General features: G+C 64.0%; 96 protein-coding genes, 2 pseudogenes and 1 riboswitch. Of the genes and pseudogenes, 45 read left to right on the top strand and 53 right to left on the bottom strand.

Annotation, left to right across the window (positions count from 1 at the left end; genetic code table 11):
- From NCR38_RS12575 to NCR38_RS12590, 4 genes and pseudogenes are all read left to right on the top strand, one after another.
- Positions 1-132 (top strand): annotated as a pseudogene (locus tag NCR38_RS12575) (phenylacetic acid degradation protein); the annotation flags it as partial.
- A gap of 83 nt (positions 133-215) precedes the next feature.
- Entirely contained in the window at positions 216-1,016 is an 801-nt protein-coding gene (locus NCR38_RS12580) for a DUF1835 domain-containing protein (protein ID WP_250477173.1), read from the top strand.
- Between the two features lie 33 nt (positions 1,017-1,049).
- On the top strand, positions 1,050-1,652 hold the full coding sequence (locus tag NCR38_RS12585) for a TetR/AcrR family transcriptional regulator (protein ID WP_061120323.1): 603 nt from the start codon (positions 1,050-1,052) through the stop codon (positions 1,650-1,652).
- Positions 1,653-1,941: 289 nt separating this feature from the next.
- A complete protein-coding gene (locus NCR38_RS12590; RefSeq protein WP_250477206.1) occupies positions 1,942-2,538 on the top strand; it encodes a GNAT family N-acetyltransferase in 597 nt (198 codons plus the stop codon).
- Positions 2,539-2,611: 73 nt separating this feature from the next.
- On the opposite strand, the gene NCR38_RS12595 is transcribed toward NCR38_RS12590, so the two are convergent.
- On the bottom strand, positions 2,612-3,115 hold the full coding sequence (locus NCR38_RS12595; protein WP_061120321.1) for an Lrp/AsnC family transcriptional regulator: 504 nt from the start codon (positions 3,113-3,115) through the stop codon (positions 2,612-2,614).
- Between the two features lie 147 nt (positions 3,116-3,262).
- Here NCR38_RS12595 and hppD point away from each other — a divergent pair, with 147 nt between their 5' ends.
- Positions 3,263-4,366 (top strand): 4-hydroxyphenylpyruvate dioxygenase, encoded by a 1,104-nt coding sequence (gene hppD, locus NCR38_RS12600; RefSeq protein ID WP_250477174.1) that lies wholly within the window; start codon positions 3,263-3,265, stop codon positions 4,364-4,366.
- Between the two features lie 106 nt (positions 4,367-4,472).
- On the opposite strand, the gene NCR38_RS12605 is transcribed toward hppD, so the two are convergent.
- On the bottom strand, positions 4,473-4,682 hold the full coding sequence (locus NCR38_RS12605; protein ID WP_061120319.1) for a hypothetical protein: 210 nt from the start codon (positions 4,680-4,682) through the stop codon (positions 4,473-4,475).
- A gap of 345 nt (positions 4,683-5,027) precedes the next feature.
- Here NCR38_RS12605 and NCR38_RS12610 point away from each other — a divergent pair, with 345 nt between their 5' ends.
- Positions 5,028-8,612: an indolepyruvate ferredoxin oxidoreductase family protein gene (locus NCR38_RS12610; protein ID WP_250477175.1), complete on the top strand. Its 3,585-nt coding sequence runs from the start codon at positions 5,028-5,030 to the stop codon at positions 8,610-8,612.
- A gap of 120 nt (positions 8,613-8,732) precedes the next feature.
- Here the strand turns inward: NCR38_RS12610 and NCR38_RS12615 are convergent, their stop codons facing one another.
- A complete protein-coding gene (locus NCR38_RS12615) occupies positions 8,733-11,006 on the bottom strand; it encodes an NADP-dependent malic enzyme (protein WP_250477176.1) in 2,274 nt (757 codons plus the stop codon).
- Positions 11,007-11,262: 256 nt separating this feature from the next.
- Positions 11,263-12,504, bottom strand: coding sequence for an MFS transporter (locus NCR38_RS12620; protein ID WP_250477177.1), 1,242 nt, complete (start codon positions 12,502-12,504; stop codon positions 11,263-11,265).
- A 288-nt stretch (positions 12,505-12,792) separates the two neighbouring features.
- On the opposite strand from NCR38_RS12620, the gene NCR38_RS12625 reads away from it, so the two are divergent.
- Positions 12,793-13,479, top strand: coding sequence for an orotate phosphoribosyltransferase (locus NCR38_RS12625; protein ID WP_061120316.1), 687 nt, complete (start codon positions 12,793-12,795; stop codon positions 13,477-13,479).
- An 83-nt stretch (positions 13,480-13,562) separates the two neighbouring features.
- On the opposite strand, the pseudogene NCR38_RS12630 reads toward NCR38_RS12625, so the two are convergent.
- A pseudogene (locus NCR38_RS12630) lies at positions 13,563-14,278 on the bottom strand (response regulator).
- A gap of 290 nt (positions 14,279-14,568) precedes the next feature.
- Between NCR38_RS12630 and NCR38_RS12635 the strand changes: the two are divergent.
- The 3 genes from NCR38_RS12635 (at position 14,569) to argC (ending at position 16,898) form a co-directional block, all read left to right on the top strand.
- Complete coding sequence (locus NCR38_RS12635; RefSeq protein WP_061120314.1) at positions 14,569-15,159, top strand: YbhB/YbcL family Raf kinase inhibitor-like protein; 591 nt, start codon at positions 14,569-14,571, stop codon at positions 15,157-15,159.
- A gap of 124 nt (positions 15,160-15,283) precedes the next feature.
- On the top strand, positions 15,284-15,898 hold the full coding sequence (locus NCR38_RS12640) for a flavodoxin family protein (RefSeq protein ID WP_061120313.1): 615 nt from the start codon (positions 15,284-15,286) through the stop codon (positions 15,896-15,898).
- A 46-nt stretch (positions 15,899-15,944) separates the two neighbouring features.
- Entirely contained in the window at positions 15,945-16,898 is a 954-nt protein-coding gene (argC, locus tag NCR38_RS12645; RefSeq protein ID WP_061120333.1) for an N-acetyl-gamma-glutamyl-phosphate reductase, read from the top strand.
- A 235-nt stretch (positions 16,899-17,133) separates the two neighbouring features.
- Here argC and NCR38_RS12650 read toward each other — a convergent pair whose 3' ends face one another.
- From NCR38_RS12650 to NCR38_RS12665, 4 genes are all read right to left on the bottom strand, one after another.
- On the bottom strand, positions 17,134-17,499 hold the full coding sequence (locus tag NCR38_RS12650; protein ID WP_061120312.1) for a response regulator: 366 nt from the start codon (positions 17,497-17,499) through the stop codon (positions 17,134-17,136).
- Positions 17,500-17,506: 7 nt separating this feature from the next.
- A complete protein-coding gene (locus NCR38_RS12655; RefSeq protein WP_409241428.1) occupies positions 17,507-17,944 on the bottom strand; it encodes a hypothetical protein in 438 nt (145 codons plus the stop codon).
- A gap of 136 nt (positions 17,945-18,080) precedes the next feature.
- Positions 18,081-18,710 (bottom strand): LysE family translocator, encoded by a 630-nt coding sequence (locus NCR38_RS12660; RefSeq protein WP_250477178.1) that lies wholly within the window; start codon positions 18,708-18,710, stop codon positions 18,081-18,083.
- Positions 18,711-18,803: 93 nt separating this feature from the next.
- Entirely contained in the window at positions 18,804-19,748 is a 945-nt protein-coding gene (locus tag NCR38_RS12665; protein ID WP_284503697.1) for an NAD(P)-dependent oxidoreductase, read from the bottom strand.
- A 44-nt stretch (positions 19,749-19,792) separates the two neighbouring features.
- Between NCR38_RS12665 and NCR38_RS12670 the strand changes: the two genes are divergently transcribed.
- Together NCR38_RS12670 and NCR38_RS12675 are read left to right on the top strand one after the other, a co-directional pair.
- The gene (locus tag NCR38_RS12670) at positions 19,793-20,548 is read left to right on the top strand and encodes a Mut7-C ubiquitin/RNAse domain-containing protein (protein ID WP_250477180.1); all 756 of its coding nucleotides are present in this window, start codon (positions 19,793-19,795) and stop codon (positions 20,546-20,548) included.
- A gap of 61 nt (positions 20,549-20,609) precedes the next feature.
- Positions 20,610-20,879 (top strand): hypothetical protein, encoded by a 270-nt coding sequence (locus NCR38_RS12675; protein ID WP_061120308.1) that lies wholly within the window; start codon positions 20,610-20,612, stop codon positions 20,877-20,879.
- 61 nt (positions 20,880-20,940) lie between these two features.
- Here the strand turns inward: NCR38_RS12675 and NCR38_RS12680 are convergent, their stop codons facing one another.
- The 5 genes from NCR38_RS12680 to NCR38_RS12700 form a co-directional block, all read right to left on the bottom strand.
- The gene (locus tag NCR38_RS12680) at positions 20,941-21,252 is read right to left on the bottom strand and encodes a cupin domain-containing protein (protein ID WP_061120307.1); all 312 of its coding nucleotides are present in this window, start codon (positions 21,250-21,252) and stop codon (positions 20,941-20,943) included.
- Between the two features lie 11 nt (positions 21,253-21,263).
- Complete coding sequence (locus NCR38_RS12685; protein ID WP_061120306.1) at positions 21,264-22,553, bottom strand: MFS transporter; 1,290 nt, start codon at positions 22,551-22,553, stop codon at positions 21,264-21,266.
- Positions 22,554-22,775: 222 nt separating this feature from the next.
- Complete coding sequence (locus NCR38_RS12690; protein WP_061120331.1) at positions 22,776-23,093, bottom strand: high-potential iron-sulfur protein; 318 nt, start codon at positions 23,091-23,093, stop codon at positions 22,776-22,778.
- A gap of 133 nt (positions 23,094-23,226) precedes the next feature.
- Positions 23,227-24,327, bottom strand: a complete 1,101-nt coding sequence (locus NCR38_RS12695; RefSeq protein WP_250477181.1) for an NAD(P)/FAD-dependent oxidoreductase — start codon at positions 24,325-24,327, stop codon at positions 23,227-23,229.
- A 186-nt stretch (positions 24,328-24,513) separates the two neighbouring features.
- A complete protein-coding gene (locus NCR38_RS12700; RefSeq protein WP_061120304.1) occupies positions 24,514-25,491 on the bottom strand; it encodes an AAA family ATPase in 978 nt (325 codons plus the stop codon).
- Between the two features lie 336 nt (positions 25,492-25,827).
- Between NCR38_RS12700 and NCR38_RS12705 the strand changes: the two genes are divergently transcribed.
- Both NCR38_RS12705 and NCR38_RS12710 read left to right on the top strand, forming a co-directional pair.
- A complete protein-coding gene (locus NCR38_RS12705) occupies positions 25,828-26,349 on the top strand; it encodes a hypothetical protein (RefSeq protein WP_061120303.1) in 522 nt (173 codons plus the stop codon).
- A 52-nt stretch (positions 26,350-26,401) separates the two neighbouring features.
- Complete coding sequence (locus tag NCR38_RS12710) at positions 26,402-27,208, top strand: endonuclease/exonuclease/phosphatase family protein (RefSeq protein ID WP_061120302.1); 807 nt, start codon at positions 26,402-26,404, stop codon at positions 27,206-27,208.
- A gap of 5 nt (positions 27,209-27,213) precedes the next feature.
- On the opposite strand, the gene NCR38_RS12715 is transcribed toward NCR38_RS12710, so the two are convergent.
- On the bottom strand, positions 27,214-27,615 hold the full coding sequence (locus tag NCR38_RS12715) for a response regulator (RefSeq protein WP_061120301.1): 402 nt from the start codon (positions 27,613-27,615) through the stop codon (positions 27,214-27,216).
- Between the two features lie 182 nt (positions 27,616-27,797).
- On the opposite strand from NCR38_RS12715, the gene NCR38_RS12720 reads away from it, so the two are divergent.
- Positions 27,798-28,394 carry an alpha-ketoglutarate-dependent dioxygenase AlkB gene (locus NCR38_RS12720; RefSeq protein ID WP_061120330.1) on the top strand — a complete coding sequence of 199 codons (597 nt, stop codon included), beginning with the start codon at positions 27,798-27,800 and terminating at the stop codon, positions 28,392-28,394.
- A gap of 6 nt (positions 28,395-28,400) precedes the next feature.
- Here the strand turns inward: NCR38_RS12720 and NCR38_RS12725 are convergent, their stop codons facing one another.
- Positions 28,401-28,799 carry a RidA family protein gene (locus tag NCR38_RS12725; RefSeq protein WP_061120300.1) on the bottom strand — a complete coding sequence of 133 codons (399 nt, stop codon included), beginning with the start codon at positions 28,797-28,799 and terminating at the stop codon, positions 28,401-28,403.
- Between the two features lie 118 nt (positions 28,800-28,917).
- Between NCR38_RS12725 and NCR38_RS12730 the strand changes: the two genes are divergently transcribed.
- Positions 28,918-29,412 (top strand): MgtC/SapB family protein, encoded by a 495-nt coding sequence (locus NCR38_RS12730; protein ID WP_061120299.1) that lies wholly within the window; start codon positions 28,918-28,920, stop codon positions 29,410-29,412.
- On the opposite strand, the gene NCR38_RS12735 is transcribed toward NCR38_RS12730, so the two are convergent.
- From NCR38_RS12735 to arsC, 3 genes are all read right to left on the bottom strand, one after another.
- Complete coding sequence (locus tag NCR38_RS12735; RefSeq protein ID WP_250477182.1) at positions 29,409-30,590, bottom strand: GGDEF domain-containing protein; 1,182 nt, start codon at positions 30,588-30,590, stop codon at positions 29,409-29,411. The two genes, NCR38_RS12730 and NCR38_RS12735, sit on opposite strands and share 4 nt — an antisense overlap.
- Before the next feature lie 226 nt (positions 30,591-30,816).
- Complete coding sequence (locus tag NCR38_RS12740) at positions 30,817-31,098, bottom strand: hypothetical protein (RefSeq protein ID WP_061120329.1); 282 nt, start codon at positions 31,096-31,098, stop codon at positions 30,817-30,819.
- Positions 31,099-31,223: 125 nt separating this feature from the next.
- The gene (arsC, locus tag NCR38_RS12745; protein WP_061120297.1) at positions 31,224-31,646 is read right to left on the bottom strand and encodes an arsenate reductase (glutaredoxin); all 423 of its coding nucleotides are present in this window, start codon (positions 31,644-31,646) and stop codon (positions 31,224-31,226) included.
- A 465-nt stretch (positions 31,647-32,111) separates the two neighbouring features.
- On the opposite strand from arsC, the gene NCR38_RS12750 reads away from it, so the two are divergent.
- The 3 genes from NCR38_RS12750 (at position 32,112) to NCR38_RS12760 (ending at position 33,606) form a co-directional block, all read left to right on the top strand.
- Positions 32,112-32,414 carry a hypothetical protein gene (locus tag NCR38_RS12750; protein WP_143756388.1) on the top strand — a complete coding sequence of 101 codons (303 nt, stop codon included), beginning with the start codon at positions 32,112-32,114 and terminating at the stop codon, positions 32,412-32,414.
- A 104-nt stretch (positions 32,415-32,518) separates the two neighbouring features.
- Positions 32,519-32,785 carry a cupin domain-containing protein gene (locus tag NCR38_RS12755; RefSeq protein WP_061120295.1) on the top strand — a complete coding sequence of 89 codons (267 nt, stop codon included), beginning with the start codon at positions 32,519-32,521 and terminating at the stop codon, positions 32,783-32,785.
- A 2-nt stretch (positions 32,786-32,787) separates the two neighbouring features.
- The gene (locus NCR38_RS12760) at positions 32,788-33,606 is read left to right on the top strand and encodes a DUF72 domain-containing protein (protein ID WP_250477183.1); all 819 of its coding nucleotides are present in this window, start codon (positions 32,788-32,790) and stop codon (positions 33,604-33,606) included.
- 7 nt (positions 33,607-33,613) lie between these two features.
- Here the strand turns inward: NCR38_RS12760 and gudD are convergent, their stop codons facing one another.
- The 4 genes from gudD to garL all read right to left on the bottom strand — a co-directional run bounded on the left by gudD (position 33,614) and on the right by garL (position 38,704).
- Entirely contained in the window at positions 33,614-34,954 is a 1,341-nt protein-coding gene (gudD, locus tag NCR38_RS12765) for a glucarate dehydratase (RefSeq protein ID WP_250477184.1), read from the bottom strand.
- A 30-nt stretch (positions 34,955-34,984) separates the two neighbouring features.
- Entirely contained in the window at positions 34,985-36,232 is a 1,248-nt protein-coding gene (locus NCR38_RS12770; RefSeq protein ID WP_250477208.1) for an MFS transporter, read from the bottom strand.
- Between the two features lie 733 nt (positions 36,233-36,965).
- Entirely contained in the window at positions 36,966-37,874 is a 909-nt protein-coding gene (locus tag NCR38_RS12775; protein ID WP_409241429.1) for a 2-hydroxy-3-oxopropionate reductase, read from the bottom strand.
- A 44-nt stretch (positions 37,875-37,918) separates the two neighbouring features.
- On the bottom strand, positions 37,919-38,704 hold the full coding sequence (gene garL / locus NCR38_RS12780) for a 2-dehydro-3-deoxyglucarate aldolase (protein WP_250477185.1): 786 nt from the start codon (positions 38,702-38,704) through the stop codon (positions 37,919-37,921).
- Between the two features lie 378 nt (positions 38,705-39,082).
- Between garL and NCR38_RS12785 the strand changes: the two genes are divergently transcribed.
- Complete coding sequence (locus tag NCR38_RS12785) at positions 39,083-39,781, top strand: FadR/GntR family transcriptional regulator (protein ID WP_061120288.1); 699 nt, start codon at positions 39,083-39,085, stop codon at positions 39,779-39,781.
- A gap of 536 nt (positions 39,782-40,317) precedes the next feature.
- Here the strand turns inward: NCR38_RS12785 and glmS are convergent.
- The 5 genes from glmS to NCR38_RS12810 all read right to left on the bottom strand — a co-directional run bounded on the left by glmS (position 40,318) and on the right by NCR38_RS12810 (position 45,904).
- Complete coding sequence (gene glmS, locus NCR38_RS12790) at positions 40,318-42,135, bottom strand: glutamine--fructose-6-phosphate transaminase (isomerizing) (protein WP_061120287.1); 1,818 nt, start codon at positions 42,133-42,135, stop codon at positions 40,318-40,320.
- Positions 42,136-42,215: 80 nt separating this feature from the next.
- Positions 42,216-43,577 carry a bifunctional UDP-N-acetylglucosamine diphosphorylase/glucosamine-1-phosphate N-acetyltransferase GlmU gene (gene glmU / locus NCR38_RS12795; protein WP_061120286.1) on the bottom strand — a complete coding sequence of 454 codons (1,362 nt, stop codon included), beginning with the start codon at positions 43,575-43,577 and terminating at the stop codon, positions 42,216-42,218.
- 98 nt (positions 43,578-43,675) lie between these two features.
- Complete coding sequence (gene ttcA / locus NCR38_RS12800) at positions 43,676-44,635, bottom strand: tRNA 2-thiocytidine(32) synthetase TtcA (RefSeq protein WP_250477186.1); 960 nt, start codon at positions 44,633-44,635, stop codon at positions 43,676-43,678.
- On the bottom strand, positions 44,632-45,033 hold the full coding sequence (locus tag NCR38_RS12805; protein ID WP_061120284.1) for a dihydroneopterin aldolase: 402 nt from the start codon (positions 45,031-45,033) through the stop codon (positions 44,632-44,634). Before NCR38_RS12805 ends, ttcA begins: the two co-directional genes overlap by 4 nt.
- A 28-nt stretch (positions 45,034-45,061) precedes the next feature.
- On the bottom strand, positions 45,062-45,904 hold the full coding sequence (locus tag NCR38_RS12810) for an SDR family oxidoreductase (protein WP_061120283.1): 843 nt from the start codon (positions 45,902-45,904) through the stop codon (positions 45,062-45,064).
- 13 nt (positions 45,905-45,917) lie between these two features.
- Here NCR38_RS12810 and NCR38_RS12815 point away from each other — a divergent pair, with 13 nt between their 5' ends.
- Together NCR38_RS12815 and NCR38_RS12820 are read left to right on the top strand one after the other, a co-directional pair.
- Positions 45,918-47,123: a class I SAM-dependent methyltransferase gene (locus NCR38_RS12815; protein ID WP_250477187.1), complete on the top strand. Its 1,206-nt coding sequence runs from the start codon at positions 45,918-45,920 to the stop codon at positions 47,121-47,123.
- A gap of 10 nt (positions 47,124-47,133) precedes the next feature.
- Positions 47,134-47,328, top strand: coding sequence for a DUF2905 domain-containing protein (locus NCR38_RS12820; protein ID WP_061120281.1), 195 nt, complete (start codon positions 47,134-47,136; stop codon positions 47,326-47,328).
- 35 nt (positions 47,329-47,363) lie between these two features.
- On the opposite strand, the gene NCR38_RS12825 is transcribed toward NCR38_RS12820, so the two are convergent.
- From NCR38_RS12825 to NCR38_RS12840, 4 genes are all read right to left on the bottom strand, one after another.
- A complete protein-coding gene (locus NCR38_RS12825; protein ID WP_061120280.1) occupies positions 47,364-48,599 on the bottom strand; it encodes a multifunctional CCA addition/repair protein in 1,236 nt (411 codons plus the stop codon).
- The gene (locus NCR38_RS12830) at positions 48,596-49,216 is read right to left on the bottom strand and encodes a glutathione S-transferase family protein (RefSeq protein ID WP_061120279.1); all 621 of its coding nucleotides are present in this window, start codon (positions 49,214-49,216) and stop codon (positions 48,596-48,598) included. The genes NCR38_RS12825 and NCR38_RS12830 overlap by 4 nt, the downstream gene beginning before the upstream one ends.
- A gap of 19 nt (positions 49,217-49,235) precedes the next feature.
- The gene (locus NCR38_RS12835; protein ID WP_061120278.1) at positions 49,236-50,192 is read right to left on the bottom strand and encodes a complex I NDUFA9 subunit family protein; all 957 of its coding nucleotides are present in this window, start codon (positions 50,190-50,192) and stop codon (positions 49,236-49,238) included.
- Positions 50,193-50,313: 121 nt separating this feature from the next.
- A complete protein-coding gene (locus tag NCR38_RS12840; protein WP_061120277.1) occupies positions 50,314-52,281 on the bottom strand; it encodes a lytic transglycosylase domain-containing protein in 1,968 nt (655 codons plus the stop codon).
- Positions 52,282-52,300: 19 nt separating this feature from the next.
- On the opposite strand from NCR38_RS12840, the gene NCR38_RS12845 reads away from it, so the two are divergent.
- Positions 52,301-52,930, top strand: a complete 630-nt coding sequence (locus NCR38_RS12845; RefSeq protein WP_061120276.1) for a 5-formyltetrahydrofolate cyclo-ligase — start codon at positions 52,301-52,303, stop codon at positions 52,928-52,930.
- Here the strand turns inward: NCR38_RS12845 and NCR38_RS12850 are convergent.
- A complete protein-coding gene (locus NCR38_RS12850) occupies positions 52,927-53,439 on the bottom strand; it encodes a winged helix DNA-binding protein (RefSeq protein WP_061120328.1) in 513 nt (170 codons plus the stop codon). The two genes, NCR38_RS12845 and NCR38_RS12850, sit on opposite strands and share 4 nt — an antisense overlap.
- A gap of 184 nt (positions 53,440-53,623) precedes the next feature.
- On the opposite strand from NCR38_RS12850, the gene pxpB reads away from it, so the two are divergent.
- The 6 genes from pxpB to NCR38_RS34145 all read left to right on the top strand — a co-directional run bounded on the left by pxpB (position 53,624) and on the right by NCR38_RS34145 (position 58,948).
- Positions 53,624-54,277 carry a 5-oxoprolinase subunit PxpB gene (pxpB, locus tag NCR38_RS12855; RefSeq protein ID WP_061120275.1) on the top strand — a complete coding sequence of 218 codons (654 nt, stop codon included), beginning with the start codon at positions 53,624-53,626 and terminating at the stop codon, positions 54,275-54,277.
- Entirely contained in the window at positions 54,274-55,314 is a 1,041-nt protein-coding gene (locus NCR38_RS12860; protein ID WP_061120274.1) for a biotin-dependent carboxyltransferase family protein, read from the top strand. The genes pxpB and NCR38_RS12860 overlap by 4 nt, the downstream gene beginning before the upstream one ends.
- A gap of 67 nt (positions 55,315-55,381) precedes the next feature.
- A complete protein-coding gene (pxpA, locus tag NCR38_RS12865) occupies positions 55,382-56,131 on the top strand; it encodes a 5-oxoprolinase subunit PxpA (RefSeq protein WP_061120273.1) in 750 nt (249 codons plus the stop codon).
- Between the two features lie 137 nt (positions 56,132-56,268).
- Positions 56,269-56,988, top strand: a complete 720-nt coding sequence (locus NCR38_RS12870) for a DUF969 domain-containing protein (RefSeq protein WP_061120272.1) — start codon at positions 56,269-56,271, stop codon at positions 56,986-56,988.
- On the top strand, positions 56,985-57,941 hold the full coding sequence (locus NCR38_RS12875; RefSeq protein WP_250477188.1) for a DUF979 domain-containing protein: 957 nt from the start codon (positions 56,985-56,987) through the stop codon (positions 57,939-57,941). The genes NCR38_RS12870 and NCR38_RS12875 overlap by 4 nt, the downstream gene beginning before the upstream one ends.
- Positions 57,942-58,339: 398 nt before the next feature.
- Positions 58,340-58,948 carry a hypothetical protein gene (locus NCR38_RS34145; RefSeq protein ID WP_284503698.1) on the top strand — a complete coding sequence of 203 codons (609 nt, stop codon included), beginning with the start codon at positions 58,340-58,342 and terminating at the stop codon, positions 58,946-58,948.
- Between the two features lie 21 nt (positions 58,949-58,969).
- Here NCR38_RS34145 and NCR38_RS12885 read toward each other — a convergent pair whose 3' ends face one another.
- The 11 genes from NCR38_RS12885 to NCR38_RS12935 form a co-directional block, all read right to left on the bottom strand.
- The gene (locus NCR38_RS12885; RefSeq protein WP_250477189.1) at positions 58,970-60,070 is read right to left on the bottom strand and encodes a TraB/GumN family protein; all 1,101 of its coding nucleotides are present in this window, start codon (positions 60,068-60,070) and stop codon (positions 58,970-58,972) included.
- 49 nt (positions 60,071-60,119) lie between these two features.
- Positions 60,120-61,124, bottom strand: a complete 1,005-nt coding sequence (locus tag NCR38_RS12890) for a peptide ABC transporter ATP-binding protein (RefSeq protein WP_061120268.1) — start codon at positions 61,122-61,124, stop codon at positions 60,120-60,122.
- Positions 61,121-62,113 (bottom strand): ABC transporter ATP-binding protein, encoded by a 993-nt coding sequence (locus NCR38_RS12895; RefSeq protein ID WP_250477190.1) that lies wholly within the window; start codon positions 62,111-62,113, stop codon positions 61,121-61,123. The genes NCR38_RS12890 and NCR38_RS12895 overlap by 4 nt, the downstream gene beginning before the upstream one ends.
- 1 nt (position 62,114) lies before the next feature.
- Complete coding sequence (locus tag NCR38_RS12900) at positions 62,115-63,032, bottom strand: ABC transporter permease subunit (protein WP_061120266.1); 918 nt, start codon at positions 63,030-63,032, stop codon at positions 62,115-62,117.
- A 13-nt stretch (positions 63,033-63,045) separates the two neighbouring features.
- Positions 63,046-64,056 (bottom strand): ABC transporter permease subunit, encoded by a 1,011-nt coding sequence (locus tag NCR38_RS12905; protein ID WP_061120265.1) that lies wholly within the window; start codon positions 64,054-64,056, stop codon positions 63,046-63,048.
- A 126-nt stretch (positions 64,057-64,182) separates the two neighbouring features.
- A complete protein-coding gene (locus tag NCR38_RS12910; RefSeq protein ID WP_250477191.1) occupies positions 64,183-65,814 on the bottom strand; it encodes an ABC transporter substrate-binding protein in 1,632 nt (543 codons plus the stop codon).
- A gap of 322 nt (positions 65,815-66,136) precedes the next feature.
- Complete coding sequence (gene metF / locus NCR38_RS12915; RefSeq protein ID WP_250477192.1) at positions 66,137-66,976, bottom strand: methylenetetrahydrofolate reductase [NAD(P)H]; 840 nt, start codon at positions 66,974-66,976, stop codon at positions 66,137-66,139.
- A 37-nt stretch (positions 66,977-67,013) separates the two neighbouring features.
- The gene (locus tag NCR38_RS12920) at positions 67,014-67,367 is read right to left on the bottom strand and encodes a phage holin family protein (protein ID WP_061120262.1); all 354 of its coding nucleotides are present in this window, start codon (positions 67,365-67,367) and stop codon (positions 67,014-67,016) included.
- 83 nt (positions 67,368-67,450) lie between these two features.
- Entirely contained in the window at positions 67,451-68,869 is a 1,419-nt protein-coding gene (gene ahcY, locus NCR38_RS12925) for an adenosylhomocysteinase (RefSeq protein ID WP_061120261.1), read from the bottom strand.
- Positions 68,870-68,901: 32 nt separating this feature from the next.
- A riboswitch (S-adenosyl-L-homocysteine riboswitch) is annotated at positions 68,902-69,040 on the bottom strand.
- Positions 69,041-69,120: 80 nt separating this feature from the next.
- The gene (locus tag NCR38_RS12930) at positions 69,121-69,843 is read right to left on the bottom strand and encodes an LrgB family protein (RefSeq protein WP_250477193.1); all 723 of its coding nucleotides are present in this window, start codon (positions 69,841-69,843) and stop codon (positions 69,121-69,123) included.
- Positions 69,844-69,853: 10 nt separating this feature from the next.
- On the bottom strand, positions 69,854-70,297 hold the full coding sequence (locus NCR38_RS12935) for a CidA/LrgA family protein (RefSeq protein ID WP_061120260.1): 444 nt from the start codon (positions 70,295-70,297) through the stop codon (positions 69,854-69,856).
- 130 nt (positions 70,298-70,427) lie between these two features.
- Here NCR38_RS12935 and NCR38_RS12940 point away from each other — a divergent pair, with 130 nt between their 5' ends.
- Positions 70,428-71,411: a LysR family transcriptional regulator gene (locus NCR38_RS12940; protein ID WP_061120259.1), complete on the top strand. Its 984-nt coding sequence runs from the start codon at positions 70,428-70,430 to the stop codon at positions 71,409-71,411.
- Between the two features lie 45 nt (positions 71,412-71,456).
- On the opposite strand, the gene NCR38_RS12945 is transcribed toward NCR38_RS12940, so the two are convergent.
- A complete protein-coding gene (locus NCR38_RS12945; RefSeq protein ID WP_250477194.1) occupies positions 71,457-73,136 on the bottom strand; it encodes an OmpA family protein in 1,680 nt (559 codons plus the stop codon).
- A 310-nt stretch (positions 73,137-73,446) separates the two neighbouring features.
- Between NCR38_RS12945 and NCR38_RS12950 the strand changes: the two genes are divergently transcribed.
- Entirely contained in the window at positions 73,447-75,144 is a 1,698-nt protein-coding gene (locus NCR38_RS12950; protein WP_250477195.1) for an isovaleryl-CoA dehydrogenase, read from the top strand.
- A 10-nt stretch (positions 75,145-75,154) separates the two neighbouring features.
- On the opposite strand, the gene NCR38_RS12955 is transcribed toward NCR38_RS12950, so the two are convergent.
- The 5 genes from NCR38_RS12955 to fliE all read right to left on the bottom strand — a co-directional run bounded on the left by NCR38_RS12955 (position 75,155) and on the right by fliE (position 78,189).
- The gene (locus NCR38_RS12955; protein WP_061120256.1) at positions 75,155-75,469 is read right to left on the bottom strand and encodes an EscU/YscU/HrcU family type III secretion system export apparatus switch protein; all 315 of its coding nucleotides are present in this window, start codon (positions 75,467-75,469) and stop codon (positions 75,155-75,157) included.
- On the bottom strand, positions 75,466-76,782 hold the full coding sequence (locus tag NCR38_RS12960) for a flagellar hook-length control protein FliK (protein ID WP_250477196.1): 1,317 nt from the start codon (positions 76,780-76,782) through the stop codon (positions 75,466-75,468). The genes NCR38_RS12955 and NCR38_RS12960 overlap by 4 nt, the downstream gene beginning before the upstream one ends.
- Positions 76,783-76,824: 42 nt before the next feature.
- Complete coding sequence (locus tag NCR38_RS12965; protein ID WP_061120326.1) at positions 76,825-77,154, bottom strand: flagellar protein FliT; 330 nt, start codon at positions 77,152-77,154, stop codon at positions 76,825-76,827.
- 28 nt (positions 77,155-77,182) lie between these two features.
- A complete protein-coding gene (gene fliS / locus NCR38_RS12970; RefSeq protein WP_250477197.1) occupies positions 77,183-77,602 on the bottom strand; it encodes a flagellar export chaperone FliS in 420 nt (139 codons plus the stop codon).
- Between the two features lie 221 nt (positions 77,603-77,823).
- Positions 77,824-78,189, bottom strand: coding sequence for a flagellar hook-basal body complex protein FliE (gene fliE / locus NCR38_RS12975; RefSeq protein WP_250477198.1), 366 nt, complete (start codon positions 78,187-78,189; stop codon positions 77,824-77,826).
- Between the two features lie 304 nt (positions 78,190-78,493).
- Here fliE and fliF point away from each other — a divergent pair, with 304 nt between their 5' ends.
- The 13 genes from fliF to fliR all read left to right on the top strand — a co-directional run bounded on the left by fliF (position 78,494) and on the right by fliR (position 90,692).
- On the top strand, positions 78,494-80,275 hold the full coding sequence (gene fliF / locus NCR38_RS12980) for a flagellar basal-body MS-ring/collar protein FliF (protein WP_061120252.1): 1,782 nt from the start codon (positions 78,494-78,496) through the stop codon (positions 80,273-80,275).
- Positions 80,265-81,260, top strand: a complete 996-nt coding sequence (gene fliG, locus NCR38_RS12985; protein ID WP_061120251.1) for a flagellar motor switch protein FliG — start codon at positions 80,265-80,267, stop codon at positions 81,258-81,260. The genes fliF and fliG overlap by 11 nt, the downstream gene beginning before the upstream one ends.
- Positions 81,253-81,927 (top strand): flagellar assembly protein FliH, encoded by a 675-nt coding sequence (gene fliH, locus NCR38_RS12990; RefSeq protein WP_061120250.1) that lies wholly within the window; start codon positions 81,253-81,255, stop codon positions 81,925-81,927. The genes fliG and fliH overlap by 8 nt, the downstream gene beginning before the upstream one ends.
- The gene (fliI, locus tag NCR38_RS12995; protein WP_284503699.1) at positions 81,882-83,447 is read left to right on the top strand and encodes a flagellar protein export ATPase FliI; all 1,566 of its coding nucleotides are present in this window, start codon (positions 81,882-81,884) and stop codon (positions 83,445-83,447) included. Before fliH ends, fliI begins: the two co-directional genes overlap by 46 nt.
- A 64-nt stretch (positions 83,448-83,511) precedes the next feature.
- On the top strand, positions 83,512-83,961 hold the full coding sequence (gene fliJ, locus NCR38_RS13000) for a flagellar export protein FliJ (protein WP_061120249.1): 450 nt from the start codon (positions 83,512-83,514) through the stop codon (positions 83,959-83,961).
- Between the two features lie 34 nt (positions 83,962-83,995).
- Positions 83,996-85,351 carry a flagellar hook-length control protein FliK gene (locus NCR38_RS13005; RefSeq protein ID WP_250477200.1) on the top strand — a complete coding sequence of 452 codons (1,356 nt, stop codon included), beginning with the start codon at positions 83,996-83,998 and terminating at the stop codon, positions 85,349-85,351.
- A 782-nt stretch (positions 85,352-86,133) separates the two neighbouring features.
- Positions 86,134-86,622 (top strand): flagellar basal body-associated protein FliL, encoded by a 489-nt coding sequence (fliL, locus tag NCR38_RS13010; RefSeq protein WP_061120247.1) that lies wholly within the window; start codon positions 86,134-86,136, stop codon positions 86,620-86,622.
- 24 nt (positions 86,623-86,646) lie between these two features.
- Positions 86,647-87,645 (top strand): flagellar motor switch protein FliM, encoded by a 999-nt coding sequence (gene fliM / locus NCR38_RS13015; protein WP_061120246.1) that lies wholly within the window; start codon positions 86,647-86,649, stop codon positions 87,643-87,645.
- A gap of 4 nt (positions 87,646-87,649) precedes the next feature.
- The gene (gene fliN / locus NCR38_RS13020; protein ID WP_371881045.1) at positions 87,650-88,069 is read left to right on the top strand and encodes a flagellar motor switch protein FliN; all 420 of its coding nucleotides are present in this window, start codon (positions 87,650-87,652) and stop codon (positions 88,067-88,069) included.
- The gene (fliO, locus tag NCR38_RS13025) at positions 88,066-88,560 is read left to right on the top strand and encodes a flagellar biosynthetic protein FliO (protein WP_061120244.1); all 495 of its coding nucleotides are present in this window, start codon (positions 88,066-88,068) and stop codon (positions 88,558-88,560) included. The genes fliN and fliO overlap by 4 nt, the downstream gene beginning before the upstream one ends.
- A 276-nt stretch (positions 88,561-88,836) precedes the next feature.
- Positions 88,837-89,607, top strand: a complete 771-nt coding sequence (gene fliP, locus NCR38_RS13030; protein WP_250477201.1) for a flagellar type III secretion system pore protein FliP — start codon at positions 88,837-88,839, stop codon at positions 89,605-89,607.
- A 10-nt stretch (positions 89,608-89,617) separates the two neighbouring features.
- Entirely contained in the window at positions 89,618-89,887 is a 270-nt protein-coding gene (gene fliQ, locus NCR38_RS13035; RefSeq protein WP_008352562.1) for a flagellar biosynthesis protein FliQ, read from the top strand.
- A 10-nt stretch (positions 89,888-89,897) separates the two neighbouring features.
- Positions 89,898-90,692 carry a flagellar biosynthetic protein FliR gene (gene fliR / locus NCR38_RS13040; RefSeq protein ID WP_250477202.1) on the top strand — a complete coding sequence of 265 codons (795 nt, stop codon included), beginning with the start codon at positions 89,898-89,900 and terminating at the stop codon, positions 90,690-90,692.
- Between the two features lie 168 nt (positions 90,693-90,860).
- On the opposite strand, the gene NCR38_RS13045 is transcribed toward fliR, so the two are convergent.
- The 3 genes from NCR38_RS13045 to flgK all read right to left on the bottom strand — a co-directional run bounded on the left by NCR38_RS13045 (position 90,861) and on the right by flgK (position 96,065).
- The gene (locus tag NCR38_RS13045; RefSeq protein ID WP_250477203.1) at positions 90,861-92,561 is read right to left on the bottom strand and encodes a methyltransferase domain-containing protein; all 1,701 of its coding nucleotides are present in this window, start codon (positions 92,559-92,561) and stop codon (positions 90,861-90,863) included.
- Positions 92,562-92,874: 313 nt separating this feature from the next.
- Positions 92,875-94,110, bottom strand: coding sequence for a flagellar hook-associated protein FlgL (gene flgL, locus NCR38_RS13050; RefSeq protein WP_061120239.1), 1,236 nt, complete (start codon positions 94,108-94,110; stop codon positions 92,875-92,877).
- 11 nt (positions 94,111-94,121) lie between these two features.
- Entirely contained in the window at positions 94,122-96,065 is a 1,944-nt protein-coding gene (gene flgK, locus NCR38_RS13055) for a flagellar hook-associated protein FlgK (protein WP_250477204.1), read from the bottom strand.
- Positions 96,066-96,245: 180 nt separating this feature from the next.
- Here flgK and NCR38_RS13060 point away from each other — a divergent pair.
- Positions 96,246-96,427, top strand: a 182-nt coding sequence (locus NCR38_RS13060; RefSeq protein ID WP_250477205.1) for a hypothetical protein, incomplete at its 3' end; no start/stop codon positions are given.

Raw genomic sequence — 96,427 nt, forward strand, 5'->3', positions numbered from 1 at the left:
GTGCTCGAAGGCGAAGTGAAGATGGAAAAGAACTACACGCTCGAACAACATGAAATCGATGACGGCTTCGTGCTGACGTGCCAATGTCATCCGGTGAGCGAGCGGGTGGTCGTGAGTTTCGACGAGCGCTAGATCCAGCCGGACGCCATTCGATTCGCGTAAACTAGGACCGTTCACCCAAGCGGTCCCTTCGTCCTTCCGGCATCCCGACACCGATGAACATGATTCACGTCACGAATGGCGATTGCGCGGCCCAAGCCCTCACGGAAGCCTTGCGGCGCGCCGAACGCGCGGAGCGCGTCATCGCGCTGCGCGACGATCTCGCCGTCGGTCCGATCAGGGACATCGACGAATCGCCGCTCACGCGCGCGACGTTCTGGCGTCAGGTTCTGAACAGCGGCATCGACTTCGAGGGCGAACTCGAAGCACAGCAGGCACTATTCGGCCGCCTTGCGCGCGGCGATGAACAGGTCGTCGTGTGGCATGGCCAGAGCGCGGCCGATCAGCTCACCTTGCGACGGGTCGCCTATCACCTGCGCAACGCGCCGCAACGTCTGAACGAAGCAAAGCTCACTCACGATGATCTGACGATTGCGACCGACGCGAGCGATCCCGAACGCGTAGGCCGCGCCGACCGCGCGACGGCCGTCGGGATGTTTTCGCCGAAGCAACTGCTCGCGAAGCTGCCGAGCGCCGCGCCGATTTCCGTGCTGCGCATCAGCCGGCTCGCGCTCGAATGGCAGGAAGCGAAACATGCCAACGCCGACACGCGCCGCCTGCGCGACAACATGCTGATTTCGGGAACGTGGATCGACATCGACGAAGCCTTGCTCGACCTCGCCGGTCCCGAATGGAAACCGGCGCGCGAGATCGCCGGCGCGGCGATGGGACAGCGCTTCGATTTCATGCTCTCCGATTCCGTCGCATTCTGGCGCTGCCGCGAACTCGTCACGGCGGGACGGCTCAAAATCCGCGGCACGCCGTCCGAGATGAGTCAGGCCGAACTGCGCCGCTGAACCTATACCTAAAAGAACGCACCTTTCGAACACATGGCCCGTACCAAAGCGCCCGATCACGAGACGCAACGCGAACAGATCCTCGAACTCGCCGCCGCGAAATTTGCCCAGACGAGCTATCCCAGCACCTCGATGGCCGATCTCGCCGCCGCGAGCGGCACGTCGAAGGCCCGCCTCTATCACTATTACGTGAGCAAGGAAGCGATCCTCTTCGATCTGCTCGACCGCTACACCAAGCGCCTGATGCTGATCATCGCGGAAGTGGAAGGCGCCAGTCAGCGGCGCGGACTGAGTGAGCGCGAGGCTTTCGCCGATCTCGTACGCGCGTTTCTCGCCGAATACGAGACGTCGCACAGCCGGCACGTCGCGCTTCTGAACGATGTGAAGTACCTGGAACAGGCGCAGCGCGAAATCGTCCTCGACCGGCAGCGCGACATCGTGGCGGCCTTCGCGCGACAGCTTGCGCGGGCTTATCCGAAACGCGCGACGAAGGACGACCAGACCGCGCTGACCATGATGGTGTTCGGCATGATCAACTGGACGTTCACGTGGCTCAAACCCGGCGGCAAGCTCGGCTACCGCGAGTTCGCGGAACAGGTGGTCGATATGATCGAAAACGGGCTCAACGGCGACTAATCTTATGTTGCAACACAGCAAGCCCTCCGGTCGGCGAATTGTCGCTTCTGCGCAATATACTCAAGTGATTGATTTTTCACGATTTAGTTCCTTTTCAGTATGTGTTTAGAAGGTGTGGTCTAGGAAGTTTTAAGGGTTTTCCCGTATGCGCTTCTCCGGAATCGGCTAAAATTCGTTTTGCTTTGCAGCATGCTGCATCACGAATGACGGAGAAACGACCATGGAACTGACCATCAACCGCACTGCCGAGCAAATCGTCGCGCACGATCAGCCGCTCAAAGACGCGCGCATGCCGGTTCTCGTCCGGGAGTTGTCCTCGGCAGATCGCGAGCGTCTCCTCACTCACTTTCTCGCTCTCGATGAAGACGACCGTCTCCTGCGCTTCGGCCAGCTCGTGCCGGATCACGTCATCGAGAACTATGTCCGCAATATCAACTTCACGAACGACACGGTGTTCGGCGTGTTCGGTGGCGCGCTCGAATTGATCGGCGTTGGCCATCTGGCGTACCTGCCCGCCGAGGGCGACAAGCGTACAGCCGAGTTCGGCGTGTCGGTGCTCGAAAGCGCACGCGGCCGTGGCATCGGTTCGAAGCTTTTCGAGCGTGCCGCCATGCGCAGCCGCAACACGCACGTGTCGGTGCTCTATATGCACTGCCTGTCGCGTAATTCGACCATGATGCACATCGCGAAAAAGTCGGGCATGAAGATCGAATACGCTTACGGCGAAGCGGATGCTTATCTCTCGCTCGCGCCGGCGGACCAAACCAGCATCGTGGCCGAAATGCTTCAGGAGCAGGCCGCCGTGTTCGACTACGCGATCAAGCGCCAGGCGCATCGCGCGTCGCAGGTTTTCCAGGCGTTCATTCCGGCAAAAGACGCCGCGTAATCAGCTTCGAGAACAGCGCGGGGATGCGCTGCGCGCGGGACCAACAAGGGCGGCACTGACCGCCCTTCGTCTTTTAACGCAGCGGCAGAACCGTCGTTTCCTTGATGCGCTCCAGCGAGAAGCTCGAGCGCACATCGATGACGGACGGATGGTGCAGCAACTCATCCTGCACGAAGCGCGAAAAGTCATCCATGTCGCGCACTTGCACGCGCAATAGAAAGTCCATCTCGCCGGTCATCGCGTCGCAGGCGACGACCTCCGGCCATGAACGCACCGCTTCGCGAAAGAGATCGCCGTGTGTCGGCGCTTTCGGCGTGCCCGCGGCGGCCTGCGTGCCGCCGCGCTTTTCCAGGCGCACGTTGATGTACGCGAGCAGGCCAAGCCCGAGTTTCTTCGCGTCGAGCAAGGCGACATAACCGCGAATCACGCCGATTTCCTCCAGCCGCCGAATGCGCCGCAAACATGGGCTCGGCGACAAATTCACGCGATCCGCGATTTCCTGATTCGACAGCCGTCCATTTTCCTGAAGAATGGCCAGAATTCGGCGGTCAATCGTATCCAATTCAAGCTCAGCCATTTCGTAGCTCCTCGCCGCTGTGAATTGGCAGCATCGTGCGCAATCTTATGAATCGCCGGTTTGTTTCGCAAGTTTTTGCCAGTGCCGCCTGACTAAACTGTCTCCACGTCGCGCACATCGCGCCGCATCTAAGATCAGGAGACATGCATGACCGCAACGACCTGGGAGAATCCCGTCGGCACCGACGGCTTCGAGTTCATCGAATACACCGCACCGGACCCGGTCGCGCTCGGCAAGCTGTTCGAGCAGATGGGCTTCACTGCGATCGCGAAGCATCGTCACAAGGACGTGACGCTCTATCGCCAGGGTGAAATCAACTTCATCGTCAACGCCGAGCCCGATTCGTTCGCGCAGCGCTTCGCGCGCCTGCACGGTCCGTCGATCTGCGCGATCGCGTTCCGCGTCGCCGATGCCGCCAAGGCGTACAAGCGCGCGCTCGACCTCGGCGCATGGGGCTTCGACAATAAAACCGGCCCGATGGAGCTGAACATTCCGGCGATCAAAGGCATCGGCGATTCGCTGATCTACTTCGTCGACCGCTGGCGCGGCAAGAACGGCGCGCAGCCGGGCAGCATCGGCGATATCAGCATTTACGACGTCGATTTCGAGCCGATTCCGGGCGCGGAGCAGAATCCGGTGGGCCACGGACTGACCTATATCGATCACCTGACGCACAACGTGCACCGCGGCCGCATGGTCGAGTGGGCGGAGTTCTACGAGCGGCTCTTCAACTTCCGCGAAGTCCGCTATTTCGATATCGAAGGCAAGGTGACGGCGGTGAAATCGAAGGCGATGACGTCACCGTGCGGCAAGATCCGCATTCCAATCAATGAGGAAGGCTCGGAGAACGCGGGACAAATTCAGGAATATCTCGACGCGTATCGCGGTGAAGGCATTCAGCACATCGCGCTCGGCACCGCTGACATCTACAGCACCGTCGACGGCCTGCGCGGCGCGAGCATCGCGCTGCTCGACACCATCGACACATATTACGAGCTCGTCGATCGCCGGGTGCCGGGTCACGTCGAATCGGTCGCGGAGCTGAAGAAGCGCAAGATTCTGATCGACGGCACCAAGGACGAAATCCTGCTGCAGATTTTCACGGAAAACCAGATCGGGCCGATCTTTTTCGAGATCATCCAGCGCAAGGGCAATCAGGGCTTCGGCGAAGGCAACTTCAAGGCGCTCTTTGAATCGATCGAACTGGATCAGATGCGCCGCGGCGTGCTGAAGGACACGACCGCAGGTTGAACGCACCGCAACGCGGGCATTAAAAAGGGACATGGACCGCGAAGGTCCATGTCCCTTTGTTCATTCAGGCGGCCCGCCCCAGTCAACACGGACCGCGAAGAGCGGGTCAGCCCGCCGTCTCGTCGTCGCTGCTTTCCGATTCACGGCGCTTTTGAGCACCGGCCTGAACCGACTGAACGCGCATTTGCGCGACCTGTGCAACCGACGACGCCCCGAACGGCGAGGCACTATTCGCGCGTGCGCCGCCAATCGGCGCGCTGATGGCGAAAAAGGCCGCCGAAACCATCAAGACATTCTGGATGTGGCGTTGTTTCATCGTTATCTCCTTCTAACTGCATGTGTACGGCTCGCTTTCGGATGCCAAAATGTGCACAGAAAATTGCACGGGAACTCCGGAAGCGACCTTTTAGACAGCGATGAGCGGCAGGGTTCCGCCGATCGGTCGAATTTACAAGCTGTAACAAAACGCTCCCGATGGCGGTCAAATCGTCAAGGATCTGACGCAAAGCCTCGGTAAGTGAGGAATTTTTAACGGGTTTGTACCAGTGCCTGAAAGATCACCGCACCGGCAAACTTGAAGTCCCGGCCTACGCATTCACAAGATGTCACGGCCCGAAACATGCTTTGGTGATCCCAAACCTCGGGTGGAGGAAGACACATAATGAACGCCCCGCTAGATGCAGAACAAAGAGCTTCGCTAGAAGCCGCATTGAAGTCCGTCACGCTAGACGACAAATACACGCTCGAACGCGGCCGCGCCTACATGAGCGGCATCCAGGCCCTGGTGCGCCTGCCGATGCTGCAACAAGAGCGCGACAAGGCCGCCGGTCTCAACACCGCCGGATTCATCTCCGGTTACCGCGGTTCTCCCCTCGGCGGTCTGGACCAGTCGCTCTGGAAGGCGAAGAAGCATCTCGCCGGCCATCAAATCGTGTTTCAGCCGGGCGTGAACGAAGATCTCGCCGCCACCGCCGTGTGGGGCTCGCAGCAAGTGAACCTGTACCCGAGCGCCAAATACGACGGCGTCTTCTCGATGTGGTACGGCAAAGGCCCGGGCGTCGACCGTTCCGGCGATGTCTTCAAGCACGGAAATTCCGCCGGATCGGCGAAGCACGGCGGCGTTCTCGTGCTCGCCGGCGACGATCACGCCGCGAAATCATCGACGCTCGCGCATCAGTCGGAGCACATTTTCAAGGCGTGCGGCCTGCCGGTGCTGTTTCCGTCGAACGTGCAGGAATATCTCGACTTCGGTCTGCACGGCTGGGCGATGTCCCGCTACTCCGGCCTCTGGGTCGCGATGAAATGCGTGACGGATGTCGTGGAGTCGTCGGCATCGGTGGATATCGATCCGCATCGCACGAAGATCGTGCTCCCGACCGATTTCGCGATGCCCGATGGCGGCCTGAACATCCGCTGGCCGGATCCGCCGCTCGTGCAGGAAGCGCGTCTGCTCGACTACAAGTGGTACGCCGCGCTCGCCTACGTGCGCGCGAACAAGCTGGACCGCGTGGAAATCGATTCGCCGCATGCGCGCTTTGGCATCATGACCGGCGGCAAAGCCTATCTCGATGTCCGTCAGGCGCTGACCGATCTCGGCCTCGATGACGCGACGTGCGCGCAAATCGGCATCCGTCTCTACAAGGTCGGCTGCGTATGGCCGCTCGAAGCGCAAGGCGCGCAGGAATTCGCGCGCGGGCTGGAAGAGATTCTGGTCGTCGAGGAAAAGCGCCAGATTCTCGAATACGCGATCAAGGAAGAACTCTATAACTGGCCGGATGCGCAACGTCCGCGCGTGTACGGCAAGTTCGATGAAAAAGACGGCGCAGGCGGCGAATGGTCCGTGCCGATGGGCAACTGGCTCTTGCCCGCGCACTACGAGTTGTCGCCCGCGATCATTGCGAAGGCCATCGCGACGCGCCTCGAAAAATTCGATTTGCCCGCCGACGTGCGCGCGCGCATCGCGACGCGCATCGCCGTGATCGAAGCGAAGGAAAGGTCGCTCGCGCGGCCGCGCGTCGAGGCGGAGCGCAAACCGTGGTTCTGCTCGGGCTGCCCGCACAATACCTCGACGAACGTGCCGGAAGGCTCGCGCGCGATGGCGGGCATCGGCTGCCACTACATGACGGTCTGGATGGACCGCAACACGAGCACCTTCAGCCAGATGGGCGGCGAAGGCGTCGCGTGGGTCGGCCAGTCGCCGTTCTCGAACGACAAGCACGTTTTCGCCAATCTCGGCGACGGCACGTATTTCCATTCGGGCCTGCTCGCGATCCGCGCGGCGATCGCCGCGAAGGTGAACATCACCTACAAGATTCTCTATAACGATGCCGTCGCGATGACCGGCGGCCAGCCCGTAGACGGGGTGCTGACCGTTCCGCAGATCACGCATCAGCTCGCGGCGGAGGGCGCGGCGAAGATCGTCATCGTCACGGATGAGCCGGAAAAGTACACGGCGAGCGTCGGGCTGGCGCCGGGCATCGACGTGCATCATCGCGACAAGCTGGACGATATTCAGCGGCAACTGCGCGAGGTGGCGGGCACGTCGATCCTGATCTACGACCAGACCTGCGCGACCGAGAAGCGCCGCCGCCGCAAGCGCGGCGCGTTCCCCGATCCGGCGAAGCGCGTCGTCATCAACGAAGCGGTGTGCGAAGGCTGCGGCGATTGCTCGGTGAAGTCGAACTGCCTGTCGGTCGAGCCGCTCGATACCGAGTACGGCACGAAGCGCCAGATCAATCAGTCGACGTGCAACAAGGACTACTCGTGTCTGAACGGCTTCTGCCCGAGTTTCGTGACGGTGGAAGGCGGTCAGTTGAAAAAGCCGAAGGCGACGAGCGTCGCGAGCGATGCGATGTCGCCCGTGCCGACGCCCGAGCTTCCGGAGATCGCGCGGCCGTATGGCGTGCTGGTCACGGGCGTCGGCGGGACGGGCGTCGTGACGATCGGCGCGCTGCTCGGCATGGCGGCGCATCTGGAGCAGAAGGGCGTCACCGTGCTCGACGTCACCGGCCTCGCGCAGAAAGGCGGCGCCGTGATGAGCCATGTGCAGATCGCCAACCGTCCGACCGATATCCACGCGACGCGTATCGCGATGGGCGAGGCGGATCTCGTCATCGGTTGCGATGCGATCGTCACCGCCAGCAACGAATGCGGCTCGCGGATGCAGCCCGATCACACGCGTGTCGTCGTGAACAGCGCGCAGACGCCAACCGCCGAGTTCATCAAGAACCCGAACTGGAGTTTTCCGGGCGCGAGCGCGGAGGCGGATATTCGCGCGGCGGCGGGCCAGCATGTCGCGCTCGTCGATGCGAACCGCTTCGCCGTCGCGCTGATGGGCGATGCGATCTATACGAATCCGTTCGTGCTCGGGTTCGCCTGGCAGAAGGGTTGGGTGCCGTTGCGGCATGAGTCGCTGGCGCGCGCCATCGAGCTGAATGCGGTGCAGATCGAGAAGAATCTCGCGGCATTCGAATGGGGCCGTCGCGCGGCGCACGATCTCGAAGCCGTGCGCCGTCTGGCCGATGCGCAGCACGGCGTACAGGAAGCGCCGGGCAAGGTCATCGCGCTGCATACGCCGAAGGCGCTCGACGCGCTCATCGACAAGCGTCTCGACTATCTCGCGAAGTATCAGAACACGGCTTACGCAGCGCGGTACGGACGGCTGGTTGCCGAAGTGCGCGCGAAGGAAGCGGCGCTGGGTTCGGGCGACGGGCAGTATCCGCTGACCGAGGCCGTCGCGAAGAACCTGCACAAGCTGATGGCGTACAAGGACGAATACGAAGTCGCGCGTCTTTATGCCGATCCGGTGTTCCTCGACAAGGTGAAGAACAGCTTCGAAGGCGACTGGAAGATCAAGATGCATCTCGCGCCGCCGAGTTTTTCGAAGAAGGACGCGCACGGGCATCTGGTGAAGAAGCAGTACGGTCCGTGGATGATGTCGGCGATGCGCGTGCTCGCCAAGCTGAAGTTCCTGCGCGGTACGGCGCTCGATCCGTTCGGACGCACGGAAGAACGGAAGATGGAACGGGCGTTGATCGGCGAGTACGAGGCTCTGGTGCGCGAGTTGATCGGCGGACTGACGGCGCAGAACCTGCAACTCGCCGTCGAACTCGCGAATCTTCCCGATTCCATGCGCGGTTATGGGCACATCAAGGACAACAACGTGAAGGCCGCGAAGATCAAATGGAATGCGTTGCTTGCGCGCTGGCGGAATAACGAAGGCGGGGAAAAGCGGCAGGTGGCCTGATTCTGGTTGGGTCACGCTCGAAGGCGGTTCGCGAGGTCGACCATCGAGCGAACCGCGTCAATAAAAAAACGGCGATCCGGTCACCCGGATCGCCGTTCCTCTTCCCAACGCGATGTCGCGTTACTTCGCTACGCGCGCATTCGCGCTCGCCACCGCCGTCATATTGATGATCCGGCGCACGGTCGCCGCCGGCGTCAGGATATGCACCGGCTTCGAAGCGCCGAGCAGGAACGGCCCGACGGTCACGCCCTCGCCGCTCACCATCTTGAGCAGGTTGTAGGTGATGTTCGCCGCTTCGACGTTCGGCATGATCAGCAGATTCGCCTCACCATGCAGCGTGGTCCCCGGGAACGAAGCCTTGCGCACAGCTTCGGAAAGCGCCGCATCGCCGTGCATTTCGCCGTCGATTTCGAGTTCCGGCGCACGCTCGGCGATCAGCTTGCGCGCGTCCGCCATCCGCTTGCTCGACGCGCTCTGCACGCTGCCGAAGTTCGAATTCGACACCAGCGCGACCTTCGGCTGAATCCCGAACCGTTCGATTTCGCGCGCCGCCAGAATCGTCATGTCGGCGAGCTGCTCGGGCGTCGGCATTTCGTTGACGTACGTGTCGCTGATGAACAGATTGCGCCCTTGCAGCATCAGCAGATTCATCGCCGCGAAGTTGTTCGCACCTTCCGCCTTGCCGAGCACCTGATCGATGAACTTCAGGTGATCCTGATACGTGTCGATGAGACCGCAGATCATCCCGTCCGCGTCGCCGGTGTGAACCAGGATCGCGCCGATCAGCGTGTTGAACTTGCGCAGCGCGGCCTTCGCGCTTTCGGGCGTCACGCCCTGACGCGCGGCGATCTCGTGATACGCCTGCCAGCTCTTCTGATAACGCGGATCGTCTTCCGGATTCACGATCTCGAAATCGACGCCCGGCTTCAGCTTCGAGCCCATCTTCTGCAAACGCATTTCGACGACCGCCGGCCGCCCGATGATGATCGGCTTCGCAATCTTCTCCAGCAGCACGAACTGCGCGGCGCGCAGCACCCGCTCGTCCTCGCCTTCCGCGAACGCGATGCGCGCCGGCGCAGCCTTCGCCGCCGCGAATACCGGACGCATCACCATGCCCGTGCGATACACCGTCGCGCCGAGCGTCTCGCGATACGCGTCCATGTCGTTGATCGGGCGAGTCGCGACGCCGGAATCCATCGCGGCTTGCGCCACGGCCGGCGCGATCTTGATGATCAGGCGCGGATCGAAGGGCTTCGGAATCAGATATTCCGGGCCGAATTCCAGCGAATGGCCTTCGTAGGCCTTCGCGACTTCATCGCCCTGATCGGTTTCTTCCGCGAGTTCGGCGATCGCGCGCACGCACGCGAGCTTCATCTCTTCGGTGATCGTCGTCGCGCCGACGTCCAGCGCGCCGCGGAAGATGAACGGGAAGCACAGCACGTTGTTGACCTGATTCGGATAGTCCGAACGGCCTGTCGCGACGATACAGTCCGGACGCACCCGCTTCGCTTCTTCCGGACGAATTTCCGGCTCGGGATTCGCCAGCGCGAGAATCAGCGGCTTGCCGGCCATCGTCTCGACCATTTCCGCCTTCAGCACGCCCGCGCTCGAGCAGCCGAGGAAGACGTCGCAACCGTGCATCGCATCGGCGAGCGTGCGCGCGTCGGTCGTCGCCTGATAGCGCTCCTTCGATGCATCCAGATTGCCGCGGCCTTCGTAAATTACGCCCTTCGAATCGACCACGAGCGTGTTCGACTTCTTCAGGCCGAGGTGGACGAGCAGGTCAAGACACGCGATCGCCGCCGCGCCCGCGCCGGAGCACACGAGCTTCACTTCGTCCAGCTTCTTGCCGACCACCTTCAGGCCATTGAGAATCGCCGCCGATGCGATGATCGCGGTACCGTGCTGATCGTCATGGAAAACGGGAATCTTCATGCGCTCGCGCAGCTTCTTCTCGATGTAGAAGCATTCGGGCGCCTTGATGTCCTCGAGATTGATGCCGCCCAGCGTGGGCTCGAGCATCGCGATCGCATCGACGAGCTTGTCCGGATCGGTTTCCGCCAACTCGATATCGAATACGTCGATGCCCGCGAACTTCTTGAAGAGACACCCCTTGCCTTCCATCACCGGCTTGGCCGCGAGCGGGCCGATGTTGCCGAGACCCAAAACGGCCGTGCCGTTCGTCACGACGCCGACGAGGTTCGCACGCGACGTGTACTTCTGCGCGTCGAGCGGCTCATCGTAGATCGCCATGCACGCGGCCGCGACGCCCGGCGAATACGCGAGCGACAGGTCGAGCTGGTTGGAAAGCGGCTTGGTCGGTGTAACCGAAATCTTGCCGGGGCGAGGATTCTGGTGATATGCGAGGGCACTTTGCTTCAGTTGTTCGTCCATGATTTGACCTGAGACGTTTGAGAATTATTTGAACAGGGTTCACACCGCCGTCGACCGTGTTGCAATGAATGCGGGAATGTGAATCGATGGACCAAGATTCATGTGCTCGGGGCGTCGGATAGACGCAACGTGCCGCTCGTCGGGATCGAACGAGCAGACGGAGCCTTTGGTTTTTTTTGGGACATTCAGTGTACACCGCGCACTTGAAATGACGCGATGCAACGTTTCAGCGCAGTTTCATCCGGCGACGATGCGCTCAGTCGAGGGCCGCGCCGCGTTTTTCGGGAATGAGAAAGAGCGTCGCAACGACGTCGAGCAGATAGATCGACGCGAGGAATGCGAGCGCCACCGCGAACGAATAACGCGCGGCCAGCGCGCCGACCGCGACCGGACCGAGTCCACCCACCGCGCGCCCGATATTGAACAGCACGTTCTGCGCGGTCGCGCGCGCATCGGTCGGATAGATCTCGGAGATCAGCGCGCCGTAGCCGCCGAGCATGCCGTTGACGAACACGCCCATCACCGCGCCGCCGATCAGGAGCGCCGCCGGGCTCGTCAAACTGGAATAGACGAACACCATCGCGACCGCGCCAAACTGGTAGACGAGAAACGCCGGTTTGCGCCCGAAGCGGTCCGCCGCCAGACCGAACAGCCAGATGCCGAACGCCATGCCGAGCACGGTGGACGCGGTCCAGAGGCCGGATTTCGTCAGCGAGTAGCCGAACGTCTTCGACAGATAGCTCGGCAGCCAGATCATCAGCCCGTAATAACCGAAGTTCTGCACCGAGCACAGGATGATCACGCCGAGGCTCGCGCGCGCCGTGCGGGCGTCGTCGAAAAGACGCCTGAGCGGCAACTTGCGGGCGGCGGCGGTTTTCGCAGCCGCGCGGCGCTCGGTGAACAACGCGGGTTCGTCCACGCGTCGCCGCACGAAAAACGAGACGACCGCCGGCAGCAGCCCGACCGCGAACATGCCGCGCCAGCCGATCACGGGCAGCAGCATCGGCGTGATGAGCGCGGCGGCGAGCACGCCCAGTTGCCAGCCGATCCCCACATACGACGACACGCGGGCGCGCAGCCGCGCGGGCCACGCCTCGGCAACGAGCGCCATGCCGATCCCGAACTCGCCGCCCAGGCCGATCCCGGCGATGGTGCGATAGATCAGCAAGTCGCCGTAGCCCTGCGCGAGCGCGCACATGCCGGTGAAGACGGCGAACACGAGAATCGTCCAGGTCAGCATGCGCACGCGGCCGAAGTAGTCGGACAGCATGCCGAACACGACGCCGCCCGCGACGGCCCCGGCGAGCGTCCAGGTGACGAGCGCGCCGGATTGTGCGGGCGTGAGATGCAGGTCGGCGGCGATCGCGGGCAGCATGAAGCCTAGGATCAGCAGATCGAAGCCGTCCATCGCATAGCCGAGCATGGACGCGACGAGCGCCTGCAGCGCGTGGCGGGTTGGCGCGGCGGCGGAATCGTTCGTGGAGGAAACAGATGTCATCGAGGTAAAGAAGGGTATGCGCACGCAGCGCCGCGAGTTTACGCGTGAGCACCGCGCTTTCACAACCCGCAAACAATTCGCCCAGGCACGCCGGCTCAGGTAAAATGCCGGGCTAGCTGTGCCTGGGGCGGCACCAGGCGCTGAAGCGCCGAGTCCCGCCGACACGCGCGCAGGGCATGCGAAAAAGCCCTCCGGAAGGAACGCTCGCTTCGCACCGAACCCATGCGCCAAGGCCCTCGCGGCCGCCTCCCGCTTCTTCAAGCGCCACACAAGTCCAAGGATTCGCCCATGACAGGCTTCGATCGCCAGACGATCTCCGACACCACCGCCAAGATGCTGCTCGAAGTGCAGGCGGTGCACTTCAACGCGGAAAAACCGTACATCTTCACGTCCGGCTGGGCGAGCCCGGTGTATATCGACTGCCGCAAGCTGATCTCCTATCCGCGCGTGCGCCGCGGCCTGATGGAGATGGCCGAAGCGACCATTCTTCGCGATGTCGGCTACGAGCAGATCGACGCCGTCGCCGGCGGCGAGACTGCGGGTATCCCGTTCGCCGCGTGGATCGCCGACCGCCTGATGGTGCCGATGCAATACGTCCGCAAGAAGCCGAAGGGTTTCGGGCGCAACGCGCAGATCGAAGGTTTGCTGACTGAGGGCCAGCGCGTGCTGCTGGTCGAAGACCTGACCACCGACAGCCGCAGCAAGATCAACTTCATCAACGCGCTGCGCACGGCGGGCGCGACGGTGAACCACTGCTTCGTGCTCTTCCACTACAACATCTTCAAGGAGAGCGTGTCGGTGCTGAAAGACATCGACGTCGATCTGCACGCGCTCGCCACCTGGTGGGACGTGTTGCGCGTCGCGAAGGAGCAAGGCTACTTCGAGTCGAAGACGCTCGATGAAGTCGAAAAATTCCTGCACGCACCGGCGGAATGGTCGGCTGCGCACGGCGGCGCGACCGCTGCCCCGCAATAAGCATTGACCCGCACGAAGCAATTAAAATAAAAAAGCCGCTGACGGAAGTCAGCGGCTTTTTTTATTCGGCATTCAAAAATCGCTTACAGCGAATTGGGATTGGGAAGCGATGAATCGTCGAGCGAACCGTCGCCGGAATAGGCGGAGAGATTCATTAAGCCGTTGCTCTGCGCATACTGAAACAATTCGGAATCGCGCTCGATGCCGAGTTTCGCATTGCGGTGTTCTTTGGCGTGCTGATTGTTTTGATACTGCGCCGCAATTGTCCGGCAATTTCCGTAATCGTCATGCCCGAAACGAACAGGCGCACCACTTCCAGCTCGCGCTTGGACAGGATCACGCTACGCCGCTGCTGTCCGTTCGCGCCGAGCCCCATGCTGTCGAGCGCCGCCTTGACGGACGGGCCGAGGTACTCCTGCCCGCGCATGACGTGCTGGATCGCCCAGCCGATGTGGTTCATGTCGTCGGCCTTGTTGATGATCGACATCACGCCCACTTCGCGCAAACGTTTGAGCAAGGCCGGATTTTCGAGCATGGTCAGCACAACGAGTTTCACGCGCGGAAACTGCCGGCCGATATAGCCGAGCAAGGGCATGCCGTCGCCATAAGAGCCGCCGGGCATGGCGAGATCGGTGACGAGGACATCGCATGGCTCCTTTTGGAGCAACTGGACGAGTTCGGTCGACTGACGCGCCTGACCGATGACGTCCACCTCCGGAAACTTGTTGAGGGCCTGTGTCGCGCCAAACAGAATGACCGGATGATCGTCTGCGATGATGACTGTTATTCGCTGGCTCATTTAACTTCTCCTGTATTTCAGTCGATTAGTTGCCGCGCGAATCTGCGTCGAATTACTCATGTCTGCGTTCATTAGAGTTTGAAATCATCGCCGTCAAGGCGCTGCGCACTACGTCGAAACCGGTGGCGCTCCGTGCGCCATCGGTTAAGTCCCAAGGATTTAAGACTTTTATGCTTTGTTGCAATGTTAAACTGCAAGCTAGTACGAAGCGCATCACTGAGACAAAAAACATCGTTGCAGCCAGCGAAACGCTGCTATAACGCGCGACGATACTGACAGGAGTTCAGCCCATGCGCCTCACCGGCCGACGCGTGAGTTCGACTGGCCATGTCGCATCAGTACTCTTCATCGCCTTCGCGGCGGCGGTTTTCGCCCATTCGCACGAGGCCGCGGCCGACCCCGCGTTCACCGTCTCCAGCACAGACCTCGCGCCCGGCAAGACCATCGGGCCGACACTCCTTTTCGATCAGTCCGAATGCAAGGGCGGCAACCGCTCGCCGCAGATTTCCTGGCACGGCGCACCCGCCAACACGCGCAGCTTCGCCGTGACGGTCTTCGATCCCGACGCGCCGGGGCGCGGCTGGTGGCACTGGGCGGTCGCGGGCATTCCGGTTGGCACGGATCACCTGGCGGGCAACGCGAGCGCGTCGGGCGCGCTACGCAAAATGGGGGCCGTCGAGGCGCGCAACGACTGGGACACGGAAGGCTACGGCGGCCCGTGCCCGCCGCCCGGCAAGCCGCATCGTTATATCGTGACCGTCTACGCGCTAGGCAGCGCCGACCTGCGCCTGCGCCAAGGCACGCCCGCCCTCATGTTCGAGCACGAAATCCGCACGATGACGATCGCCAGCGCACAGCTCACCTTTACATACGGCCGTTAGCCTGAAGTAGAGAACCGCGCGCTTACGCCGCTCGGTGAAAATTTGTCTTTGCTAGACTGGCCTGGACCGTCCGCAAGGCACGCGTCCGTATAGGCCGCGGCGCAGGAAGTGACTCGGGGAAACCATGCCGAACATCATCATCGTTTATCACAGCGGCTACGGCCACACGAAGAAAGTTGCGGAAGCGGTGCTCAGCGGCGCAGCCGACGCCGGCGCGAACGTGAAACTGATCGCCGTCGGTGACCTCGACGACGCTGCATGGGCCGAACTCGACGCCGCCGACGCCATCGTCTTCGGCGCGCCGACATACATGGGCGGGCCGTCCGCCGATTTCAAAAAGTTCGCCGACGCGAGTTCGAAGCCCTGGTTCTCGCAGAAATGGAAGGACAAGATCGCGGCCGGATTCACCAACTCGGCGCACATGAACGGCGACAAATTCCTGACCATCTCCTATTTCGTCACGCTAGCGATGCAGCACGGGATGATCTGGATCGGCACGGGCATGATGCCGTCGAACACCAAGGCGGCCACGCGTAACGATCTGAATTTCGTCGGCGGGTTCACGGGGCTCCTCACGCAATCGCCCGCGGATGCCTCGCCGGACGAAGCCCCGCCGCCCGGCGATCTCGAAACCGCGAAAGTCTACGGGGCACGCATCGCCGCGGTGACGGCGCGCTGGGTCGGCAACCGGGCCGGCGACGAAAACCGCGGACATCAACCCGCCGCGGAATCGCACTAAAATGTCGGTTTTGCGGCGAGCGTCCGCACGAACCAGCGAGATCGAGATGACCACGAAAGTATTTGTCGACGGACAGGAAGGCACCACCGGCCTGAAGATTTTCGAATATCTGTCGCAGCGCCGTGACATCGAGGTGTTGCGTATCGAGGAAGCGAAGCGCAAGGACATCGAGGAGCGCCGCCGGCTCATCAACGCGTCGGACGTAACGTTCCTGTGCCTGCCGGATGTTGCATCGCGCGAATCGGTTTCGCTCGTCGACAAGGACAACACGCGCACCGTGATGATCGACGCCAGCACGGCCTTCCGCACGCAGGACGACTGGGCGTACGGCCTGCCCGAGCTCGCGCGTGCGCAGCGCGAGCGTCTGCGCACGTCGAAGCGCATCGCGGTGCCGGGCTGCCACGCGTCGGCGTTCGTGCTGTCGGTGCAGCCGCTCGTGGCGGGCGGTCTCGTCCCCGCCGATTTCGACGCGCATGCCTATTCGATCACCGGCTACAGCGGCGGCGGCAAGAAAATGATCGCGGAGTACGAAGCGGGCGGCAACGAGCGACTCATGAGCCCGCGCCCTTACGCACTGAGCCTGACGCACAAGCATCTGCCGGAAATGTCCGTGCGCACGGGTCTCTCGCGCGCGCCCGTCTTCACGCCGATCGTCGGCGCATTCCTGAAGGGTCTCGCGGTGACGACGTATTTCTCGCCGGACCAGCTCTCGCGCCCCGCCAAGCCGCAGGACGTGCGCGACATGCTGGCCGAGTACTACAACAACGAGCCGTTCGTGCGCGTCATGCCGTTCGACGCCGAAAGCAATCTCGACGCCGGCTTCTTCGACGTGCAAGCCTGCAACGACACCAACCGCGTCGACATTTTCGTGTTCGGCAACGACAAGCGCTTCGTGACGGTCGCGCGGCTGGATAATCTCGGCAAGGGTGCGTCGGGTGCGGCCATCCAGTGCATGAATCTGGCGATCGGCGCGGACGAGGAGACCGGTCTCGCCCGCTGATCCCGCTGTCGCAGCAAAACCCGAAGGCCGATTCGCTCCAATGCGCATCGGCCTTTTTTTCGCCCGCCGACGCGACGCAGCATCCAAACGTACAGACGAAAAAAAGCCCGCCAAAGCTGGCGGGCTGAATCCATATCAGTGGAGACATGGAGGAGACAGGAGTAAATATACCAAGAATATTGGTGCGTCGCAACATTGCGTGTTGCGGCACACCGACGCGCGAACGCACAGCGAATCAGGGCTGCATCATCGACAGGATGAACTGGAGTTGATCGCCGGAAATCGGTTTGACGAGATGCACATCGAACCCGGCGTCGTTCGTCATTTCCCTGTGCTGCGGCTGTCCCCAGCCTGTCAGCGCGACCAACATGATTGCGTGGCCGTTCGGCAATCGGCGCAAGGCGCGCGCCGCCGCGAGTCCGTCGACGAGCGGCATGCCGAGATCGAGAATCACGACTTCGGGATCGAACTGCACCGCGACCTCGACGGCTTGTGCGCCGTTTGCCGCGAGCGCCACTTCGTGGCCCATGCCGGTCAGCAGGTTCGCGAGGCCGGAAAGCGCATCGTCGTCGTCGTCGGCTATGAGAATGCGCTTGCTCACGATGGCCTCACCGGAAACCGTTGATTTCGAGTTTCAATCTGTTCGAACCCGCCTGCGCCGCCGTGATCTCGGTGCGCGCGGTGCGTGCGCCCAGATAGAAATGCTGGCGCGCGGGCGCGTTCTGGTCGTGCGTCGCGTCGGGCAGACACGATGCGATGTCCGCCGCCACACTTTGCAACGCGTCGGCGCTTGAACCGCCGTGCAAGGTCCACGTGCATCGATAGTTCGTCGGCGATGCGGCGCATGTCGCGTCGTCGCCATAGGGCAGCGCTACCGCGCGGCCATCGTTCGCCGAAAGAGATGAAAAATTCGGCGCAGCAGCCACGATGCGTTTGAGCGCATCGCAAGGGCTCGAGGTGTCGTCGGCGCGCGCGGATGTCGTTGCTAATACACCGAAACACAACAAGGCGGCGGCCCAGGCGGAGCGTCGGCCAATCAGATGCACGGGGCGCCTCCTTTCGATCTGTTTTTCCCGACGAGCGCGACTATGCACCCGCCGGCCACGTATGTATGTTCGAAAGCGAATCAAGTACTACAAGCTCAAGCAAGCCGTGCACCCGTTCATGCAGACGTTTGGCGCGTCAGTGCCGCACGAGCGCCATCATCGCGCCGAAGCCGACGAACACACCGCCCGTCAGGCGGCTGAACGCCCGCGCGACGCTCGCGCTCTTCAGCTTTTCGCCGATGCGCGCGCCCAGGCCCGCATACACCGCGTACCAACTCACCTCGATCACGGCGAACGTCGATACGAGAACCGCGAATTGGGGCAAGACCGGCAGGTTTGCGTCGATGAACTGCGGCAGCAACGCCGCCGCGAAGAGAATCGCCTTCGGATTGCTGCTCGCGACGAGAAAGCCGTTGCGAAAGAGCGTGAAGCGTCGGGAGGAATGCGCCGCGCCGCTGTCATCGCGCACGTCGACCGCGCTCGTTTTCGCGCGCCAGCTCTTCACGCCGAGCCAGACGAGATACGCCGCGCCGACGAGGCGCAGCGTATCGAACAGACGCGGCCACGCTTCGAGAAACACGCCCAGCCCTGCCGCCGATACCGACAGCATGATGACGAGCGCCGTGAGACAGCCGGCCATGGTGGCCGTCGAGCGTTTGAGGCCATGACGCGCGCCGTGCGTCATGACGAGCAGCATGTTGGGTCCGGGAATCGCGGAAACGACGAAGACAGTGGCGACGAACAGCCACCAGAGATGCAGGCTCATTGCGGCGTGGCGGAGAAAGGAACGGGACTCGCATTATGCCGTCCGCCCCGCTGATTCCGGCACGAGGCCGCCTGCCACACCGCGAAAATGGAATCAGCGGCCGGCGCGCCGGGCCGCCACCTGACCGAGCACGGCGAAGTCCTTATCGCCGTCGCCGTGCGCGAGTGCGTCGACGAGGTTGTCGCGCACGACGCTCGCCACGGGCAGCGGCACGTTCACGGCATCGCCGGCGGCGATCGCGAGACGCACGTCCTTCAGCCCGAGCCGCGCCTTGAAGAGCGCAGGCTCGTAGCGGCGCTCTGCGATCATCTTGCCGTAGCCCTGATACACCGGCCCCGGGAACAGCGAGTTCGTGATGACGTCGAGCAGCGTCTGCGCTTCGATGCCGTGGCCGCTCACGAGCGCCGCCGCCTCGCCGAAGCTTTCGATCGCCGATGCCAGCATGAAATTCGCCGCGAGCTTGAGCACGTTCGCGTGCTGCGGCTCGCTGCCGACGCGCCAGGTTTTCTGGCCGAGCGCATCGAGCACGGGCTGCACGCGGTCGATGGAATCGCTTGCGCCCGCCGCGAGAATGTTGAGCTTGCCCGCCGCCGCGACGTCCGGCCGCCCGAGCACTGGTGCGGCGACATACGCGACGCCGTGCTGCGCATGCAGCTCGGCCAGTTCGACGGCCAGCGCCGCCGAGATCGTCGCCATATTGACGTGCACGAGGCCCTTCGGCGCGTGCTTGAGCAGACCGCCGTCGACGAGCACCGAGCGCAGCGCGTTGTCGTCGGCGAGCATGGAGAACGCGGCATCGCCGGCGAACGCCTGCTCGGGCGTATCGACCACCGACGCGCCCTGGTCCGCGAGCGCGCGCGTCTTGTCGCGCGAGCGGTTCCAGACGCGCACCGTATGTCCCGCCTTGAGCGCGTTGCTCGCCATCGCGCCGCCCATTTCGCCCAGTCCAATGAATCCGATGTCCATACTCGCGTGCTCCTCGACCTTGTTTGCTCGCCGCGCGCTGGAAGCCGCGCGGCCCGAGCGCCAGTAAAGCATATCGACGCAAAGCGCGCAGAAGCGCGCAATGCGATACTCACTGCATGGTCAAGGCGCGCTTTCACTTCCATCGCGAACTGAACGATTTCCTCGCTCGACCCTTGCGCGGGCACGTGTTCGTGTGCGCGTGCGCGAAGTCTTCATCGACCAAGCACATGATCGAGGCGCTCGGCGTGCCGCACACGGAAGTCGATCTGATCGTGAGGAACGGCCGCCCGGTCGGGTTCGACGCGCAGATCGAAGCCGACGACGTCATCGAGGTCTATCCCGCGCATCATGCGCCCGAAGGCATGGCGAACGGCGCTGCGCTGCTGCGGCCATCGTTGCGCGCGGCGGACCTGCGCTTCATCGCCGATGCGCATCTCGGCGGGCTCGCGCAACTGCTGCGGCTCGCGGGCTTCGATACCCGCTACGACAACAACTTCCCCGACGATGAAATCGAGCAGCTCGCACAGGACGAATCGCGCATCGTGCTCACGCGCGATCGCGAACTGCTCAAGCGCCGCACCGTCTTGCGCGGCTGCTATGTCCGCGCGCTTCAACCCGACGAACAGTTCCGCGAAGTCTCGGAGCGCCTCGACCTAGCGCAGCATGTGCGGGCGTTTCGACTCTGCCTGATGTGCAACGCGCCATTGCGTCCGGCCGTGGCCGGCGAAATCGACGGCCGCGTGCCCGAAGGCGTGCGCGAGCGGCATACGCGCTTCGTCACCTGCGACGTGTGTCGTCGCGTGTTCTGGGAAGGCTCGCACTGGCGGCGCATGCGCGCGCGGATCGACGCGCTGGCGGAAGCGGGCCGCTGAGACGGTCGTCGCGTTCCGTACAATACGGCCCCTGACCTCAATCTTCGCCCTGGAGCATCGCGTGAACAAATTTCAACTGGAACAGACCAAAGCATTCAAACTGGCCAACGACCTGAAGCAAGGCGGCCGCGCACGCGTGGGCAGCGCGGATGCGCAAAAGACCGATCGCCGCGAGCAGCGCAAGCTCGATCAGGCGAAGGGTCTCGTGCCATTCGCGTGCAAGCTCGATGAAAAGCTCGTGACGCAACTGAAGTCGCGCGCCGAAGCGCATGATGGCGGGATGACGGAAGTGCTGGCCGAATTGCTGGTGAAGGCCGGTCTGGAGCGTTAAGTTCCTTGTCCGCTCCGTGCGCTTCGCGGCTCCTGAAGCGCACGATCGCCACGCGTGTCCCTCACACGCTCCCTTCCTTCTCGATCACCAGAATGCGCGCCTCGCCGACGGGTTCGGCGAAATGCTCATCGCCGGCCTGGGCATGAAAGATGTCGCCGGCGCGCAGCGTCAGAACGCGCTCGCCTTCGCCGCCACGCACATGCATCCGCACTTCGCCCTGCATGACGGCGAACACTTCCTCACCGTCGTTCACGTGCCATTTGTATGGCGTGTCCGTCCAGTGCAGGCGGCACGACGTGCCGTTCATCACGCAGATATCGAGCGCGCCCCATGCGCGGTCGGCCGTGAACTTGCCACTTTCGATTACTTTCATTTGATTGCCGCCTAGCGGATGAAATCGCGCGCTTCATCGACATCCGCGTGACGCGTCGCCGGAATGCACGCCACCGCGATCAACGAGAGCACGAGCCCGCCCATCACATAGAAGGTGGGCGCGAGTTGCGAACCGGTGACGCGGATGAGCCACGTCACGATGAACTGGCCGAAGCCGCCGAAGATCATGACCGCGATGTTGTACGCGAGAGAAAGCCCCGTGGAGCGCACGTGCGCAGGAAACAGCTCGGCGATGAGCGCGCCGAACGGCCCATAGTAGCCCGAGAGCGAGATCGACAGCAGCGCCTGCACGATGACGAGCCGCATCAGGCTCGGCTCTGCCGCGAGCCACGCGAAAAGCGGATAGATCACGACGAGCGTGATCGCGAGCGACCACAGCGAAAGACCCTTGCGGCCGATGCGGTCGGACCACGCGCCCGCGACCGGCGACAGCACCGTCAACAGCAGATTGCCGACGATCAACGCCGTGAACGACTGCCCGAACGGCAGCTTCAGTTGCTTGACGGCGAAAGTCGGCAAATAGGCGATCAGCACATACACGCTGACCGTCAGCGCGATCACCGAGCCGAGCCCGCACAGCACTTCGCGGCTATGCGTGCTGAACACTTCCCCGAGCGTGGCGCGGCGCGCGGTCTTCTTCGCGTGCAGGAACGCTTCGGTGTCGGCCATGTTGCGGCGGATATACAAGCCGACCGGCCCGATCACGAGGCCGAGGATGAACGGCACGCGCCATCCCCATGAATCCAGCGCCTCGGGTGAAAGGCCGCGCGAAATCGCCGAGCCGACGATCGCGCCGAGCAGCAGCGAAGCGGCCTGGCTCGCCATCTGGAAGCTGCCGTAGAAGCCGCGCTTCGAGAACGGCGCCGCTTCGATCAGAAGTGCCGTCGAACTGCCGAACTCGCCGCCTGCGGAAAATCCCTGCAACAGCCGCGCGAACACGATGACGAGCGGCGCGCCGATGCCGATCGCCGAGTACGGCGGCGCGATCGCGAGCAGGAAGATGCCGAGCGTCATGAGCCCGATGACGAGCGTCAGCGCCGCCTTGCGCCCCGCGCGATCTGCATAGAGACCGAGGACGATGCCGCCGACCGGCCGCATCACGAACGCGACGCCGAAGGTCGCGGTGGTCAGAAGAATCGACGAGTAATCGCTGTCGCTCGGAAAGAACAGGCGGGCGATGACGACCGTCATGAAACCGAACACGGTGAAGTCGTACCACTCAAGCGCGTTGCCGATGACCGCGGCCGCCACGGCGCGCGCGTTCAATGGTCTTCCTGGCATGCGATCCCCTAAGGTCATTGGGTGTCGTGCTGGGCGGGCGCCGTCACGCGCGCTGCCCGCCGGACTCGTTGACCGCGCTTTGTTCGAAAGATGCACACGCGCGGCTCTTTTTGCCTTGGCGAGTGTAAAGAGGGTTTTTCTCCCGATCAAGCTAATTGCGAACGAAAGAAAGCGCGCCGGGCCTTCCGGCCGGGCGCGCTTTTCGTGTGACGTCGATCGCGCTTATGCCTTCTTCACATACGCGCTGCACCAGCCCTTGGATGCGACCTGCTTGTTGCTGAACATCGGGCACGGCGCATAGGCGTCCGTCGGCTTGCCCTGATAGAACTGACAGTTGCCGCAGTCCTGGCCGGCGGCGTATTTCGGGTACTTGGCCTTGTCGACCTTGCTCGCGTCTTCCTTGTAGCCGAGTGCCTGCGCGGTGGGATCGCTTTCGGCGACTTTCGGCGCATCGGCGGCGAAGGTGGCCCGGGAGCCGAGCGCGAACGTCGAGGCGACGCCCGCGCTGGTGATGAGAAACGCGCGACGTGATGTCTTCATGGTGACTCGCTCCATGTTGTATTGGGGGATAGCGCCGTTCTTGGCGACGGCGATATCCGAGCATAACAATCTGGAAGCGAGTCGACGACGCCAAATGTTAGAGATAAGGGACGGCGGAAAGTCGCATGTCGCTCTAGCGCGCCATATCCGCCACGCGCTCGGCGATCGCAAGCGAGGCCGTCAATCCCGGCGATTCGATGCCGAACAGGTTCACGAGTCCCGGCACGCCGTGCGCCGACTTGCCCTGAATCACGAAATCCGCCGCGGCCTGACCCGGGCCGGACAGTTTCGGCCGGATGCCCGCGTAGGCGGGCTGCAAGGCGTCGTCGGGCAAACCCGGCCAGTACGCGCGAATCGCGGCGTAGAAGGAATCGGCGCGGCGCGGATCGACATCATAGTTGAGCGCCTGCACCCACTCGACGTCCGGGCCGAACTTTGCCTGCCCGCCGAGATCGATCGTCAGATGCACGCCCAGCCCCGCTTCGTTGGGCATCGGATAGATCAGCCGCGCGAACGGCGCGCGTCCGCTCACGCTGAAGTAATTGCCCTTGGCGAAGTAGAGCGGCGGCACGTGCCGGTCGTCGAGGCCGCGAATGCTCTGCGCGATCGCGTTCGCATGCAGTCCCGCGCTGTTGATCAGATACGACGCCCGGAACCGCGCAGGCGACTCGCCGCCCGTCTGGACGATGAAACAGCCCTCGCGTGCATCGATGGAAGCGACCGGCGTATGAAACACGATGTTCGCGCCGTGGTTCTCCGCCTGCCCCTGCAGCGCGAGCATGTACTGATGACTGTCGACGATACCCGTCAGCGGCGACCACACCGCCTCGACGCATTGCAGTTGCGGCTCCATCTCCGCCGCCTGCGCGCCGCTGATGCGCTCGAGTCCCTTGACGCGGTTCTCGATGCCCTTCTGCTGCAGCGCCGCCAGTTGCGGCACCTGATTGCGCGCGGTGGCGACGAGCAGCTTGCCGCATTGCCGATGCGGCACGCCATGCGCACGGCAGAACTCGTAGAGCATGTCGCGCCCGCGCACGCACAGCTCGGCCTTCAGCGACCCGCGCGGATAGTAGATGCCGGCGTGAATCACCTCGCTGTTGCGCGAACTCGTGCCGATGCCGATGCCCTCGCCCGATTCCAGCACGATGACCTCGCGTCCGCGCATCGCCAGGGCGCGAGCGATCGCGAGTCCGACGACGCCCGCTCCGATTACCACGCATTCGATCCGATCCATGTCTTCTTTCCGCCGCAGATTTATCCCAACTATTTTACGTTCGGGACTATTGCGCGATACACAACAAACGCACATGGACTGCATCGTTTTCCGGTGCAATTCAGAAAAAGGCAAGAATCTGGCCGCCAAATGTCAAAAATGACAGGTTTTGGCGGCCTTTTTGGCAATTCCATAAATGAAGGCCTTTCAGAAACCGATCGCTTTCTTGCGCGAATTGCGGTCGAGCTGGATGTCACGCGCCTCGACGTGATGCCTTTGATCGATGCGCGCGTTGCCGAACGCGTTGAGCATCGCGCGCCGCATGCCGCGCGGCGACGCCTGCGTGAGCGCTTCGAGCGGCGCGTCGCCGAGCGTTTCCGGGAAGCGCGCGCCCCACGCGTGGGCATTGCGGATTTCGGCGTAAATCGACTGCGCGATGCGTCGCGCGCCGTCGCGATCCGGCGGCGCAATCTCGTAGACGTTCATGCGGTTCAAAAGCGGCTCGGGAATCGAGCGCGCGTCGTTGGCCGTGGCGATCCACACGACATTGCCCGCGTTGATCGGCACTTCCGCGAATTCGTCGATGAACGTCTGCGCCGTGTCGTGCTCGAGCAGCGCGTAGAGCGAGCCGAGCGGATCGTATTGCGCGTCGCCGGTGGCCTTGTCGATTTCATCGACGGTGATCACGGGGTTCGCGTAGCTGCCGTTGACGAGCGCGTCGAAAACCTTGCCGGGCTTCGCGTTGCGCCACTGCGACGACGCGCCCGACAGAATCCAGCCCGCCGTGAGCGAGCTCATCGCCACGTAATGAGAGGACGTGCCGAGCAGCCGCGCGAGTTGCTTCGCGAAATGCGTCTTGCCGATGCCCGGCTCGCCGAGCAGCAGCATGGGCATGAGTTCGAGGCGATCGTCGGTTTCGAGGCACAGCGCGATCTGCTTGCGGATATCGGCGAGCGGCTCCTCGAAGTTCGGCAGATCGGCGGCGAGATCGTCGACCGACGGCATGCGGTTCGGCTTCACGCAGAAGCGCAGATTGCCCACCTTCAGCATTTTTTCGTAGATGGCGCGCAACGCGTCGCTCGCGCCTTCGGACAGGTCGTTGAGCGCGGATTCCACGTCGTCGAGACTGTAGACCTTGCTGAACGATGCCACTGCCAGTTCCTGTTTGACCACGGCCGTCGTCATGTCACACCCCGTCATTTTTTATGGTCGACGAGTCCAGTGTATCGGCGCCAAAACCCCGCGCAAGCGAGCAGTCGCACACGTGTGCTGCTAATCAGGACGCCCGTTTTGCTCGATAAAGCCGCGATCGGCGCGCGCTAGTATCATCGTCGGGATCGAACTGCCGGGCGGGTTCGAAATCTGCTCTGCCCTCCATCGTGCATTCGTGTATTTCAGCGGGCAGGCTGAACCCGGCCCGCGCCGCCATGTCACAAGGAAGTCGCCGAGGATCGCCGATCCAGCGGCCGCTCGCCAAAGCGCGCCGCCATCCGAACCGTCCACGCGCAGGAGTCGCTTTCAATGCATAAAACGCTACGCACCGCCTTTCTGAAGACCGCGCTCGTGACGGGCGCCTGTCTCGCCGCGCTCGGCGCGCACGCGCAAACCACGGCGACGCAGCCGGTGACGTGGGAATTGCAGGTCGTGCGCGACGGTCAACAGATCGATTCGTTTTCTGGCACGACGAACGTCGGCCAGGCGCGCACGGATACGCATCACAACAAGGTGCGAAACAACGTAGGCTGCGCGGATCAGCCTGCGGGCGATATCGACCTGCAACGCACGATCACCGTCTCACCGACCCATGCGAGCGCCGACGACGTCACGCTCGCTATCGATGCGCAGGAAACCTTGCAGGACGACAGCACGCGCGTGTCGCCGTCCGGCTGCAAGCTGCCGCCGGTGCCGCGCCAGGTGAGCGGGTCGCATCCGGGCCTCGTGCTCAAGCCGGGCGAATGGGGGCAATGGCAGCTCATCGACAGCAACCCGTCGCTCGCTTATCGGGTGCGCGCGAGCCTGGGTTCATCGACGGCGGCGCAATGACAACCTCGGTGACATAGACTCCAGAAAGCCGCCGCTCAAGATCAAAGAACGCATGCGAAACCCAGAACATCTTCCGCCAGGTCCGTCCGCTCATTCGGCCACGCCGGATTTCACGGCGGTGAGCTGGAATCTGCACAAGGGCCGTTCGCCCCTCGGCTTGCGCGCCTGGACAGCGATGCAGCGGTGGGTTCAGACCACCAACGCCGACGTCTATTTTCTCCAGGAAGCGATGGCGCGGCGCATGCCGCAGCCCGTGCTCGCCAGCGGCTTCGGCAATCCGCTCAATGCGCCGCTCGACGATGTCTGGCATTGCCAGGCGACCGAGATCGCGACTGCGCTCGAGTTGCAGATCGCGCTCGGGCCGAACGTGTTCAAGCCATCGTGGCGGCACGGCAACGCGATTCTTTCGCCGCATCCGCTCGATCTCTCCGGGCGCTGGGACATCTCCGCGCATCGTTTCGAAAAGCGTGGGCTACTGGTCGCGCGCGCGACGTTCGCCGGTCAGGCGATCACGCTGCTGTGCGCGCATCTCGCGCTGACGCGTCAGGCGCGGCTGCGTCAGATGAACTGGATCGCCCACTGGATCGCGAAGGAAGCGCCCGAAGGTCCGCTCATGCTCGCGGGCGATTTCAACGACTGGCGCAACGACTCCGTGCCGCTTTTCGGTGAACTCGGCATGCACGAAGTGGCGACGATGCTCGGCGAATCCGGCCGCACGTTCCCGGCGTTTTCGCCTGCGCTCGCGCTCGACAAAATGTTCGTGCGCGGACTGAAACCGGTCGAATGGCTTGTGCCGACGCAGGACACGGCGTGGCTCTCGGATCACCTGCCGTACATGGCGCGGCTGCGCGTGGAATAAGGGACTTACGCTCGCGGTCCGGCGAGCAGCGCTTCCAGCGCGTCGATGGCGACGGGCTTCGTCAGATGATGATCGAAGCCCGCGTCGAGCGCGCTCTGACGGTCGGCCTCGCTGCCCCAGCCCGTCAGCGCGAGCAGCAACACACTTTTGGTCGCGTCGCGCTTTCTCATTTCGCGCGCGACGTCGAATCCGCTCATGCCCGGCAAGCCGATATCGAGCACGACCACATCGGGTTTGAAATCATCGATCGATGCGAGCGCGCGCGGGCCGTCATGCTCCGTACGCACTTCGTGGCCGAGCGCTTCGAGCAGCATCGACATGGCAAGCGCCGCATCGTCGCTGTCGTCGACGAGCAGAACGCGGCGGCCTTGCGCCGCGCCGCCGCTTGCTTCGGCGGTGGTGTTCATGCATTTCCCCGTGAGTCGTCGCCGCGCGAAACCGGTATTTCCGACCCGCGCCCGACTTTATTGAGATGATTCGGGAAATGTAGCACAGCGTGTCCGCGTTCAAGATAATGAACCCGCAATACGGCGCGCGAAGGCTCTGCTATCGTGAATACTTCATCCGCCGCCGTTCCCGCACCGCCGCCATGTTCGATCTTTTCGACGACATTCCCAAGCCCGACATCGTGTGGCATCCGGATTGGATCGACGCCGACGAAGCCTCCGATCTGATGGGCGCGCTCATCGCGGAAGTCGGCTGGCAGCAGGACACGATGACGACGCCCGGCGGCCGAGTGCCGCTGCCGCGTCTGACCGCGTGGCAAGGCGAGCCGGACGCGGTGTATGTCTATTCGGGCATCCGCAACCTGCCGCAGCCGTGGACGCCCGCGGTCGCGAACCTGCGCGAGCGCGCCGAAACCGCGTGCGGTGCGCGCTTCAACAGCGTGCTGCTGAATCGCTATCGCGGCGGGCTCGACAGCATGGGCTGGCATGCCGACAAGGAACGCGAACTCGGCCCCGAGCCGGTGATCGCATCGGTGAGTCTGGGCGCGACGCGCACGTTCGAGTTCCGTCACGCGCGCACGCACACCACGCACACGCTCGCGCTCACGCACGGCAGCCTGCTCGTGATGCGCGGACGCACGCAGCAGGAATGGGTGCATCGCGTGCCGAAGGAGCCGGGCGCGCGCGGCGAGCGCATCAATCTCACCTTCCGCTGGGTCGATGCGTCGAAGCGCAAATGAAATCGCCTACGGACGTTTGGCGACGAAATCGATCTCGACGAGCGCATCGCGCGCAAGGCCCGTCACGCCGATGCACGTGCGCGCCGGCAGCGGCTTCGGCAGGAAGTACGACCGATACACGGCGTTCATCGCGTCGTAGTCGCGCTTGAACTCGGTCAGGAAGATCCGCACGCTGACCACGTTGTCGAGCGTCAGCCCCACGCCGTTCAGCACGAGAATCAGGTTATCCATCACGCGGCGCGTCTGCGCGGCGACGCCTTCGGGCAGCGGCGCGCCGTCGTCGCTCGGATCGGTCGGCATCTGACCGGTGAGGAACACCCAGCCGTCAGCTTCCGCCGCGTGCGAGAAAGGGCCGACGGGCGTCGGCGCGGCATCGACCATCGTGAATTTGGGCAACTGGCTCACATCCTCTCCTCGTTTTGATTTCGTATCGTCCGAAACCGGCACGTTAGCGCGCCAAAATTGCGCGCGTGTTTCGGCCCGTGCGAAGATGATGCGGCTTACGGTTACCTTCTCACACCCGATGCTTCCCTACCCCGTTCTCGCCGACGCTGTCTTGCGCATGCTGGCCGCGATGCTGATCGGCTGCATCATCGGCATCGACCGCGATCTGCACGGCAAACCGACCGGCATGAAGACGCTCGGGCTCGTGTCGCTCGGCGCGTGCATCGCGACAATGTGCGCGCAAGGTTTCTCGATGACGCCCTCCGACGATGCCGGCGTCTCCCGCGCCGTGCAGGGCATCGTGACCGGCGTCGGCTTTCTCGGCGCGGGCGTGATCCTGCAGAATCCGCGCGAGAACCGCGTGCGCGGGCTGACCACGGCGGCGTCGATCTGGGTGACGGCGGCCGTCGGCATCGTCTGCGGGCTGGGCGTGTGGAGCGTCGCGTTCATCGCGATGATTCTGATGATCGCGCTCATGACGATCGGGCGCGTCGTCGAGAAGCGGCTTCTGCGGCGCTGGATGAACAAGCCGGAAGACGAGCGCGAAAAGTACGGCGAAGTCGAAGAAATTTAAACGAGCGCCCCGGCGACGGGCGCCTTCACGCGATTGCGGCCCGCCATCTTCGCGGCATAGAGCAGGCCGTCGGCGCGCGCCATCATCGACGCGAGCGGCTCGCGGCCGTCCCACATCGCGATGCCCGCGCTGAAGGTGTAATGCAGCACGCCGCCTGGCACCTCGCACGGCGTCGCTTCGACCGTTCTGCGCAGACGCTCGACGAGCGCGGTGACATCCTCGATATGCTCGGCCGTGCAAAAAAGACAAAACTCCTCGCCGCCGATGCGCCCGAATGAATCGCCATTGCGCATGCGCGCCCGCACGATCGACGAAAAATGACGCAGCACTTCGTCACCCGCCGCGTGACCGTAGCGGTCGTTGACGCTCTTGAAGTGATCGATGTCGACGACCGCGACGTACTCGCAACAGCCGTCATGTCCGCCCTGCCCGGCACGCGCGAGACTCTCTGCCGCCGAGGCCAGGAAGGCTTTTCTCGACAGCGCGCCGGTGAGGTCGTCGATGCGCGCGAGGCGTTCGAGCCGTTGCGCGAGCCGGTCGTGCGCCATCATCACGAGGCCGATGCACAGCGACGGCAGCACGAGAATGCCGAGCGCGAGGAACGTGATCTGCATCGGCCCGGGCTGCAGCAGCGCGGTCTGCGCGGGCGGCTTCACGGCGTAGATCGCGCCGCGCACCGTATGGCCGAGCGCGCCGAGCGCGGCGGCGCCCGCGACGAACAGATAGTTGTAGCGCGGCCGCTCTTTCGGACGCTCCAGCAGCACGCGGCCGGCAATCGCGAGATCGCAGGCGGCATGAAACGCCGACACGATCACCACGCGCACGTGCACATCGGGCACGACATAGGTGAAGTACGCGATGCCCGCCATCACGCCGAGCCACATGATCCAGCCCGTCCAGCGCTGCGCGGGACGCATGCGCACATCGAAGAAATCGTTGCAGCCTTCGTAGATGAGCAGGATCGTCGCGGCGAGCAACTGGTTCGCCGCGACGATGCCGAGCCACGCAGGCGCGACGTTCTGCATGGCGAAGAGCACGAGCGAGACGATTGCGATGACGTTCGCCAGAAGCCAGCGCCGCACGCCCGCGATCGCATGCGAGAGCAGCGAAATCAGCACCAGTATCGAGAGAATGCTCGATAGCGCGGTGACGACGAGAATGCTGACGGGACTGAACATCGCTGAAAAAGTGGGCGGGGATATCGCTCGTGCTGAAGGAAGGCGGTGTTTTCGGTGAGAGGATGCGCGGCGAAAAGAAGCACGAGTATCCGACATTGCCCACGCGTTTACGGCACGAACGGGCGCACCTTGAAGGCCGGACGTGCGGCGCGCCGTCGCACCTAGAAAGCAAAAACGCGGCGCAGCCTTGCGGCCCGCCGCGTTCGATCACGCGATTCCCCGCGCCTTACCAACCATGACGCTCGCGCCAGCGCTCCTCGCGACGCATCTCGTGATGCCAGCGGCGCTCGCGCCATTCGTGACGGCGCCATTCGCGCTCGCGCCAGTCATCGCGACGGTAGCCGTCTCCATAGCCGTATCCGTAGTAGCCGACCGGCACCGCGGGCTGCGCGTACACCGGCACGCCCACGCCCACCGCCACATCGACGTGCGCATTCGCCGATGCCGACATTGCAAGGGCCACGATCCCCGCCAGCCCGATAGCCGTTCCGAGAAGTTTCTTCTTCATGTCGCTTTCTCCTTGCACCGAGTGCTCTGTGAGTGAGTGCAGTCTAGGAAGCGATGCCGGATACAGGTGCAACGGGTTTGCCAGAAAGGTAACGTCAGGTAACGGTCAGCAATTGCGAATGTGGTCTAGCGCACGCGCTTGCCGGAAGCGTCGATGACGACTTCGCCGTCCTCCTTCGTGAACGGCCCCTTCTGCGCCTCGGGCAGGATGTCGAGCACCAGTTCCGACGGACGGCACAAGCGCGCACCCTTCGGCGTTTCGACGAATGGCCGGTTGATGAGGATCGGATGCGCGAGCATCGCGTCGAGGAGTTGATCGTCGGTGAGGCTAGGATCGTCGAGGCCGAGCTCGGCATACGGCGTGCCTTTTTCGCGCAGGGCGTCGCGCACCGAAAGACCCGCGCGCGCGATCAGCGCGACGAGCGCGTCGCGGCTCGGCGGATGCGTCAGGTACTCGATCACAGTCGGCTCGATGCCCGCGTTGCGGATCAGTGCAAGCGTGTTGCGGGAGGTTCCGCACTTCGGGTTGTGATAGATGGTGACGGTCATTGTCGCGATGTCCCTGCGTTCGTGAGTGAGCGTGATGGCACGCCTCGCATTCTAAAACCGAAGCCGCGATGACGCGACGGACAGCCTCGCGTCACGCGTGCGCCTGTATCCGGGATGCACACTCGATTGTGCTGTTCATTCAGACATCTGCGGCCTATAACGAAAGGTGCAGCGCGGCATGCGTCTTCTGCGGACCCGCGGGTCCCATTCGCCGGCAAGCGCACCGGCGCTCCGTCTGCATCGCATCGGCGAGATGCCATGCGTGGATCGCACACCAACAAGTTCGGGAAACCGGCCACGGCACAACGCAGCCACGCCGGGAACCGGCGCCGATGTCCGTCTGGCCGGCGCGCCACGCTTTGCACCAGCAGCTCACGTGGCACGCTCCGTGCGGGGCAACGATCCCAATCAGCGAACAGCGTTGCGCGGCTTGCCGCGAGCGCGCCTTCCGATCAAGGAGTCAACATGAAATCACGTGTCGCCATGGCGGTGCTCGCCGCCTCGTTACTCGCCACTGCGGGCCTCGCCTCGGCCCAGCAGACCTACTATCGCACCGCGCAAGTGCCTGGACAGGCCACCGCCGATACCTGGACCGATCCGGGCGCGCCTCAGCAAAGCGCGATGCAGGATCAGCCGGCCGACACGTCCTACGGCGGCTCGCCGATGACGCGCGGCGCGGCGGGCGCCACCACGATGGGCACGATGGACAGCGCCGCATCGAAGCCCTGCACGCGCGGGCCGCAATGCAACATCTTCTTCGGCAACTGAGCGGGCAACGAAGCCGTTTCAACTGCGTTAGCATCCGTGCATGACCCACGCGCGTCCGTTCGAAACGAGCGGGCGCGCCATCCCTTTTTTCACGGAACGGCATCATGCACCGCGACGAATTTCTCGCACTTCTTTCCAGCGAAGGTTTCGACGAAGTCGTCACGGTGACGCGCGAGCCGAACGGCTCACTCGATGTCCACGCACATCCGTTCGAAGCCAAGGCGCTGATTCTCGAAGGCGACGTCACGATCCGCACCGGCGACGTCGCGAACACCTATCGCCCGGGCGATATCTTCCATCTCGCGACGAACATCGAGCACGCGGAGCAGTACGGGCCCGAGGGCGTAACGTATCTCGTCGGGCGCAAGTAACGATGGCCGTCTCCAAAGGCAAGAGCGCACGTATCCGCATCGGCGTCGGCGGATGGACATACGAGCCGTGGCGCGGCACGTTTTATCCCGAAGACCTGGCGCAGAAGCGCGAGCTCGAATACGCGAGCCGCGCGCTCACGAGCATCGAAGTGAACGGCACGTTCTACGGTTCGCAGAAGCCCGCGACGTTCATCAAATGGCGCGACGAAACACCCGATGATTTCGTGTTTTCGCTCAAGGCGCCGCGCTACGCGACGAATCGCCGTGTGCTCGCCGAAGCCGGCGACACGATCGAGCGCTTTTTCGGCAGCGGCGTGCTCGAACTGAAGGACAAGCTCGGTCCGATCAACTGGCAATTCGCGCCGACCAAGAAGTTCGACCCCGAGGATTTCGAGCGCTTTCTCGAACTGCTGCCCGCGAAAGTCGAAGGACGCGCGATTCGGCACGCGATTGAAGTCCGTCACGAGAGCTTCTGCGATCCGGCATTCGTCGCGCTCGCGCGCAAGTATCGCGTCGCGGTGGTGATCGCGGGGGACTCGAAGTATCCGCAGATCGCGGATGTGACCGCACCGTTCGTCTATGCGCGCATCATGGGCACGACGGACAAGCAGGCACAGGGCTATGCGAAAGCGGCGCTCGATCAATGGACCGAGCGCGCGAAAACGTGGGCCGCGGGCGGCTCGCCGGACGACTTGCAGACGTTCGGCAAGGCGGCGGCGCCGAAAGCGGCGTCGCGCGACGTGTTTCTCTACGTCATCAGCGGGTTCAAGGAGCGCAATCCCGCCGCGGCGATCGCGCTCATCGACCGTTTGAAGGAATAGAAGCGCCTCAGCGCACGAGGCAAGGCTTCTTGTTGTCGAACTTCCAGTTCGGGATCAGATACTGCATCGCGACGCCGTCATCGCGCGCGCCGAGGCCGTGCTGCTGATACAGCGCGTGCGCCTTCTCCACTTCGTCCATGTCCAGCTCGACGCCGAGGCCCGGCACTTCGGGCACCTTCACCTTGCCGCCGACGATCTGCAGCGGATCGCGCGTGAGACGCTGGCCGTCCTGCCAGATCCAGTGCGTGTCGATGGCCGTGATCTTGCCCGGCGCGGCAGCGGCGACGTGCGTGAACATCGCCAGCGACACGTCGAAGTGATTGTTCGAGTGCGAGCCCCACGTGAGGCCCCAGTCGTTGCACATCTGCGCGACGCGCACCGAGCCCTGCATCGTCCAGAAGTGCGGGTCGGCGAGCGGAATGTCGACGGATTGCAACTGGATCGCGTGACCCATCTGGCGCCAGTCTGTCGCGATCATGTTGGTCGCGGTAGGCAGGCCGGTCGCGCGGCGGAATTCGGCCATCACTTCGCGGCCCGAATAACCGTTCTCCGCGCCGCACGGATCTTCCGCGTAAGCCAGCACGTCGTGCTTGTCGCGGCACAGGCGGATCGCTTCGGCGAGCGACCATGCGCCGTTCGGATCGAGCGTCACGCGCGCTTCGGGGAAACGCTCCGCGAGCGCGGTGGCCGCTTCCATTTCCGCGTCGCCGGCGAGCACGCCGCCTTTCAGCTTGAAGTCGTTGAATCCGTAACGTGCCTTCGCCGCTTCCGCGAGGCGCACGACCGCTTCGGGCGTCAGCGCAACTTCAGTGCGCAGGCGCTCCCAGTCGTCCTTGCCGTCCGCGCCGGATGCGTACGCCAGATCCGTCTTGTTGCGGTCGCCGATGTAGAACAGATAGCCGAGCATTTCGACTTCATCGCGTTGCTGGCCTTCGCCGAGCAGCGCCGCGACGGGCACCCCGAGATGCTGGCCGAGCAAGTCGAGCAGCGCGGCTTCGAGCGCCGTGACGGCGTGGATCGTCGTGCGCAGGTCGAAGGTTTGCAATCCGCGCCCGCCCGCGTCGCGATCGGCGAACGCCGTGCGCACCCGGTTCAGCACGGCCTGCATGTTGCCGATGGATTGCCCGACGACATACGCGCGCGCATCGTCGATCGTCTTGCGGATGGCCTCGCCGCCCGGCACTTCGCCCACGCCCGTGTTACCCGCGCTGTCCTTCAGGATCACGATATTGCGCGTGAAGAACGGGCCGTGCGCGCCGGAGAGATTCATGAGCATGCTGTCGCGGCCGGCAACCGGCACGACGCGCAATTCGGTGACTGTCGGAGTGGAACTGGCTTTCGTGGACATGAGCGTAATCCTGTGAGTTGAGCGAATGGTTCAGTGCGCGCCGCGATGCACCGCGTGCCCGCCCTGCAGGTGATCCGAGCGGCGATTGCGCGTGAGGAAGGCTGCTGCGGCCGCGACCAGCGACGCGACGCCGAGGCCGTACAGGCCGCCCGAGACCGAACCCGTATGTTGTTGAAGATAGCCGAAGGTCGCGGGAGCGAAGAAACCGCCGAGATTGCCGACCGAGTTGATGAGCGCGATCACGCCGGCCGCGACGCGCGCATCGAGGTAGCCCTGCGGAATCGGCCAGAACAGCGATGCCGCTGCCTTGAAGCCGATCGCCGAGAAGCAGATCGCGACGAACGAGAGCACCGCGTTGCCGGTCGTCGATGCGAACAGGCCGCACGCCGCGATCACGAGCGCCACGGCGAGCCACGCCTGCTGGAAGCGCCAGCGCGCGGAGAGCAGCGCGAAGCAGTACATCGCGACCATCGCGATCATCCACGGCACCGCGTTGAACAGGCCCACCTGAAAATCGGTGAGGCCGCCCATCTTGCGGATGATCGTCGGCAGCCAGAAGGTGGCCGCGTAGATCGTGAGCTGGATCGCGAAGTACAGGAAGCAGAACAGCACGATCTGCGGGTCTTTCAGCAGTTTGATCGCGGACACGTGCGCGCTGCCGCTCGCGGCCTCGCGCTCGGCTTGTTCCGTCGTGATCGCCTGTTGCAGCGCGCGTTGTTCGCTGGCGCTCAGCCAGTGCGCATCGCCGATGCGCGATTTCAGCAGCATCCAGCTTGCGCCGCACAGCAGCACGGAGAAGCCGCCTTCGATCAGGAACATCCACTGCCAGCCGTGCAGGCCGAAACCGCGGATCGACAGCAGACTGCCGGTGATCGGACCCGACAGCACCGATGCGAACGCCGAGCCGCCGAGGAAGATCGCGACCGCCTTGCCGCGCTCCTTCTGCGGCAGCCATTGCGTGAAGTAGAAGACGACGCCCGGAAAGAAGCCGGCTTCCGCGATGCCCAGCAGAAAGCGCAGCACGTAGAACGACGTGTCGTTCCAGACGAACGCCATCGCCGCCGCGACGATGCCCCACGTCCCCATGATCCGCGTGAGCCACGCGCGCGCGCCGTACTTCTGCATCAGCACATTCGACGGCACTTCGAAAAGCGCGTAACCGACGAAGAACAAGCCGCTGCCGAGACCGTACGCGGCCGCGCCGATGCCGAGATCGGCCTGCATGTGGGCGTTCACGAACCCGACGTTCACCCGGTCGATGTAGCTCGCGATGAACATGATGAGAAACAAGGGCAGCACGTGGCGCTTGACCTTGGAACTGGCCGATTCGAGCAAGTCGGCGGAGGCTGTGTTCAAGGGTGTCTCCTTTACTGATCGCGTGGTATGTTGTCTGATGACATTGTATGGAGACGGTGGTATCGCGCCAATCTCGTGTTTACCCTTCTCCCGTGTCGCCTTGTCTGACGGGCGTTTGCGCAACGTATCGCTTGCGACCTCCGGTCTGCCCCAGTTCGAGTTAAGAGGTCCGATGACTATTGGCGACGGTCATCGGACCGCCGCGCGCGGCGACACCGGACAAGTCACGGCGAGCTTTGCCGCGCATGAAAAGCGTCGTGCTTAAGGGAGATGGTGTCGTTGCGCTGGCATTGCGCGAGATCGCGCTCGGCGTTATGCGGCGCGGTTTTGTGCATGGCATCGCGGTTCAGCGAATCGCGGAATTGTTCGCGGCGAGCGGCGTGCATTTCATCGACCAGACGCACGCGATCGCCGCGCTCGTGCGCGTGGTATCGGTGGCGATCGGCGTGGGATTTGTGCTTCGAGGGACGTTGTGTTCCGGCCGCTGTGGACGCCGGATGCGCACGCGGACATCGATCTCGCGTGGAGTGAGGAGCAGACGAATCCCGCGGCGGAGAACGTGCGGCGCTTCGCGATCGAGCATTTCGCGCGAATCGAGAAGCGCGCAGAAGAGGCGCTGAAAACATGCTGCCGGCACGCGGCCGGCCGTGTCGGATTACTTCGCTTTCTGACCGATCTCGTGATTGGCCATGATTTCGAGCGCGCGCACCATGCCCGAGTGATCCCACGCCTTGCCGCCGTGCGCGGCGCACGCGTTGAAGAGCTGCATGCACGTCGACGTGTTCGGCAGTGCGACGCCGAGCGCTTGCGCCGTCGCGAGCGCGAGATTCAAATCCTTCTGATGCAGCTCGATGCGAAAGCCCGGATTGAAGGTGCGCTTGGTCATGCGCTCGCCGTGCACTTCGAGAATGCGCGACGACGCGAAGCCGCCCATCAGCGCGGTGCGGACCTTCTCCGCATCGACGCCCGCCTTCGACGCGAGCAGCAATGCCTCGCCGACCGCCTCGATGGTCGCCGCGACGATCACCTGATTCGCGACCTTGCACACTTGCCCCGCGCCGACTTCGCCGATCAGCGAGATGTTCTTGCCCATCATGTCGAAGAGCGGCTTGACCTTGTCGAACGTGGCCTGCGCGCCGCCGACCATGATCGTGAGCGAAGCGGCCTTCGCGCCGACTTCGCCGCCGGACACGGGCGCGTCGAGATAATCGGCGCCCTTCTCGCGCACTTTCGCCGCGAACTCGCGCGTGGCGATCGGCGAAATCGAGCTCATGTCGACGACGACCTGACCGCTCTTCAGCTTGCTGGCGACGCCGTTCTCGCCGAACAGCACGCGTTCGACGTCCGGCGTATCCGGCACCATGATGAAGATCACGTCCGCCTTCTCGGCGACGGCGGCGGGCGAATCGCATGCCGTGGCGCCCGCGCCCGTCAGGTCCGCGGGCACGCCGCTACGCGTGAATGCCCCGAGCTGAACGCCGTTCTTGAGAAGATTGGCCGCCATGGGATTGCCCATGATGCCCAGTCCGATGAAGCCTGCCTTTTGCATGTATCGCTCCTTGATGTCGATTTCGGTGGCTGCCCGGTCGAGGATAGCGCGTGTCGCGCTTACGCCGGGATGAAGTGTGTTTTGACGGCCTGCGCGGCGTTCCTGAGCAGGCCGAGATCCGCGCACACGGCAACGAGCGTGCAGCCCAGCGCGATATAGCGCTCCGCGTCTTCCTGCACGGGCGCGAGAATGCCGCTCGGCTTGCCTGCCGCGTGCGCGCGCTCGAACACATGTGCGATGACCGCCTGCACGTCCGGATGGTTTGCGTTGCCGATGTGACCATACGACGCCGCAAGATCCGACGGGCCGACGAACAGCGCGTCGACGCCTTCCACTGCGATGATTTCGTCGATTGCTTCGACCGCCGCGCGGCTTTCGATCTGCACCGCGACGCTGATGTTGTCGTTCGCCACCTGGAAGTAGTTCGGAACCGTGCCATAGCGATTGCCGCGATGCCCGACCGACACGCCGCGGATGCCCTGAGGAGGATAACGCGTCGCGGCGACGGCACGCTCGGCCTCGGCGGCGTTGTCGACGAACGGGACCAGGAAATTCACGAAGCCCGCATCGAGCAGCTTCTTGATCGCGACGGGATCGTTCGCCTGCGGGCGCACGACGGGCGCGCTCGCGCTGTCTTTCAGCGCCATCAATTGCGGGATGAGCGTGAGCGCGTCATTCGGCGCGTGCTCCGCGTCGAGCAGCATCCAGTCGAAACCGACCACGCCGACGAGCTCCGTGACGACCGGACTGGCAAGCGACATCCAGCAGCCGATCAGCTTCTTGCGTTCACGCAGCGACGTTCGGAATGAATTGGGCAGCGGTTGATACGGTGACGAAGACGGCATGATGCCTCCCTGTGGCGACGGCGATCGGATTGGAAAGCGGCACGTCCGGGAACGCTTAGTCATCGGACGTCTTAACACAGGGTACAATCATTTTACGGTTGAGCGACAGCGGCGTTAACCCTGATCGCCTTGTATTACAGGCTTCGTCTCACGTGTTCGCCTGCGATATCTTATACGATGTCTTATTTCTAGCCGAGTCGATCGTCATCAAGGGCTAAATTGACGAGAGCGCTCGGCGGCGGGAAGATGCGTTGTCGGACATCCACCCGCACGCCCCGCGCGGCGCTTCGTGCACGTCCGCTTCCAAGCGACGCGAAGACGTCCGACAACGAAACACCATCGCCCTTAGAAAATCACAATCAATCAGCAACGAATACCATGGCCAGCCTCACCGAAAAAGTCGTCGCAAGCCTGTTCGAGGATATCGAACGCGGCGTCCTCCGTCCCGGCGACAAAATCCCGACCGAAGTCGCGCTGATGAAACAGCTGTCGGTGAGCCGATCGGTCGTGCGTGAAGCGGTATCGCGCTTGCAGGCGGCGAATGTGGTCGAAACGCGTCATGGCGTAGGCACGTTCATTCGGGCGCCCGAGGAACGCGAAGCGGTTCGTCTGGCCGATGCGGATTTGTCCAGCCTCCTCGACATCATGGCGATCATCGAATTTCGCATCGATCTGGAAGGCGCGGCCGCCGCGCTCGCCGCCGGCCGTCGCACGGAGGCGCATCTCAAGTTGATTGCCGCCGCGCTCAAACGCTTCGAGGAAGAACTGGCGAGCGGAAGTACGGATGTGCTGCAACACGACGTCGAGTTTCATTTGCAGATCGCTCGGGCGAGCGGCAACCGCTATTTCCATGACGTGCTGAGCCAGATGGGACGCGCCGTCAGTCCGCGCACGAGACTCGGCAAAGCGGAGATCGCGGAGCTGGATCAGATCGAGCGTCTGCGCAACGTGCTCAGCGAGCACAAGGCGATCTATCAGGCGATCCTGCGTCAAGATCCCGACGATGCGCGCGCCGCGATGCGCATGCATTTGAGCAATAGCCGGGAGCGGTTGCGACAGGTGCATGGCGCGAGCTGAAGCTTCGTATCGCGTGCCGTGAACGCTCATGTTTTAAGCGATGCATCCTGGCTGCTTAAGTAAACAGAAGAGTTCGTATGTTTACGTGGTAGTAGTTAACAAGCACCGCGCAATTCAGTGGATAACGTCTGGTGTGCGTTGTGCATCAGGCACTTACCGCGTAAACAACTTCGGTATATCGCGTCCGGTTTTCGCTTGAACCTGGAACAACTTTCGGGCCGTTGCGAGACGCGTCGAGTTGTTCAGAAATCGCAACAGTTAACTCGGTCAACTGCCAACAAGGTTGTCCACAGGTGGAGAAGGGCACGCTCGACCGCAGCCGGTCGCTTTTTCGCGAGATTGCAGGACGGTGCGCCTCTTGTGGCCTTCAGAGGCGGCCATTTAGCGATACACACGATCGCCCGTCGCGCGCAAAAAAAAGGGCGCTGGAAAAGATCCAGCGCCCCTTTGACATCGATAGCGCTTGCGCACTCGCAGATGGGTAGGCTCAGCGGCAGACAAGAGCCTTGTAGCCCAAACCGACGACTAAACCCCCATCACTCCACCGTAACAGACTTAGCCAGATTTCTCGGCTTATCGACATCCGTCCCACGCGCACACGCCGTGTGATACGCGAGCAGCTGCAAGGGCACGACGTGCAGAATCGGCGACAGCGCCCCATAGTGCTCCGGCATGCGGATCACATGGATACCGTCCTCGCTGACGATGCGCGTATCCGCATCCGCGAACACATAGAGCTCACCGCCACGCGCACGTACTTCCTGCATGTTCGACTTCAGCTTTTCGAGCAGCGCGTCGTTCGGTGCGACCGTCACCACCGGCATCGCTTCGGTCACGAGCGCGAGCGGCCCGTGCTTGAGTTCACCCGCCGGATACGCTTCCGCGTGGATGTACGAGATTTCCTTGAGCTTCAACGCGCCTTCGAGCGCGATCGGATAGTGCAGCCCGCGACCGAGGAACAGCGCGTTCTCCTTGCGCGCGAACTCTTCCGACCACGCGATGATCTGCGGTTCCAGCGCGAGCACGCTGTTCAACGCCGCCGGCAAATGCCGCAGTTGCGTGAAATACGCGGCTTCCTGCTTCGCATTCACGTGACCGCGCATCTTCGCGAGCGTCACCGCCAGCACGAACAAGCCGACGAGCTGCGTCGTGAAGGCCTTCGTCGATGCCACGCCGATTTCCGTGCCCGCGTGCGTCAGGAACGCGAACTCGGTCTGGCGCACCATCGCGCTCGTCGCGACGTTGCACACCGCGAGCGTGTGCTTGTGGCCGAGCGCCTGCGCATGCTTGAGCGCGGCGAGCGTATCGGCGGTTTCGCCCGATTGCGAGATCGTGACAACCAGCGCCTTCGGATTCGGCACCGACTCGCGATAGCGATATTCGCTCGCGATCTCGACCTGCGTCGGAATCTTCGCGATCGATTCGAGCCAGTACTTCGCCGTCAGCCCCGAGTAGTAGCTCGTCCCGCACGCGAGAATCAGCAGGCTGTCGACGCCCGCGAACGCGTCGCGCGCGCCTTCGCCGAACAGGCCCGGATCGAACTGATCGGCTTGCGGGATCGTGTCGGTTATCGCGCGCGGCTGCTCGAAGATTTCCTTCTGCATGAAATGGCGATACGGCCCGAGCTCCACCGCGCCGCCGTATGCCGTGACCACACGCACTTCGCGCTCGGCGGGCAGCCCTTCGCGATCGACGATCTTCACGCCGTCGAGGCCGATTTCCACGACATCGCCTTCTTCCAGGAACGCGAAGCGGTCGGTGCTGCCGGCGAGCGCGAGCGCGTCCGACGCGAGGAAGTTCTCGCCCTCGCCCACGCCGACGACGAGCGGCGAACCCTGGCGCGCGCCCACGACCGTATGCGGCTGATTCCTGTGCATCACGGCGATCGCATACGCGCCGTGCAGTTGCTTCACCGCCTCGCGCACGGTCTGGAACAGGTCGCCGCGATACATGCTGTGGATCAGATGCGCGATGACTTCGGTATCGGTCTGCGAGACGAACTCGTAGCCCTTGCCCTTCAGCATCTCGCGCAGCGACTCGTAGTTCTCGATGATGCCGTTGTGCACGAGCGCGACGGTATCGCGCGAGAAGATCGGGTGCGCGTTGTCGGTGACGGGTGCGCCGTGCGTCGCCCAGCGCGTGTGGGCGATGCCGGTCATGCCGCCGAGATTCGAATCGCGCACTTGCGCATCGAGATCGGACACGCGCGCGACGCTGCGCGCGCGGCGCGGCTCGCCGTTGCTCAGAACGGCCACGCCGCACGAGTCGTAGCCGCGATACTCGAGCCGGCGCAGACCTTCGACCAGCACCGAGACAATGTTACGTTGCGCTACCGCGCCGACAATTCCGCACATGGACGTTCATCCTTTGAAACTTGCATTCGAAAGCGCGGTGCACGAAGCGCCGCGCGCGTTGGGCTGAGTCTTCGACAGCCTTACGACTTCTTCTTCACCGGGCGCTTGTAGCCCGTCTTGCTGACCTGCGTCTTCTCGTTGAGCACCAGCTCATCGACGCCGACATCCTTCCACACCGTCGTGCCCGCCGCGATAGTCACGCCGCGGCCCACGCGCACCGGCGCGACGAGTTGCGTATCCGAGCCGACGAACACGTCGTCCTCGATCACCGTGCGATGCTTGTTCGCACCGTCGTAGTTGCACGTGATCGTGCCCGCGCCGATATTCACGCGCGCCCCGATGTCCGAATCGCCGATATAGCTGAGATGGTTCGCCTTCGAGCCGTGGCCGAGCACCGCGTTCTTCACCTCGACGAAGTTGCCGACATGCGCTTCATCGGCGAGCTTCGCGCCCGGACGCAGCCGCGCATACGGCCCGAGCACGACGTTCGCGCCGGTCGTGCCGCCTTCGATATGCGTGTACGCATCGACGCGCGTACCCGCGCCGATCACGGCATCGCGGATCACGCAGTTCGGGCCGATCGTCACGTTGTCGGCGAGCGTCACGCGCCCTTCGAACACGCAATTCACGTCGATCGACACATCCGCGCCGCATTCGAGCGTGCCGCGCACGTCGATGCGCGCCGGGTCCATCAGCGTCACGCCCGCGTCGAGCAGCGCATGCGCCACGTTGCGCTGATGGATGCGCTCCAGTTCCGCGAGCTGAATCTTGCTGTTCACGCCGAGCGTTTCCCATTCGGCGTCCGGCTGCGCGGTGACGACTTCCACGCCCGCGTCGATGGCGCGCTCGACCACGTCCGTCAGATAGAACTCGCCCTGCGCGTTGTTATTTTTCAGCGACGCGAGCCACGTTTCGAGCGTGCGCGTCGGCGTGATCACGATGCCCGTGTTAATTTCCGCGATGCGCCGCTCTTCCTCGCTCGCATCCTTCTGTTCGACGATCTTTTTCACTTTTCCGGCCGCGTCGCGCACGATGCGCCCGTAGCCGGCCGGATCGCTCACACTCACCGTCAGGACGCCGTAGCGCTCGGCGCCCGCCGCATCGATCAGGCGCTTGAGCGTGCTTGCGCGCGTGAGGGGTACGTCGCCGTACAGCACGAGCGTCGGAACCGATGGATCGAGCAGCGGCAGCGCCTGCTGCACCGCGTGTCCCGTGCCGAGTTGCCGGTCCTGCAGCGCAAACTGGACGTCCGGCGCGCCGACGGCTTCGCGAACCTTGTCGGCGCCGTGCCCGACGACGACGACGAGACGTGTCGGCGACAACGTCCGGGCGGTATCGATGACGTGCGCGAGCAAAGGCTTGCCCGCCAATGAATGGAGTACTTTCGGCAGGGCGGAGCGCATGCGCTTGCCCATGCCGGCAGCCAGAATCACGATGTTCATCGCAGGAAGCCTTGCTGGGTATGACGAGCCGCCAATATATCACTCGGCTCTATGGCGCAATGCGGCGAATCCCACGCTGCGCCTTATCGGATAAAGGGTTACAGGTCGTCGAACTGCACAATTGAATCCGTGCCGGACGATCCTGACGGTTCGCTTGCACACGGTTCCTCGTCGAACGCGATATCGCCTTGGGGATCGGCCTCGCCCGTCGCCCGCAGTCCCGCGAACGGAAACAATTTGCTGTCCATCAGATGCGAAGGCACCACGTTCGACAGCGCGTTGAACATATTGTCCACGCGGCCCGGGAAGCGCTTGTCCCATTCGCGCACCAGCGCCTTCATTTCCGCGCGCTTCAGGTTCGGCTGGCTGCCGCACAGGTTGCACGGGATGATCGGGAATTCGCGCAGTTCGGCGTACTTCTCGAGGTCCACTTCCTTCACGTAGGCGAGCGGACGGATCACGACGTTCTTGCCGTCGTCGGATTGCAGCTTGGGCGGCATGCCTTTCAGCTTGCCGCCGTAGAACATGTTGAGCAGCAGCGTCTGCAGGATGTCGTCGCGATGATGACCGAGCGCGATCTTGGTCGCGCCGAGCTCGCCCGCCACGCGATACAGAATGCCGCGACGCAGGCGTGAGCAGAGCGAGCACGTGGTCTTGCCTTCCGGCACGAGACGCTTGACGATGCTGTACGTGTCCTGATTTTCGATGTGAAACGGAATTTCGAGCTTGCTCAGATATTCCGGCAGCACGTGCTCAGGAAAGCCCGGCTGCTTCTGATCGAGATTGACGGCGACGATCTCGAAGTTGATCGGCGCGCGCTCGCGCAGGCGCATCAGGACGTCGAGCATCGCGTAACTGTCCTTGCCTCCGGACAGGCACACCATCACCTTGTCGCCTTCCTCGATCATGTTGAAGTCGCCGATCGCCTCGCCGACCTGACGCGCGATGCGCTTGAACAATTTGTTGTTCTCGTACGCTTCCTTCTGCTGGCGCTTGGTCAGCGCCTCGCGCGTGGGCTTTTGCGCCTCTGCGGCTTCGATCGTGTCACGCGCGTTCATGCTCGTTCCTCTTTGATGCGAAAGACTTCGACGCCCACCGCGTCGCAGTCGGGATAGACGTCGGGCTTTTCCGTCGATACGGCCACTGCGCGCACGTGCGGATGCGCGAGCAAGGCGGCGGCGACGTCGTCGCACAGTGTTTCCTGCAAGTGGATGTGGCCCTGCTTCACGCGCGCGGCGATGGTCGAGCGCATGAAGTCGTAATCGACGACTTCGGACAATTTGTCCGCGACGGGCGTCGACAGCGTAAGCGGCACGTACAGCTCGACGTTGATCACGACACGTTGCTCGCCGCGCTTCTCGAAGTCATGCACACCGATGTTGATGCGCACTTCGTAGTTGCGCAGAAAAAGCCGCCGGCAATCGGTCAGCCGGGGATGCGAAAGTGCGGCAAGCATGTGAGTTCCAATATTCAATAAGCGCGTTTCAAGGCGTGCGCGGGCCGATCATGTACATCACGTCGCGCGGGCTCGGCACGAGATGCTGGCCGCCATCGACGACGAGCGTCGTGCCGGTCACGCCGTGCGCGTTCGCGAGATAGCACGCGGCCTGCGCCACGTCTTCGACCGTCGATGCGCGGTTCAGCGGCGTCACGCGATGCGCCGTCTCGAACGACGCGGGCGTCTGCCCGGTGGAAATGAGCGTCAGGCCCGGCGCGAGGCCGACGACGCGCAGCTTCGGCCCGAGCGCCTGTGCGAGCGCGACGGTGGCGTTTTCGAGCGCCGCCTTCGTCAACGTGTACGACAGGTAATCCGGATTCATGTTGTACAGCTTCTGGTCCAGCACGTTGATGACGACGCCGCGCCTTGCATCGTCATCCGCGGCTTCGGCTGGCGTTGTTTCGTGCAGCATGCGCGCGAGCGTCAGCGGCGCGGCGACATTGATGGCGGTCATCGCGAGCAATTTCGCGTAGCCGAAATCGATGGCCGTATCTTCGTCGAAGCGCGACGCGCAGTTCACGACGCAATTCAGCCCGCCGAACGCCTCGACGCACGCGGGCACGAGTTGCGCGACCTCGGCCTCGACGCCGAGATCCGCCTTCAGCGCGACCGCGCGCCGCCCAAGCGCCTCGATATCCGCTACGGTTTCCCGCGCTTCATGCTCCGAACTGCCGTAATGCACGGCCACATTCCAGCCCTGCCGCGCGAATTCCAGCGCGACACCGCGCCCGATGCGTTTTGCCGCGCCGGTTACGAGCACGACGCGGCAACGTGAAACCGGACCGGAAGACGGTGAGTTAGCGGAAGAAAACGGCGTGGAAGCGCTCATTTACAATACTGGGATGAATCCGAATGCCAGACAAACCGATAGTTTACCTGCTCCGGGCGCCGACGCGCTCGCGCAGTCCGAAGCACTGACAGATCTGCTGCGCGAACGCATCGCCGCGGCGGGCGGCTGGCTGCCTTTCGACCGATACATGGACCTCGCGCTGTACGCGCCCGGTCTCGGCTATTACAGCGGCGGGGCGATGAAATTCGGCCGCCGCGCGGAAGACGGCAGCGATTTCGTCACGGCGCCGGAACTGTCCCCGCTTTTTGCGACGACGCTCGCGCGGCCGGTCGCGCAGGCGTTGCAGCAGACCGGCACGCGGCAATTGATGGAATTCGGCGCGGGCACCGGCAAGCTCGCGGCGGGTTTGCTGAGCGCGCTCGCCGATCTCGACGTGTCGTTCGACAGTTACGCGATCGTCGATCTGTCGGGCGAGTTGCGCGAGCGCCAGCGCGAGACCGTCGAAAAGCAGGCGCCTGCGCTCGCCGCGAAGGTGAAATGGCTCGACGCGCTGCCCGACCGGTTCGAAGGCGTCGTGATCGGCAATGAGGTGCTCGACGCGATGCCGGTGCGCCTCGTGGTGCGCAAGCTCGGTGCGTGGCACGAGCGCGGCGTCGTCGTGCTGAACGATCGCCTGGCCTTCGACGACAGGCCGATCACGCCGGATGCGCAGGTCGAGCTGATCGATGCCGCGATCGACGATGCCAACGACGAGCCTTTCACCGAGTACGTCACCGAAACGCACGAAGCCGCGCTAGCGTTCACGAAGACCGTCTGCACGATGCTCACGCGCGGCGCGGCGTTCTTCATCGACTATGGATTTCCGCGGCGCGAGTTCTACCACGCGCAGCGCGCGACGGGCACGCTGATGTGCCATTACCGGCATCGGGCGCACGCGGACCCGTTTCTGTATCCCGGTTTGCAGGACATCACCGCGCACGTCGAATTTACGGGCATCGCGGAGGCCGGCGTCGAGACGGGCGCCGATCTGCTCGGCTTCACGTCGCAGGCGCGTTTCCTGATGAACGCCGGCATCACCGATGTGCTCGCGGATCTCGATCCCGCCGATGCGAAGCGCTTTCTCCCCGCTGCGAATGCGGTGCAAAAGCTGCTGTCGGAAGCGGAAATGGGCGAGCTTTTCAAGGTGATCGCGTTTTCGCGCGGGATTCCCGGCACGCTCGACGCCTTCGCGACGGGCGATCGTTCTCACACGCTATGAGTGCGCGATCATGATCCGCTGGCTGCTCACGACTTTCATCGCGCTTGCGATTCTCTCGGGCTCGCTGCCGTGGCTGAAGAAGATCGGCATCGGGAGGTTACCGGGAGATTTCACGTTGCGGATTTTCGGACGCGAGTATTCGTTTCCGTTTATGTCGACTTTGTTGTTGTCGATTTTGTTGTCGTTGATTGCGCGGGCGATTTGAGGTTTTTGCCGGATCCCGATCCGGCAAAACAAATGCTACCCGCCCAAAACCCCCTTCACGGCCGCGACCCGCGCATCATGCACGGCATCCTTGATCCTGGAAGGCTCAGCAGCGTACTGCTCGGCCACTGCGCCAGCATCGACCGCCCGCGCCGCGACCAGCGCCTCCCGCAGCCGCTCCGCCTGCGGATAAGCCTGCTGCTCCAGCCCGAGCCTGCCACGCGCATCGGCAAGACACGCCTGTAACGCTTCAGCAAACCGCGCCGGCTTGCGCAACGCATCCGAGCGTTCGAACAGCCTGACGAGCGCCGCCGCGCCCATCTCCATCACGCGATGGATATTGCCGTGCTCACGCGCGACGAGCACCGCCAGATCGCGGCATTCGTTCGGCACGCGCAAGCGCTCGCAAAGCGGCCGCAGCAGATCGACGCTGCGTCCTTCATGGCCGATGTGACGCGGCAAGATGTGCTCCGGCGTCGTCGCCTTGCCGAGGTCATGCGTGAGCGCGGCGAAGCGCACCGGCAATGCGAATCCCTGCGACGCGGCGTAGTCGAGCACCATCATCACGTGCACGCCCGTGTCCACTTCCGGGTGATAATCCGCGCGCTGCGGCACGCCCCACAAGGCATCGACTTCGGGAAGAATCCGCGCGAGCGCGCCGCAACCGCGCAGCACCTCGAACATGCGCGACGGCTTCTTTTCCATCAGCCCGCGCGACACTTCCTGCCACACGCGTTCGGGCACGAGCGCGTCCACTTCGCCCGCCGCGACCATTTTCTTCATCAGTTCGGCCGTTTCGGGCGCAACGTCGAAATCCGCGAAACGCGCCGCGAAGCGCGCAAGCCGCAGAATGCGCACCGGATCTTCGATGAACGCGTCGCCGACATGCCTGAACAGCTTGCTCCGCAGATCGGCCGCGCCGCCGAACGGATCGATGACCGGCCCGGTCAGCTCGCCCGCCGGCGTCACCTCGCGCGCCATCGCGTTGATCGTGAGATCGCGCCGCGCGAGGTCTTCCTCGAGCGTCACATCGGGCGAATAGTAAAACTGGAAGCCGTGATACCCCGCCGCCGTCTTGCGCTCGGTGCGCGCGAGCGCGTATTCCTCGTGCGTCTCGGGATGCAGAAACACCGGAAAGTCCTTCCCGACCGGCCGATACCCTTGCGCCACCATCTGCTCAGGCGTCGCACCCACGACGACATAATCGCGATCCACCACCGGCACGCCCAGCAGTTCGTCGCGGATCGCGCCGCCCACTGCGTAGATGTTCATCGCGCTTCCTCGCGCGCGCCTTCGATCCACGCCGCGACCGCCGGCAGCGCGGTAATGCGCTTCGCATAGTCGAGCGATGTCGCGTTCAGTTCAGGCGCGTAGGTGTTGAAGCGCATGACGACCGGCGCGAACATCGCGTCCGCGATGCCGAACTCGCCGAACAGAAACGGCCCGCCCGACCTGGCGAGACACTCCGCCCAGATCGCCTCGATGCGCGCGATGTTCGCGAGCGCGCCCGGCGTCGCGCCCGTGCCCGGTGCGCGCGTCGTAATTTCCATCGGCATGTTCTGGCGCAGGTCCGCGAAACCCGCGTGCATCTCCGCGCTGATGCTGCGCGCGCGGGCGCGAGCGGCGGCGTCGCGCGGCCACATTGCGTGCTCGGGGTGCATCTCGGCAATCGTTTCGACGATTGCGAGCGATTCCCACACAGGATCGCCCGCATCGGTGACGAGGCACGGCACCTTGCCGGACGGCGAGACCTCGAGAATCTTCGCCTTCGTGTCGGGCCGGCCGAGACGGATCAGCGTTTCGTCGAACGGGATGCCGAAATGTTTGAGCAGCACCCACGGCCGCATCGACCAGGATGAGTTGAACTTGTCACCGATAACGAGTTTCATGCGATCACAAAAAAGAGTTTTAACGATGCGCGGTCGCGCGGAAAGCGTTGAAGCGCGAGCGCGACGAGTTGCCGGTCAGATACAGCGGCGCGATGGTCTCGATGCTCGCCGGCTCGTCGATGCCCAGTTCCGGCGCGAGTGGCCCGCTCGCGATGTTCGGCGTCTTCATGGAATCGAGATTGTCACGCGAGATGATGGGCTGGCCGGGCGCCAGTTCCATGGTCATCGCCTGCAGCCGGCCGAGGCTCTCCGGCAGCTTGATGATGCGCGAATGCTTGCCGATGGTCGCCCCCGCGAAGCGCACGAGTTCCGCCAGCGTGTAGACGGCCGGACCCGCGAGTTCGTAGACGTGGCCGTTGGCGGCGTCGAGATCGAGCACGTTGACCATCGCCTTCGCCACGTCGCCGACGAATACCGGCTGGAACTGCGCATCGGCGCATGCGAGCGGGATCACCGGGAACATGCGCTCCAGGAAGGCGAACTGATTGAGCAGATTGTCTTCGGGGCCGAACACGACGGAACTGCGGAAAATGGTCCAGTCGAGTCCCGATTCACGAATGATCTTTTCGCCATCGCCCTTCGAGCGCAGGTACATGCTCGGGCCTTGGGAGTCGGCGCCAAGCGCGCTCATGTGCAGCAGACGCCGCACGCCCTTCGCCTCGCACGCGGCGGCGATCTTGCGCGGCAGTTCGACGTGCGCCTTCGCGAACTCGGGCCCATACGGGTCGTCGCGATGCCCCTGGAGAATGCCGACGAGATTGATCACCGCATCGCTCTGATCGATGAACGCGGCGAGTTGCACGGGATCGTGCACGTCGGTTTCGATGACGTCGACGGGCAACAGCGTGAGATGCGCGGCGTGGACGCGCCGCCGCGTCGCGATGCGCACGGTCTTGCCGAGATCGACGAGCGCATTGACGAGATGACTGCCGATGAAACCCGAACCGCCGATCAGCGCTACATGTTGGTGTCGCATGGTTCACCTCTTGGGTCGCGGCCTGACGAATGCGGCTTCAGTTCAGAGCGGCGGGCCGAAAATGAAAACGCCCGCGCGTCCTGTGTTCGACGCGCGGGCGTGAGATTTCGCTTCGGGACGGTCAGGGTGCGATGTAGCCCAGACGCGCCTTCAACGACTGCGGACGGCCTTCGAACAGTGCCGCGTAGTAGACGGTGTTCGACAGCACGTTCTTCACGTAATCGCGAGTCTCGGTGAACGGGATCGTTTCAGCAAAAACCGCGCCCTCCACGGGGGCGCGCAAGCCTTGACGCCACTGGCTCGGGCGGCCCGGCCCGGCGTTGTAGCCCGCCGTGGCGAGTACGGCCGAGTTATCGAATTGATTGTAGATCATCGACAGGTAATTCGTGCCGAGCAGGATGTTCGTGTTGATGTCGTTCATCTGCGCGCGCGATACCGGACCGAGACCGATCTTCTTCGCAACGAGTTGCGCCGTGCCGGGCATCAACTGCATGAGGCCGCCCGCGCCGACTTCCGAGCGCGCGTTGATGATGAAGCGCGACTCCTGGCGGATGAGGCCATACGCCCATTCGATGTCGAGGCCGGTGTTCTGCGCGTCGCGTTCGACGATGTCGCGGAACGGCGATAGATAGCGCAGCGTGAAATCGTGTTCGGCTTTCGTTTTGTCCGCAGTGTTGACGGTCCGGTCGAACAGCTCGATGCGCTTCGCGTACTGCGCGGCCGCGATCAGTTGCCGGTCCGTCATGGTGCGCAGCGGCCAATTCCATTCGCGGTTGCCTTCGAGACGCATGTTCAGCGCGTAGAAACGCTGCGACAGCGCGAAGCCCGGCACCGATTGCATCTGCGCGATCTCAGCGTCCGAAACGGTGGTCCGCGGCGGCACGTTGATCTTCTGACCGAGTTCTTCGAGCGCGAGCTGGCCGTAGAAGTTGTACTGATCCGCGATGGTCTGGAATTCCTGATTCGCCGTGGCCGTGTCGCCGGCCTGCTTCACGGCGCGTGCGTGCCAGTAGACCCACGCGGGCTGCGCGCGCAAGGTCGGCGGCATCTGCTCGATAGACCAGCGCACCATGTTCCAGTCGCCCGCGAGCAGCGCACTGCGCGTGCGCCATTCGTACGCCGGATTCGACAATTGCGCGTTCGCCGACAGCCGATACCAATCGGCCGCCGCAGGCATGCGCTTGAGTGCCGCCTGATAGCCGATGGTGCCCCAGCCGACCGCGCGTTCAGCGGGCGTGAGACTCGGCGCGACGGAGGTGAAGGTAGCCGCGGCCATGGCCGGATCGTTGCGGGCCATGCGCGTGATCGCGAGCAGCGTCAGCTGATGCGCCGGCGAATTGGGCATCACGCCGCGCGCGAGATAGAGCGGTGGCTTGTTGACGGCGTCGTCGAGCAGCGAATCCTTCGGCTTCTGCTGGCCGAGCGCCTCGACGATGCTCGAGCCGGTGGACGTGTAGTTCTGTTCGTAGGCGACACGGATCTGCTGCCAGATGTCGTCGCTCGTGAACTGGCCCGACTCCGCGAGCGCACCGATCAGATCGACGCAGCCGTCGCCGTACCATTTCGGCTCGACGAGCAGCGCGCGCGCCGCATCCGCGACGTTTTCGCCGCGCGACTGGCGCGCTTCGAGCGCGTAGCACTTGACCTGCGTGTCGTCATTGAGAACGAAACGGGAATACTGCTGCTCGAAGTTTTTCCAGTCGTGACGGCTGCCGAGCACGACGAGATAGTCGTTGCGCATGCGGTCGGCGATCGCCTGACCGTCGTAGCGCTGCAGGAACGAGAGCACCGGCGCGTCGGGCGCATCGATGCGCGCGTGGCCTTGCGAATCGAAGAGCTGCGGCTTGATCGTGAAGTATTCGATATAGCTCGGCGCAGGATAGTCCGGAATCTGCGCGGCGAGCGTGGCGGCCTTGGCGGCATCGTTCGCGCGCGCGGCATCGCGCAACTGCAGGAAGATGCGATCGTCCGACGTGGGCGAAAGATCGGCATCGGGACGGACGGCGCGAGCCGAACCGCAGGCGACGAGCGTCGCTGCGGCAAGGGCTGCGCCGGCCGCGAGATATACTCGGTTGAGGCGTTTTGACATCTTTATTTCTGGAGCGCGAATGGTCTTGAACCGGGTCCTGAGATCGGAGGAAAGCATAGCACGCAACGTTTGCGATCAACCCAAGAGCGAGCCTAAAACCGCATTGCGCGCAACCCTTCTCGCGACCCGCGAGGCGCAAAGCGAGCAGCCCGTCCAGGCCGCGAAGAACGAGGCGCTCGCGAGCCGCGTCGAAGACGTGCTCGCGCGGCACGCGGCGCGATGCGTCGGCTTCTATTGGCCGGTCGCGGGGGAGTTCGACGCACGCGCTACGCTCACGCGCTGGCTCGCCGCCGACGAGACGCGCAGCGCCGCGCTGCCGGTGGTCGTCAAGCCGCACGCCCCGATGGTCTTCCACGCGTGGCGCGCGCATGCGCCGATGAAGGAAGGCCGCTACCGGATTCCGGTGCCCGCTGAAGAAAAGGTCGTGGTTCCGGAGCTGCTGCTGATTCCATGCGTCGGTTTCGATAAGGATCGATACCGGCTGGGTTATGGCGGCGGCTATTACGACCGCACGCTCGCCGCGTGGCCGAATGGAGCGCGGCCGGTGATGATCGGCATCGCGTACGAATCGGGCAAGTGCGGCAGGCTGCCGCGCGAGGCGCACGACATGCCGCTCGATGCGATCGTTACGGAATCGGCGATCTATTAGAGCGATGCCGCCGCGCGCGCGGCGGTATCGTAGAGGCCGGATGCATTGCGCAACAATTGCGCGGCTTCGCCGATCTGCTCGTTGGTGAGGCCGCTTTCGCGCAGCGTCTCGATGAGGCACGCCTCACGCACTTCGCGATACTTGCCGCACAGCGCGCGTCCCGCCGGCGTCGCGGAAAAGAACACTTCCTTGCCGGATTTCTCGCTCTGCACGTAACCGCGGGCGACGAGTTTCTTCAGTGCATACGTGGCAACGTGCGTGTCCTCGATGTTCAGCACGAAGCAGATGTCGGCGAGCTTCTTCTTGCGGTCGCGATGGCTCACGTGATGCAGCAGCGACACTTCCACGGCCGTCATGTCCTTCGCGCCCGCCGCGGACATGCAGCGCACCATCCAGCGATTGAACGCGTTGCCCGCCATGATGAGGCCGTACTCGAATTCCGACAGTTCCGCGCTGGCTTCGGAGACGAGATGCTCGGACGAGACGATCTTGGTGGGATGACGCGGCATGGCGATGACCGATTTGCAGTGCGTTGGAGTGTAGCGCAACGTCATTTTTACGAGCGACGCGCGCGCCTTCGCGAAAACCTGTATTGATAATTTCTTGATAATTTATTGACAATGTAACATTCTGCGACGACGCGAAGCGCATCGACCAGACCGGTTTCGCGTCCCGCAAAGGCAAATTTGAGGCATGACAAGACCACGTATTCACCCGCTGGGCGACGCCGCGCTCGTGTGCGAAGCCGCGCCGCCCGCCACGCTCGACTGCCAGCGCCGCATCTGGGCGCTGGCGGAGCGCGCGCGCCTCATGCCGCACGTCGTCGAAGTGGTGCCGGGCATGAACAATCTGACGATCGTGTTCGATCCGCTCGAGGCGGACTACGAAGCGCTCGCGGCTCAACTGGAAAGTGGCTGGGACGCCGCCGAGGCGGCCGACATGGACAGCGCTGAAATCGAGATTCCGGTGCGCTACGGCGGCGCCGACGGCCCGGATCTCGCCGCGCTCGCCGAGCATACGGGCCTCTCGGTCGATGAAGTGGTGAAGCGTCATACGCAAGCCGAGTACATCGTGTTCTTTCTCGGGTTCCAGCCGGGCTTCGCCTATCTCGGCGGGCTCGATCCCGCACTCGCGATGCCGCGCCGTGCCGAGCCGCGCCTCGCAGTGCCGGCGGGATCGGTCGGGATCGGCGGAGTGCAGACGGGCATCTATCCGGCGGCATCGCCGGGCGGCTGGCAATTGCTCGGACGCACCGAACTGAAGCTCTTCGATCCCGCCAGAAACCCGCCGACGCTGATGCAGCACGGTGACCGCGTGCGCTTCACGGCACTGGAGGTGCGCGCATGATCGACGTGATTCGGGCAGGCGTGCTCACTTCCGTGCAGGACCTCGGGCGACGCGGCTACCGGCATCTCGGCGTGAGTTCCGGTGGCGCGCTCGATGCGCTCTCGCTGGAAATCGGCAATCGGATCGTCGGGAACAGGCCGGATGCGGCGGGCATCGAGGTGACTTTCGGTCCGACCGTGCTGCGCTTCAAGCACGCGACCCGCGTCGCCATCACCGGAACCGATTTCGGCGCGACGCTGGACGACGAGCCGGTCTATTCGTGGTGGAGCCTGCCGGTGCGCGCGGGCCAGGAACTGACGCTGCGCGCGGCGAAGCGCGGCATGCGCTGTTATGTGTCGATCGCGGGCGGCATCGACGTCCTGCCGATGCTCGGCTCGCGTTCGACGGATCTCGGCGCGTGCTTCGGCGGCCTCGGCGGGCGGGCGCTGCGCGACGGCGACCGTTTGCCGGTTGGCGTGCCGCAGCCGCACAAGGGCATCGCGTTTTCGCCGGACGAACCCCCGTTCGGTGTGAAGGCGCCGGCATGGTGCAAGTTCGTGCTCGTCGACGAACCCGTGCGGCGCGGGCGCCATTCGCCGGGACTCGCGTGGGCGGCGCCGATCCGCGTGCTGCGTGGCCCGGAATACGACAGCTTCAGCGACGCGGCGCAAAAGAGCGTCTGGAACGAGGAATGGACGATCACGCCGAACAGCAACCGCATGGGCTTTCGCCTCGCCGGCACGCCGCTCGAGCGGCGCGAGAAGATCGAACTGCTGTCGCACGCGGTCTTGCCCGGCACGATCCAGGTGCCGCCGAACGGCCAGCCGATCATCTTGATGGGCGACGCGCAGACCACGGGCGGCTATCCGAAAATCGGAGCCGTGATCCGCGCGGATCTGTGGAAGCTCGCGCAAGTGAGGCTGAACGGCGGCGTGCGCTTCATCGAGACGTCGGTGGAAGAGGCGCGCCGCGCGCTCGCCGACGAGCGGCAATACGTGAGCCAGGTGGAAACGGCCATCGCGATGCACGAGGAGCGCATCGCGCGCGCGGGCTCCTGAATCGAAAGCCGCGCGTGAGACGCGGCGCATCACCTTCAACATTCAACGGAACGACTGCACAAACATCATGGAAATCGATCTCAATGCCGATCTCGGCGAAGGTTGCGGCTCCGACGAAGCGCTGCTCGATCTCGTGAGTTCCGCGAACATCGCGTGCGGATGGCACGCGGGCGGCGCCACCGCGATGCGCGATTGCGTGCGCTGGGCCGTCGAAAAGGGCGTGGCCATAGGCGCGCACCCGAGCTTCAACGATCCCGAGAACTTCGGCCGCAAGGAAATGGACCTGCCGCCCGAGGAAATCTACGCGGGCGTGCTGTATCAGCTCGGCGCGCTCTCGGCGATCGCCCAGGCGGAAGGCGGGCGCATCGCGCACGTGAAGCCGCACGGCGCGCTCTATAACCAGGCGGCGAAAAGCACGGAAATCGCCGATGCGATCGTCTCGGCCGTGCATGACTTCGATCCGTCGCTGCTCGTGTTCGGGCTCGCCAACAGCGGGCTCGTCGAAGCGGCGCGGCGAGCGGGGCTGATCGCGATCGAGGAAGTGTTCGCGGATCGCGGCTATCGCGCGGATGGCTCGCTCGTGCCGCGCAAGGAGCCGGGCGCGCTGCTCGACGACGAAAACCTCGTGCTCGACCGGACGCTGGCGATGGTGCGCGAGCAGCGCGTGCGGGCCGTGTCCGGCGAATGGGTGCCGCTCAATGCGCAGACGATCTGCCTGCACGGCGACGGCGCGCACGCACTGGAGTTCGCGCGGCGCATTCGCGGCGCGCTGGCCGATGCGGGCATCGAAGTGCGTGCCGCGCACGCCGACGCGTAGAACGCTTTTCGTAAAAAATTGAACGCCCCGTCGAACCGGGGCGTTTTAGCGAGCGGCCATCGAAGGTAAAAGAGCCGCATGTCGTCGAGCCACGCGCCCGGGTACGAGGCGTGACGTCTATATCGTTTGGAGAACTCATGGCAACCCCAGTCAATCTATGGCCGCTCATCGGCGTGGCCGTCATCATCGCGGGCTTCGTGCTTCGCTTCAATCCAATGCTGATCGTCGCGGCCGCCGCGATCATCACCGGCTTCGCGGCGCACTTTCCTGTCGAGCGCATTCTGACCGCGATCGGCAGCGGCTTTCTGAAGACCCGCAACATTCCGCTCATCATTCTGCTGCCGCTCGCGGTGATCGGCCTGCTCGAACGGCACGGCCTGCGCGAGCGCGCCCAGATGTGGATTTCCAGCATCAAGGCGGCGACGGCCGGCCGTCTGCTGATCGTGTATCTGTTCGTCCGTGAGATCACGGCGGCGGTCGGCCTGACGGGGCTCGGCGGCCACCCCCAGATGGTGCGCCCGCTGCTCGCGCCGATGGCAGAAGGCGCCACCGAAGCACGCTACGGCAAGCTCTCCGACGCGACGCGTCACACGCTGCGCGCCTACTCGGCGGCCACCGACAACGTCGGCCTGTTCTTCGGCGAGGACATCTTCGTCGCGTTCGGCGCGATCGTGCTGATGGTCACGTTCCTGAAGGAAGCGGGCATCGTCGTGGAACCGATGCATGTCGCCGTGTGGGGCATTCCCACGGCGATCTGCGCGTTTCTGATCCACGGCTTCCGGCTGTGGCTGCTCGACCGCAGGCTCGCCCGCGAACTCGATGCGCTCACGCGCAATGCCGCCGGAGAGAAAGCATGACGCTCACGATCAACTATCTCTTCTATCTCGTCGGCATCGTGCTCGTGGTCGTCGCGGGCATGATCCTCACGGACAAGTCGCATCCCCGGCGACTGACCGCGGGCGGGTTCTGGCTGATCTACGCGCTGATCTTTCTCGTCGGCGACTGGATTCCGGTGACGGTGGTCGGCGTGCTCGTCGTGGCGATGGCTCTGATCGCGGGTCTCGGCGGCGTCACGGGCGCAAAACCCAGGATGCTTTCCGAGGAAACGCGCCGCCAGAGCGCCGTGCGGCTCGGCAACAAGCTCTTCGTGCCCGCGCTGACGATTCCGGTGGTCACCGTGATCCTCACGCTCGGCGCGAAATATCTCGTGTTCGGCGGCGTGCCGCTGATCGAGCTGAAGAACGTGACGCTGATCGGCTTCGGCGTCGGGTGCGTGATCGCGCTCGCCATCGCGTGCGTGATGACGCGCGACACCGTCGGCCAGTCGATGCGTGAGACGCGCCGCCTCATCGACGCGCTTTCGTGGGCCGCCGTGCTGCCGCAGATGCTCGGCATGCTCGGCCTCGTGTTCTCGGATGCGGGCGTCGGCAAGGCGGTCGCGCATGTGACGACCGCTTACGTCAACATGGATTACCGGCTCGTCGCGGTGGCGGTGTATGTCGTCGGCATGGCGCTCTTCACGATGGTCATGGGCAACGGCTTCGCCGCCTTCCCGGTGATGACGGGCGGCGTCGGCGTGCCGATTCTCGTCGGCGTGTTCCACGGCAATCCCGCGACGATGGCCGCGATCGGCATGTTCTCCGGCTACTGCGGCACGCTGATGACGCCGATGGCCGCGAACTTCAACATCGTGCCCGCGGCTTTGCTCGAACTCCCCGACAAGAACGCGGTGATCAAGGTGCAGGTGCCGACCGCGCTCACGCTCTTGATCGTCAATATCTTCCTGCTGAACTGGCTGATGTTCATTTGAACGACAGCGGCTTTTCGCCTGCGCGCGCGTGACCGGGAATGGAGCCCGGTCCGCGTACGCGACGGCATCCCTCACCGCCCGCGTCATCCCCTCGCGGCGCCCATCTCTTCGCGGTCTTGGCCATACGTCGGCCAAGCACTGATTCATGCCTTGCGGCACCCATCTCTTCGTTGTCGTGGCCCTGCGTCCGCGCAGTGCTGCAATTGGCAATTCAGACCAGGCCTATATCTGACTGAAGGACGTTAACGGAGACTCTCGCGGCCTCGTGTGCTTAGGATAAATTCCAAGCGCGACATCTCCGTCGATCGTGCCGTCAGCACGCCGCGGCGCTCAGATCGCGCCTTTTTCCAAGCCGACGGAGGACAGCGGTTCGCTATCTGCGCCTCGTCGCGTGAGCGATGGCGAACCGGTTTTCCGTCATCGATTCCGTCGTCATGCGCTTGCCGAGTTACTCCCATCTGCTGGCTTTGCCCGCAGGCCCCGACTTGCTGCTTCGCCTGTGCGAAACGTTCGTCGTTGCAAGCAGCGCGCTCGCGGCTCAACGGATCTATGGCACGGCCGCCGGCTACGACAACGCCGTGGTCGCGTTCACCATCATCTTCGCGTGGGTCGCGTTATCCGGCTTCTACGTGAAGAGCCCGACGCGCAAACCGTCGTTGCCATGCGCGGTTCTTTTGCCTGCGCTTGGATGGATGCTCTGCGAGGTCTGCGCGGTGTGCCTGATCCGGTGGATGCACCCCATGTATGCGCCATCGGGCGCGTGGCTCGCCTGCCTCGGTATCTCGACCAGCGCGGGCGTCGTGCTCTGCCGCGCGATCGACCGGATCGCGGGCGCGCGCCGGGCGCATCGCGTGTCGGTAGCCGTGGTCGGACGCGGCGCGCGTTGCGCGACGCTTGAATGGCTGTTCCGCGTGATTCAGGAGCCGAGACGCATGTGGAAACGCTACCTCGTGACCAATGCAAAGTTCGCTGTCATGCTTGCGAAGGCATATCTGGCGCGTACATAGGGAAACGGATGACCGAACTCCTCACCCCCCCACCACCACAAACCCCCTCTTCCTTAACAACTCCAACACCCCCCTCGGCCCGCCGAGATGCAACGCCCCGATCGCCACAAAAACGGGCCTATCCGGCCCCGCCAGCCCGACCATCCTCGCGACAAACCGCCGGTTCCGCTCATACACCACGCGATTATCGACCTGCGCCGCCAGCGCCGCGTTCCTCGCCAGCTTGCTCGACTTCGCGTCATCCCACGCTTTCAAGGCGTCCGCATCGCCGATGCGCCATAGCCGGTGCAGTTCCTTCACATCCGCGACATTCTCCGCGGGCGTCTGCACCAGATCCTGCGCGAGCATCTCGCGCTGCTGCGCCGACGTGAGACGCGTGAACGTCGAGATCTGCTCATTCAGCGTCTCGAGCCCGACGATCTTCCCGCGCGCACGCAAATACACATTCTGCAACTGCGCCTCGGTGCCGTACTCGCTCTGAAACCCCGCCTTCAACGTATCGTAGGTTTCGATCAGCATCGACGCGAGCCACGGACGGGTGTGCCGCAACTCCTTCAGCGCCTCCGGATTGCCGCGCATGCGCGTTTCGACCTTCTTCCACATCGAGTCCGGCAGGTAATCGATCAGGCACTCGCTGCGGCACATGCCGTAGCGGTTCACGTCGTCCTGAGACAGCAGCAGTTCATCGGGGGAAATTTCTAGCGCCAGCGTGGGCGATGCATCGAGCGCCGCGAGTATCGATTTGCGAAACGGCTGCCCGGGCGGATAGTCGCTCGCGAAACCTACATGGAGCGTGCCGAGCACATAGATGGTCGTCGTGCCCTTGGTCGCGACGTAAAAGGGCATTCGCGGCGGTTGCGCGCGCACCGGGCCACTCGCGGTCGTGCCGTCCGAGCGATCCGCGCGCGGCGGCGGCAGAGGCGGGGCGGGATTGGACGGCGGGGCGGCGGAGCCGGCATCGCCCGCGGCCTGCGGCGTGCGCGATCCCACCACGGCAAAACCCGATGACGAGACCGAAACGCCAGCCGTAAACAGCACGAACGACAGCACGATGGCTGTCGTTTTGGCGAACGCCGCGCACGGAAGGCGCGGCTTGTCGTATGAATCCGGCACGACCCACATCTTAAAACATTCGCGTGTCGCGCCGAACACCTGACCTGCCCGGCGAGATTCAGGCTTCGCCCTCGCCGACCTCCTCGGCGCGATGGCATGACACCTGACGCCCGTCGACCTCGCGCAGCTTCGGCTCTTCCACACGGCATCGCTCGATCGCATACGGGCAACGCTGATGAAACGTGCAGCCCGATGGCGGATTGAGCGGCGACGGCATCTCGCCCTGCAGCTTGATCTTGATGCGCCGGTCTTCCTCGAAGATCGCGGGCGTCGCGGACATCAGCGCGCGCGTGTACGGATGGCGCGGATTCGCGAAGATCGTCTTCTTGTCGCCCACTTCGGCAACACCGCCGAAGTACATGACCATCACATCGTCGGCGATATGCTCCACCACCGACAAGTTATGCGAGATGAACACGTAGCTCGTGCCGAACTGCGCCTGCAGATCCATGAACAGGTTCAGGATCTGCGCCTGAATCGACACATCGAGTGCGGACACGGGTTCATCCGCGACGACGATCTGCGGATCGAGAATCATCGCCCGCGCGATCGCGACGCGCTGACGCTGCCCGCCCGAAAACATGTGCGGATAACGCGTCGCATGCTCGGGCCGCAGGCCGACGGTGCGCATCATTTTCGCGATGCGTTCGGCGCGCTCCGTCGCCGAAAGCGACGTGTTGATGGCAAGCGGCTCGCCGAGCGTCTGCTCGACGGTCTTGCGCGGATTCAACGACGCGAACGGATTCTGAAACACCATCTGCACGCGCTGGCGCAACTCAGCGATCTTCGCCTTGCTCGCGCCCGCGACATCATCGCCGTCGATCAGCAAGCGGCCCGACGTCGGTGTTTCGATCATCGTCAACTGGCGCGCGAGCGTGGACTTGCCGCAGCCCGATTCGCCGACGACCGCGAGCGTGCGGCCGCGCTTCAGTTCGAACGACACGCCGTTGAGCGCCTTGACCGTGCCGTGCTTGAACGCACTGCGCTTCACGTCGTAGTACTTCGTGAGCTGGTCCGCGGCGAGCACGATGTCCTGATTGATTTCCTTCGGTACGGCGTTCATCGCGCGCCTCCTTCCACCACGACATCGATGTTCAACGGCTTGATGCAACGCGCGCGCACGGCCGGATCGTGCTTGTCGAGCTGAAAGAGACCCGGCCGGCCTTTCCAGCAATCGTCGACGACGTACTTGCAGCGCGGCGCGAAGAGACATCCGCTCGGCCGGTCGTCCTTGCCCGGCACCATGCCCGGCAGCGCGGCAAGACGCTCCGCGCCGCGGCTATGTTCGGGAATCGCGGCGAGCAGCGCTTCCGTGTACGGATGATGCGGCTCGCTGAAGATCGTCGGCACATGATTCGTTTCGATGATCTCGCCCGCGTACATCACCGCGACGCGCTGCGCCACTTCGGACACGACCGCCAGATCGTGCGAGATCAGCACGAGCGCCATGCCGCGTTCCTTCTGCAGCTTGACGAGCAGCTCCATGATCTGCGCCTGGATCGTCACGTCGAGCGCGGTGGTCGGCTCGTCGGCGATCAGCAGCTTCGGATTGCACGCGACCGCCATCGCGATCATCACGCGCTGGTTCATGCCGCCCGACATTTGATGCGGAAACGCGTTGATGCGGCTCTTCGCATCCGGAATGCCGACCTGATCGAGCAGCTCGAGTGCGCGCCGGTCGAGCGCATCGCCGCGCAAGCCTTCGTGCAGCTTCAGCACTTCCTTGATCTGATAGCCGACGGTGTAGCTCGGGTTCAGGCTCGTGAGCGCGTCCTGGAACACCATTGCAATGTCCTTGCCGATGATGCTTCGACGCGCGCGCGTCGATGCCTTCAGCAAGTCCTTGCCGTCGAACGTGACCTGATCGGCGGTGACCTTGCCGGGCGCGTCGATGAGGCCCATCAGCGCCATCATCGTGACGCTCTTGCCGGAGCCGGATTCGCCCACGACGCCGACCACTTCGCCCGGCTTCACGCTCAGGTCGATGCGATCGACCGCCTGGGTGCCGCCGAACGTCACCTGCAAATTGCGGATAGTCAGAAGATCGTTCATGTCAGCCCATCCGTTTGAGTTTCGGATCGAGCGCGTCACGCAGACCGTCGCCGAGCAGGTTGATGACGAGCACCGAGACCAGAATCGACAGGCCCGGCATGGTCACGATCCACCATGCGCTCTCGATGTAATCCCGCGCCGATGCCAGCATCGCGCCCCACTCCGCCGCCGGCGGTTGCACGCCGAGGCCGAGGAAGCCGAGCGCGGCGGCATCGAGAATCGCGGACGAAAAACCGAGCGTCGCCTGCACGATGAGCGGCGCGGCGCAGTTCGGCAGCACTTGCGAGAACATCAGCCGCACGGTGCCCGCGCCCGCGACGCGCGATGCCGTCACGTATTCCTTCTGCAATTCACCGAGCGCCGACGCGCGCGTCAGACGCACATAACCCGGCAGCGCGACGATTGCAATTGCGAGCATCGTGTTGACGAGCCCCGGCCCGATGATCGCGACGACGGCGACCGCGAGCAGCAGCGACGGCAACGCGAGCAGCACGTCCATCACGCGCATGATCGGCGTATCGAGCCAGTTGAAGAACGCGGCCATGAGGCCGAGCACGACGCCCGGAATCAGCGCGAGAATCACCGACACGAAGCCGATCCAGAACGACAGCCGCGCGCCGTACATCAAACGCGAGAGGATATCGCGGCCCGCTTCGTCGGTGCCGAGCAGAAACATGCGGTTGCCGCCTTCGAGCCACGCGGGCGGAATTTTCACGTAGTCGCGGTATTGCTCGATCGGGCTATGCGGCGCGATCAGCGGCGCGAACAGCGCAACCAGAACCAGTACAACCACGATCAGGCCCGCGACCACCGCGCCGCGATTGCGCGAGAAGTTCGCCCAGAATTCGCGCGCGGCGACCATGCGGCCGGACGGCGGCGTAAGCGCTCCGGGCGGGAGATTGTTTTGAATGTCAGCCATATCTTGTGTGACCTCAGCGAGTATGGCGAATGCGCGGATTCAACACGCCGTAGAGCAGATCGACGACCAGATTCACGACGATCACGAGTGTCGCGATCATCAGAATGCCGCCTTGCACGACCGGATAGTCGCGACGCGAAATGGCATCGATGAGCCACTTGCCGACGCCCGGCCACGAGAACAGCGTCTCGGTCAGCACCGCGCCCGCGAGCAGAGTGCCGACCTGCAGGCCGATCACGGTCACCACCGGAATGAGCGCATTGCGCAACGCATGCACGACGACCACGCGCAGCGGCGACAAACCCTTCGCGCGCGCGGTGCGGATGTAGTCCTCGCGCAGCACTTCGAGCATCGAGGAACGCGTCATGCGCGCGATGACCGCGAGCGGAATCGTGCCGAGCACAATGGTCGGCAAAATCAGATGCGAGAGCGCCGACGTGAACGCGCCTTCGTCGGTGGAGAAGAGCGCATCGATCAGCATGAAGCCCGTGACGTGCGGAATGTCGTATTCCACCGCGATGCGGCCCGACACCGGTGTCCATCCGAGCTTCGCCGAGAAGAACATGATGAGGATCAAGCCCCACCAGAAAATCGGCATCGAGTAGCCGGTGAGCGCCGTGCCCATCACGCCGTGATCGACGACGGTGCCGCGCTTGAGCGCAGCCGCGACACCTGCCGGCAGTCCGACGACGAGCGCGAAGATCATCGCGCAGATGGAGAGCTCGACCGTCGCGGGAAAGCGCGCGAGAAACTCGCCCATCACGCTCGTATTCGTGATGATGGACATGCCGAGATCGCCTTTCAGCGCATGCCCGACGTAAGTGAGATATTGCAGCGGAAGCGGCTGATCGAGGCCGAGGCGCTTCATGGCTTCGGCATGCATCGCCGGGTCCACGCCGCGCTCGCCCATCATCACTTCGATGGGGTCGCCCGGAATCAGGTGGATGAGCGCGAACGCGAGAATCGTAATGCCGATGAACGTCGGTATCACCATTCCTATGCGTCGCAAAACGAATCGGAACATGATCGCCCTTTTCGGTATTGGAGGGACTAGAAACGTGTCCGGCGGCTTGGATCGTTCTTCGACCCGCGCCGCCGGACCTATTCGATTAGTTATGGTTTAGTGCAAAAAGCGTTCCGCAGCAAAACCTTATTGCATGCCGACGCCGTCGAAACGCACGTAGCCAAGCGGCTCGATCTTCATGTTCGTCACCTTCTTGCTGACAGGCTGATACACGGTCGAGTGCGCGATCGGCGAGAACGGCAGTTGTTGCGCGAAGATCTGCTGCGCATCGGTGTAGGCCTTCGTGCGCGCGGCGACATCGGTCGTCGAACGGCCCTTCACGACGAGATCGTCGAACGGCTTGTAGCACCACTTCGAAAAGTTGCTGCCCTTCACCGCATCGCAGCCGAGCAGCGTGCCGAGCCAGTTGTCGGGATCGCCGTTATCGCCCGTCCAGCCGATCAGGAGCGCATCATGTTCGCCCGCGTGCGCGCGCTTCAGATACTCACCCCACTCGTACGACACGATGTTCGCCTTCACGCCGATCTTCGCCCAGTCGGCCTGGATCATTTCCGCCATCAGGCGCGCGTTCGGGTTGTATGCGCGTTGCACGGGCATCGCCCACAACGTGATCTCGAAGCCGTTCGGGAAGCCCGCTTTCGCAAGCAGTTCCTTCGCCTTCGCGGTGTCGTATGCCTGACCCTTGAGGTTCTTGTCATAGGACCATTGCGTCGGCGGCATCGGCGCCGTGGCCGGCTGGCCCGCACCCTGATACACGGAATCGATGATCGCCTTCTTGTTGATCGCCATGTCGAGTGCGCGGCGCACGTCGGTGTTGCCGAGGTCCTTCTTCGTCACGTTGAACGCGACATAGCCTTCGTTGAAGCCGGCCTGCGACGGCGTATCGACATTCGACGCCGACTTCAGCGCCGCGATGTCGCCCGGACGCGGATAGCTCATCACCTGGCATTCGTTGTTCTTCAGCTTCTGCACGCGCACGGCGGCATCCGGCGTGATCGAGAAGATCAGCTTCGAGATCTGCACCGCATTCGGCTTCCAGTAATCAGGATTGCCGTCGAAGCGGATGGTCGCGTCCTTCGTGTAGCTGCGGAAGATGAACGGTCCGGTGCCGACCGGCTGCTGGTTGATGTCGGCGGCCTTGCCGTCCTTCAGCAGCTTGTCCGTGTACTCGGCGGAGAGGATCGACGCGTATTCCATCGCCATGTTCTGGATGAACGGCGCGCTCACTTCCTTTAGCGTGAACTTCACGGTGTACGGGTCGACCTTCTCGATCTTCGAGATCAGCTTGTCCATGCCGAGGTCCGTGAAGTACGGAAACTGCACGTTGTACGCCTTGCGGAACGGATTGTTCGGATCGAGCATGCGGTTGAACGTGAAGATCACGTCATCCGCGTTGAATTCGCGCGTCGGCTTGAAGTACGACGTCGTCTGGAACTTCACGCCGTGGCGCAGATGGAACGTGTAGGTCAGTCCGTCGGACGACACGTCCCACTTTTCGGCGAGACCCGGCTCGACCTTCGTGCCGCCGCGCTCGAATTCGACGAGGCGGTTGTACACGGTGAACGTGTTCGCGGTGAAGTCGGTGCCGGTCGTGTACTGGGCCGGATCGAAGCCGGCCGGGCTGCCTTCCGAGCAGTACACGAGCGTCTTGTTCGGGATGGCGGCATTCGCGGCGGATGCTGCGAAGAGCGTCGCCGTGGCCACGGCGCCCGCGAGCGCCGAACGGCGGACGGCTCGCAACAGGCTGTTTTTGTTCATGTTTCCTCCAAGTCAGTACCGGCTTCTGGCCGGTGTAGCGCGAGTGTACTTGATCGCACCACCCGTTTTTTCGACGCGTGTGCGCAAAGTCGGGCGCTACCCTAGCACGAACAAAAGTGACATGCGCGCTTGGTTTTCCCCACTAGAGTTTGTCGTCGATGGCGCTTCGATAAGGGTAGGTTATCGGCCATGCGTCGAGGTGATAGAAGGACGACGAAATATTGCGCGCGATGGCGATGATCGGCGCGAAAAGTCGAATAAAGAGGGAGGAAAAGAAAAGAACCGCGCGGCGAGCGCCGCGCGGGCGAAACATTGATGCAGGTCAGGCGCTCTTGAAGCCGAGACGCTCGCAGACCGTTTTCGAGGCCCACGCGCCGTTGAGCGTGTAGAAATGCAGGCCCGGCGCGCCGCCATCGAGGAGACGGCGGCACAGGCCCGTCACCACGTCGAGGCCGAATGCGCGAATCGACTCGCGATCGTCGCCGAAGCTTTCGAGCCGGCGCGCGATCCACTTCGGCACTTCCGCGCCGCACATGTCGGAGAAGCGCATCAGTTGCGTGAAGTTCGTGATCGGCATGATGCCCGGCACGATCGGCACGTCGACGCCGAGCTTGCGCGCTTCCTCGACGAACCTGAAGTACGCGTCGGCATTGAAGAAGTACTGCGTGATCGCGGAATTCGCGCCCGCCTTCACCTTGCGCGCGAAGTTTTCCAGATCGGCGCGCGGCGACTTCGACTGCGGATGAAACTCCGGATACGCAGCCACTTCGATGTTGAACCAGTCGCCGTGCTCCTGGCGAATGAACGCCACGAGTTCGGACGCATAGCGCAACTCGCCGACTTCGCCCATGCCCGAGGGCAGATCGCCGCGCAACGCGACGATATGGCGAATGCCGTGCTCACGGTACTGCGTGAGAATCGCGCGCAGATTCTCCCTGGACGATCCGACGCACGAAAGATGCGGCGCGGCCTCGAAGCCTTCCGCGGCCATTTCGAGCACGGTGTCGAGCGTGCCTTGCTGCGTGGAGCCGCCCGCGCCGAAAGTCACGGAGACGAACTTGGGCGAGAGCGTCTTCAGCTCGGCGCGGGAAGCGCGCAGCTTGTCCACGCCTTCCTGCGCCTTCGGCGGAAAAAACTCGAATGAGAGTTCGATCGGTTTCATGATGTTTTAGACGGACGGCAGCGTCCGCGCTCCAGCGTCACCCGAAATTGCGATTCCCGAACACCAGCGCCGACAACAGCCACGACACGATGCTGTACAGAATCGAGCCGAAGAATGCGGACCAGAAGCCCGATACTTCGAAGCCCTTCAACAGCGACGAGCACAGCCAGAAGCACAGCGCATTCACGACGAGTATGAAGAGCCCGAGCGTGACGATCGTCACCGGCAGCGTGAGGATGATGAGCGCGGGTCTGATGATCGCGTTGATGAGCCCCAGCACCACCGCGACGATGAGCGCCGTGCCGAAACTGCGAATGTGTATCGACGGCACCAGGTATGTGATGATCAGGAGCGCGAGCGCGTTGATCAGCCATGTCAGGAGCACGGTCATCGAGGAATCTCCGGTTGATGCGTGTTGGTCGCGCAGGCGGATTCGAACCTTCCGCCCGCGCAACGATTCGCCGCCGCTCGCGATTAGTAGCGGTAGTGGTTGGGCTTGAACGGACCGTTCTTGTCGACGCCGATGTAACCGGCCTGCTCATCCGACAGCACGGTCAGTTCCGCGCCGATGCGGCCGAGGTGCAGGCGCGCCACCTTCTCGTCGAGATGCTTCGGCAGCACATAGACCTTGTTCTCGTACTTCTTGCCTTGCGTGAACAATTCGATCTGCGCGAGCGTCTGGTTCGTGAACGAGTTGGACATCACGAACGACGGATGGCCCGTCGCGCAGCCCAGGTTCACCAGACGACCTTCAGCCAGAATGATGATTTTCTTGCCGTCCGGGAAGACGATGTGATCGACCTGCGGCTTGATGTTGTCCCACGTGTACTGGCGCGTGGATGCGATATCGATTTCCGAATCGAAGTGGCCGATATTGCAGACGATCGCGTTGTTGCGCATCGCCTTCATGTGGTCGTGATTGATGACGTGGTAGTTGCCCGTCGCCGTCACGAAGATGTCCGCGCGGCTCGCGGCGTATTCCATCGTCACGACGCGGTAGCCTTCCATCGCGGCTTGCAGCGCGCAGATCGGATCGATTTCCGTGACCCACACCGTCGCGCCCAGACCGCGCAGCGATTGCGCGCAGCCCTTGCCCACGTCGCCGTAGCCGGCCACGACCGCGATCTTGCCCGCGATCATCACGTCGGTCGCGCGCTTGATGCCGTCGACGAGCGACTCGCGGCAGCCGTAGAGATTGTCGAACTTCGACTTCGTGACCGAATCGTTCACGTTGATGGCCGGGAACGGCAGACGCCCTTCCTTCTCCATCTGATACAGGCGATGCACGCCGGTGGTGGTTTCTTCCGTCACGCCCTGAATGTGCGACAGGCGCGTGGAGTACCACGTCGGATCGTTGTCCAGATGCTTGCCGATGGCCTTGTACAGCGCGACTTCTTCCTCGTTCGTCGGCTTGGCGATGACCGAGCGGTCCTTCTCCGCCTTCGCGCCGAGAATGAGCAGCAGCGTTGCGTCGCCGCCGTCATCGAGAATCATGTTGGCGAACTGACCGTTCGGCCATTCGAAGATGCGATGGGTGAATTCCCAGTACTCGTCGAGCGATTCGCCCTTGAACGCGAACACCGGCGTGCCGCCAGCGGCGATCGCCGCGGCTGCGTGATCCTGCGTCGAAAAGATGTTGCACGAGGCCCAGCGCACGTCCGCGCCCAGCGCCGTGAGCGTTTCGATCAGCACGCCCGTCTGAATCGTCATGTGCAGCGAACCGGCGATGCGCGCGCCCTTCAGCGGCTGCTGCGCCTTGTATTCTTCGCGCGTCTGGATAAGGCCCGGCATCTCCGTTTCGGCGATGTCGAGTTCCTTGCGGCCCCATGCGGCCAGCGACATGTCGGCGACGACGTAATCCTTGGAATTTGAATCGAGAACTGCGGCGTTCATCACGCCCTCCTTTTCTAAAAAGACTAGAAATGTTGACGTGAGCGCCGTTCGAATGCGGTGGCTCAGCGGGCGCCCTGATTGCATGGCGCTTTTTGAACCGTCCGGATTGAATGCTTCCGAGCCTGGCGGGCGAATGTTCAACAATTGCCCGTCGCAACGCTCCTCGGAAGCGAGCGTCGATTGTAGCAAAGTCTCGTGGAAACGAGCCTATTCTGAGGCGCGCGCGAGGGCATTCGCGGCGCCGTTCGCGATCAGAACGGCAAGGACGACAGCAGCGGAGCGAGCAGCACCATCGCGACGCCGGCGATCATCATCGTGAGGCTCGCAACGACGCCCTCTTCACTGCCAAGTTCGCGCGCCTTCGCCGTGCCGACGCCGTGTGCCGCCGCGCCGAACAACGCGCCGCGCGCGAGCCGCGTGCGCAACGGCACGAGCGCGAGCACGATTTCGCCGAACAGCATGCCGCAGACGCCCGTCGCGATCACGAACAGCGCGGTCAAGTCCTTCGGCGCGTGGATCTTGTCGGAGACGGCGAGCGCGAAGGGCGTGGAGACGGAGCGCGTCGCGAGGCTGCGCTGAAGTTCCGGCGACAGATGCAGCAGTTTCGCGAGCATCAGCGATCCACCGACCGCGACCAGAATCCCGACCGTCACGCCGACAGTAAGCGAAATCCAGTGACGCTTGATGAGCGCGCGGTATTCGTAGATCGGCACTGCGAACGCGACGGTCGCCGGACCGAGCAGCCACATGAGCCAGCGCGTGTCGGCGTAATAGACGGAGTACGGAATGCGCGCCATCACGACGACGAGCGCGAGCACGGCCGGCACGGCCAGCAGCGGCGTGAGCCAGGGCCGCCGGAAGCGCGCGTAGAGATGCTTGGCCGCGAAGTACAGCGCGACGGTCAGCACGAAGCAGCCCGCCGCGACGAGCCGCGCGGCGTCGTCGGCGATGAGGGCGGCAAAAAAGTGGTTCATGTCGGCTCGCTCAGGCCCGCGCGGCATGCCGCGCCACGAGCGCGCGGCGCAGCGCGAGGCGGCGTTCGAGACCCGCCGCACGGTCGACCGCGAACGCGACGGCCACCATCACCATCAACGTTCCCCCGACGACGACGAGCGCGAGCCGCCAGCCGTCCTCCATAAAGAGGCCGCCGTACTGAACCGCCGCGACCGCCGCCGGAATGAAGAACAGCAGCATGTCCGAGAGCAGCCAGTCCGCGCCCGCCTTCACCCAGCGCGGGGCGATGCCGCCGCAGAACAGAAGCGCGAGCAGCGCGACCAGGCCGACAACGCCGCCCGGCACCGGCAGCGCCAGCTTGCGCGCGACGAAATCCGCCGCGACCCAGATCGCCGCGAGCGCGGCGGACTGCACCGCGACACGCAGAAAGCGGCCGAAAGCGGATTGCGGATGGGTCATGGGGACAGCGGACATGGCGGACTCTTCGCGTTGAAATTCAATGAACTAGGGTTAACCTGTAGACCGAGTATATGGGCGCACCTTGCATAATAAAAATGAATTAACCTTATCTCGAACATTCCGAACTGGAATTCCGGAGCCGAAGATGGAATTGCGCGCCTTGCGATACTTCATCGAAGTTGTGAAGCAAAAGAGCTTCACGGCCGCCGCTGAACACATGTTCGTGACTCAGCCGACCATCAGCAAAATGGTGAAGGCGCTGGAGGATGAGGTCGGTTCGCCGCTGCTTCTGCGCGAAGGCCGGCAGATGGTGCTGACGGACGCCGGGCAGATCGTGTATCAGCGCGGTGTCGAGGTGCTGGCGGCGCACGCGCGGCTGGAGGCCGAATTGAACGATCTCGGCACATTCGGGCGCGGCACGCTGACAATCGGCATTCCGCCGATGGGCGGCTCGCTTTTCACGCCCGCGATCGCGGCATTCCGGCGTCGCTATCCGAAGGTCGAGTTGAAGTTGTTCGAGCGCGGCTCGAAGGCGATCGAGGCGGCGTTGATCGACGGCGAACTGGAACTGGGCGGCGTATTGCAGCCGGTCGACACCGCGATGTTCGACGTCCTGCCCGTCAGCCGGCAGATTCTGTGGCTCGTCGCGGCCAAGGGTTCGCGCTGGGACGACGCCAGCGAAGTCGCCCTCACCGATCTCGCCGCCGAGCCGTTCGTGTTCTACGGCGAAAGCCTGGCGCTCAACGACGTCGTGCTCAACGCGTGCCGCGAGGCGGGTTTCGCGCCGACAATCGTCGGCCGCAGCGGGCACTGGGATTTCATGGCGGCGCTCGTGCAGGCGGGCATCGGTATCGCGCTGCTGCCCGCGCCGTATTGCCGCCGGCTCGACGCCAACGCGTTCACCTGTCGTCCGGTCGTGGCGCCCGAGATTCACTGGGACATGGCGCTCGGCTGGCGGCGCAACGGTTATCTGTCGCATGCAGCGCGCGCGTGGATCGAAGTCGCGCGTGAAATGCTGCCCGCGAATCTCGATCAGGATTTCATGGCCGATGGATTCCCCCGCGCGCAACGCAACGAAGCGGGAACTCGACCCGCCGAAGCGAAAAACGAAACGCGCCGGCCGCGATGAGCGGACCGGCGCGTTTTTTTTAGCGGCCTCGGGGCGTTTCTGAAATCAGTTCAGTTCCTTGAACTCGATCCGGCGATTTGCCGCGCGGCCCTCGCGCGTCGCGTTGTCCGCGATCGGATGGGCGTCGCCGAAACCTTCCGCCGTCAGTGTGTCTGCCGGCGCGCCGTGCCGGACCAGATAACTGCGCACGGCCTGCGCGCGCTTCGCCGACAGGTGGATGTTTGCCGCCGAATCGCCCGAACTGTCCGTATAGCCGCCGATCTGCAGCTTGACCGGCTTGCCGGCTGCATTGTACGCCTTCAGCGCCTTCGCGGATTCGGCGAGTTCGTCCAACGCGGCGCGCGACAGCGAGTTCGATGCGAAGCCGAAGTGGATCGGATGCAGATTCAGATTCTTCGCGGTGTCTGTGGCGGCGCAACTCGCGGCGGCGTGCGCGTCGGAGGCGGCCAGGGCCTTCGTTGCGGCCGTCGTGTCGGTTGCGCTGATGGTCCAGCCGTCGCCGAAGAACGACTTCAGCTTGCTCAGCCAGCCGAGCTTCGGATCGCCCGCGCGGCCGCTCAGATCGATCTTGTCGCCCGCGATGCGCACTTGCGCGCCCGGCAGCGTCATGACCGGCAGCAGGGCATCGAGCTTGGCGATCCACGCGGCCGGTTTCGTGTCCGGATCGACCGAAATGTTCGCGTGGAATTTGTTAGCGCCGAGCTTCGCCGTGAGCGCGTCGATCAGTTGGCGCTTCTCCTCTTCGTTGTGGACCGTGGCGCTCAAAGTAGGCATGCCGGATGCATCGACGACGAGGGACATCGTCGCGTCCTTGCCCGGCAGCGCGGCGGGCGCCGACGATTGATCGGCGGTTGCGGCTGCCGCCATTGCCGTGTCGGAAGCGCCATTTGCTTCCGAACCCGAGTCAGAAAGCGCGTCCGGCTTCGCTGCGGGCGCGGCGTCCTGTTCCTGCTTTTCCGTGGAGCAGCCGCGGCCGAGCAGAACCGCGAGCAGGGCAAGCGCGGCAGCGAGCGCGATCCACCACCAATTCTTCTTGCGGGCGTTTTCCTTCACGGGTTGCTCGAACGCGGCAGGCGCTTCCGGCGGCTGCGAAAACACCGCCGCCTCTTGCGTCGCCGGATGCTCGAGGTGGGCGGCAACCGCCTTCAGCCGCGACGCGACACCGGCGAGGAACGCGCCGACCGAGCCGAGACCGAGTGCATGGGCGAACGAGTCGGTCATGTTCGCGCGCACGACGGGCAACTGATGGCCGAGGAGCGTCGGAAGCTGGTCAGGGCTGCCGTTGTGCTGCGTGAGATGGCGCTTGAGCACGCCGAAGAGCGTCGCGCCGACCACGCCGATCAGCGTGCGCGTGGCGCTCGCCGCCACGCCGGTATGTTCGGCGACACGCTCGGCGAGCACGTTGATGCTGTCGTGCGAGGCGATCGCCGCGTCGGCCTGCGCGCCGGTATCGACGAGCGTCTTGAAGCCATCGTCCTGCACGGCGAAATGCGGCAGCTCGTCCGCGATCAGCGCGTTCGTGGCCGGCGACATGATCGACGCGAACAGATTGCGCGCGCCCTCGAGCGACGACGCCTTGTTCATCATCGCGCCGATGAGCGCGGGGCCGCACAACGACACGACGCGCCTCGCGGATTCCGGCGCGCAGCCGATGCGCCCGGCGATGTGCTGCAACACGCTTTCTGACAAAGCGCCCTGGACAAGTTGATTGAGGTTGATGCTCATTGAGAATGCTTCCGTGAAAGGCGTTATTGCATCCGCCCGAATAGGCGAGCCGATTATAGGTTCGGGCTCCTGCGCGTCATTGGGGCAGGACTAACAATCGGATTTGTCTCACTGATTTGCGCTTTAGGACTGCGCATCAGAAAGGCGTGCGCGATTCTGAAAAGAACGATGCGTCTACCCGTCCGATCCATGCGCGGCCTATGATTCTTGAATTCGAGATGGCGTTCGCGACAGTGAAACGGCTGTTGCGGACGCCCGACAGTGACGAGTCAGCGCGCCGCCGGTGCGTGCGCGAAGAAGGAGACCGACGATGCCCGATTCCGCCGACCGCCCGTTCGGGCAGACACACGACGTGACGAATCAGGCGCCGCCGCTCGTCGGCTACGACGCGTTCGCCTTCGATCCGGCGCTCGCCGCCGCCGTCGAACGGGAAGGCGCGCAATGGCATGCAGAAGCGCTTTCGCGCGACGGCATGGCGCTGACGCAGCCGGACGTGGTCGCGCTGGCGGATCTCGCCAACCGGCACGAGCCGGAACTCGCGACGCATGATCCGCGCGGCGAGCGCATCGACGCCGTGGAGTTTCATCCGGCCTGGCACGAATTGGTGCGGCGTCTGCGGCACGAGGGACTGCACGCGCTGCCGTTCGAGCCGTCCGCGCGCGCCGGATCGATGGCCGCGCGCTGCGCCGGCTACTATCTGCACGGCCAGCTCGAATCGGGCTCGCTATGCCCGATCACGATGACGTTCGCGAGCATTCCGGTCCTGCGCAACGAGCCCGATCTCTTCGCGCGCATCGCGGGGCCGCTGCTGTCGCGTGAGCACGATCCGCGCGACATTCCGCTCGAAGCCGGCAAGCATTCGATGATGATCGGCATGGGCATGACCGAAAAGCAAGGCGGCTCGGACGTGCGCAGCAACCGCACGCGTGCGCGCGCGCTCGGCGCGCCGGGGCGCGGCGGGGCTTATCGGCTGGTCGGTCACAAATGGTTCTTCTCGGCGCCGCAGTGCGACGCGCATCTCGTGCTCGCGCGCACCGCCGACGAAGGCGCCCTGTCCTGCTTCTACGTGCCGCGCTTCGCACCGGACGGCCGCAAGAATGCGGTCCAGGTCCAGCGCCTGAAGGACAAGCTCGGCAACCGCTCGAACGCGAGCAGCGAAGTCGAGTTCTTCGATGCCTACGGCGTGATGATCGGCGACGAAGGGCGCGGGGTGCCGACCATCATCGAGATGGCGAACTTCACGCGGCTCGATTGCGTGATCGGCAGCGCGGCGCTGATGCGCGCGGCGCTCGTGCAGGCGATCCATCATGCGCGGCATCGCAGTGCGTTCGGCGCGCATCTCGTCGATCAGCCGTTGATGCGCAACGTCCTCGCCGATCTCGCGCTCGAATCCGAGGCGGCCACGGTCCTCTTCATGCGGCTCGCCGGCGCATTCGAGCAGAGTGCCGCGCCCGACGGGGCGCTCGCCGAGCGCGCCTGGCGGCGCATCGTGACGCCCGCCGCGAAATTCTGGGTGTGCAAGCGCGCCCTCGAATTCACCGGTGAAGCGATGGAAGTCTGGGGCGGCAACGGCTATGTCGAAACCGCGCCGATGGCGCGTTTCTATCGTGAGGCGCCGGTCAATTCGATCTGGGAGGGTTCGGGGAACGTGATGTGTCTCGACGTGCTGCGCGCGTTCGAGCGCGAGCAGGACGCCGCGCACGCGCTACTGGACGACTGGAAGACGAGCGCGGGCGCAAATCCGGCGCTGGGGGGCGCGCTGTCGTCGCTGGCCGGCATGCTGACGAGCGATCCGGCAGGGCGGGAGGCGTCGGCGCGGCGCATCGCGCAGCAACTGGCCTTATGCGCGCAGGGCGTGCTGCTCGCGCGGCATGCGCCGCAGGAAGTCGCGGATGCGTTCATCCAAACGCGGCTCGGCGATGCGCGCGGCGAAACCGGCCGCGTGTACGGCACGCTGCCCGCGCGCTTCGATCATGCGGCGATCGTCACGCGGGCGTTCGGGGCATGACGGGAAGGTGTCAACGCACGGCCCTTCCGATCTCGCGCATCGGCTCCTCGTTCTCCAGCCGATACACCCACGACAGCAATTCCGCGACCGCCTGATACAGCGCGGGCGGAATGTGCGCGTCGAGATCGACCTGCATCAGCAGCGACACCATTTCCGGCGACTCGTGCACGTACAGGCCCGCTTCCTTCGCGCGCTGCACGATCATTTCCGCGACCATGCCATAGCCCTTCGCGATGACGCGCGGCGTCGCTTCGCGGTTGCCCGCGTCGTAGGCGAGCGCGGTCGCCTGCCTGCGCGTGTACGGCGGATGATCCTGCCCGCTCATGTTTCGCTCCCCTCACCCGCCTGCGGACGAAACAGATGCTCGAGCGGCGAGCGCACCGGTTTTTTCGCGGCGGCATCGTCGCCGGAAAGCGCGAGATCGGTCGTGCCGTCCATCGAGCGCACGGAAAGCGACGCCAGCGCGATGCCCGCCGCTTCGAGCTGCCGCGCGAACGCGGCGCCGTCGGCGGCGAGACGGCGTGCGCCCGTATCGCCCGCCTTGATGCGCGCGACGAGCTTCTCGCCCGCCAGCACGAGCTCGGCGTCGACGGTGCCGAGCGCGGGCAGCGACAGCGTGATCCGCGTGCGCCACGCGCGCTTGTCGCTGGCGTCGGCGGCATCGTCTGCGGTGCGCGGATCGCGCGGCTCGCGGGCCACCTCCCATTCGAAGCGCGTGCCGGGCCACGCCTCGCCCTGCCAGCGGAACTGCTGGTTCGCGAGCACGTCGAGTTGCTGACGCACGACATTGAGCGTCGCCGGATGGATGCCCGCCGCGACCGACGCCTGAAGCGCCGATTCCTGCTGGCTCGGCTGCGCCGTCTGGGCGTTCGCGCCGCCGGCGGCGTTGCCGTTTTGCGAATTCGAAAGCGCCGACGGCGGCGCATCGCGCACCGACGCCGCGAGCGCGGCGGCTTGCTGCGGCGTCTGCGGCGTCGGGACCGGACGCCCGGGGAAGTCGGGCGTATCGGGCGTGAATTGCGGCGCGCGGGCGTCGTCGAGCCATGCGTCGCTGGCTGGATCGAGCGGCAAGGACATTGACCGCGCATCGGCGCGCGCCTGCGGCTCGTTGGCGAGCGACGCTGCGCTGCGCTGGCCCGCGAGCCATTGCACCAGATGCGATTCGTAGAAGAGCCCGCTTTCGTCCACGGTTTTCGCCAGCGCGGCCGCGAGCGCGGCGGCAGGCAGCGGCGGCAGGTTCTGCGTCGCGGCGCGCGCGGCGGCGACGGCGGCGGCGTTGGAAGAGAACGCGGTATCGAAGAGGCCGGTCGTGAGCGCGGCGAAGGCGCTCGCCGGGCGCGGCGGCGTCGGCCAGAGCGGGGCGTCGCCGGTCAGCGCGGGCGTCGCGCCGCCGAATCGCGAGATCGCGTCGAGCGTGCGCGCGACGCTGGAGAACGCGGTTTGCGCCGATGCCGCCGGCGCCGCCGCGCCGCCAGGCGTGCCGGCGGTCTGGAACATGTCCGTTTGCGTCGTCGTCTGCCCGACGCTCGCACCGGTGACGCCGCTGCCGCCCACGCCGTTCGGCGCGCGAATCGCGGACAGAAGGAGCTCGGTGCGGCTGGCGAGCAACGATGCGATCGCGGTATCGAGTCCAGTCATGCCCACATCCTCATATGCGCCACGGCCGGGCGCGGACCGCGCCTAGCGCAATCCGATCATTTTTTTCAGTACGCGCGCCGGGCTGTTGACCGTGAAAAGCGCCGACAGACGCGCGAGGCTCGGCGACGTCAGATCGCGGATCGCGGCGTCGTCGGCGAGAATCTTCTTCACGAGGTCCAGCTTGCGCGCGCGGGCGCTTTCGTCGAGTTCCGAGGCCGAATCCACTTGCTTCAGTTGCTCGACCAACTCGCGGTAGGTGCCTTGCAGCGCCTTCAGCTCGCTCCATTCGCCGCCGCGCGCGGCCACCAGCATCTGGCCGGAAACCGCGGCAATCGCCTCGTAGTGGGCGAAATATTCTTGTGTCGTCTTCATTCTTTTCAGGCAGTCGACGCGCATCCCGTCAAACGGGCGCGGCGGTCATTTGCGCCACTTCCGGTCCAATTCCCACCCAGGCTTCCTCGAGCGTCGCGAGCAGATTGTCGACCTCGACGAGCATCGCCTCGTTCTGCTTCAGATTCGCCTCGAGCAGCCGGCGCGTCATATACGTGTACAGCGCGTCCAGCCGCTGCGCGATCTCGCCGCCCGCATCCTTGTTGAGCGCCTGCTGCAAACCGCTCTCGACGATGCTGATGGCCTTGCTGATCGCCGCGCCGCGTGCGCCGACATTGTTCTGATGCAGGTGCATGCGGGCCTGCGCGATCGCCTGCCGCGCACCCTGGTACAGCATCACGATCAGCCGGTGCGGGCTCGCTCCCATCACTCCTGTCTGCACGCCCACGCGTGCGTAGGCGTTGGCTCCAGCGTGTCCTGGGGAATACATCTCTCGATTCTCCTTATGCGATGCCGCGGCATTCCGCATTTCAAGCGGAACGCCGTGCCTCTCGTCCTGATCCGTGTGCGCCCGGCCAAGCCGGTGCAGGCAGGCGAACCATCGTTCGCCGTGCCGTTATCGGGGTTATCGGAGAAACGCGGCAAAGCTTTAGGAAGCGAGGCTCCAGAGCCGTCGCAAGAATGAAGGGCAGGATCGCGAGAGGGCGGCCGTCAGACGGAGATCTGCATGATGTCGTTGTAGGCCGACACGAGCTTGTTGCGCACCTGCAACCCGAACTGCAGGCCGACGTTCGCCTTCTGCATGTCCACCATCACGTCGTTGAGCGACACGTTCGGCGCGCCGATCTCGAAGGCGTGCGCCTCGCCGAGCGCCTTCGTCTGGTTGTCGCTGATCTTGTCGATGGACGATTTCAGCGCTTCGGAGAAACTGCCGACGCTTGCCGCGCCCGATGTCCCGCTTTGGCCCGAGACGGCGCCCGACGCGCTGGTGGGACCGGACGTCCCGCCGGCGGCTTGCGACGCCAGCGACTGAATGGCCGAGAGCGCGGCGGAAAGCGGATTGATCGGAAAGTTCATGTTGACTCCGGATGACAGGGAATAGCCGGCGGAACGCGTCCGAAGGCGGGACGGCCCGCGCCGCGCGTGGGCGGTGGCCTCGGGTTCGGCGACGCAATTGCGGAGGTTCGCCGAGTACGAAAAAGATTAGCAGCCGGTGATTTTTCAAAGCGCGGGAAGAACGGGGAAAACCCCGCTCTATTCGCCGAATCGACTTGCAATCTTCTGCGGATAATCCCCATCGTGAAAAGTCCTCCACCGCCGCTTACATGGAAAGCGGGAAGCGGCGGGAGGAGAACCTCAGGATTCGGAGCTTCGACGCTAAATGGATACGCCCAACAACTCACTCATCACGCCCGACGCCAGAATGGGCCTGGCGGGCGCACAACCGGGGGCAGCCGGCACGGCCGCGGCCCCGGGACTCGCGGGCGGTGCCGACTTCGGCGGTTTTGCGCAGCGCGTGCCGATGCTCAACCAGTTCCGCTCGAATCCGCGCGTGCCGCTCATCGTGGCCGTCGCGATTCTGGCGATGGTGGTCGCGGGCCTCGTCATGTGGTCGCGCCAGCCGGACTACCGCGTACTTTTCTCCAATCTCTCCGATCGGGACGGCGGCGCAATCGTTGCCGCGCTCCAGCAAGGCAACATTCCCTATAAGTTGTCCGACGGCGGCGGCGCCATTCTCGTGCCGGCCGAGCAGGTTCACGAAACGCGTCTGCGTCTCGCGAGCCAGGGCTTGCCGAAGAGTGGCTCGGTCGGCTTCGAGTTGATGGACAACCAGAAGTTCGGCATCAGCCAGTTCGCCGAGCAGGTCAACTATCAGCGCGCGCTCGAGGGCGAGCTGGAGCGCACGATCGGCGCGATTTCGTCGGTGAAGTCGGCGCGCGTGCATCTGGCGATCCCGAAGCCGAGCGTGTTCGTGCGCGACAAGGAACTCCCGACCGCGTCCGTGATGGTCAACCTGTATCCGGGCCGCGTGCTCGACGAAGGCCAGGTGGTCGCGATCGCCCACATGGTCGCCTCGGGCGTCGCGGACATGCCGGTCAAGAACGTGAATATCGTCGATCAGGACGGCAACCTGCTGACGAGCCAGAGCGCCGCCAGCGGCCTCGACGCGTCGCAACTCAAATACGTGCAGCAGATCGAGCACAACACGCAAAAGCGCATCGACGCGATCCTCGCGCCGCTCTTCGGCGCCGGCAACGCCCGCTCGCAGGTGAGCGCCGACATCGACTTCTCGAAGCTCGAGCAGACCGCCGAAAGCTACGGCCCGAACGGCAACCCGCAAAGCACCGCGATCCGCAGCCAGCAGTCGAGCGAATCGAGCGAAACGACGGGCAGCGGCGCGTCGGGCGTGCCGGGCGCGCTGTCGAACCAGCCGCCGCAGCCGGCTTCCGCGCCGATCGACGCGGCGGCATCGGGCGCCGTCGGCGCGGCGGCGAAGTCCGCGCCGCAGAACCAGCGCCGCGACACGACGACGAACTACGAGGTCGACCGCACCGTGCGCCATTACGAGCAGGCAACGGGCGGCATCAAGCGCCTGTCGGTGGCGGTCGTCGTGAACTACGACAAGAAGGTCGACGCCAAGGGCAACGTGACGATGACCCCGCTCGCCGCCGACAAGCTCGCGCAGGTCCAGCAACTCGTGAAGGACGCGATGGGCTTCGACGAGAAGCGCGGCGACTCGGTGAACGTCGTGAACAGCGCGTTCTCGGCCGATCTGAACGCGGCGCCGGACGTGCCGTGGTGGCGCACCCCGCAGATGATCGCGTGGGGCATCCAGGCGGCGAAGTACGTGGGCATCGGGATCGTCGGGCTGTTCCTGTACTTCAGCATGGTGAAGCCGGCGATGCGCCGCGCCTTCCCGCCGCCGCCCGAGGCCGCGCCCACGCTCGGCGCACCGGATGAGCTCTCGCTGCTCGACGGTCCGTCGCTCGACGGCGCTCAGAAGCTGGAAGACGAAGACAAGGATGCCGAGGTGAGTCTCCTCGGTCATGAAAGCAAGAAGGCCAAATTCGATCGCAATCTCGACTACGCGCGCATGGTGGCGCGTCAGGACCCGAGAATCGTTGCGACCGTCGTGAAGAACTGGGTGTCCGATGAACGCTGAAGGCCTGAATAAAGCCGCCCTCCTCCTGATGTCGATCGGTGAGGAAGAAGCCGCCGAAGTATTCAAGTATCTCGCGCCGCGCGAGGTGCAGAAGATCGGCGCGACCATGGCGGCGCTGAAAAACGTGACGCGCGAGCAGCTCGACAACGTGCTGACCGAATTCGTCTCGGAAGCCGAGCAGCACACCGCGCTGTCGCTCGATTCGAGCGAGTACATCCGCTCTGTGCTGACGAAGGCGCTCGGCGAGACCAAGGCCGGCGCGCTGATCGACCGTATCCTGCAAGGCAGCGATACGAGCGGCATCGAAGGCCTGAAGTGGATGGACTCGGGCGCGGTCGCGGAACTGATCAAGAACGAGCATCCGCAGATCATCGCGACGATCCTCGTGCATCTGGACCGCGATCAGGCGTCGGAAATCGTGTCGCTCCTGTCTGAACGCCTGCGCAATGACGTGCTGCTGCGCATCGCGACACTCGACGGCATTCAGCCCGCCGCGCTGCGCGAACTCGACGACGTGCTGACGACGCTTCTCTCCGGCAGCGACAACCTGAAGCGCGCGCCGATGGGCGGCATCCGCACGGCGGCCGAGATTCTGAACTTCATGTCGAGCAATCACGAGGAAGGCGTCATCGCGAACGTGCGCGAATACGACGCCGAGCTCGCGCAGAAGATCATCGACCAGATGTTCGTGTTCGAGAACCTGCTCGACCTGGAAGACCGCGCGATCCAGCTTCTGCTGAAGGAAGTGGAATCGGAGACGCTGATCGTGTCGCTCAAGGGCGCGCAGCCGGCGTTGCGCCAGAAGTTTTTGTCGAACATGTCGCAGCGCGCGGCCGAACTGCTTGCCGAAGACCTCGATTCGCGCGGTCCGGTGCGCGTGTCGGAAGTCGAGCAGCAGCAACGCAAGATTTTGCAGATCGTCCGCAATCTCGCGGAAAACGGTCAGATCCAGCTAGGCGGCAAGGCGGAGGATGCATATGTCTGATGCTCGCGCGCAGAAGGCTCCGGTCTCGGCGTATCAGCGCTGGGAGATGGCGTCCTTCGATCCCGTCGAGATCAAGGTCGACAACAGCGCGGCGGAACAGGCCGCGCTCGAAGCGCACCTGCGCCGCGTCGAGGAAGACGCACATCAGCAAGGACTCGCGAAGGGGCATGTCGCGGGCCAGGCGCTCGGCTATCAGGCGGGTTACGAGCAAGGTCAGGCGAAGGGTTTCGAGGACGGCCGCAAGGAAGCGCTCGCGCAGGCCGCGCGTCTCGCCGAGATCGCCGATGCGTTCAGGACGGCGCTGCAAGCCGCCGATGCAGCCATCGCGGAGTCGCTCGCCGAACTCGCCATCGACATCGCGCAGCAGGTCGTGCGTCAGCATCTCGCGCTCGATCCGACCGCGCTCGTCGCGGTGGCGCGCGAAGTGATCGCCGCCGAGCCCGAACTGTCGGGCGCGCCTGTGCTCATCGTGAATCCGGCCGACATGCCGATCGTCGATGCCTATCTGAAGGACGAACTCGAGTCCGCGGGATGGACCGTGCGGCCCGATCCGGACGTCGAGCGCGGCGGCTGCAAGGCCCACGCCGCGACCGGCGAGATCGACGCGACGAATGTGTCGCGATGGGAGCGCGTCGTGGCGGCGCTCGGGAGAAGCAAGCCGTGGTGAACCAACGGATTACCCAAGATGGCTTGAGCGCGCTCGAACAGGAAATCGCGCGCGCGTCGTTCGGCCCGCTCGCCGCCGATGAATCCGTCGGCGACGAATCGGCCGAGGCGCTCGCCGCGCGCACCATCGCCGAGCTGGCCCATATCGCCGGCAATCCGCACATCGATGCGTGGCGCGACAAGCTCGACGCGCTCAGGTCGCGCAATGCGATCGCGAAGCCGCTGCGTCCGTGCGGTCGTCTCACGCGCGCGGCCGGTCTCGTGCTGGAAGCGGTCGGCCTGAAGATGGGCGTCGGCTCCGAATGCATGATCGAGCTGCCGCCGGGCAGTGCGATTCCGACCGCCGAAGCCGAAGTCGTCGGCTTCGCGGGCGACAAGCTCTTTCTGATGCCGACGACCGAAGTGGCTGGCCTCTTGCCCGGCGCGCGCGTCTATCCGCTCGAAAGCGCGCCGATCAACGATCCGATGGCGGGCGCGAAGCGCTTGCCCGTCGGCTGGGAAATGCTCGGCCGCGTCGTCGATGCGTCGGGCCGTCCGCTCGACGGCCTCGGCCCGCTCGGCGCGAAAGTCGATGCGCCGTTGTCCGCGCCGGTCATCAACCCGCTCAATCGCGAGCCGATTCACAAGGTTCTCGATGTCGGCGTGCGCGCGATCAACACGCTGCTGACGGTCGGACGCGGCCAGCGCATGGGCCTCTTCGCCGGTTCGGGCGTCGGCAAGTCGGTGCTGCTCGGGACGATGGCGCGCTACACGAGCGCGGAAGTGATCGTGATCGGGCTGATCGGCGAACGCGGCCGCGAAGTGAAGGAATTCATCGAGCAGATTCTCGGTGAGGACGGTCTCGCGCGCTCGGTCGTCGTCGCGGCGCCGGCGGATGTATCGCCCGTGCTGCGCATGCAGGCCGCCGCGTACACGACCTCGCTCGCCGAATATTTCCGCGATCAGGGCAAGCACGTGCTGATGCTGATGGATTCGCTGACGCGCTACGCGATGGCCCAGCGCGAGATCGCGCTCGCGATCGGCGAGCCGCCCGCGACGAAGGGCTATCCGCCGTCGGTGTTCGCGAAGCTGCCGGCGCTCGTCGAGCGGACCGGCAATGGCCCGGAAGGCGGCGGCTCGATCACCGCGTTCTACACCGTGCTGACCGAAGGCGACGACCAGCAGGACCCGATTGCCGATTCGGCGCGCGCGATCCTCGACGGCCATATCGTGCTGAACCGCTCGCTTGCCGAGGCGGGGCACTATCCGGCCATCGACATCGAACAGTCGATCAGCCGCGCGATGACCGCGCTCATCGACGACAAGCATCTCGAGCGCGTGCGTCTGTTCAAGCAGATGCTGTCGCGCTATCAGCGAAACCGCGACCTGATCAACGTGGGCGCGTATTCGAGCGGGCGCGACCCATTGCTCGACCGCGCGATCGCGATGTATCCGCGCATGGAGTCGTTTTTGCAGCAGGGTTTTCGCGAGCAGGCGCCGTTCGAGCCGAGCATCGCGATGTTGAACCAGATGTTCGAATAGTTTTCGACTAGTATCCGAAGCATTCGTCACAAGAAAGCCAAAGACCATACGGGACCGCCACGCCATGTCCAAGAATCTGCCGATCAACACCCTCATCGGACTTGCCGAAGAGGAACTCGACGCCGCCACCAAGAAGCTCGGCAAGCTCCAGCAGGAACGAAACGAGGTCGAGACGCAGTTGAACTCGCTCGTCACCTATCGCGACGAGTACCACGCGCGGTTCACGGCATCGGCGCAGGAAGGCACCACGGCGCAGACGCTGCGCAACTTCCAGGCGTTCGTCGATACGCTCGATGCGGCGATTGCGCAGCAACGCACGGCGCTACTCATGGCCGATCAGCGCATCGAGGCGGCGAAGCCCGACTGGCGTCTCAAGAAACAGAAGCTCGGCAGCTACGAAGTGCTGGCCGCGCGCGGCGAGGCGATGCTCGCGAAAAAAGCCGCGCGCGTCGAGCAGCGCGAATCCGACGAGCACGCCGCGAAGATACTGCGCATGCGCGCCGAGCGTGCCTGAGCCGTTATCCACTTATTGCATTTGAGAGACTCGCATGTCTTCCGTATCCCTTTCCGGCGCGCTGACGGCCGCCACGTCATCGAGCAAGGTCGCGGCGCAGCGCGCGGCGAGCGCGGGCGCGTCGTTCGGCATGACGCTGCAAAGCATCACCGACCGCGCCAATGCCGACGCGCAGGCGGCGCAGGCGCTCGCCGACTCGTCCTCGGACAAGTCGAGCGTGCACGACGCGCCGAAGCCGGATGACAGCGCGTGCGCTGCTGCGTCGAAGAGCGATGACGCGCCGGATACGCAGGCGGCCGCTAAGTCCGATCAGGCGGACGCGTCGAAAGAGGTATCGAAGAATACGGGCAAGACCGACACGGCGGAGGCTTCGAAGCCCGCGGCGCAGACGCCCGGTTCTGCGCCGGATGCAGCTACGGCTGCGGCGCAGGCCAAAGCGCGCGCAGACGCCGCCAATGCCGACGACAGCGACACCGACACCGCCGCGCTCGCCGATCTGACGGACGCCGCCACCGCCGCGACGGCCACCGCTTCGACCGACGACACCAAATCGACCGGCGAGACGCACAAGAGCGGCGACGCGAAATCGCAGGACGCGCTTCAGGCGGCGCTCGCTTCGCTGAACAACGCGCCGCCGAACGCACAGCCCGCGAACGGTTCGTTGACGACGACGGCGCGCGAAGGCGCGAACAGTGAGGGTCAAGGCGGTCTTTTCGCCAGGGGCGGAAAGGGCGCGGGTCTGATCGGGGTGGCGAACAACGCGACTGCGGATGCCAAGGCGACGGACGCGACGGCGCTCGCAGTCGCGACGACGCCCGCGGATGCCGCGACTGCCGCGTACAAGCAAGCCGCCGACGCGGCCGCGCACGCGGTGGCGATGCAGACGGCATCGGGGAATTCGGCGGTGTCGAGTCCGCAAGGCGCGATGGCGTCGGCGACGAGCGCGGCGATTGCGCCGCACGTGGGCGCGTCCGGCTGGGACGATGCGTTCAGCCAGAAGGTCGTGTTCCTGTCGAAGGCGGATCAGCAGAGCGCTGAACTGACGCTCAATCCCAGGGATCTCGGGCCGTTGCAGGTGACGTTGCAGGTGTCCGAGAATCATGCGCACGCGCTGTTCGTGTCGCAGCATGCGCAGGTGCGCGAGGCGGTCGAGGCTGCCATGCCGAAGCTGCGTGAGGCGATGGAGGCGAACGGCATCAGTCTTGGGAGTGCTTCGGTTTCGGATGGGTCGGCGTTTGCGCGGCAGTCGCAGCAGGAGAGCGGTCGTGAGCGCTCTGGCTCGAAGGGGGATGCGATGCGAGGCATCGGCGGGGGGGATGGTTCTTCTGTCGCTTCCAGCGTGGGTTTGAATGTGCGGCGCACGGTTGGGCTTGTTGATACGTTTGCTTGAATTTTTTTCGCTGGATCCCGTTTTCTTGTTGGTTTATTAGCGTTGCCCCTGTGCGGGGCGGCAGTCACTTTCTTTGCAGCTGCAAAGAAAGTAACCAAAGAAAGCAGCTCGATAAGCCCGCGGTCACACGCAGTTTGGCCATGCTTGCCAGGTGACCGTGGGCTGCCTAAGTGTCGCCCTCATAGGACTAATCCGGCTTGGATCGCGCACGGTCTGTCGCCCCGCGTCGCATAGCGAATTGGTTCAGCACCAAATAGCTCCAGCCCGCTTCGCGGCCGACCGGTCCTCAATTCGGTCTGCCCGTACTCTTTTTGCTAACGGCTCTATCTCGCCGCATTGGTAATTCGTTGGTTTCCCTTGCAGACCCTGCGGCAGCGCGTAGCGCTGTGCCGGCGCTATTTCGTGCTGAACCTGTGTCCTTAGAGGGCTAGCTCGTCAGACCGTGTGCGATCCAAGCCCGGTTGGACCTATGAGGGCGACACTTAGGCAGCCCACGATCGGCTGGCAAGCGTGGCCAAACTGCGTGTGACCGCGGGCATATCGAGCTGCTTTCTTTGGTTACTTTCTTTGCAGCAGCAAAGAAAGTGACTGCCGCCCCGCACAGGGGCAGTGCTAATAAACCAAAAAGAAAACGGGATCCGGCGAAAGCAGAAGCAACGCCAAAACCAAACCGTAAAGGCAAAAGCAATCAGATGGAATAACCCCAAAAGCCCCCTCTGTTCGACCCATCGCTTTACACGCCGATAGCCAACAATTCACCCTATCGAAAGAGGCACGCATTCATGGCTACCACGACCGCAAACCAGCAACCCATCGTTCCCGCAAAGAGCGGCAAGCTCAAAAAGATCCTGATCATCGCCGTTGGCGCGATCGTGCTCCTCGGCGCGGGAGCCGGCGGCGCTTACTTCTTCCTCGGCAAGAATCACGGCCCCGCGAAACCGGCGCCCGAACCGCCGCCCGTGTTCTTCCCGCTCGAATCGCTCACGGTCAACCTTCAGTCCGACGACGGCACCATGCACTATCTGCGCGCCGGCCTCACGCTCAAGCTCAAGGACGAAAAGGTCCAGTTGCTCGTCACCGAGCGCATGCCCGAAGTCCGCAGCCGCGTGCTGCTCCTGCTCTCCGGCAAACGCCCCGACGATCTCGCGACCGTCGACGGCAAGAAACAGCTCGCGGGCGAGTTGCGCGCAGCGGTCGAGACCGCGGCGAGCTCGGCCGAGAAGCCGGTGCGCGTCGAAGAGGTGCTGTTCACCGAATTCGTCGTCCAGTAACGCCGCATCAGCGAGTAAAGAGTCATGGGCCACGAAGAGTTCATGTCGCAAGAGGAGGTCGATGCCCTCCTCAAGGGCGTCACCGGCGAAATCGATCAGGAAGCTGACGAGAAAAAGCCCGCCGGCGTACGTCCCTACAACATCGCGACGCAGGAACGCATCGTCCGCGGCCGGATGCCCGGCCTCGAAATCATCAACGACCGCTTCGCGCGCCTCATGCGCGTGGGCATCTTCAACTTCATGCGGCGTTCAGCGGAAATTTCCGTCGGCCCGGTGAAGGTGCAGAAGTACAGCGAATTCACGCGCAACCTGCCGATCCCGACCAACCTCAACCTGGTCCACGTGAAGCCCTTGCGCGGCACATCGCTGTTCGTGTTCGACCCGAACCTCGTGTTCTTCGTGGTCGATAACCTGTTCGGCGGCGACGGGCGCTTTCACACACGCGTCGAAGGCCGCGAGTTCACGCAGACCGAGCAGCGCATCATCAGCAAGCTGCTGAACCTCGTGTTCGAACACTACGCGACGTCGTGGCGCAGCGTGAAGCCGCTGCAGTTCGAATACATGCGCTCGGAGATGCACACGCAGTTCGCCAACGTGGCGACGCCGAACGAGATCGTCATCGTGACGCAGTTCACGATCGAATTCGGCTCGACGGGCGGCACGCTGCACATCTGCATGCCGTACTCGATGATCGAGCCGATCCGCGACGTGCTCTCCTCGCCGATCCAGGGCGAAGCGCTCGAAGTGGACCGCCGCTGGGTGCGCGTGCTGTCGCAGCAAGTGCAGTCGGCCGAAGTGGAGTTGACGGTGGATCTCGCCGAGATTCGCTCGTCGTTCGAACAGCTTCTCAACATGCGCGCGGGCGACGTGCTGCCGATCGACATTCCGGAACAGGTCGTCGCCAAAGTGGACGGCGTGCCGGTCATGGAATGCGGCTACGGAATTTTCAATGGTCAATATGCGCTGCGCGTGCAAAAGATGATCAGCGCGAGCGACACGATGAAGGAAGGTGGATATGAGTGATCTGATGCAGAACGATGCGCCCGGTGCGCAAGAAAAAGGCGACGAGCTCCTTTTGGACGATTGGGCGAGCGCGCTCGCCGAGCAAAACGGCAACGACGCGCCGGTTGCCGCGAGCGCCGGCGTGTTCCAGCCGCTGTCGAAGGCGGCGGCGCCGTCGACGCGCAACGACATCGACATGATTCTCGACATCCCCGTGCAGATGACGGTGGAGCTCGGGCGCACGAAGATCGCCATCCGTAACCTGCTGCAACTCGCGCAAGGCTCGGTCGTGGAACTCGACGGCCTCGCGGGCGAGCCGATGGACGTGCTCGTGAACGGCTGCCTCATCGCGCAGGGCGAAGTGGTCGTGGTGAACGACAAGTTCGGCATTCGCCTGACCGACATCATCACGCCGTCCGAACGCATCCGGAAGTTGAATCGATGAAACGCCTGGCCGTCGCGCTGCTCTGCTGCACGCCTCTTCTTGCCGTCGCCGCCGACATGAACGCGGTGAACCACGCCGCGCAAATCGCCTCGGGCGTCGGCGCGGGCACCGCGGTGCCGTCGCTGGGTTTCGGCGCGGTGCTGCAGACGCTCGTCGGGCTCGTCGTCGTGATCGGCTTCGTGTTCGGCTGCGCGTGGCTCGCGCGCAAGTTCGGCTTTCAGGGCGGCAAGCGCGGCGGTCTCGTGAAGGTGGTGGGCGGCGCATCGCTCGGCAACAAGGAGCGCGTCGCGGTCGTCGAAGTGGGCGATACGTGGCTCGTGCTCGGCGCGGGCCCCGGCAACGTGCGGCTGCTGCACACGATGCCCGCCGGATCGGCGGAAGTGGACGGCGTCAGTATGCCGGCGCCGCCGCCGTCCGGGAGCTTCGGCGCGAGGTTCCGCGATGCCCTCGCCGGCGAAGCGAACAAGCGGCTCCAGAAGTTCGTCAAGTAAGTTCGTTCGTTTGACCGATACATCGGGCGCGATCCGCAAGGATCGAACGCCCGATGTTCGTTTACGGCGAGCGCTTCGCAATAGAACGAGTTGGCGCGGGTTTTCCCCTCTTTTCGCGCCATCGTTCGACATCCGCGTGGCCGACAATTCAGCCTATCGAAACAGGCAGGTTTTCATGGCTATCACGTTCGTCATTTTCCAAAGTCAGCGGTTTCTCGATGCCTTCGCAAGCATCGCGGGCAAGCGTCTCAAGCGGTTCGTCGGCGGGAGCAAGTAATGCAGGTCAGTCGCAACATCGTGCGCGGCGTGAAGATCGCGCTGCCGGTCATCGTCGGTCTGATGCCGTATCTCGCGTTCGCGCAGAGCGCGGCGGGCCTGCCGGCCTTCAACACGAGCCCCGGCCCGAACGGCGGCACGACGTACTCGCTCAGCGTGCAGACGATGCTGCTGCTGACGATGCTCTCGTTCCTCCCCGCGATGGTCCTGATGATGACGAGCTTCACGCGCATCATCATCGTGCTGTCGCTGTTGCGCCAGGCACTCGGCACGACGAGCACGCCGCCGAATCAGGTGCTCGTCGGCCTCGCGCTGTTTCTCTCGTTTTTCGTGATGTCGCCCGTGCTCGATCGCGCCTACACCGACGCGTACAAGCCTTTCTCCGAAGGCCAGATCGCGATGGACCAGGCGATGACGCGCGGCGTCGCGCCGTTCAAGCAGTTCATGCTGAAGCAGACGCGCGAATCGGATCTCGCGCTCTTCGCGCGCATCTCGAAGGCCGCGCCGATGAACGGTCCTGAGGACGTGCCGCTGTCGCTGCTCGTGCCGTCGTTCGTCACGAGCGAACTGAAGACGGGCTTTCAGATCGGCTTCACGATCTTCATTCCGTTTCTCATCATCGACATGGTGGTGGCGAGCGTGCTGATGTCGATGGGCATGATGATGGTTTCGCCAACGACGATCGCGCTTCCGTTCAAGCTGATGCTGTTCGTGCTGGTCGATGGCTGGCAGTTGCTGATCGGCTCGCTCGCGCAAAGTTTCGTATCCTGAGGAGACGCCCATGACACCCGAATCCGTCATGACGATGGCGCATCAGGCGATGTACGTCGCCTTGCTGCTCGCCGCGCCGTTATTGCTGGTCGCGCTCGTCGTCGGTCTGGTCGTGAGCCTGTTCCAGGCGGCGACGCAGATCAACGAGTCGACGCTGTCGTTCATTCCGAAGCTGATCGCGGTGGCGGTGACGCTCGTGATCGCGGGACCCTGGATGCTGTCGACGCTGCTCGACTACATGCGCCACGTTTTCACGATCACGCCCGCGATCACGGGCTGACTTTCGCTCGATGTTCTCCGTCACTTACGCGCAACTGAACGGCTGGCTCACGGCGTTTCTGTGGCCGTTCGTGCGCATTCTCGCGTTGATAGCAACCGCGCCCGTGCTGAGCCACATGGCGATTCCGATGCGCGTGAAGATCGCGCTCGCCGCGTTCATTTCGCTGATCGTCGCGCCGACGCTTCCCGCCATGCCTCAGGCGACGGTGTTTTCCGCGGCGGGCGTCTGGATCATCGTCAACCAGTTTTTGATCGGCGCGGCCATCGGCATGGTGATGCAGATCGCGTTCGCCGCTGTCGATGCGGCCGGCGAGTTCATCGGCCAGCAGATGGGCCTTGGCTTCGCGATGCTTTACGATCCGCGCGCGGGCGGCAATGCGGTGGTGGTTTCGCGTTATCTGAATACGCTCGCGATGCTCGCGTTTCTCGTCTTCGACGGGCATCTGCAGTTGGTGAGCGCGCTTATCACGACGTTTCAGAGCGTGCCGATCGAGGCGAATGTCGTCGCGGCGGCGTCGCATGCGCAAGGCTGGCGTGTGCTGGTGGGTTATGGCGGCAGCGTTTTTTCGACGGGGTTGCTGCTCGCGTTGCCAATCGTGGCGGCGTTGTTGATCGCGAATCTCGCGCTTGGGATTCTTAATCGCGCTGCGCCGCAGATCGGGATTTTTCAGGTGGGGTTTCCTGTGACGATGCTCGTCGGGCTTCTTTTGCTCCAGCTTATGGTGCCCAATCTCATGCCGTTTTTTCAGCGGATTTTCGATGGGGGGATTTTGGAGGCGGGAAGAGTGGCTCGAGGGATGTTCTGATGTCCGGCCTGTCAGCGATACTCGTCGATTTCGATCGTGCGGCGCGTGGAAGGCGCAGAAGTGCAAATAGATAACGAAGGTGCGGTTTCAGGACGCATGGAAAGCTGATGTTCGTTTTGCTAATAAACCAACGCCACACGGCGATCCGGCAAAAAACGGCAAAGCAGTCTACCGGCCATCCGCGCGACGCTTTGCGGCCCATTCAACCAGGCCCGCGCCGATACATGCCACAACCTCGCTCCAGTCAGCATGAGACGGCCGCCTCAACAGCCGCATGGTCGGATACCAAGGACTGTCCTCCCGATAGTAATGCCATCGCCAATCGCCATCCGCCGGCAGCATCAACCAAACGGGCTTGCCCAACGCGCCCGCAACATGCGCCACCGACGTATCGACAGTAACGACAACATCGAGCGCAGCGATCGCACTGGCGGTATCGGCCATGCTAGTCAAGAGCACGCCGACATCGTGAAAATTACCCAACCGCGCCGCATACCCCGCCGCTTCCCGCGCCCCCTCGCCCTTCTGAAGACTAAAGAACTCGGCGCCATCGATCGCGAAAAGATCATCGAGCACGGACAGTGACGGCAGCGAGCGCGCCGCGTCGTTCTCGTGGCTCGGTTCGCCCTTGAAGACCACACCGACCTTCACCGCGCTCTCGTGGACTTGCGGCATGCCGGGCACCCCGAAACACGGCGCGCGCAAATAAGGCACCGATTGCGGCAACGCCTCCAGATCGAGTGGCAGAAACACGGGGATCGCGTGCGGATAGACCCAGTAATCGAACGCCGGAAGCACATCGGCCGCCTTTACATCGATGACCACATCCGCTTCTCCCGATGCCTCGAATAGCGAGACGAGCGGCGTCTGACAAACCACGCCGACGCTTGCCGCGCCCGCGCGCTCGCGAAGAATGCGCGCAAAGCGGAAGAAGAAGACTTCATCGCCGAGCCCGAACTCGCTCCAGATGACGATGCGCTTGCCCGCGAGGGGTTCGCCGTTCCACTTCGCGATGCCCGTCGGCGGCTGCGCTTTCGTGCGTCGCTCCCAGCCGAACTGTTCGGCAAGACTTTCGCGCAGCGCGAATCCCTCGTTGAGCCGCCCGCGCGCGATCGTGTGAAGCGCGAGACGAAGGTGTATCAGGTGGTCGTTCGGCATCCGTTCAACGCAACGCGCGAGCAGCGCATCGACACGCTCGGGCTCGCGCCACCGCAAAAGTTCGGCCTTCGCATAAAGAATCACTTCGACGCGGTACGGATAAGCGGCGATGGCTTCCTCGCACGCGGCGATGCACGCCCGTGCGTTTTCCGCGGCGATCATCGCCATCGCGTAATCGCGTGGACTGGCGATGTCGCGCTTACGCATGATGAGTTCGATCGCGCTTTCGGGCGCCGCGTCGGCGATATCGTCGCGAACGAGGACGAGCCGCTCGCATTGCGCGACATGCGAGACCGACTGCGCGAGGTCGAGGATATCGATCGACTGCGACGATGCTTTCGCCGGCTTGCCGATGGTGAAGCGCCACTTGAGCGCGGAGTCGTCATTTGGGGGCACCGTCACGAGCAAATGGCCGCCGGGCTTGAGCAAATCGAGCCATCGCGACAAGGACTGCGCCGGATTGTCCTGCGTGGCAAGACACACGCTCGCGTGAACGAAGTCGAACGACGCGTCGCTCTGACCCGCCATGTGTGACTCGCCTCCGAGCGACGTATTCCACCAGAGCAAGTTCGTCATCCCGGGAAACAGATGGTGTCGTTCCCTAAGCGGACATCGGTCCGGTCCGATGTCGATGCCACTTCCAGTCAGATAGCGCCGCACGAACACCCACTCGCCCGCGCGGCGCTCGATCGTCCTGTTCACCTCTTCCATCGTTAACGCTCTCTTGTGAACGGCTTGGGAATGCTGGGCACATCGGCGCTTTCATTATGGGCAGAATCGCGCCGTCACGCGCGATGCCCGCGGCAGGTTGCACGCTTCGTGAAATCGCGCGCGGACGTTGCCGGAAGCGAAACGCTGTCAGCGGCCGCAATGTACATTGCACGGCCCGGGCGTTTGTGAAATTTCGGCTGAGATGAGCGTTTGGCGAGCGCGAAGACGCGGTCGCGGAGGCGAAAAAAAAGCATCGTCCGACGCCTCGAACGATGCTTCTCCGATGCGAACCGGGCAATCGGCCCGGCTGCGATCAACTCCCGATGTAATCGAACAACGACATCTTCTGAATCTGCGAAAACGCCATCTGGGCCGCCTGCAACGAGTTCTGCGTCAACTCGTACTGGCTGATCGACGAAACCAGATCGATGCTCGTCAGATTCGCAATATCGCTCGCCGTCTGCGTCTGGCTCGTCTGCATCGAGGTCTGCGTCGACTGCACTTCCTGCTCGCGTCCGCCCACCACCGTCTGCGCCGACAGCACGTTGTTGAACGTATTGTTCACCTTCGTGCCCGCGGTCGTCAGCGCATTCGTCAACGCTGCCTGAGCGCCCGGCGATCCCGTCGGCTGCTTGAGCGCGCTCACGATCGTGTCGAGCGTCGCGAAGATGTCGTTGTTGTCGGTCGCCGCCGGCTGCACGGTGAACGAGTCCTTGTCCGCGGGCGTGCCGTCGATCGTCACCTTCTGGCCGCCGAGCGTGATGTCGGTCTTGCCCGTGTACGCCACGTTCGTCGGCAACGTGTTGTCCGGCGGAACCGACGTGATCGAATAGCTCGTCGTCCCGTCCGTCTGCGAGACGGAGAACGAAATCGTGTACTGGCTCGCATTGCCCGGGTTGCTCGTGTCGCTCACGCTCACCGGGCCGATCGTTCCCGTGCCCGAATTCGTATCGGCGGCACGCGACACCGGATCGCTCTCTATCGGCGATACGCTCTGGAAGATCGACAGACCCGTGTCGCCCACGGGAATCGAACGGCCCTCGCTGATCTGCACGCTGCGCTGGCCCTCGTCGCCGGCATAGCTCGCGCCGGTGCCGGACGAATTGTTCGAGAACGGCGCCGTGCCGCCCTTGAGCCCCGAGAAGATGTAGTTGCCGTTGCTGTCCGTGGTGTTCGCAAGGCTGAAGAGCTGATCGCGCAAGCCCTGGATCGTGTTCGCGATCGCCGTGCGGTCCGAATCGGTGAGCGAACCGTCGCCCGCATGCACGATCTGCGTCTGGACGCTCTGGAGCGCGCTGCTCACGCTGCTCAACGTGGCGTCTTCCTGCTGCAGCGACGACAGCGCCGTCGTCTGGTTCGTGCTGTATTGCGCGAGCGCGCCGCTCTTCAACGTGAGCTGCACCGCCTGCGCCGCGCCGAGCGGATCGTCGGATGCGGTGAGAATGCGCTTGCCCGATGAAATCTGCTGATACATCGAGGCGAGCGTGCTCTGCTGGTCGCTCATCGAAGCGACGTTCAGGTTGAAGTACTGGGAACTGGAAATACGCATCGCGTTTAACCTCAGTTGAACATGCCGAGCAGCGACTGGAACAGCGTCGAGGCGGTCTGGATCACCTTGCTGTTCGCTTGATAAAGCTGCTGATACTGAATAAGGTTGGCCGCCTCTTCGTTCAGGTTCACGCCCTGCACCGATTGCTGCGCCGAAGTCGCTTGAGTCAGCAGCGCGGTCTGCGCCGTGCTCGTCGCCTTGAGCTGATTGGTCGTGTTGCCGATCGTGTTGACGTAGTTCGCGTACGAACTCGTCAGCGTGTCGGTGCCGCCGTTGAGCGATTTCGCCGACACCAGGTTCGCCATGGCGAGCGCGTTGCTGCCGTCGCTCGTGCCGCCCTTGTTCTGCGCGATCTTGAACGCGTCGTTGTCCTTAGGCGTGCCGCTGATGGTCGCGGAAACGCCATTCGCCGAGACCGTCATGCCCTTCGTCGCATCGTAGGGAATGGTCTGGCCGATGGCGTAGCTGGTCCCGTCGACGGTCACCGCCACGTCCGACGTGAAGCCGTTCGCCGTCGCGCTGTAGGTCAGGTTGATGTCCGACGACATCGCGTTCTGCGTCACCGTCGCCGACGAAATCGACGCCGTGCCGGTGTTCGTGCTTGCCGCCGACGTCACCGCGGGCGACGCCGCCGCGATCGCCGCGCCGTTGCTCGTCGTGAGCTTGAAGTTGTCGAGCGCGGCGCGTGTCGGCTGGATCGTGAACGAGTCGCCCTTCTGCACGCCGGTCAGCGAAGACACGTCGATGTTCAGGCCGTTGATTGTCTTCTGCGTTTCCGTGGCCGGATCGATCGAACCGAGCTGCTGTCCTGTCGCCGGGTCCGTCACCGTGTACTTGCTGCCGTCGTAGGTGACGGTGAAATCGTTGGCGGGCGGCTGCGTGCCGTCGACGATCGTCGCGGTCGGCGTGCCAGTCCCCTTGTTGCGCGCGTTGGCGAGGATGTTCGGATCGCTGGTCGCGAACAGCTTGCCGCCGGGCTGGCCGCTCAGGTCGAGGCCGAGCGCGTTCTGACCGTTCAGCTGGCTGGCGAAGCTCGTCGCGATGGCGCCGAGTTGCGCCTGCGCCGGGTCGAGCGTCTGCGTGCGGAAGTCGATGAGGCCGCCGATCACGCCGCCGGTGAGCGCCGAGCTATCGACGTATTGCGTGTTTGCGGCTGTCGGCGTGGTGCCGTCGCGGCTCTGGAACGCGACCGCGAGTTCGCTCGGATCGGACGCCGAAGGCACCGCTTGCAGCCCGTATTGCGTATTGCCGACGACGAGCGGCTGCCCGTTGCCGATGAAAACGTTGTAGTTGCCGTCCTGCTGCACGACCTGCACGCCGATCATCGAGCTGAGGTTGGTGACGAGCTGATCGCGCTGATCGAGCAACTGGTTCGGCTGCTGGCCGCCCGCGCTGGCGATGTTGATCTGCTTGTTGAGATCGGCGATCTGTTGCGAGTAGCTGTTGATCTGCGAGACGGCGCTCGTCAGTTGGGTGTTGACGCTCTGACGCAACTGGTCGTATTGCTCGCCGGCCGAGTTGATCTGATCCGCGAGCGTCTGGGCGCTGCTCATCAGCGACTGGCGCGCGGCGGCGCTGCTCGCGGAGTTCGCCACCGACTGCAGGCCGGAAAAGTAATTGGTGATGCCTTGCGCGATGCCTTTGGTCGGATCGCCCACGAGATTGTTCAGTTGCGAGATCAGCGAGTAGTACGTGCTCGCCGCGCTGCTCGACGCTTGCGTGTTGTTCACTTGCGTCGTCAGGTACTGGCTGTACTGACGCGTGACGGTGACGGCCTGCACGCCGTTGCCGAGATAGCCGGAGCCTGTGAACTGGCCGGAAGACTCCTGATACGAAACCTTCTCGAGCGTATAACCCGGCGTCGCGGCGTTGCTGATGTTCTGTCCCGTGGTCGTGAGGCCCCATTGGGCTGCGTTCAGACCTGAAAGACCAATGCTGAAAATGTTATTGGACATGCGTTGAATCCTGGTGAGGCGGCGTTGGATCGGGCGCTGCCGCAATGGCTGATTTGTTTATCGGCGGATTGCCGGGGAAGTTGAGGGTTTGTTCTTCGTTTGCCGGCGCGTGCGCTTGGCGCGATGGGGCCATTATCGGAGGGGTTTCGCAATGGCTATTGCGCGAAGAGCGAGGGGTTTATGGGTTATTTCTTTGGTTTTGCTTCTGCTTTCGCCGGATCCCGTTTTCTTGTTGGTTTATTAGCACTGCCCCTGTGCGGGGCGGCAGTCACTTTCTTTGCAGCAGCAAAGAAAGCAACTGTATTGAGAGTCAAGTGCTGGGTCACAAGTGATCGTGATGTGGGGGATTCCAGGGGGTGCGA

It is taken from the genome of Caballeronia sp. INML1 (genome assembly GCF_023631085.1).
Classification (GTDB): domain Bacteria; phylum Pseudomonadota; class Gammaproteobacteria; order Burkholderiales; family Burkholderiaceae; genus Caballeronia; species Caballeronia turbans.

Excerpts from the sequence above, each read along its gene's own strand:
- NCR38_RS12785 (WP_061120288.1), top strand. The coding sequence starts at position 39,083 with ATGGCCAGCCTCACCGAAAAAGTCGTCGCAAGCCTGTTCGAGGATATC.
- NCR38_RS12625 (WP_061120316.1), top strand. The coding sequence starts at position 12,793 with ATGACAGGCTTCGATCGCCAGACGATCTCCGACACCACCGCCAAGATG.
- arsC (WP_061120297.1), bottom strand. The coding sequence starts at position 31,646 with ATGACCGTCACCATCTATCACAACCCGAAGTGCGGAACCTCCCGCAAC.
- NCR38_RS12950 (WP_250477195.1), top strand. The coding sequence starts at position 73,447 with ATGCCCGATTCCGCCGACCGCCCGTTCGGGCAGACACACGACGTGACG.
- NCR38_RS12610 (WP_250477175.1), top strand. The coding sequence starts at position 5,028 with ATGAACGCCCCGCTAGATGCAGAACAAAGAGCTTCGCTAGAAGCCGCA.
- NCR38_RS34145 (WP_284503698.1), top strand. The coding sequence starts at position 58,340 with ATGGCGAACCGGTTTTCCGTCATCGATTCCGTCGTCATGCGCTTGCCG.
- NCR38_RS12895 (WP_250477190.1), bottom strand. The coding sequence starts at position 62,113 with ATGAACGATCTTCTGACTATCCGCAATTTGCAGGTGACGTTCGGCGGC.
- NCR38_RS12680 (WP_061120307.1), bottom strand. The coding sequence starts at position 21,252 with ATGAAAGTAATCGAAAGTGGCAAGTTCACGGCCGACCGCGCATGGGGC.
- NCR38_RS12740 (WP_061120329.1), bottom strand. The coding sequence starts at position 31,098 with ATGAAGAAGAAACTTCTCGGAACGGCTATCGGGCTGGCGGGGATCGTG.
- NCR38_RS12715 (WP_061120301.1), bottom strand. The coding sequence starts at position 27,615 with ATGAACACCACCGCCGAAGCAAGCGGCGGCGCGGCGCAAGGCCGCCGC.
- fliO (WP_061120244.1), top strand. The coding sequence starts at position 88,066 with ATGAAACGCCTGGCCGTCGCGCTGCTCTGCTGCACGCCTCTTCTTGCC.
- glmU (WP_061120286.1), bottom strand. The coding sequence starts at position 43,577 with ATGAACATCGTGATTCTGGCTGCCGGCATGGGCAAGCGCATGCGCTCC.
- NCR38_RS12760 (WP_250477183.1), top strand. The coding sequence starts at position 32,788 with ATGGCCGTCTCCAAAGGCAAGAGCGCACGTATCCGCATCGGCGTCGGC.
- NCR38_RS12750 (WP_143756388.1), top strand. The coding sequence starts at position 32,112 with ATGAAATCACGTGTCGCCATGGCGGTGCTCGCCGCCTCGTTACTCGCC.
- NCR38_RS12845 (WP_061120276.1), top strand. The coding sequence starts at position 52,301 with ATGGTCTTGAACCGGGTCCTGAGATCGGAGGAAAGCATAGCACGCAAC.
- NCR38_RS12870 (WP_061120272.1), top strand. The coding sequence starts at position 56,269 with ATGGCAACCCCAGTCAATCTATGGCCGCTCATCGGCGTGGCCGTCATC.
- ahcY (WP_061120261.1), bottom strand. The coding sequence starts at position 68,869 with ATGAACGCCGCAGTTCTCGATTCAAATTCCAAGGATTACGTCGTCGCC.
- hppD (WP_250477174.1), top strand. The coding sequence starts at position 3,263 with ATGACCGCAACGACCTGGGAGAATCCCGTCGGCACCGACGGCTTCGAG.
- pxpA (WP_061120273.1), top strand. The coding sequence starts at position 55,382 with ATGGAAATCGATCTCAATGCCGATCTCGGCGAAGGTTGCGGCTCCGAC.
- garL (WP_250477185.1), bottom strand. The coding sequence starts at position 38,704 with ATGCCGTCTTCGTCACCGTATCAACCGCTGCCCAATTCATTCCGAACG.
- NCR38_RS12605 (WP_061120319.1), bottom strand. The coding sequence starts at position 4,682 with ATGAAACAACGCCACATCCAGAATGTCTTGATGGTTTCGGCGGCCTTT.
- NCR38_RS12615 (WP_250477176.1), bottom strand. The coding sequence starts at position 11,006 with ATGGACGAACAACTGAAGCAAAGTGCCCTCGCATATCACCAGAATCCT.
- NCR38_RS12885 (WP_250477189.1), bottom strand. The coding sequence starts at position 60,070 with ATGTGGGTCGTGCCGGATTCATACGACAAGCCGCGCCTTCCGTGCGCG.
- NCR38_RS12945 (WP_250477194.1), bottom strand. The coding sequence starts at position 73,136 with ATGAGCATCAACCTCAATCAACTTGTCCAGGGCGCTTTGTCAGAAAGC.
- NCR38_RS12590 (WP_250477206.1), top strand. The coding sequence starts at position 1,942 with ATGCCGGTTCTCGTCCGGGAGTTGTCCTCGGCAGATCGCGAGCGTCTC.
- NCR38_RS12580 (WP_250477173.1), top strand. The coding sequence starts at position 216 with ATGAACATGATTCACGTCACGAATGGCGATTGCGCGGCCCAAGCCCTC.
- NCR38_RS12905 (WP_061120265.1), bottom strand. The coding sequence starts at position 64,056 with ATGTTCCGATTCGTTTTGCGACGCATAGGAATGGTGATACCGACGTTC.
- NCR38_RS12810 (WP_061120283.1), bottom strand. The coding sequence starts at position 45,904 with ATGAGCGCTTCCACGCCGTTTTCTTCCGCTAACTCACCGTCTTCCGGT.
- NCR38_RS12685 (WP_061120306.1), bottom strand. The coding sequence starts at position 22,553 with ATGCCAGGAAGACCATTGAACGCGCGCGCCGTGGCGGCCGCGGTCATC.
- NCR38_RS13005 (WP_250477200.1), top strand. The coding sequence starts at position 83,996 with ATGTCTTCCGTATCCCTTTCCGGCGCGCTGACGGCCGCCACGTCATCG.
- NCR38_RS12720 (WP_061120330.1), top strand. The coding sequence starts at position 27,798 with ATGTTCGATCTTTTCGACGACATTCCCAAGCCCGACATCGTGTGGCAT.
- fliG (WP_061120251.1), top strand. The coding sequence starts at position 80,265 with ATGAACGCTGAAGGCCTGAATAAAGCCGCCCTCCTCCTGATGTCGATC.
- NCR38_RS12910 (WP_250477191.1), bottom strand. The coding sequence starts at position 65,814 with ATGAACAAAAACAGCCTGTTGCGAGCCGTCCGCCGTTCGGCGCTCGCG.
- NCR38_RS12935 (WP_061120260.1), bottom strand. The coding sequence starts at position 70,297 with ATGTCCGCTGTCCCCATGACCCATCCGCAATCCGCTTTCGGCCGCTTT.
- NCR38_RS12840 (WP_061120277.1), bottom strand. The coding sequence starts at position 52,281 with ATGTCAAAACGCCTCAACCGAGTATATCTCGCGGCCGGCGCAGCCCTT.
- NCR38_RS12710 (WP_061120302.1), top strand. The coding sequence starts at position 26,402 with ATGCGAAACCCAGAACATCTTCCGCCAGGTCCGTCCGCTCATTCGGCC.
- ttcA (WP_250477186.1), bottom strand. The coding sequence starts at position 44,635 with ATGAACGCGCGTGACACGATCGAAGCCGCAGAGGCGCAAAAGCCCACG.
- NCR38_RS12835 (WP_061120278.1), bottom strand. The coding sequence starts at position 50,192 with ATGCGACACCAACATGTAGCGCTGATCGGCGGTTCGGGTTTCATCGGC.
- NCR38_RS12805 (WP_061120284.1), bottom strand. The coding sequence starts at position 45,033 with ATGCTTGCCGCACTTTCGCATCCCCGGCTGACCGATTGCCGGCGGCTT.
- metF (WP_250477192.1), bottom strand. The coding sequence starts at position 66,976 with ATGAAACCGATCGAACTCTCATTCGAGTTTTTTCCGCCGAAGGCGCAG.
- NCR38_RS12595 (WP_061120321.1), bottom strand. The coding sequence starts at position 3,115 with ATGGCTGAGCTTGAATTGGATACGATTGACCGCCGAATTCTGGCCATT.
- NCR38_RS12670 (WP_250477180.1), top strand. The coding sequence starts at position 19,793 with ATGGTCAAGGCGCGCTTTCACTTCCATCGCGAACTGAACGATTTCCTC.
- NCR38_RS12940 (WP_061120259.1), top strand. The coding sequence starts at position 70,428 with ATGGAATTGCGCGCCTTGCGATACTTCATCGAAGTTGTGAAGCAAAAG.
- flgK (WP_250477204.1), bottom strand. The coding sequence starts at position 96,065 with ATGTCCAATAACATTTTCAGCATTGGTCTTTCAGGTCTGAACGCAGCC.
- NCR38_RS12640 (WP_061120313.1), top strand. The coding sequence starts at position 15,284 with ATGCCGAACATCATCATCGTTTATCACAGCGGCTACGGCCACACGAAG.
- NCR38_RS12585 (WP_061120323.1), top strand. The coding sequence starts at position 1,050 with ATGGCCCGTACCAAAGCGCCCGATCACGAGACGCAACGCGAACAGATC.
- NCR38_RS12900 (WP_061120266.1), bottom strand. The coding sequence starts at position 63,032 with ATGGCTGACATTCAAAACAATCTCCCGCCCGGAGCGCTTACGCCGCCG.
- fliH (WP_061120250.1), top strand. The coding sequence starts at position 81,253 with ATGTCTGATGCTCGCGCGCAGAAGGCTCCGGTCTCGGCGTATCAGCGC.
- fliM (WP_061120246.1), top strand. The coding sequence starts at position 86,647 with ATGGGCCACGAAGAGTTCATGTCGCAAGAGGAGGTCGATGCCCTCCTC.
- NCR38_RS12770 (WP_250477208.1), bottom strand. The coding sequence starts at position 36,232 with ATGTTCATCGCGAGCTACATCGACCGGGTGAACGTCGGGTTCGTGAAC.
- fliS (WP_250477197.1), bottom strand. The coding sequence starts at position 77,602 with ATGTATTCCCCAGGACACGCTGGAGCCAACGCCTACGCACGCGTGGGC.
- fliP (WP_250477201.1), top strand. The coding sequence starts at position 88,837 with ATGCAGGTCAGTCGCAACATCGTGCGCGGCGTGAAGATCGCGCTGCCG.
- glmS (WP_061120287.1), bottom strand. The coding sequence starts at position 42,135 with ATGTGCGGAATTGTCGGCGCGGTAGCGCAACGTAACATTGTCTCGGTG.
- fliF (WP_061120252.1), top strand. The coding sequence starts at position 78,494 with ATGGATACGCCCAACAACTCACTCATCACGCCCGACGCCAGAATGGGC.
- NCR38_RS12890 (WP_061120268.1), bottom strand. The coding sequence starts at position 61,124 with ATGAACGCCGTACCGAAGGAAATCAATCAGGACATCGTGCTCGCCGCG.
- NCR38_RS12960 (WP_250477196.1), bottom strand. The coding sequence starts at position 76,782 with ATGACTGGACTCGATACCGCGATCGCATCGTTGCTCGCCAGCCGCACC.
- NCR38_RS12690 (WP_061120331.1), bottom strand. The coding sequence starts at position 23,093 with ATGAAGACATCACGTCGCGCGTTTCTCATCACCAGCGCGGGCGTCGCC.
- NCR38_RS12850 (WP_061120328.1), bottom strand. The coding sequence starts at position 53,439 with ATGCCGCGTCATCCCACCAAGATCGTCTCGTCCGAGCATCTCGTCTCC.
- NCR38_RS12955 (WP_061120256.1), bottom strand. The coding sequence starts at position 75,469 with ATGAGCGGGCAGGATCATCCGCCGTACACGCGCAGGCAGGCGACCGCG.
- NCR38_RS12730 (WP_061120299.1), top strand. The coding sequence starts at position 28,918 with ATGCTTCCCTACCCCGTTCTCGCCGACGCTGTCTTGCGCATGCTGGCC.
- NCR38_RS12620 (WP_250477177.1), bottom strand. The coding sequence starts at position 12,504 with ATGACATCTGTTTCCTCCACGAACGATTCCGCCGCCGCGCCAACCCGC.
- fliJ (WP_061120249.1), top strand. The coding sequence starts at position 83,512 with ATGTCCAAGAATCTGCCGATCAACACCCTCATCGGACTTGCCGAAGAG.
- NCR38_RS12825 (WP_061120280.1), bottom strand. The coding sequence starts at position 48,599 with ATGAACATCTACGCAGTGGGCGGCGCGATCCGCGACGAACTGCTGGGC.
- NCR38_RS12735 (WP_250477182.1), bottom strand. The coding sequence starts at position 30,590 with ATGTTCAGTCCCGTCAGCATTCTCGTCGTCACCGCGCTATCGAGCATT.
- NCR38_RS12700 (WP_061120304.1), bottom strand. The coding sequence starts at position 25,491 with ATGACGACGGCCGTGGTCAAACAGGAACTGGCAGTGGCATCGTTCAGC.
- fliQ (WP_008352562.1), top strand. The coding sequence starts at position 89,618 with ATGACACCCGAATCCGTCATGACGATGGCGCATCAGGCGATGTACGTC.
- NCR38_RS12635 (WP_061120314.1), top strand. The coding sequence starts at position 14,569 with ATGCGCCTCACCGGCCGACGCGTGAGTTCGACTGGCCATGTCGCATCA.
- NCR38_RS12820 (WP_061120281.1), top strand. The coding sequence starts at position 47,134 with ATGATCCGCTGGCTGCTCACGACTTTCATCGCGCTTGCGATTCTCTCG.
- NCR38_RS12930 (WP_250477193.1), bottom strand. The coding sequence starts at position 69,843 with ATGAACCACTTTTTTGCCGCCCTCATCGCCGACGACGCCGCGCGGCTC.
- NCR38_RS12705 (WP_061120303.1), top strand. The coding sequence starts at position 25,828 with ATGCATAAAACGCTACGCACCGCCTTTCTGAAGACCGCGCTCGTGACG.
- flgL (WP_061120239.1), bottom strand. The coding sequence starts at position 94,110 with ATGCGTATTTCCAGTTCCCAGTACTTCAACCTGAACGTCGCTTCGATG.
- NCR38_RS12860 (WP_061120274.1), top strand. The coding sequence starts at position 54,274 with ATGATCGACGTGATTCGGGCAGGCGTGCTCACTTCCGTGCAGGACCTC.
- fliE (WP_250477198.1), bottom strand. The coding sequence starts at position 78,189 with ATGAACTTTCCGATCAATCCGCTTTCCGCCGCGCTCTCGGCCATTCAG.
- fliI (WP_284503699.1), top strand. The coding sequence starts at position 81,882 with ATGGGAGCGCGTCGTGGCGGCGCTCGGGAGAAGCAAGCCGTGGTGAAC.
- gudD (WP_250477184.1), bottom strand. The coding sequence starts at position 34,954 with ATGTCCACGAAAGCCAGTTCCACTCCGACAGTCACCGAATTGCGCGTC.
- pxpB (WP_061120275.1), top strand. The coding sequence starts at position 53,624 with ATGACAAGACCACGTATTCACCCGCTGGGCGACGCCGCGCTCGTGTGC.
- NCR38_RS12920 (WP_061120262.1), bottom strand. The coding sequence starts at position 67,367 with ATGACCGTGCTCCTGACATGGCTGATCAACGCGCTCGCGCTCCTGATC.
- NCR38_RS12815 (WP_250477187.1), top strand. The coding sequence starts at position 45,918 with ATGAATCCGAATGCCAGACAAACCGATAGTTTACCTGCTCCGGGCGCC.
- fliL (WP_061120247.1), top strand. The coding sequence starts at position 86,134 with ATGGCTACCACGACCGCAAACCAGCAACCCATCGTTCCCGCAAAGAGC.
- NCR38_RS12755 (WP_061120295.1), top strand. The coding sequence starts at position 32,519 with ATGCACCGCGACGAATTTCTCGCACTTCTTTCCAGCGAAGGTTTCGAC.
- fliN (WP_371881045.1), top strand. The coding sequence starts at position 87,650 with ATGCAGAACGATGCGCCCGGTGCGCAAGAAAAAGGCGACGAGCTCCTT.
- NCR38_RS12875 (WP_250477188.1), top strand. The coding sequence starts at position 56,985 with ATGACGCTCACGATCAACTATCTCTTCTATCTCGTCGGCATCGTGCTC.
- argC (WP_061120333.1), top strand. The coding sequence starts at position 15,945 with ATGACCACGAAAGTATTTGTCGACGGACAGGAAGGCACCACCGGCCTG.
- NCR38_RS12830 (WP_061120279.1), bottom strand. The coding sequence starts at position 49,216 with ATGAAACTCGTTATCGGTGACAAGTTCAACTCATCCTGGTCGATGCGG.
- NCR38_RS12665 (WP_284503697.1), bottom strand. The coding sequence starts at position 19,748 with ATGCTTTACTGGCGCTCGGGCCGCGCGGCTTCCAGCGCGCGGCGAGCA.
- NCR38_RS12965 (WP_061120326.1), bottom strand. The coding sequence starts at position 77,154 with ATGAAGACGACACAAGAATATTTCGCCCACTACGAGGCGATTGCCGCG.
- NCR38_RS12695 (WP_250477181.1), bottom strand. The coding sequence starts at position 24,327 with ATGGATCGGATCGAATGCGTGGTAATCGGAGCGGGCGTCGTCGGACTC.
- NCR38_RS13045 (WP_250477203.1), bottom strand. The coding sequence starts at position 92,561 with ATGGAAGAGGTGAACAGGACGATCGAGCGCCGCGCGGGCGAGTGGGTG.
- NCR38_RS12660 (WP_250477178.1), bottom strand. The coding sequence starts at position 18,710 with ATGAGCCTGCATCTCTGGTGGCTGTTCGTCGCCACTGTCTTCGTCGTT.
- fliR (WP_250477202.1), top strand. The coding sequence starts at position 89,898 with ATGTTCTCCGTCACTTACGCGCAACTGAACGGCTGGCTCACGGCGTTT.